This is a genomic window from Kineosporiaceae bacterium (genome assembly GCA_016713225.1).
In the GTDB taxonomy this organism is placed as follows: domain Bacteria; phylum Actinomycetota; class Actinomycetes; order Actinomycetales; family Kineosporiaceae; genus JADJPO01.
In genome coordinates this window covers 1-115,343 of the sequence record JADJPO010000007.1, presented here as the reverse complement: position 1 = coordinate 115,343, position 115,343 = coordinate 1, and the positions used below count along the sequence as shown (strand labels likewise).

At 70.6% G+C, this 115,343-nt stretch carries 91 protein-coding genes, 1 tRNA gene and 11 pseudogenes (1 of these 103 running past the window's edge); 68 read left to right on the top strand and 35 right to left on the bottom strand.

All coding sequences use genetic code 11. The features are described from left to right. From IPK24_22090 to IPK24_22075, 4 genes are all read left to right on the top strand, one after another. Nucleotides 1-1,012, top strand: partial view of a TIGR04141 family sporadically distributed protein gene (locus IPK24_22090; GenBank protein ID MBK8078168.1) — the 3' portion only. 524 nt of this gene lie to the left of the window's left edge; 1,012 of the gene's 1,536 nt are visible here — the last part of the coding sequence; its start codon lies off the left edge, out of view; it ends in the stop codon at nucleotides 1,010-1,012. A 402-nt stretch (nucleotides 1,013-1,414) separates the two neighbouring features. Continuing rightward, entirely contained in the window at nucleotides 1,415-7,810 is a 6,396-nt protein-coding gene (locus IPK24_22085) for a DEAD/DEAH box helicase (protein ID MBK8078167.1), read from the top strand. A gap of 3 nt (nucleotides 7,811-7,813) precedes the next feature. Then, a complete protein-coding gene (locus IPK24_22080) occupies nucleotides 7,814-8,509 on the top strand; it encodes a hypothetical protein (protein ID MBK8078166.1) in 696 nt (231 codons plus the stop codon). An 845-nt stretch (nucleotides 8,510-9,354) separates the two neighbouring features. Further along, a complete protein-coding gene (locus tag IPK24_22075; protein ID MBK8078165.1) occupies nucleotides 9,355-9,978 on the top strand; it encodes an ATP-dependent helicase in 624 nt (207 codons plus the stop codon). On the opposite strand, the gene IPK24_22070 is transcribed toward IPK24_22075, so the two are convergent. Continuing rightward, nucleotides 9,975-10,304, bottom strand: a complete 330-nt coding sequence (locus tag IPK24_22070) for a hypothetical protein (GenBank protein ID MBK8078164.1) — start codon at nucleotides 10,302-10,304, stop codon at nucleotides 9,975-9,977. The two genes, IPK24_22075 and IPK24_22070, sit on opposite strands and share 4 nt — an antisense overlap. Nucleotides 10,305-10,510: 206 nt before the next feature. After that, nucleotides 10,511-11,971, bottom strand: coding sequence for a tyrosine-type recombinase/integrase (locus tag IPK24_22065; GenBank protein ID MBK8078163.1), 1,461 nt, complete (start codon nucleotides 11,969-11,971; stop codon nucleotides 10,511-10,513). Nucleotides 11,972-12,413: 442 nt separating this feature from the next. Here IPK24_22065 and IPK24_22060 point away from each other — a divergent pair, with 442 nt between their 5' ends. Next, nucleotides 12,414-14,009 (top strand): toll/interleukin-1 receptor domain-containing protein, encoded by a 1,596-nt coding sequence (locus tag IPK24_22060; GenBank protein ID MBK8078162.1) that lies wholly within the window; start codon nucleotides 12,414-12,416, stop codon nucleotides 14,007-14,009. A 456-nt stretch (nucleotides 14,010-14,465) separates the two neighbouring features. Here the strand turns inward: IPK24_22060 and IPK24_22055 are convergent. Then, nucleotides 14,466-15,144: pseudogene (locus tag IPK24_22055) on the bottom strand (Type 1 glutamine amidotransferase-like domain-containing protein). Nucleotides 15,145-15,412: 268 nt separating this feature from the next. Continuing rightward, nucleotides 15,413-16,141 (bottom strand): DinB family protein, encoded by a 729-nt coding sequence (locus IPK24_22050; GenBank protein ID MBK8078161.1) that lies wholly within the window; start codon nucleotides 16,139-16,141, stop codon nucleotides 15,413-15,415. A 216-nt stretch (nucleotides 16,142-16,357) separates the two neighbouring features. Between IPK24_22050 and IPK24_22045 the strand changes: the two genes are divergently transcribed. Beyond that, complete coding sequence (locus IPK24_22045; protein MBK8078160.1) at nucleotides 16,358-16,729, top strand: VOC family protein; 372 nt, start codon at nucleotides 16,358-16,360, stop codon at nucleotides 16,727-16,729. 302 nt (nucleotides 16,730-17,031) lie between these two features. On the opposite strand, the gene IPK24_22040 is transcribed toward IPK24_22045, so the two are convergent. The 4 genes from IPK24_22040 to IPK24_22025 all read right to left on the bottom strand — a co-directional run bounded on the left by IPK24_22040 (nucleotide 17,032) and on the right by IPK24_22025 (nucleotide 20,949). Beyond that, complete coding sequence (locus IPK24_22040; protein MBK8078159.1) at nucleotides 17,032-18,768, bottom strand: DUF429 domain-containing protein; 1,737 nt, start codon at nucleotides 18,766-18,768, stop codon at nucleotides 17,032-17,034. Between the two features lie 52 nt (nucleotides 18,769-18,820). Beyond that, nucleotides 18,821-19,621: a CDP-alcohol phosphatidyltransferase family protein gene (locus tag IPK24_22035; GenBank protein ID MBK8078158.1), complete on the bottom strand. Its 801-nt coding sequence runs from the start codon at nucleotides 19,619-19,621 to the stop codon at nucleotides 18,821-18,823. 254 nt (nucleotides 19,622-19,875) lie between these two features. After that, nucleotides 19,876-20,634, bottom strand: coding sequence for a phosphatidylserine decarboxylase (locus IPK24_22030; protein MBK8078157.1), 759 nt, complete (start codon nucleotides 20,632-20,634; stop codon nucleotides 19,876-19,878). A gap of 12 nt (nucleotides 20,635-20,646) precedes the next feature. Further along, the gene (locus IPK24_22025) at nucleotides 20,647-20,949 is read right to left on the bottom strand and encodes a hypothetical protein (protein ID MBK8078156.1); all 303 of its coding nucleotides are present in this window, start codon (nucleotides 20,947-20,949) and stop codon (nucleotides 20,647-20,649) included. A 146-nt stretch (nucleotides 20,950-21,095) separates the two neighbouring features. Here IPK24_22025 and IPK24_22020 point away from each other — a divergent pair, with 146 nt between their 5' ends. Continuing rightward, nucleotides 21,096-21,938, top strand: coding sequence for a putative protein N(5)-glutamine methyltransferase (locus IPK24_22020; GenBank protein ID MBK8078155.1), 843 nt, complete (start codon nucleotides 21,096-21,098; stop codon nucleotides 21,936-21,938). On the opposite strand, the gene IPK24_22015 is transcribed toward IPK24_22020, so the two are convergent. Then, entirely contained in the window at nucleotides 21,932-22,072 is a 141-nt protein-coding gene (locus tag IPK24_22015; GenBank protein ID MBK8078154.1) for a hypothetical protein, read from the bottom strand. The genes IPK24_22020 and IPK24_22015 overlap by 7 nt on opposite strands. 315 nt (nucleotides 22,073-22,387) lie before the next feature. Here IPK24_22015 and IPK24_22010 point away from each other — a divergent pair, with 315 nt between their 5' ends. The 4 genes from IPK24_22010 (at nucleotide 22,388) to IPK24_21995 (ending at nucleotide 28,203) form a co-directional block, all read left to right on the top strand. Next, a complete protein-coding gene (locus tag IPK24_22010) occupies nucleotides 22,388-23,314 on the top strand; it encodes a LysR family transcriptional regulator (GenBank protein MBK8078153.1) in 927 nt (308 codons plus the stop codon). A gap of 173 nt (nucleotides 23,315-23,487) precedes the next feature. After that, nucleotides 23,488-23,694 carry a hypothetical protein gene (locus IPK24_22005; GenBank protein MBK8078152.1) on the top strand — a complete coding sequence of 69 codons (207 nt, stop codon included), beginning with the start codon at nucleotides 23,488-23,490 and terminating at the stop codon, nucleotides 23,692-23,694. Next, nucleotides 23,691-25,505 (top strand): S8 family serine peptidase, encoded by a 1,815-nt coding sequence (locus tag IPK24_22000; protein ID MBK8078151.1) that lies wholly within the window; start codon nucleotides 23,691-23,693, stop codon nucleotides 25,503-25,505. The genes IPK24_22005 and IPK24_22000 overlap by 4 nt, the downstream gene beginning before the upstream one ends. A gap of 1,150 nt (nucleotides 25,506-26,655) precedes the next feature. Further along, on the top strand, nucleotides 26,656-28,203 hold the full coding sequence (locus tag IPK24_21995; protein MBK8078150.1) for an EAL domain-containing protein: 1,548 nt from the start codon (nucleotides 26,656-26,658) through the stop codon (nucleotides 28,201-28,203). A 19-nt stretch (nucleotides 28,204-28,222) separates the two neighbouring features. Here IPK24_21995 and IPK24_21990 read toward each other — a convergent pair. Both IPK24_21990 and IPK24_21985 read right to left on the bottom strand, forming a co-directional pair. After that, nucleotides 28,223-29,755 (bottom strand): annotated as a pseudogene (locus tag IPK24_21990) (phospholipid carrier-dependent glycosyltransferase). A gap of 80 nt (nucleotides 29,756-29,835) precedes the next feature. Continuing rightward, nucleotides 29,836-31,421: pseudogene (locus IPK24_21985) on the bottom strand (phospholipid carrier-dependent glycosyltransferase). A gap of 1 nt (nucleotide 31,422) precedes the next feature. Here IPK24_21985 and rsmI point away from each other — a divergent pair. Together rsmI and IPK24_21975 are read left to right on the top strand one after the other, a co-directional pair. Then, nucleotides 31,423-32,200 (top strand): annotated as a pseudogene (gene rsmI / locus IPK24_21980) (16S rRNA (cytidine(1402)-2'-O)-methyltransferase). A gap of 244 nt (nucleotides 32,201-32,444) precedes the next feature. Beyond that, a pseudogene (locus IPK24_21975) lies at nucleotides 32,445-34,241 on the top strand (methionine--tRNA ligase). Between the two features lie 39 nt (nucleotides 34,242-34,280). On the opposite strand, the pseudogene IPK24_21970 reads toward IPK24_21975, so the two are convergent. Then, nucleotides 34,281-35,496, bottom strand: a pseudogene (locus IPK24_21970) (PLP-dependent transferase). 104 nt (nucleotides 35,497-35,600) lie between these two features. Here IPK24_21970 and IPK24_21965 point away from each other — a divergent pair. From IPK24_21965 to IPK24_21955, 3 genes and pseudogenes are all read left to right on the top strand, one after another. Then, nucleotides 35,601-36,131 carry an Lrp/AsnC family transcriptional regulator gene (locus IPK24_21965; GenBank protein MBK8078149.1) on the top strand — a complete coding sequence of 177 codons (531 nt, stop codon included), beginning with the start codon at nucleotides 35,601-35,603 and terminating at the stop codon, nucleotides 36,129-36,131. Between the two features lie 15 nt (nucleotides 36,132-36,146). Then, nucleotides 36,147-37,002, top strand: a pseudogene (locus IPK24_21960) (TatD family hydrolase). Nucleotides 37,003-37,365: 363 nt separating this feature from the next. After that, the gene (locus tag IPK24_21955; protein ID MBK8078148.1) at nucleotides 37,366-38,295 is read left to right on the top strand and encodes a transglycosylase family protein; all 930 of its coding nucleotides are present in this window, start codon (nucleotides 37,366-37,368) and stop codon (nucleotides 38,293-38,295) included. Between the two features lie 113 nt (nucleotides 38,296-38,408). On the opposite strand, the gene IPK24_21950 is transcribed toward IPK24_21955, so the two are convergent. Continuing rightward, complete coding sequence (locus IPK24_21950) at nucleotides 38,409-39,449, bottom strand: right-handed parallel beta-helix repeat-containing protein (GenBank protein MBK8078147.1); 1,041 nt, start codon at nucleotides 39,447-39,449, stop codon at nucleotides 38,409-38,411. Here IPK24_21950 and IPK24_21945 point away from each other — a divergent pair. The 4 genes and pseudogenes from IPK24_21945 (at nucleotide 39,439) to IPK24_21930 (ending at nucleotide 43,849) form a co-directional block, all read left to right on the top strand. Next, complete coding sequence (locus tag IPK24_21945; protein ID MBK8078146.1) at nucleotides 39,439-39,741, top strand: hypothetical protein; 303 nt, start codon at nucleotides 39,439-39,441, stop codon at nucleotides 39,739-39,741. The genes IPK24_21950 and IPK24_21945 overlap by 11 nt on opposite strands. A gap of 361 nt (nucleotides 39,742-40,102) precedes the next feature. After that, complete coding sequence (gene rsmA / locus IPK24_21940) at nucleotides 40,103-41,023, top strand: 16S rRNA (adenine(1518)-N(6)/adenine(1519)-N(6))-dimethyltransferase RsmA (protein ID MBK8078145.1); 921 nt, start codon at nucleotides 40,103-40,105, stop codon at nucleotides 41,021-41,023. 9 nt (nucleotides 41,024-41,032) lie between these two features. Then, nucleotides 41,033-41,983: a 4-(cytidine 5'-diphospho)-2-C-methyl-D-erythritol kinase gene (locus tag IPK24_21935; protein MBK8078144.1), complete on the top strand. Its 951-nt coding sequence runs from the start codon at nucleotides 41,033-41,035 to the stop codon at nucleotides 41,981-41,983. A 30-nt stretch (nucleotides 41,984-42,013) separates the two neighbouring features. Then, nucleotides 42,014-43,849, top strand: a pseudogene (locus IPK24_21930) (ABC-F family ATP-binding cassette domain-containing protein). Between the two features lie 11 nt (nucleotides 43,850-43,860). Here the strand turns inward: IPK24_21930 and IPK24_21925 are convergent. The 4 genes from IPK24_21925 to IPK24_21910 form a co-directional block, all read right to left on the bottom strand. After that, entirely contained in the window at nucleotides 43,861-46,164 is a 2,304-nt protein-coding gene (locus IPK24_21925) for a S8 family serine peptidase (GenBank protein ID MBK8078143.1), read from the bottom strand. Between the two features lie 143 nt (nucleotides 46,165-46,307). Continuing rightward, on the bottom strand, nucleotides 46,308-46,862 hold the full coding sequence (locus IPK24_21920) for a winged helix-turn-helix transcriptional regulator (GenBank protein MBK8078142.1): 555 nt from the start codon (nucleotides 46,860-46,862) through the stop codon (nucleotides 46,308-46,310). Further along, nucleotides 46,859-47,467, bottom strand: coding sequence for a TetR/AcrR family transcriptional regulator (locus tag IPK24_21915; GenBank protein MBK8078141.1), 609 nt, complete (start codon nucleotides 47,465-47,467; stop codon nucleotides 46,859-46,861). Before IPK24_21915 ends, IPK24_21920 begins: the two co-directional genes overlap by 4 nt. 112 nt (nucleotides 47,468-47,579) lie before the next feature. Further along, nucleotides 47,580-48,644 carry an acyl-CoA desaturase gene (locus tag IPK24_21910; GenBank protein MBK8078140.1) on the bottom strand — a complete coding sequence of 355 codons (1,065 nt, stop codon included), beginning with the start codon at nucleotides 48,642-48,644 and terminating at the stop codon, nucleotides 47,580-47,582. 429 nt (nucleotides 48,645-49,073) lie between these two features. Between IPK24_21910 and glmU the strand changes: the two genes are divergently transcribed. From glmU to cysN, 8 genes are all read left to right on the top strand, one after another. Further along, nucleotides 49,074-50,468 carry a bifunctional UDP-N-acetylglucosamine diphosphorylase/glucosamine-1-phosphate N-acetyltransferase GlmU gene (glmU, locus tag IPK24_21905; GenBank protein MBK8078139.1) on the top strand — a complete coding sequence of 465 codons (1,395 nt, stop codon included), beginning with the start codon at nucleotides 49,074-49,076 and terminating at the stop codon, nucleotides 50,466-50,468. Nucleotides 50,469-50,470: 2 nt separating this feature from the next. Next, nucleotides 50,471-51,451 carry a ribose-phosphate diphosphokinase gene (locus tag IPK24_21900; GenBank protein MBK8078138.1) on the top strand — a complete coding sequence of 327 codons (981 nt, stop codon included), beginning with the start codon at nucleotides 50,471-50,473 and terminating at the stop codon, nucleotides 51,449-51,451. Nucleotides 51,452-51,931: 480 nt separating this feature from the next. Next, complete coding sequence (locus IPK24_21895; protein ID MBK8078137.1) at nucleotides 51,932-52,531, top strand: 50S ribosomal protein L25/general stress protein Ctc; 600 nt, start codon at nucleotides 51,932-51,934, stop codon at nucleotides 52,529-52,531. A gap of 14 nt (nucleotides 52,532-52,545) precedes the next feature. Further along, on the top strand, nucleotides 52,546-53,181 hold the full coding sequence (locus tag IPK24_21890) for an aminoacyl-tRNA hydrolase (GenBank protein MBK8078136.1): 636 nt from the start codon (nucleotides 52,546-52,548) through the stop codon (nucleotides 53,179-53,181). A 203-nt stretch (nucleotides 53,182-53,384) separates the two neighbouring features. Beyond that, the gene (locus IPK24_21885; protein ID MBK8078135.1) at nucleotides 53,385-54,347 is read left to right on the top strand and encodes a hypothetical protein; all 963 of its coding nucleotides are present in this window, start codon (nucleotides 53,385-53,387) and stop codon (nucleotides 54,345-54,347) included. Nucleotides 54,348-54,475: 128 nt separating this feature from the next. Next, on the top strand, nucleotides 54,476-55,315 hold the full coding sequence (locus tag IPK24_21880; GenBank protein ID MBK8078134.1) for a 3'(2'),5'-bisphosphate nucleotidase CysQ: 840 nt from the start codon (nucleotides 54,476-54,478) through the stop codon (nucleotides 55,313-55,315). A 68-nt stretch (nucleotides 55,316-55,383) separates the two neighbouring features. Further along, nucleotides 55,384-56,298 carry a sulfate adenylyltransferase subunit CysD gene (cysD, locus tag IPK24_21875; protein ID MBK8078133.1) on the top strand — a complete coding sequence of 305 codons (915 nt, stop codon included), beginning with the start codon at nucleotides 55,384-55,386 and terminating at the stop codon, nucleotides 56,296-56,298. A gap of 77 nt (nucleotides 56,299-56,375) precedes the next feature. Further along, entirely contained in the window at nucleotides 56,376-57,623 is a 1,248-nt protein-coding gene (cysN, locus tag IPK24_21870) for a sulfate adenylyltransferase subunit CysN (protein ID MBK8078132.1), read from the top strand. A 10-nt stretch (nucleotides 57,624-57,633) separates the two neighbouring features. On the opposite strand, the gene IPK24_21865 is transcribed toward cysN, so the two are convergent. Next, entirely contained in the window at nucleotides 57,634-58,122 is a 489-nt protein-coding gene (locus IPK24_21865; protein ID MBK8078131.1) for a hypothetical protein, read from the bottom strand. Between the two features lie 305 nt (nucleotides 58,123-58,427). Between IPK24_21865 and IPK24_21860 the strand changes: the two genes are divergently transcribed. The 4 genes from IPK24_21860 to IPK24_21845 all read left to right on the top strand — a co-directional run bounded on the left by IPK24_21860 (nucleotide 58,428) and on the right by IPK24_21845 (nucleotide 60,461). Beyond that, complete coding sequence (locus tag IPK24_21860; protein MBK8078130.1) at nucleotides 58,428-58,838, top strand: hypothetical protein; 411 nt, start codon at nucleotides 58,428-58,430, stop codon at nucleotides 58,836-58,838. Nucleotides 58,839-59,007: 169 nt separating this feature from the next. Next, on the top strand, nucleotides 59,008-59,469 hold the full coding sequence (locus tag IPK24_21855; protein ID MBK8078129.1) for a UDP-N-acetylglucosamine--LPS N-acetylglucosamine transferase: 462 nt from the start codon (nucleotides 59,008-59,010) through the stop codon (nucleotides 59,467-59,469). Between the two features lie 8 nt (nucleotides 59,470-59,477). Beyond that, nucleotides 59,478-59,972 carry a glycosyl transferase family 28 gene (locus IPK24_21850; GenBank protein MBK8078128.1) on the top strand — a complete coding sequence of 165 codons (495 nt, stop codon included), beginning with the start codon at nucleotides 59,478-59,480 and terminating at the stop codon, nucleotides 59,970-59,972. A 99-nt stretch (nucleotides 59,973-60,071) separates the two neighbouring features. Next, nucleotides 60,072-60,461, top strand: a complete 390-nt coding sequence (locus tag IPK24_21845; protein ID MBK8078127.1) for a hypothetical protein — start codon at nucleotides 60,072-60,074, stop codon at nucleotides 60,459-60,461. A gap of 36 nt (nucleotides 60,462-60,497) precedes the next feature. Here the strand turns inward: IPK24_21845 and IPK24_21840 are convergent, their stop codons facing one another. Beyond that, nucleotides 60,498-60,848, bottom strand: coding sequence for a hypothetical protein (locus tag IPK24_21840; GenBank protein MBK8078126.1), 351 nt, complete (start codon nucleotides 60,846-60,848; stop codon nucleotides 60,498-60,500). A 69-nt stretch (nucleotides 60,849-60,917) separates the two neighbouring features. Then, the gene (locus IPK24_21835) at nucleotides 60,918-62,306 is read right to left on the bottom strand and encodes a serine/threonine protein kinase (GenBank protein ID MBK8078125.1); all 1,389 of its coding nucleotides are present in this window, start codon (nucleotides 62,304-62,306) and stop codon (nucleotides 60,918-60,920) included. 19 nt (nucleotides 62,307-62,325) lie between these two features. Here IPK24_21835 and IPK24_21830 point away from each other — a divergent pair, with 19 nt between their 5' ends. After that, entirely contained in the window at nucleotides 62,326-62,865 is a 540-nt protein-coding gene (locus tag IPK24_21830) for an RNA polymerase sigma factor (protein ID MBK8078124.1), read from the top strand. A gap of 43 nt (nucleotides 62,866-62,908) precedes the next feature. After that, a complete protein-coding gene (gene recQ, locus IPK24_21825; GenBank protein MBK8078123.1) occupies nucleotides 62,909-64,747 on the top strand; it encodes a DNA helicase RecQ in 1,839 nt (612 codons plus the stop codon). Here recQ and IPK24_21820 read toward each other — a convergent pair. Further along, on the bottom strand, nucleotides 64,744-65,319 hold the full coding sequence (locus IPK24_21820; GenBank protein MBK8078122.1) for a hypothetical protein: 576 nt from the start codon (nucleotides 65,317-65,319) through the stop codon (nucleotides 64,744-64,746). The genes recQ and IPK24_21820 overlap by 4 nt on opposite strands. 215 nt (nucleotides 65,320-65,534) lie before the next feature. Here IPK24_21820 and IPK24_21815 point away from each other — a divergent pair, with 215 nt between their 5' ends. Beyond that, nucleotides 65,535-66,200, top strand: coding sequence for a pyridoxamine 5'-phosphate oxidase family protein (locus IPK24_21815; protein MBK8078121.1), 666 nt, complete (start codon nucleotides 65,535-65,537; stop codon nucleotides 66,198-66,200). 140 nt (nucleotides 66,201-66,340) lie between these two features. Here IPK24_21815 and IPK24_21810 read toward each other — a convergent pair whose 3' ends face one another. From IPK24_21810 to IPK24_21790, 5 genes are all read right to left on the bottom strand, one after another. Further along, a complete protein-coding gene (locus IPK24_21810; protein ID MBK8078120.1) occupies nucleotides 66,341-67,234 on the bottom strand; it encodes a sulfotransferase in 894 nt (297 codons plus the stop codon). Further along, complete coding sequence (locus IPK24_21805) at nucleotides 67,231-68,961, bottom strand: polysaccharide biosynthesis C-terminal domain-containing protein (GenBank protein MBK8078119.1); 1,731 nt, start codon at nucleotides 68,959-68,961, stop codon at nucleotides 67,231-67,233. The genes IPK24_21810 and IPK24_21805 overlap by 4 nt, the downstream gene beginning before the upstream one ends. After that, nucleotides 68,958-69,968, bottom strand: a complete 1,011-nt coding sequence (locus tag IPK24_21800) for a glycosyltransferase family 2 protein (protein MBK8078118.1) — start codon at nucleotides 69,966-69,968, stop codon at nucleotides 68,958-68,960. The genes IPK24_21805 and IPK24_21800 overlap by 4 nt, the downstream gene beginning before the upstream one ends. Before the next feature lie 123 nt (nucleotides 69,969-70,091). Further along, nucleotides 70,092-71,447, bottom strand: a complete 1,356-nt coding sequence (locus IPK24_21795) for a hypothetical protein (GenBank protein ID MBK8078117.1) — start codon at nucleotides 71,445-71,447, stop codon at nucleotides 70,092-70,094. A gap of 5 nt (nucleotides 71,448-71,452) precedes the next feature. After that, a complete protein-coding gene (locus IPK24_21790) occupies nucleotides 71,453-72,847 on the bottom strand; it encodes a hypothetical protein (protein MBK8078116.1) in 1,395 nt (464 codons plus the stop codon). Nucleotides 72,848-72,945: 98 nt separating this feature from the next. Here IPK24_21790 and IPK24_21785 point away from each other — a divergent pair, with 98 nt between their 5' ends. Together IPK24_21785 and mfd are read left to right on the top strand one after the other, a co-directional pair. Continuing rightward, the gene (locus IPK24_21785; protein MBK8078115.1) at nucleotides 72,946-74,574 is read left to right on the top strand and encodes a hypothetical protein; all 1,629 of its coding nucleotides are present in this window, start codon (nucleotides 72,946-72,948) and stop codon (nucleotides 74,572-74,574) included. 105 nt (nucleotides 74,575-74,679) lie between these two features. Next, on the top strand, nucleotides 74,680-78,375 hold the full coding sequence (gene mfd / locus IPK24_21780; protein MBK8078114.1) for a transcription-repair coupling factor: 3,696 nt from the start codon (nucleotides 74,680-74,682) through the stop codon (nucleotides 78,373-78,375). 40 nt (nucleotides 78,376-78,415) lie between these two features. Here the strand turns inward: mfd and IPK24_21775 are convergent, their stop codons facing one another. Then, the gene (locus IPK24_21775) at nucleotides 78,416-79,354 is read right to left on the bottom strand and encodes an SMP-30/gluconolactonase/LRE family protein (protein ID MBK8078113.1); all 939 of its coding nucleotides are present in this window, start codon (nucleotides 79,352-79,354) and stop codon (nucleotides 78,416-78,418) included. Nucleotides 79,355-79,416: 62 nt separating this feature from the next. Next, nucleotides 79,417-81,474 (bottom strand): DUF222 domain-containing protein, encoded by a 2,058-nt coding sequence (locus tag IPK24_21770; GenBank protein ID MBK8078112.1) that lies wholly within the window; start codon nucleotides 81,472-81,474, stop codon nucleotides 79,417-79,419. Between the two features lie 239 nt (nucleotides 81,475-81,713). On the opposite strand from IPK24_21770, the gene IPK24_21765 reads away from it, so the two are divergent. The 4 genes from IPK24_21765 to eno all read left to right on the top strand — a co-directional run bounded on the left by IPK24_21765 (nucleotide 81,714) and on the right by eno (nucleotide 86,008). Further along, nucleotides 81,714-82,799: a P1 family peptidase gene (locus IPK24_21765; protein ID MBK8078111.1), complete on the top strand. Its 1,086-nt coding sequence runs from the start codon at nucleotides 81,714-81,716 to the stop codon at nucleotides 82,797-82,799. A 199-nt stretch (nucleotides 82,800-82,998) separates the two neighbouring features. Continuing rightward, a complete protein-coding gene (locus IPK24_21760) occupies nucleotides 82,999-83,544 on the top strand; it encodes a hypothetical protein (protein MBK8078110.1) in 546 nt (181 codons plus the stop codon). Nucleotides 83,545-83,552: 8 nt separating this feature from the next. Next, the gene (locus IPK24_21755; GenBank protein MBK8078109.1) at nucleotides 83,553-84,578 is read left to right on the top strand and encodes a MazG family protein; all 1,026 of its coding nucleotides are present in this window, start codon (nucleotides 83,553-83,555) and stop codon (nucleotides 84,576-84,578) included. Between the two features lie 146 nt (nucleotides 84,579-84,724). Continuing rightward, the gene (eno, locus tag IPK24_21750; protein ID MBK8078108.1) at nucleotides 84,725-86,008 is read left to right on the top strand and encodes a phosphopyruvate hydratase; all 1,284 of its coding nucleotides are present in this window, start codon (nucleotides 84,725-84,727) and stop codon (nucleotides 86,006-86,008) included. A gap of 714 nt (nucleotides 86,009-86,722) precedes the next feature. Here the strand turns inward: eno and IPK24_21745 are convergent. Continuing rightward, nucleotides 86,723-86,959, bottom strand: coding sequence for a hypothetical protein (locus IPK24_21745; protein ID MBK8078107.1), 237 nt, complete (start codon nucleotides 86,957-86,959; stop codon nucleotides 86,723-86,725). Between IPK24_21745 and IPK24_21740 the strand changes: the two genes are divergently transcribed. The 14 genes from IPK24_21740 (at nucleotide 86,943) to IPK24_21675 (ending at nucleotide 98,338) form a co-directional block, all read left to right on the top strand. Continuing rightward, nucleotides 86,943-87,305 carry a septum formation initiator family protein gene (locus IPK24_21740; protein ID MBK8078106.1) on the top strand — a complete coding sequence of 121 codons (363 nt, stop codon included), beginning with the start codon at nucleotides 86,943-86,945 and terminating at the stop codon, nucleotides 87,303-87,305. The genes IPK24_21745 and IPK24_21740 overlap by 17 nt on opposite strands. After that, nucleotides 87,302-87,865 (top strand): DUF501 domain-containing protein, encoded by a 564-nt coding sequence (locus IPK24_21735; protein ID MBK8078105.1) that lies wholly within the window; start codon nucleotides 87,302-87,304, stop codon nucleotides 87,863-87,865. Before IPK24_21740 ends, IPK24_21735 begins: the two co-directional genes overlap by 4 nt. Next, nucleotides 87,862-88,839 (top strand): exopolyphosphatase, encoded by a 978-nt coding sequence (locus IPK24_21730; GenBank protein ID MBK8078104.1) that lies wholly within the window; start codon nucleotides 87,862-87,864, stop codon nucleotides 88,837-88,839. The genes IPK24_21735 and IPK24_21730 overlap by 4 nt, the downstream gene beginning before the upstream one ends. A gap of 133 nt (nucleotides 88,840-88,972) precedes the next feature. Continuing rightward, nucleotides 88,973-89,650 carry a hypothetical protein gene (locus IPK24_21725; GenBank protein ID MBK8078103.1) on the top strand — a complete coding sequence of 226 codons (678 nt, stop codon included), beginning with the start codon at nucleotides 88,973-88,975 and terminating at the stop codon, nucleotides 89,648-89,650. Between the two features lie 47 nt (nucleotides 89,651-89,697). Then, nucleotides 89,698-91,233 carry a methylmalonyl-CoA carboxytransferase subunit 5S gene (locus IPK24_21720; protein ID MBK8078102.1) on the top strand — a complete coding sequence of 512 codons (1,536 nt, stop codon included), beginning with the start codon at nucleotides 89,698-89,700 and terminating at the stop codon, nucleotides 91,231-91,233. 62 nt (nucleotides 91,234-91,295) lie between these two features. Continuing rightward, nucleotides 91,296-92,834, top strand: coding sequence for an acyl-CoA carboxylase subunit beta (locus IPK24_21715; protein MBK8078101.1), 1,539 nt, complete (start codon nucleotides 91,296-91,298; stop codon nucleotides 92,832-92,834). Between the two features lie 22 nt (nucleotides 92,835-92,856). Then, a complete protein-coding gene (locus IPK24_21710; GenBank protein MBK8078100.1) occupies nucleotides 92,857-93,126 on the top strand; it encodes a hypothetical protein in 270 nt (89 codons plus the stop codon). A gap of 44 nt (nucleotides 93,127-93,170) precedes the next feature. Next, nucleotides 93,171-93,533, top strand: a complete 363-nt coding sequence (locus IPK24_21705; GenBank protein MBK8078099.1) for a biotin/lipoyl-binding protein — start codon at nucleotides 93,171-93,173, stop codon at nucleotides 93,531-93,533. A 226-nt stretch (nucleotides 93,534-93,759) separates the two neighbouring features. Then, on the top strand, nucleotides 93,760-94,182 hold the full coding sequence (locus IPK24_21700; GenBank protein ID MBK8078098.1) for a PadR family transcriptional regulator: 423 nt from the start codon (nucleotides 93,760-93,762) through the stop codon (nucleotides 94,180-94,182). Then, on the top strand, nucleotides 94,179-95,321 hold the full coding sequence (locus IPK24_21695; protein MBK8078097.1) for a hypothetical protein: 1,143 nt from the start codon (nucleotides 94,179-94,181) through the stop codon (nucleotides 95,319-95,321). Before IPK24_21700 ends, IPK24_21695 begins: the two co-directional genes overlap by 4 nt. A gap of 31 nt (nucleotides 95,322-95,352) precedes the next feature. Then, nucleotides 95,353-96,462: an AlkZ family DNA glycosylase gene (locus tag IPK24_21690; protein ID MBK8078096.1), complete on the top strand. Its 1,110-nt coding sequence runs from the start codon at nucleotides 95,353-95,355 to the stop codon at nucleotides 96,460-96,462. A gap of 198 nt (nucleotides 96,463-96,660) precedes the next feature. After that, nucleotides 96,661-97,359 carry a dienelactone hydrolase family protein gene (locus IPK24_21685; protein ID MBK8078095.1) on the top strand — a complete coding sequence of 233 codons (699 nt, stop codon included), beginning with the start codon at nucleotides 96,661-96,663 and terminating at the stop codon, nucleotides 97,357-97,359. Next, the gene (locus tag IPK24_21680; protein ID MBK8078094.1) at nucleotides 97,301-98,239 is read left to right on the top strand and encodes a uracil-DNA glycosylase; all 939 of its coding nucleotides are present in this window, start codon (nucleotides 97,301-97,303) and stop codon (nucleotides 98,237-98,239) included. The genes IPK24_21685 and IPK24_21680 overlap by 59 nt, the downstream gene beginning before the upstream one ends. Before the next feature lie 26 nt (nucleotides 98,240-98,265). Then, nucleotides 98,266-98,338 (top strand) — tRNA-Leu (locus tag IPK24_21675). 135 nt (nucleotides 98,339-98,473) lie between these two features. Here IPK24_21675 and IPK24_21670 read toward each other — a convergent pair. After that, nucleotides 98,474-99,079: a TetR/AcrR family transcriptional regulator gene (locus IPK24_21670; protein MBK8078093.1), complete on the bottom strand. Its 606-nt coding sequence runs from the start codon at nucleotides 99,077-99,079 to the stop codon at nucleotides 98,474-98,476. 266 nt (nucleotides 99,080-99,345) lie between these two features. Between IPK24_21670 and IPK24_21665 the strand changes: the two genes are divergently transcribed. The 8 genes from IPK24_21665 (at nucleotide 99,346) to IPK24_21630 (ending at nucleotide 107,384) form a co-directional block, all read left to right on the top strand. Continuing rightward, on the top strand, nucleotides 99,346-100,149 hold the full coding sequence (locus IPK24_21665) for a Bax inhibitor-1/YccA family protein (GenBank protein ID MBK8078092.1): 804 nt from the start codon (nucleotides 99,346-99,348) through the stop codon (nucleotides 100,147-100,149). A 472-nt stretch (nucleotides 100,150-100,621) separates the two neighbouring features. Next, entirely contained in the window at nucleotides 100,622-101,431 is an 810-nt protein-coding gene (gene cysC / locus IPK24_21660; GenBank protein ID MBK8078091.1) for an adenylyl-sulfate kinase, read from the top strand. Nucleotides 101,432-101,473: 42 nt separating this feature from the next. Then, nucleotides 101,474-102,415, top strand: coding sequence for a sulfite exporter TauE/SafE family protein (locus IPK24_21655; GenBank protein ID MBK8078090.1), 942 nt, complete (start codon nucleotides 101,474-101,476; stop codon nucleotides 102,413-102,415). Between the two features lie 185 nt (nucleotides 102,416-102,600). After that, nucleotides 102,601-103,992 carry a glutamine synthetase gene (locus IPK24_21650; GenBank protein MBK8078089.1) on the top strand — a complete coding sequence of 464 codons (1,392 nt, stop codon included), beginning with the start codon at nucleotides 102,601-102,603 and terminating at the stop codon, nucleotides 103,990-103,992. 186 nt (nucleotides 103,993-104,178) lie between these two features. Further along, nucleotides 104,179-105,549 carry an aldehyde dehydrogenase gene (locus IPK24_21645; protein ID MBK8078088.1) on the top strand — a complete coding sequence of 457 codons (1,371 nt, stop codon included), beginning with the start codon at nucleotides 104,179-104,181 and terminating at the stop codon, nucleotides 105,547-105,549. Nucleotides 105,550-105,581: 32 nt separating this feature from the next. After that, nucleotides 105,582-106,346 carry a 3-oxoacyl-ACP reductase gene (locus IPK24_21640; GenBank protein ID MBK8078087.1) on the top strand — a complete coding sequence of 255 codons (765 nt, stop codon included), beginning with the start codon at nucleotides 105,582-105,584 and terminating at the stop codon, nucleotides 106,344-106,346. Beyond that, nucleotides 106,330-107,061, top strand: a complete 732-nt coding sequence (locus IPK24_21635; GenBank protein MBK8078086.1) for a gamma-glutamyl-gamma-aminobutyrate hydrolase family protein — start codon at nucleotides 106,330-106,332, stop codon at nucleotides 107,059-107,061. The genes IPK24_21640 and IPK24_21635 overlap by 17 nt, the downstream gene beginning before the upstream one ends. Next, nucleotides 107,058-107,384 (top strand): hypothetical protein, encoded by a 327-nt coding sequence (locus IPK24_21630; protein ID MBK8078085.1) that lies wholly within the window; start codon nucleotides 107,058-107,060, stop codon nucleotides 107,382-107,384. The genes IPK24_21635 and IPK24_21630 overlap by 4 nt, the downstream gene beginning before the upstream one ends. Nucleotides 107,385-107,440: 56 nt before the next feature. On the opposite strand, the pseudogene IPK24_21625 reads toward IPK24_21630, so the two are convergent. Then, nucleotides 107,441-108,468 (bottom strand): annotated as a pseudogene (locus IPK24_21625) (Lsr2 family protein). A 14-nt stretch (nucleotides 108,469-108,482) separates the two neighbouring features. Next, the gene (locus IPK24_21620; GenBank protein ID MBK8078084.1) at nucleotides 108,483-109,541 is read right to left on the bottom strand and encodes an SGNH/GDSL hydrolase family protein; all 1,059 of its coding nucleotides are present in this window, start codon (nucleotides 109,539-109,541) and stop codon (nucleotides 108,483-108,485) included. A 171-nt stretch (nucleotides 109,542-109,712) separates the two neighbouring features. Here IPK24_21620 and IPK24_21615 point away from each other — a divergent pair, with 171 nt between their 5' ends. The 3 genes from IPK24_21615 to IPK24_21605 all read left to right on the top strand — a co-directional run bounded on the left by IPK24_21615 (nucleotide 109,713) and on the right by IPK24_21605 (nucleotide 112,886). Further along, the gene (locus tag IPK24_21615; GenBank protein ID MBK8078083.1) at nucleotides 109,713-111,134 is read left to right on the top strand and encodes a cystathionine beta-synthase; all 1,422 of its coding nucleotides are present in this window, start codon (nucleotides 109,713-109,715) and stop codon (nucleotides 111,132-111,134) included. Beyond that, a complete protein-coding gene (locus IPK24_21610) occupies nucleotides 111,131-111,829 on the top strand; it encodes an HAD-IA family hydrolase (GenBank protein ID MBK8078082.1) in 699 nt (232 codons plus the stop codon). The genes IPK24_21615 and IPK24_21610 overlap by 4 nt, the downstream gene beginning before the upstream one ends. A gap of 127 nt (nucleotides 111,830-111,956) precedes the next feature. Then, the gene (locus IPK24_21605; protein ID MBK8078081.1) at nucleotides 111,957-112,886 is read left to right on the top strand and encodes a hypothetical protein; all 930 of its coding nucleotides are present in this window, start codon (nucleotides 111,957-111,959) and stop codon (nucleotides 112,884-112,886) included. Here IPK24_21605 and IPK24_21600 read toward each other — a convergent pair. From IPK24_21600 to IPK24_21590, 3 genes and pseudogenes are all read right to left on the bottom strand, one after another. Next, nucleotides 112,783-113,526, bottom strand: coding sequence for a nitroreductase family deazaflavin-dependent oxidoreductase (locus tag IPK24_21600; GenBank protein ID MBK8078080.1), 744 nt, complete (start codon nucleotides 113,524-113,526; stop codon nucleotides 112,783-112,785). The two genes, IPK24_21605 and IPK24_21600, sit on opposite strands and share 104 nt — an antisense overlap. A 54-nt stretch (nucleotides 113,527-113,580) precedes the next feature. Continuing rightward, nucleotides 113,581-113,809: pseudogene (locus IPK24_21595) on the bottom strand (AbrB/MazE/SpoVT family DNA-binding domain-containing protein). A 24-nt stretch (nucleotides 113,810-113,833) separates the two neighbouring features. Beyond that, nucleotides 113,834-114,683, bottom strand: a pseudogene (locus IPK24_21590) (NAD-dependent protein deacetylase). Between the two features lie 165 nt (nucleotides 114,684-114,848). Here IPK24_21590 and IPK24_21585 point away from each other — a divergent pair. Both IPK24_21585 and IPK24_21580 read left to right on the top strand, forming a co-directional pair. Then, the gene (locus tag IPK24_21585; GenBank protein ID MBK8078079.1) at nucleotides 114,849-115,013 is read left to right on the top strand and encodes a hypothetical protein; all 165 of its coding nucleotides are present in this window, start codon (nucleotides 114,849-114,851) and stop codon (nucleotides 115,011-115,013) included. Nucleotides 115,014-115,024: 11 nt separating this feature from the next. Beyond that, nucleotides 115,025-115,343: laminin G (locus tag IPK24_21580; GenBank protein ID MBK8078078.1), on the top strand; the 319-nt coding region annotated here is incomplete at its 3' end.

Below are 115,343 nucleotides of genomic sequence, written 5' to 3'. Positions count from 1 at the left end.
CGGTCAAGAACGGACTGCGCGTGTCGAAGGCGGTAGCGCTTTGCGATTCGGTGTCGCCAACGTCGACGAGACGCTCATCGCAGAGCTGAGCGAGATCGTATCGACACTGCGCAACAAGCCTCCCGTTCCGCAACTCGAATTCGTCGAGCACATCGTGCCGATCACCGACGCGCAGACGCGCGCTGAACTCGATACCCAACTGGAGCTTCTTCTAGGAGCGGGGAGCGTGGATGCCGTCCGCGATCAGCTCGCCGTCGCCGCGCCCGAGCCGACGATCGACGTCCTTCCCCAGACCACGGCGTACGTCGTGAAGATCGGTGGTGCGCGGGCGCAGGAGTACTCCTCGCTGGAGTTGGGGCAAAGGCTTACGTCGACCAATGCCTTCAGGTGGCTCGAAGCCGTTGTGGGTGTGGCCGAGAGACGCTTCTTCCTGCTCGATGCGGCGTGGTACGAGATCGGTGCCCATTACCTCACCACTCTCGTGAGCGAGATCGAAGACTTGGTCGCCGATGGCCCCGATCTCGACCTGCCTGCGTGGCAGCAGGGGCAGGAGGAGCGCGGCTACAACGAACACGTCCAGTCGTGCCGACGAGGGTTCATCTGTCTGGATCGGCAAGGCGTGGTAACCCAGCTGCACCGACGCAACGGGGTCGAGATCTGCGATCTGCTCGGACCCGACGACGAACTGATCCATGTCAAGCGTGCAGCCTCCTCGGCGCCGCTCAGCCACCTGTTCAACCAAGGGCTCGTCTCGGCACAGAGCCTCACCTACGACAAGCAGGCGCGGGCCGGATTCGCCGCGAAGGTCCGGGAGCGTGGGGGCGGCAGGCAGGTGAACGAGGATTTCGTTCCGCGGACCGTCGTCTTCGCCATCCAACTCAAGGCCGGCGAGGCCGTTACGCCAAGAAGTCTCTTCCCGTTCGCCCAGGTGGCCCTGCGGCAGGCCGCCCGCGGTCTGCACGAGCTCGGAGCCACCGTGCATGTGGTGACGATTCCGCAGGCCGCAGCCTGACTACTCGAAATCTCTTGAGTGTTGTTTAGAATGCGCCACCGGCAGGCTCCACGTGGCCCGCGGGTCCTTCGTGGACTTGCCGTGCCAGTCGACCTCCCCCTTCGGCCCGCAGCGCGTCGAGGACGTTCTTGACCCAGGGTGGTGAGCGGTCGACCCGTTCCATGATCTCGCCTGTCCCGAGGGGGCGTCCTGCTCGGCGCAATGCAAAGAGCACGTCGGCGCTGCCATGGGGGAGCCGGGCCGCGCCCACTGGGCGAATCGCGTGGGACGAGGTCAGTGCCTGGTCAGTGCCAGGCGGACTCCCGTACGTCTTGCGGCTATTGGTTGGTGACTGGGAGTGCGAGGGAGTGGTCCGAACGGTGACCGCGCGAGGCTAGGGTCGGGGGATCGAATCACGAGGGGGTGAGCACTGTGCTGCCGTCGCTGGTCGCTGAAGAACTGCGGCGCACCCTGACGGACTTCCTCGGCACCACCTTCGCCCTGACGGATGACGACGTCCGCGCGGATCTCGAACGGTTCCTCCTCGACCCCGACGATGGCATCTTCCGCGGGCCGTTCGTGCGGGCTCGGCTGCCGTTCCGGCCCGCTGCCGACGGATGGCGCGACGCGCTGGACTGGGTTCCGGCCGGATTCCATCCGCATGCCCACCAGACTCGTGCCTGGGCACGGCTGAGCAGCAAGGGCCACGCACCCGCACCGGTCGTGGTCACCACCGGCACGGGATCGGGCAAGACCGAGTCGTTCCTCGTCCCGATCCTCGATCACTGCCGTCGTGCCCGGGCCGCGGGCGAGGGTGGGATCAAGGCGTTGATCCTCTACCCGATGAACGCGCTGGCCAACGACCAGGCCCGTCGGATCGCCGAACTCCTCGAGACCGAACCCGACCTGATCGGGCTCCGTGCGGGCCTGTTCACCGGTGACGGGGGCACAGCCCGGATCGTCGGCGACGGCCGGCTCATCGACGACCGGGACGAACTGCGCGCGCATCCGCCGGATATCTTGCTCACCAACTACAAGATGCTCGACTTCCTCCTGCTCCGCCCCGAAGACCGCTCGCTGTGGACGGGCGCCCCGGACAGCCTGCGCTATCTGGTCCTGGACGAGTTCCACACCTACGACGGTGCCCAGGGCACCGACGTGGCCATGCTGCTGCGGCGCCTCGCCGCTGTCCTCGATCTGCCGCGACCCGGGCGGCTGCTCGGCGACGTCGTCCCCGTCGCCACCTCGGCCACCCTCGGCGACGCCACCGGCGCCGGCGGACTGCTCACCTTCGCGGGTCAGGTCTTCGGCACCGAACTGACGCCGGACGCGCTGATCGGTGAGGACCGTCTGACCGCCGACGAGTGGCGGGCCGGTGCGGTCGAGGTGGCGACGCGACTGCCGAGCGCCGCCCTGTGCCGCCTGGTCGACGAGGCCCTGGGCGCCGGGGCACCCGAGGGCCACCTGGCGGTCGCGGTCCCCACCTGGGCGCTGCTCACCGGCACCACGGCGGACTGGTTCCCGTGCCGAGATGACCTCACCCGGAAGGGGGCGGCCCCCCAGCTGCCCCAGCCCACCGAGCTCGGCGCGAGACTGCGAGTCCATCCCCTCCTCGATGCCCTGCTCGCCCAGGCTCGAACCCCGATCTCCCTGGCCGACCTCGTGGCCCGGCTGCTGCCTGCCTGGACGCCGCAGGAGCAGCGCATCACCGGGCGGCGCCTGATTAGCGGGCTGCTCGCCCTGGTCGCCCTCGCCGAAGACCCGGAGCGCCCCGGTCGCCCCTTGCTCAGCACCGAGGTCCAGGTGTGGATCCGCGAGGTGCGCCGGTTGCTGCGGCGGGTGGGTGACAACGACCCGGACCACGCCGCCTTCCGTTGGGAGAGTGATCGTTTCGGCCAGGCACTCGACGTCCATCTCCCCGCGGTCTACTGCCGGTTCTGCGGTCGTTCCGGCTGGGCCGCCGCCTACCCACCCGCAGGTCAGACCCTCATCGTGGACCCGGTCACCATCTATCGGGAGCAGGTCCGAAACCCGGGGAAGGTCGCAGCCTTGGTGCACGCGCCCGGTGAGGCGGGGTCGACGCTCGATCGAGGTGGCCTCGCTCCCGGCCTGGTGCATTGGTTCCACCCGTTGTCGGGGCTGCTCACCGATACCCCGGCCGAGGACGACGAGAACGCCGTCCCAGTGCTGGCTCCCGGCGACGACGAGGCCACTCGTCGCGACCGCTGCCCGGCGTGTGGCCGTGACGACGGCATCCGGTTCCTCGGCTCCCGGGTGGCCACGTTGACCTCGGTGCTCCTCGGCCACGTCTTCGGCAGCGACAACGTCGAACCCGAGGCGAAACGGACCCTCGTCTTCACCGACAGCGTGCAGGACGCCGCCCATCGGGCGGCCTTCATCGAGTCACGGGCGTACGCGCTCAACCAGCGCGCCCTGATCACCGCTGCGCTCGGGGACGACGAGGTCACTCTGGATCAGCTCGGTCAGCGGATCGTGTCCCACCTGGACGGGCGCCCCGCCACGGATCGATACGCCGCCATCCCGCCCGATCTGACCGATCACGACGCGTTCACGCCGTACTGGACGCGGCCCAGGGGACCCGACGCCAAGACCCGCACTCGCGTGGCGCAGCGCCTGCAGTTCGGCGCCCACCTGGAACTCGGCCTCAATTCCCGGACCGGCCGCTCGCTCGAACTCACCGGCGCCGTCCGCGTCGAGGTCGTCGTCGACAACGTCCGACGGCTGCTGCGCGACCTGTCGAGCGCCATCGCCGAACTGCCGCAACAGATCTCGACAGACGATGCCCGACCGCCCCTGCGGCCATGGGTCTGGGGACCCCTGGCTCGGATGCGCACCCAGGGCCCTGTTGACCACAGCTGGTTCGACACGTATCTCTACGAGGACGGCAATCGATGGAGCATCTGGGGCGGGCGTAACCGGGCCACCGGGATGCCCGCGTTCCCCGGGGGCCGCGACCCCCGGCCCGCACCGGCCTACCCGGTCAGCGCTGCGCCAGCGCCAGAACCCTTCCATGTGATCACCAGCCCCAGAGGCTGGTACGCGCGGTGGACCAGCCGCTGCCTGGGTGTGCCCGCCGCGCACGCTCCAGCCCTGCTGACCGTACTGTTCGAGGTCCTCACCGCCCACGGCGTCCTGACTCGGCGGGCCACGCGCAGCGGTGCCACCGCCTGGCTCATCCCCGCCCATCGCGTCGCCGTGTGGGCCACCGGACCGCACCCGGGCGCCACCGAACGTACCCTCGTCTGCGGCACCTGTTCCCAGCTGTTCCCCGGTGCCGCCGAGCACGTCGAGGCCCTCCTCGGCGGACCATGCCTGCGCGACACGTGTCCGGGGGTGCTGGAGCTGCGCGCCGTCCGTTCTGACTACTACCGGACTTTGTATCTGGGCGGTGACGTCCGACGGATCGTCGCCGCCGAGCACACCGGCCTGCTGGACGGCGAGGACCGCGCCGCTATCGAGGCGGCCTTCAAGCGGCCCACCGAGCCCGACGCGCCCAACGTGCTGGCCTGCACTCCCACCCTCGAACTGGGCATCGACATCGGCGACCTGTCGCTGGTCACCCTGACCTCGCTGCCCCGCTCCACCGCCGCATACCTGCAGCGGGTAGGTCGAGCCGGCCGGCACACAGGTAGCGCCCTGATCGTCTGCGTCCTGCCCTCGCGCGCCCTGGAACTGCACCACCTGACGGACCCGCTGACGATGATCGCCGGAAGGGTCCGACCCCCCGCCTGTCATCTGGACGCAGTCGAGATCCTGCACCGGCAGTTCCTCGCCCACCGCATCGACCAGTGGGCAGGCACCGCCCCCCGCGGCGGCCGGCGGCGGATCCGCGACTACCTCCAGCACGGCGTCGAACCGGGCTCGTGGTTCGGCGACCTGCTCGCGCCCCTGCGCCACGACACGGCGGCGCACGTCGATCGGTTCCTCGATCTGTTCGGCGCGGAGGTCAGCCCAGCCACCCGCGGCGACCTGATCGCCTACGCCGCCCCCGGCCCGGACGGCGCGCCGTCCCCGCTCGAGCGGCAGGTTGCCGCTGCCGCCGAGCAGTGGCAGTCGACCGTTGCCGAGCTGCGCCGACGGCGCAGCGCCCTGCAGTCCGAGCTAGCTCGGCTTGAGGCCTTCGGCGAGGCGGCCGACGACACGGTGAAGATTGATCTGCGGCGCGTCCGTGGCGAGCTCCGGCGCGTCGGCACCGCCTGGACCACAGCCGTCAACGAGTACTGGTTGACCGGCCTGGAGGCCGCTGGGCTGCTGCCCAACTACGCCCTTCTCGACGACCGCACCGTGCTCGACGTGACTCTGTGGTGGACGGACGAGGAATCCGGACAGCACGACCACACCCAGACCAGCTATGCGCGCGGCAGTCGCACCGCCATCGGGGAACTTGCCCCGGGTGCCGTCTTCTACGTGCGGGGATCGGCCGTGCGCATCGACGGGGTCGAAGTGGGCTCGGGAACCGACGCTACCGTCGCCGCGTTGCGCACCTGCCCCACGTGCGGGTGGTCTGACGCAGACCGTGGACCGGTGTCCTGCCCGCGATGTGGCAACGCCCGGACCGCGGACGGCGGTCAGGTGCTCCGGACAGTGCCGTTCCGCGGAGCGACCGCGTTCTTGGCCCGGGAAGGCGCCCGAGCTTCCGACGCCCGAGACGACCGTGAACGCACCATGTTCCGCATCGTCACTGCCGTTGACGTCGACCCGGCCCAGGTCACCCGGGCCTGGCGGCTCGCCGACTATCCGTTCGGGGTCGAGTTCAGCCGGCGCGCCGTCGTCCGCTGGTTCAACCTAGGCCCGGAGCAGGCCGGGGGTGCCTCCCGTGACCTGGCCGGGTGGACCGGCCAGGCGGCGCTGTTCCACGTCTGCCGAAACTGCGGGGTTGTGCCCGCTGCGCAACTTGGGCCGAACGGTCGCGCGGCCACCCCCCAGGATGTGCGGCACCGCGGGTGGTGCGTACAGCGGCATAGCGCCACCGGATTCGACCCCGCAGGGTGGGACAGCGTCGCGCTCACGCACGAGCTGCAGACCCAGGTGCTGCGCCTGCTGGTCCCGCCGGTCCTGACCATGGACGACACGCTGCTGGTCTCGTTCCGGGCAGCCTTGATGATCGGCCTCCGGGCGCTCTTCGGTGGTGACCCGGACCATCTCGATATCGCAGTCACGAGTGCAGCCGGAGCCACCGGGGCCCGCTGGGTGATGACCCTGCACGACCTCGTCCCGGGGGGCACCGGGTATCTGGCCCAGATCGCCGACCCCGAGCACGTGCGCCGGATGCTCACCGCCGCCCGCGACGAATTGGCAGCCTGCCCCTGCCAGGGCGAGGGTCTGCTGGCCTGCCACCGCTGCCTGCTCGCCCATGTCCGTTCCTCCGACGCCGAGCACGCCCGCCGCGACCGTGCAGTCGAGACCCTTGAGGCCATCCTCGGCGCCTGGCAACCGCAGGAGGTGTCCGGCCTGACGGAGATCGCGGTCGGCCCGCACGAATCGCCGCTGGAGCAGCGGTTCCGACAGGCCCTGCGGTCCTGGCTGGACTCCCGCGGCGTCAGCGTGGCCGAGACCCCGACGCCGAGAGGCGACCGGTGGGACTTCCGGCTGGCCGTGGACGCGGCGTCCATGACCTGGACGATGCGGCCCCAGGTCGAGCTGGGCTACTGCGTTCCGGACTTCGTGTTGTCGACCCCCGGGCAGCGGCGCCAGATCGCCGTGTTCTGCGATGGGCTCGCCTTCCACAACCACCCCGCCTGCAACCAGGTCGCCGCCGACTCGGTCAAGCGCGCCCGCCTCACCGAGGACGGCTACCTGGTCTGGGCCATCACCCACGATGACATCGACGCCTTTCTTGCCGCCCAAGCCGATTGGGATCAGGTGGTCTCCGTCCGTTCACCGCGGCCCGGCGCCCAGCGATGGGCCTCCGAACAGCGACGTGCGATGTTCCAGCAGGTGGCTCGTCAACTCGCCGCTGCGCAACCCGGCGGGGGAGCCGTTGCGCCGACGGCATTGACCGGTGACGCGGTGACCGTGTTGGCGCGTGTCCTCCAGGTCCCCGATCCGGCCCGGTGGCGGGTCGCGTCGGTGGCGGCCGCAATCGCTTTGACCGATGGCAGGTTCGGTCCCGAGGTCACCGTCGACGGGGCGCTTGCCGCAGCGCTCGAGGTGGCCGGTGGACCGCAGGTCGCGGCTGCCGGGTCGACCGTGGTTCATCCTGGCCGTCCGGCTCGGGTGACAGTTTCGGCCCACGGCGCGGGCATCGTCGTGCTGCGTCGGCCGGGAAGCATGCCCGCCGTCGATGTCGTCCTGGCCGTCGACGACCGCGCCGACGTTGTCGGGTCCCCGGCGCAGATCGATGCCTGGCGGGACTGGCTCGCACTCGGAAACGTGCTCCGCCTGGCCGGTGAGGAGCACCTCTCGCTGCGAGCCGTCTCGGTGACCGCCGGCCTGGACGAGCTGAGCCCGGACGCTACAGGCTCTGGTCCCGTTGCGGCAGAAGACGTTCCGTCCGCGCCGGGACCGGTCGAGGCCTACCTCCTCGGCCTGCTCGGGGAGGTCGACGAGGCCTGTCGGGACCTTGTACGCGACTTGACCGAACCTGCTGCGGCGAGCGCGATCCCGGGCTTCGAGACCGACGATGGCTATCCGCTGCAGATCGGTTGGCCGGACCACCGGGTGGCTGTCGTGCTGTCGACCGATACCGCCGGACGACACTGGCTCGACGAGCAGGGGTGGACCGCAGTGGTGGCGGGAGACCCCGGTGCTTTGGAGGCGCTGGCGGCCGCTGGGCTCGTCGTGGCAGGGAGGGAGTAGGCCATGCATGTGGTGTTCCATGACGAGTTCACCAAGAGCCTCGGCCGGCTGGACACGGCGATCAAGGCCAAGGTGCTGGACACGGTCCAGAAGCTGCAGCGCGACCCCGACGGAGGAGGACTGGATCTCAAGCTGCCCAAGGGTGCCGCAGACCGGCGGGTGCGTACTGCCAGGGTTGATCTGAACTTCCGCGCCGTCCTGGCCCAGTTCGGTCAGGGCGCCAGCGCACACCTGGTCTTGCTGAACGTGCTGCCCCACGACGACGCCTACACGTTCGCCTCTGGGGCGCGGCTGGATGTCAACCCGGCCAGCGGCGCCTTGGAGCTCTCCACCGCGACCCCGACCCCGGGGTCGGCCACCGAAGCTGTCATGCCACCTTTGCGACCGGGAAGGGTGGGACGGCCCCAGCTGCTGCCGTTCACCGTCGCCGAGCTGACCGGGTTGGGTATCAGCGAGACCGTCGCCACGAGGGCCATCACGATTACCGACGAGGACGACCTGCTTCGCCTGACGGACGGCTTGCCGACCTGGCAGGAGAACGTGCTCCTCGACCTGACATCAGGGCGCAGCTTGGAGGAAGTCAGAGGCCTCTACGTCATCGCCACAGTGTCACCGGTCGAGCATCAGGACGACGGAAACACTCGTGCAGGCCCTGCACCGGCCAAGCTCGCGGATGTCCTTCGGTGTGGTCACGGATGACGAGGATCTTGCCAGGGTCATCACCGGCGATTTCGCCGCCTGGCGGGTGTTCCTGCATCCGACCCAGCGGGCAGTAGCAGAACGGCCGATCTACCGAGGCCCGTTCCGGGTGAGCGGAGGCGCCGGTACCGGCAAGACCGTTGTGGCCCTGCACAGGACGGCCTACCTGATGCGGACAAGCCCAGCAGCCCGGGTCCTGTTGTGCACGTTCAACCGGCCGATGTCGGCGCGCTTGGAGACCGATCTGGCCAGCCTGCTGTCCGGTGAGCACATGCAACGGGTGGACGTCCTGGGCGTCGACCAGTTCGCCCACAAGGTGCTCAGCCGTGCGGGGCGACGGCCGACCTCCATCTTGGGTGACCGCGAGGAGCTCGCCCTGTGGGAAGAGGCCCTGCCCGTAGTCACTGACGTCCGCAACCCCCGGATCACAGCGGCGTTCCTCAAGGATGAGTACCGCTACGTCGTCCTCGCCCACGGGGTTGGCTCCGAGGAGACCTACCTCGCCGTCCCGCGCCGCGGACGCGGGCTGCGCCTCGATCGCGCCCAGCGGCGTCAGGTGTGGCAGATGATCCAGGAGTTCTCCTCGCTGCGCCGCCAGAGCGGCAGGACGACCTACGCGCAGATCGCCGCCGATGCGGCCGAGGTGATGGCTGATCCTGGGGCGCTACCCGAGTGTCGCTACGACCACGTTGTGTTGGATGAGGGCCAAGACCTCCACCCGGCGCACTGGCGACTGCTCCGCGCGGCGGTGGAACCCGGCCCCAACGACATCTTCCTGTGCGAGGACGGCCATCAGCGCCTCTACGGGCAGAAGGTCGTGCTGTCACATCTCGGTATCGAGACCCGTGGCCGGTCGCGGCGGCTCACCCCTGAACTACCGCACCACGCGACAGATCCTGGCTGCCTCGCTCGCGGTGCTGCAGGACGTCCCGATCGAGGATCTGGACGGCGAGAGCGAGAGCACCAGCGGGTATCGAAGCGCTCTGAGCGGTCAGGAGCCCAAACTGCGTGGGTATCCAGATCGTGAGGCAGAGCTCGAAGCTGGCGTGGACGTCGTGCGCCGATGGCTGGAATCCGACGGCTCCCCACAACCAGGCACCATCGCGGTGCTCACCCGGCGCAAGCGAGACGCCGAGTTCGCCGCCCGGTCGTTGAACGCAGCCGGAGTCCCGGCGTCCGTCGGTGGGGCCGGACAGCGGGGCGATCGGCGACCCGTCCATGTGCTGACCATGCACAGCGCCAAGGGCGCTGAGTTCCGGCACGTCCTCTTGTTGCACGCGGACGACGACACGGTTCCAGAACGGGCAGCGGTGGATACCGCTGATGCCGACGAGCGAGATGACGTTCTGCTGCGCGAACGCCTCCTGCTCTACGTGGCATGTAGCCGGGCGCGTGATGATCTCGTGGTGACCTGGTCCGGGCGCCCGTCTCGGTTCCTGGCTGGGCTGGCGGCGGGTCGCGAGGTCTAGCGCTCCGGGCGCGTCTGCCCCAAGGCCGCCAGGAGTTCATCGACGCGCTCGGCATCGTCGACGAAACCGATGGGCGAGCGCAGGTCGTGCTCCTCGTCGTCCGTGGTGACGACGTAGGCCACCGTTGACCGGACCGCTTCCTGCTGATCGACGGTTAACTCGTGCCACCTTGCCAGGATTCCGATCATGACCTCGATGATCCGTTCGCCCTCGTTGAGGTCGAGGAATGGATTGTCACGAGCCGCCTCCCGCACGCACGCCCGGTAGTCATGCAGCTGCTGCAATAGCACATGCCTCATGACGAGCGCCCCATCCGGTCGAGTCATGGCGGTCCGCCCCTCAGCTCGCCTTGAACAAGGTGTCAGCGTGCCACTCCAAGAACTCCCGAGCAGGCTGGTTCACCCGACGCTTGGGCAACGTAATTGCGCGCCGGACGCTTCGCGGGCGTAGAACTCCCCGATACCAGTCCCCGTCGGTTACCCCCACGTACGCGCGCACGATCGCATCGTGCCACGCGCGGTCGAGTACCCGGCTACATCGCGACTGTGAGCCGTCGCCGAGACCGGTGTGCTGGCGCGGACATCAGGCGGGCCATGGCCAGGGCGGCGGTGGTGTCGACGGTGCTGCTGGCGCTGATATACCGCTGCGTGGTGATCAGCGACTGGTGACCGAGCCGCTCCCGCAGGATCTCGATGCTGACTCCGTCCCTGGCGAGCCACGTGGCGTGTGTATGCCTCAAGTCGTGAAATGTCGCTCGTCCGACGATCCCGGCCGAGGCGACGGCTGGTGCCCAGGCCTTGCGGCGGAAGTAGTCCCGAGGGCAGTGGTCGGTCACATTGCGGCCCTTGCGGTTTGGCCGGCGTTTCTTGAGGTCGAGGCCTTCGGCTCGTCGCTTGGCCCGGTACTCGGCGACTGCTCGGCGGCACCAGGGACAGCGGCATCGTCCGGGCCCGTAGCCGGACATGGTGGCGTGGGCGTAGGTCCGCCCGAGCCTGTCCGGCGCCGTCCGACCGAGGTCGACCGGAACCGGTTCCAGTGCAACGGCATCGGTGTGGGGTAGTGGGTCGAGTTCAGGTTGGAGGCGGGACAGCGGGAACAGCAGATCGTCCGGTCCGATGGCGTGCTCGTCGATGAAGTCCAGTAGTTTGGTGGAGGTGAGCGGGTCGAGTCCGACGCGGCGGTCGCGGCCACCCTTGGTGGTGTCCTCGACGACGAACCGGCCGCCGTCGGCGTGCTTGGCGCCGACATCGCTGACCGACCGACACACGGACAGGTAGACCAGCTCGACGTCCTCCGGCACCTCGTCCCCGTAGTGGTCGGGGTCGATCAGCACGACGTCCCGGCCGCGCAGTTCGCTGACCTCACCCCACCGTAGGCCGGTGTGCACGGTGAGCCAGACCAGCATCGTCGACACCGGCCCCGGCAAGCCCGCCAGCAGCCGGTCGACGTCCCCGCGTTCGAAGGCCCGGATCCGGGGCGGCTTCTCCCGCGGCGCCCTGACCCCGACGCAGGGGTGGACGGCGAGGTAGCGCCAGGTCACCGCGGTGGTGAGGATCCCCGACAGCTGCCCCTTCAGGGTGCGGATGCTGCTGGGCTGGTAGCCGCGCCGGCCGAGGTCGGCGATCCACCGAGCCACCGTCTCCGGGGTGATCTCCTGCAGGCGCAAGTGCCCGAACGTGGGCAGCAGGTGCACCCGCAGGGCGTCCTCGTAGCCGCGGGCGGTGTTGGCCCGGTCGGCCACGAACAGCTCCAACCACAACAGCGCGAAGTCCCGGAACTGGGTCCGCGGCTTGCGGGGGTCGACGTGCACGCCGCGGCGCAGCGCCTCGGCCTGCTCGATCCAGGCAGCCTCGGCCGCCTCGTAGGTGTCGTACGTGCCGGCGGACAGGTAGTCCTCGTCCGGTCCTGGCAGGTACAGCGCGGTGTACGCGATCCGGCCGGCGTAGTCCCGCCGGGTCTTGACCTTGCCTGGCTTGCGTCGTCGTCCGCCCATGACGGAGCGCCTCCTCGATGCGGAGCCGCCTCGGCACGCCCTACCCGCCATGATCACCCGTCCCGGATCCGTCCCGTGAACGGTCCCGACACGGCACTCCACGAGGCTCCACCAGAGACCACAAACCGGCTTTGACCTGCGTGTTTGACTTTGAGGGTACCCCGCTGCTGGCTCGATCTGCGCGTTTCGCATCGAGGGGGTCAGGGGTTCGAGTCCCCTCAGCTCCACCCAATGCAGGACCTGAACTACCAGGTCAGAAGCCCTTTCCGGGAGATCCGGGAAGGGCTTCTCATTGATCCGTCCTGGATCCCTGCGAAGGCCTGCCCGAGTCTCGTTGGGGAGCGGCGTCGTCCGGTGGCGCTCGAGCGGTCTCGCTGTATCTGACGCACGGCATCGGGACTCCTGTCAGGGGAGGTCCGGACCGAGCCAGCCGGGGAGCGCCATGGCCCGTGTGTTCATCTCGTACCGGCGTGAGGACACGCCAGTGGTTGCCGCTCGCCTGGCGACTCGGCTGAAGGACGACCTCCGACTGGACAACGTCTTCCTCGACCGGATGGACATCTTGGCCGGCTGGCCGTGGCGCGCCGTCCTGGCTCGCCGGCTGCGCTCCAGCGACGCCGTGCTCGTGCTGGTCGGTGACCGCTGGGGCGGCGGCCCGGACGGGGGACGGATCCTCGCGCCCAACGACATGGTGCGGTGGGAGCTGCGCCGGGCGATGGAGCTGGGGTGCGAGCTGGTACCGACCATGGTGGACGGCGCGCGCCTGCCGACGCGTCTGCCGCCTGAGCTGGGGACGCTGCCCTCGCTGAACTTCATCGAGCTCAACCCCGCCGACTCCGAGCTCGGCTACCTGGAGCTGCTCGGCGACCTGTTCTACAAGGCGGTGCGCCGTGACGGTGACGTGGTCGTCGTCTACGACGATCACGACGTGGCCGAGGTGCACGTGCGGAAGTTGGCCGGGCTGCTGATCACCGGCGAACTCGGCTCGGAGGGCCGGGACGTGGTGCGGGTGGCGACCCGCGGGTTCGCCGCCGTCGCCTTGGCCGAAGCGGCCGAGCGATGGCCCGAGGTGATCGTGTTGACCGGCGAGCAGGGCATCACGCCCCGGCTTGCAGCGCAGATCAGCGGGCTTCGACGCAATGCCGTGCGGGTCGCCGCCGCTGCCGCCCTGGGGTACTACGCGGGCCGGATCCACGATGACGGCGACGCCAACGGGTCTGGTGATGCCCCGGAAGCCGACCCATCGACCCATCGTGTCGGAGCATCGCGACCGGGGACGGGCCGCAGCGGCTCACCCGGCTGGTGGCGCCGCGCCGTGCAGGCGTTCGCCGCGATCGGCGCCGTGGCGCTGATCGTGACGGTGAGCCAGCTGGTGTTCGGGAACGACACGGACGAAGGTGGGTCGGGCGGTGAGGCGACAACGTCGACGGCTTCGGCATCGGGGCTGTCCGGAGGTTCGGAGCTGACCGTCCGGTTCGCCCAGTCCACCCTGGCCAAGACCTGGGGAGACCCGCCGTTTCGGGTGAGGGCGACCGCCAACCAGCAGGCTCAGATCACCTACGACGCGACCGGGCCGTGCCGGGTCGAGGACGGCCAGGTGAGCCTCGACGGGGCGGGCGCTTGCCGCGTGACGGCGACCGCGGCGTCCACCAACGGCCAGCAGGCGAGCGCGAGGCTTGACATCGCGATCGCCAAGGCGAGGCCGAAGATCTCTGCGGGGGACGTGTCGGTCATGTACTCGCGTGAGTTCGCCCACCAGCTGACGGCCTCGGTCGAGCCCGACATCCCGGTCGGCTACCGGCTCGACCCCGACTACACGCCCAGCCAAGGGTTCCGCTGCCAGATAGAGAACACCGTCCTCACGCTGTCCGCAGGGGTCAACGCCGGCGCTGCCGGCGCATCCCCTGCTCCCGGTGACCTGCCCGATCGAGGTGGCCGCACTGGAGTCGCCGAACATCGAGCCCGGACAGCCCATCAGGTTCGACGTCACGGTGACCGCCCCTACGCTGCACCTGGTGGCCGACCCGACGAGCGCTGACGTCACGGGAGACAACGAGGTGGCGGTCACGCTCACGGAGTCAACAGGCTTCGGCCTGGCGCCGACCGCCGCGTCGAACAAGGCGTCGAACGCACGATGTACTCCTGGCACGATCACCAGGATCTCGCCCACGCAGTTCACCTCGACCGTTGCCACCCGTGGGGGTGACTACACCTGCACGATCACCTGGCGGATGAAGTCCTGGCTGGGTGGGCCCGCGGCAACGACCACCACGACGATCACTGTCAGGCCGCCCGTCGTCCGATAGGGCGCCGCAATCGCCTACGTGTCGTCGGTCGTGAAGTGTTGACCTGCTCGCTGCCCAGTCGACGGCAGACTGATGACACGGTCCGTCCTCCATCGTCGGTCATCGTCCACGCGTTCGCCCGGGCAACCCCCACCGTGTCGGGTGGTGGCGGGCCCGCGAACGCACCATCCGATGTCCTGACGGGAGCCTCACCCCGGCGCCGAGGCATCGGTACCGAAGAATCTCCACTGACCTTCCGTCACGACCTCGACCGTGCCGTCGACCACCGCGATGGCCGTCTCGTCGTCGATCGCGTACGCCGGACCGGAGATACCGGCCGCCCACTGTTCTGCCTCGGCCATCGAGTTGCCCGGCATCCCGTCCGGGGCCAGGTGCGGACAGATCGAGAAGTCGACGACGCCCAAGGTGCTGTCGTCACCGGATGGCGGCCGCCACTGGACGAAGTCCTCCCCGATCCGCGGAGTCATCACCATGCTCCCGGCGCTGAGCCCCACCCAGACCGTCTCGCGCAGTGACGGAATCAGGTCGGCCAGCCCGGACTGCCGCATCCAGTGGCCCAGGTAGAGGGCATCACCGCCGGCTACCAGTCTCCCGGACCAGGGGAACCCAGTACTGCTCCTCGATGCTCGGCAGGGCGGTGAGCTCGAGCACGCCGACGGACTTCCAGCCCAGGTCGACCATGGTCAACTCGGACGTGCCACTGATGAACTTCCAGGGCCCGACACCAGGGCCGACCATGGGGTGCCCGTACTGCGCTGTGGGGATGCACAGCGCGGTCGCCTCGGCGATCGGCTTGCCCAGGAGGCCGACCAGGGCAGCGTGGATGCTGGCGTTCTTCACACCTGCGGACGTGAGGAGAAGCTTCACGACACCTCCGGCGACTTGTCTCGTCGGGCGCGCAGCGGCGCGACCCGTTCGGCATTGTCGCGCAGGGTGTCCGCCAACTCATCGAGCGCGGTCCGGAAGTCGGGAAGTGGCAGATACCCGAAGCCCAATCGGAAGACTCTGGGTGATTCACCGAACCAGGGCACCGCTCCGAGCCGGATGTCCTTCTCGGGGAGCCGCTCCCAGCTGGACGTCGTCCATCGAGAAGCTCCTCGACACCGTACGATGAGCTGAATCACTCGGTCCCGGCTCACCGCAGACGATCGAGATCTCGTCGGATGTAGCGCAGGTGCGCCCATTCCTCGTCGAGGATGACGCGGATGCAGTCACCGACGGTGGGGCGCCACTCGAAGCCCCACGGGTCTTCGCGTTCTTCCGCGAGCAGTTCCGGGGTGGCCGTGTCCAGGAAGTCGGTCACCAGCTGCTGTCGTTCGGCACGCACCTCGAGGATCTCCTCGTAGGGCGGTGGTTCGACGCGGAAGATCGACGTGTCGAAGCCCATCTCGGCGGCACCGGTGAAGAGCTGGCCGATCTCGTGGAACGGTTGCCGTACCCGCAGGATCCCACCGCGCAGCCAGGCGTCGGTCGCCAGGACCAGGTGACGCAGCGTCTGGGCCAACGACCACTCGTCCTCGACGTGCGCGTCCACCAGGTCCGCCGGGGTCGTCGCCACCGTGGTCTGCCATGCCGTCAGGACGGCGACCCACGCCTCCCGCAGGCCTTCGGGTGTGTCCGCGTTCCGCAGCGCGCGCCCCGGGAACCGACGGTCGAGCTCGGCCTCCACCAGAGGCACCACGTCGACCCCGTTGACGAACAGGCTGCCGAAGCTCAGATCGTGGCTGTCGATGTCTAGTCCGTTCACGTCGACGCCGCGCATCGTCACACCGCTGACGTCGCAGGACCGCAGGGTCGCTCCCTTGAAGCTCACCTTGACCAGGGTCGCGCCTTCGAAATCACCCGAGCCGGAGTAGATCGACATCTGCGCATCATCACCGCTCTCGGCCACCGTGTCACCCCGATGGACCAGAGTTCGCAGGCATCATCACGATCGCCCTCCACCCCCACGCCGAGCCGGATGTCGACCTGGCATCAGACCTGCCACTCGCCAGGGCGCGGCTGCGGCATGGCCATACTCCGGCGACGATCCCCGCGTTCCACGGCCGCACGTGGTCATGCTTGGCCCTAGGGTTTCGCTGTGACCGAGATCCGCCCGGCAAGGCTGGTGGCCATCTCGTTGGACTGTCCCGACCCGCAACGGCTCGCCGACTTCTACCTGGGGCTGCTCGGTGGCCGCCGGTTGTGGGCGAAGGACTCGAGCGTCGGGGTGGAAGTGCCCGGAGCGGTGCTGGTGGCTCAACGGATCGAGGGTTACCGCCCTCCGGAGTGGCCCGGGACGTCGATCGTGCACCTGGACCTCTCCGCGGACGATCTCGATGCGGCGGCCGAGCGGGCGGTCGCGCTGGGGGCGACCCTGCCCGAGCAGCGGGACACGCGCTGGCGGGTGCTGCTCGATCCGGCCGGCCATCCGTTCTGCCTGACGCCGTTCACGCCGGATTCGGTGAGCTGACCCGTGCTGCGTCGTCGGGTACACCTGATCGGCCGGCGCCACGGGCCCCACCCGCTCGGCGACGAAGCATGCGCGGATGCTTGGGAGAGCGCTTCCTGGCGCTTCCGGGACAGAGGACGTGGCCCGGCGCGCTCGCATGGTCGCTCGACCCGGGGCTGGTTTCCTACCTCTACTCGAGATTCCGTCAGCGGAGACCACGCTCAAGCATGCACGTTCGCCATGATCACCGTTGGATCGCAGTTTGCTCCGGGTGAACCGGGGGATACTGCGATCTAACGGTGATCATGGTCGGCTGAGGTGGCTCAGGCCCCGAGCAGCTTGTCCCGGCGGGCGCGCAAGGCGGCGACCCGATGCGCGTTGCCGTGCAGCCCGAGGTAGCGCTCGTCGAAGGTGGCCAGCAGGGCGTCGTCCAGCCGCCGCACAGCGCCCGGCGGGTAGCGGTAGGCCATGCGGGCGGGCAGGTCCAGCTGGTTGACCGCACGCAGCGTCTCGCTCAACTCGGGTAGCGAGGTGATGCCCAGCTCGAGCAGCAGCCCCGAGATCCAGTCGTAGTGATCGGTGCGCGACCAGCCGGCGTCCGGGTATTGCCCGGCCAGGAAGGCCGCCAGTTCGCGGGCCTCGATCCGCGGGTCGGCCGAGGCTCCGGGTGGTTCCTCGGCAGCCACCGGGACGACGCCACCGTGCAGCCGCTCGTGAATGGCCGTGAACTCCCGGTCGGCGAGCTCGAGCAGGCCTGCGGCGAGGGTGAACCGACGGTCGAACTCGCGGGCGTGCTCGTCGGGAACCGTTCCCTTGTACCGGATGTCGTGTTCGAACTCGGCCCATGCGTGCTGCAGCACGGTGCGGATCTGCACCGCGGCCACCTGCCCCCGCAACGGGTCGAGTGCCGGATCGGCCTCGCGGGCGCCGTCCAGCGTGATCAGCAGATGCCGGCTCGAATACCCGAACCGGCCTTCGCTGGCGGTCTCGTGCCCCAGGTCGCGATCATCGGTGACGACGACCTGGTCGGCCAGCAGGTCGGCCACGGCGGCGACATCACTCGCCACGTACGTGACCACGCGCACGCCGATCTGGTCGGTGATCTCCCGTAACGGATCCGGGAACTGGGGCACGCCGTCCTGCCGCCGAGCGGCCTTGCCGGCAAAGGACGCCACGCTCTTGGCTCGGCCGGTCACGCTCAGGTAGTTGATGCCCGCCTCGTCCAGGATCGCCTGCACCAAGGTGGTGAAACCTGTTGCCGCAAGCACCATCTCGTCGTGTCGAGCCGCATACTCACGCACCGCTGCCCCGATGGGCTCGTGGTCGATCGGGAGTGTCGGGGTGACGATGCAGCCGTTCTCGTCGTCGCCGTAGATCGTCAGCCGATCCGGGCACCGGGCCGCCATCAGGGCGACGTAGGCGCAGATCACCGCGTCGACCTGGTCCTCCACCCGGCGCAGTTCGCTCTTGCGGCCGGCGGTCTCGACCGCCGTCACCAGGCCGGGCCAGGGCGAGTCCGGACCGTCGAGCAGCAGCGCGGGAGCGGCATCGGCGAGGCCCTCGAGCAGCCGCATCAGGGTGAGCAGTTCGGCGCGCAGCAGCGGCAGGCCGCGCCCGGGCTTGTTCTTGTACTTCAGCGTGCGGCCGAGCCGGAACAGGGCGACGGTGGCGGCGTGCGGATAGACCTCGATGGCCCGGCGCGCGCGCTGCGATCGGGGATTCAGGTCCAGACCCAGAACGGCGCCCAGCCGGGCACCTCGGGGCACTCCGCTGAACTCGGGTTTGCCGGTGTTGACGGGATGAGCCCCGGCCTCGAATCGCGCGAAATCACGGTTGAGCGCGGCCTCGGCCGGGCGGTTGCCGGTGGGGTTGCGCACGATCAGTGGGGCATCGATCGCCACCAGCAGGTCGGCGGGCGTTCCGTCGGGGCCGTGCGAGAACGAGGCGAGCGAGGCCAGGATCTGCTCGTCGGTGCGCACGGCGTCGACGTGCAGCAGTCGGCCGGCCTCGTCCAGAACGGCCAGCCCGGTGCGGCTCTTCTCGCCCCAGGCGAGGTCCATGCCGATGACGTTCACGCCGTCGATTCCGCCGATGCCCGTGGAACGCGTTGACCTAGAAGTAGCGCCGCTCCAACCACACCACGGGCCCGAACAACAGGTACCCGATGCCCAACGCCGGGATGATCAGGTTCGGTGCGAGCACGCCCATCAGACCCAGCACCAGTGCCACCCCGATGAGCCAGCCCGGCGCACGGGGTGCGGCGGCCAGCTTGGGGTAGGGCAGTTCGGTGACCATCAGGACCGCCAGGACGCCCATCAGCAGCGTCGTGGTCAGTTGCCCGGCATCGGGGAACACGAGCAGCCAGCCACACAGCAGCACGGCCGTGGCCGTGGTCGGCATGCCGGCGAAGAAGTTCGACTTCTTGGGTGAGATCACGAAGCGGGCGAGCCGGATCGCCGCGGCCACCGCCATGGCGATGACGCCGGCCACCATGCCGTGCAGCAGGCTGTCCAGGCCGCCGTGGGCCTGCACCACCACCAGCGGGCAGACCACGCCGAACGTGGCCATGTCGCACAGCGAGTCGAGTTGGCCGCCGAACGGGGTCGCCACCCCCCAGGCGCGGGCGAGCAGGCCATCAGCACCGTCACCGGCGGCAACCAGGATCATCACCAGCGCAGCGGTCGAGGTTCGCCCGTCCAGCGCCAGGCTCAGCGCGACGATGCTCAGCGCGAGACCCGACAAGGTCAGCAGGTTGACGAGCCCGAACCGGATCAGTCGCCCCCGGGTACGCGGGCCGGGCAACAGCGGCGGGACGGGGGCCAACGGGGCCTCGGCGAGCGCCTCGTCCAGGGACGTGGTGAGGTCGGGGGACAACGGGGCTGCTCTGCCACCCGTCGCGGATTCGGGCGTCATCGTCTCGCTGTCCTCCTAGGCCAGATCATGCCTCGTGCCCGGGGCGTGCGTGGTCGCACGAACCGGCCCCCTACGGCACATCGGGCCGACCAGCGCCAGCGGAAAACTGCGGCCCACCGGTGTCGATCGGCGAGCCATGGATGGTCAGGGGCGCGTAAAGCACACCACATCACGGGTGTTCGGAACAACGACCGCAGCCTGCCGCTCGTCGCCGTCACCGACCTGTCTCGCCACCGCCGCCACCTGCGGTTCACTCATTCCTGCAGGTCGGACCGTGTGAACCGGGCGAGAACAGTGCGCCCGCCGATCACTCTCTCGCCAACGGAAACTTCTGCCCGCGCCGTCCCGGCGGGCAGGTACACATCGGTCCGCGAACCGAACCGGATGAGTCCGAACCGTTGACCGGCCCGCAGCCGATCCCCCGGTCGGGTGCGCACCACGATGCGTCGCGCGATGAGGCCGGTGCGTTGCGCCACGATCACCGGGCCGTGTGTGGTGCCCAGGGTCAGGTAGGCCGCGACGTTGTGCTCGGCGCCCTCGGTCTGCGCCATCGCATACCCGCCGCGATGCCGCTGGACGGCGACCACCTCGCCGCTGATCGGCGTCCGGTTGACGTGGACGTCGAGCACCGACAGGAAGGTGGCGATGCGCAACCACCGGCCGGGCCCGATCCGAGGGTCCTCGACCTCCTCGACCGACAGGATCCGCCCGTCGGAGGCCGCCAACACCTCGTCCGGGTCCGGCGTCCAACCCGGGTCGTCGCTGGGCGAGCGGTCCGGGTCGCGGAAGAACAGGGTCAGCGCCACGCCTGCCACGGCGGTCACCACGCGGACCAGCCGCGCCGACCGGGGCGCTCGTCGTGCCCCGAGCAGGCCGGTCAGGCCGGCGAAGACGGCCGCGGTCACCAGCCCGTCGCGGTCGACGCCGAGCCGTCCCACGCCGAGCCGGTGGCTGTCGGGAGCGCGAGTCCTGGAGGTGAGCACCCCGCGTTTATAGCCCACCCGAGCCGGCAGTGCGTCGCACGATCACCCCTGCGCGGCGCCGTCCTGCAGCAGATAGCCGTTGCCGCGGTTCGCCCACATCCACGGCTGGACCTCGAAACTCTCGTAGCCGTGGGCCACGAAGGCGTCGGATCGCGCGAACGCCTCGGCCTCGTCCTGGGAATCGAAGTGGGCCAGAACCAACCCGCCGGTGCCGTCGGCCAGGGGGCCGGCGGCGATCAGGCGCCCCTGCTCGTCCAGGTGTCGCAGGCCCGCGACGTGGGCACTGACCACGTCGTGGGTCAACGGCCGGTCGTCGATGCGCTGCAGGAAGATGGCGAACTCCATGGCCGGGACCGTACCTGCCGGGCCGGTGATCTGGCACAGGTGCCCCGGATCTGACCCGTCGGGTGCCTGCTTGACACCGATTTGGGGTGGTGGCCATCTAGGGTGCTCTCGCGAGGAGGCGAACCATCGACGACGATCTCGAGCAGGTGCACGCGACGCTCACCGTGCGGCTGCGGGCGGCCGGGTGCGTGTTCGCCGAGGACGAGGCCGGGCTGCTGCTCGAGGCCACCACCGAGGCGGGTCACCTCGACGCCCAGCTGCTCGAGGTCATGGTCCGCCGCCGGGAGCAGGGCCATCCGCTCGAGCACATCGTGGGCTGGGCCGCGTTCGACGGCTGGCGGGTGCGGGTGGGTGAGGGGGTGTTCGTGCCCCGACGGCGCAGCGAGTTCGTGGTCGAGGTCGCCGTCGACGAGCTGATCGGTCTGGGCCGGCGGCGTCCGGTGGTCGTGGACCTCTGTTGCGGCTCCGGGGCGATCGCCGGGGCGATCGCGCGGCGGATCGAACGGATCGAGATCCACGCCGTGGACGTCGATCCCGTGGCCGTCGCCTGCGCCCGGGGCAATCTCGCCGAGCTGGCGGGACTGGTCGAGGACGGGTCGACCGCCGACGTGGTGACGGGCGATCTGTATCGGCCGCTGGCCCTCGGGCTGCGCGGTCGCGTCGATCTCATCGTCTGCTCGCCGCCCTACGTGCCGACCGGTGCGGTCGCGACGATGCCGATCGAGGCCCGGGTGTTCGAGCCGCTCAGGGCACTGGACGGCGGGGACGACGGTTTGGCGATCGCGCGGCGCGTCATCAGCGGTGCCGGTGAGTGGCTGGCACCGGACGGCGTCCTGCTGGTGGAAGGGGCGCGTTCACAGGCGCCCGTGGCGGCGCGGGCCGCGGCGGGGGCAGGGCTGACGGCCGAGGTACGCCACGACGCCGAGCGCGGGGCCACCGTGCTCGTGGGCCGTCGGGTGGCGCAACGCGCCGAGCAGACCCCTCAGTAGCGGCGCTCGGGCAGCGTCGGGTACCAGCCTTGCTGCGGGCGGGCGCGCTCAGCGTGCGCGTCGCTGGTGTCCTGCCCCAGCCATGGGGCCACGAGGCAGGTCACCAGCAGCGTGAGGAGCAGTGTGGTGAGCATTGCTGTTGCCTCTCGATGGATGGCGTGGCGTTCGGTGTCGCCGAATGCGTCAGTGGGGGGTGGGCAGGGCGGGGTACCAACCCTGCGACGGGTGAGAGTTCTCGGAGTGGCCATCGCTGGTGTCCTGGCCGAGCCAGGGCGCCACGATGCAGATCGCCAGCAGGATCAGGAACAGAACCAACATGACCGGTCGCCTTCTCAGTAGTGCGTCTCCCGACGGAGTCCCCGTCGGGATGTCTCTATCATCGGCCATATATCGTTCGAAATCCAGCGAGGGTTATTGAAAGACACTTCAGTTCTGCTGAACAATGGAGCGTGCTCACCACTCGCTTGCTCGTCGTCCATCGCACCGTGATCGCCGAGGGCACGCTCACCGCGGCGGCGGCGTCCCTGGGGTACACCGTCTCGGCGGTCAGCCAGCAGCTCGATCAACTCGAGCACGAGGCCGGCTCGCCCTTGTACGAGAAGGCGGGCCGCGGCGTCCGGCCGACCGCGGCGGGACTGCTGCTGGCCGAGCACGCCGAACGCATCCTGCGCGCCGTGGCCGACGCCGAGGGTGAACTGGCCGATCTGCGGGCCGGGCGCACCGGCCGGTTGCGGGTGGTCTCGTTCCACTCGGCGGGCGAGTCGCTGCTGCCCCCGGCGATCGCCGAGTTGCGTCGGGTGATGCCGGGTCTGCACGTGCGGCCACTGGTCGACGAGACGGACGGCGCGCTGCGCCGGCTGCGGGCCGGTGAGGTCGAGCTGGTCATCGTGGTGGAGCCGTTCGCCCGAGGCGCCGAGCCCCAGGACGATCTGGTGCGAACCCACCTGCTGGACGACGAGTACCGGCTGTTGCTGCAACACGACCACCCGCTGGCACACCGGCGGGCGATCGACGTGTCCGCGTTGGCCGACGCCGATTGGGTGATCACCACGGGCGCGGCCGACTATGTGCGGGAGGCGACCGTGACCGCGTGCCGCCGGGCCGGGTTCACGCCGCGCGTCAGTGCCGAGGGTGACGAGTTCGCGGTCACCCAGGGCTATGTGGCCGCGGGGCTGGGAGTGGCCCTGGCACCGCTGCTCGCCCTGGGCGCCGTACGCGAGCAGGTGGTGGTGCGCCGGTTGCAGCAGCCGCCGGCACCGCGCCACATCTGGTTGGTCACCCGACGATCGCTGACAGATCAGCCGGCCGTGCGGCGGATGATCCGGGCGCTGCGCACGGCGGCCCAGGCGGCCGCCCCGGCGAGCCGTCCCCGCTGAGTTCGACCGCTCGGATGCTCCGAACGGGAAGCCGTTGACCCGCTCGGGTCACCCCACCCGGCCACACGGGTGGTGGCTCGCTGTGATGTAGCGCTGACTCGTTGTTGCTTTCTAACTTGGAGCAGTCAGAAGAGCACGTTGGGTCACGACTACGACAGCAGGGAGTTGCGAGCATGGACGAGCGCACCCGATTCGGACGAGGCGCAGTGCGGCGAGGTGGTCTCGTGGCGGGGTTACTGACCATCCTGCTGTTCACCGGAGCAGGATCCGCCTCGGCGGTCACCACGTTGTCGGCGGGTGATCCGACCGTGCAGCGACTCTCGGCGCTGTCACCGATCAAGGACCCGATCAGCACCTGTCGGGGGGTGCGGTGGCAGTGAGCCGTCGACTCGGGCTGTTCACCGCCCGGGGCAGCGCGCTCGGTGCCCTCCTTGCCCTGCCTGCCCTGGCTCTGCCCTTGGCGACGGGCTCCGCGGCGGCCGCGAGCGGCGGCGCCGGGGGCCTCGACACCGAGGTGAGTTCCGTGGTGGTGATGGCGGCAGCGGGCCAGGAGTCCGCCGTCCAGCGCCGGGCCGAGGACCTCGGCCTGCAGATCACGCGCCGCCTCGACATCGTGCACGGCTTCGCGGCGCAGGGTTCGGCTCAGGCCGTGGCCCGGCTGAGCGCGGCACCTGCCGTGGTCTCGGTGACCCCCGACCGCGCCGTGCACCCGACGTCGATCGACCCCGGGCTCGGCTACGACGTGGCGGCCGCCGGGTCGTCGTCGTCCATCACCCAGATCGTGGGAGCCCAGGCCGCGTGGGCCAAGGGCTGGACCGGCGCCGGTGTGGACGTCGCGGTGATCGACACCGGGGTCAGCACCGTGCCCGGTCTGGACGCCGCCGGCAAGGTGATCGTGGGGCCGGACCTGTCCTTCGACTCCCAGACCAGCACGCCGGGCGTCGACGGGTTCGGGCACGGCACCTTCATGGCGGGTCTGATCGCGGGACGCGACCCACTGCTGAGTACGAAGGGCAACTGCTCGACCTGCCTGACCGGAAGCTCTCTCAGTGATACCCGGATCTTCACCGGAGTGGCACCCGACTCGCGCATCGTGAACGTCAAGGTCGGGGCACGCAACGGGGCGGCCGACGTCTCCCAGGTGATCGCGGCCATCGACTGGACCGTGCAGCACGCGCACGACTCCGGTCTGAACATCCGGGTGCTCAACCTCAGCTTCGGCACCGACAGCGCCCAGTCGTATCTGGTCGACCCGCTGGCCTACGCCGCCGAGCAGGCCTGGAAGCGCGGCCTGGTCGTCGTCGCCTCCGCCGGTAACGAGGGCAAGACCCAGACCAAGCTGGCCTCGCCGGCCTACGACCCGTACGTCCTTGCTGTCGGTGGGCTGGACAGCATGGGAACCGTCGTGACGTCGGACGACGTGGTGGCCGACTTCGCGCAGAACGGCACCGTGTTGCGGCCGGTCGACGTGGTCGCGCCGGCGGTCAGCACCATCGGACTGCGGGTGCCGGGCTCGTTCATCGACACCCTGGCCGAGAACCAGGGCAAGGTGGGCACCCGGTTCCAGCGGGGGTCGGGGACCTCGGAGGCGGCCGCGATCGTGTCGGGTCTGGCGGCGCTCGTGGTGCAGAAGAACCCCACGGCCACACCGGACCAGATCAAGGCGCTGATCACCTCGACGGCGACCTCGCTGCGGCCGGTGGAGATCACCGAGGAGCTGAAGGCCGAGGCCAAGCGGCGGGGGATGAAGCCGGAGGACTACGCGGCGCTGCTCACCTGGCGTAACCGCACCTACGGTGGGTACGGCATCCCGTCGGCGATCGCTGCGCTGTCCCAGTCGCCGTCGAGTTCGGCTCGCCAGATCTATCTGCCGAGCGTGGGTGGCGGCTCCCTGGAGGCCACTCGTGGCGGCGTCCACGTGCTGAACAACGGGGTCGAACTGACCGGCGAGAAGGACATCTTCGGGCGTGCGGTGTCGACCTCGACCCTGGCTGCGGCGGAGGCTCGCGGTGCTGCCTGGACCGGCGGGACGTGGAACGGTAGCCGTTGGTCCGGCGACACCTGGTCGGGTAGCCGGTGGAGCACCGCCACCTGGACCGGCTCGGACTGGTCCGGCAGTCGCTGGTCCGGCAGCCGCTGGTCGGGGACCAGCTGGTCGGGCAGCCGGTGGTCCAGCGTCGGGTGGAGCTGACCCGGGCAGACGCTGCTACCGCCTGCTGAGGGACGTGGGGCCGATCTGACCGGGTGAATCCGGTCAGGTCGGCCCGCTCGGGTCAACTCCGGCTGTCGCCGGTTCGATGACACTCTGGTGAGCACAGGGTCCGAAGGGTCGCCGCGTGCCCCGGACCTGTTGTCAGGGGTCGGTGAGGTGCGCCCCCGCCCGCTGCCGGCCCATCGGACGCTGGTGCTCTGCCTCGGCCTGCTGGCCATCGGGGTGGCCCTCGAGCCCCGGTGGTCGACCCCCGATGCCCCGGCCGCGGGGGTCGGCCTCGCCTGGTGGCAGCTCGCGGTGGTCTTCGCCCTCGCCGGGGTGTTCGTCTTCCACGTCGAGATCGACAGTGAGGCGCACACCTTCTCGCTCAGCGAGGTGCCCTTCGTCCTGGGCCTGCTGTTCGCCTCACCGGTCGAACTGCTCATCGCTCGGCTGGTGGGTGAGGCCGTCGTCCTGATCGCCTGGGAGCGGCAGAGCCCGACCAAGCTCGCGTTCAACCTCAGCCTGTTCTTCGCCGAGATCTCCACCGCACTGGCGGTGTTCGGGTCGATCGACACCGGCGCCTCGCCGTTGCACTGGACCAGCTGGGTGTCGGCGCTGGTGGCGGTCAGCAGCAGTGCCGTGCTGGGCGCGGCAGCCGTCTGGACCGTGATCCGGCTGCACCGCGGCGAGGTGAGTCCCCGGATGCTGATCCTGACGGCCGCCGTGACCGCGCTCGGGAACACCGGTTTGGCCGTGGTGGCCGCCGTCTTGCTCATCGCGGCGCCGCTGGCACTGATCCCGCTGCTGCTGGTGGCGGGCGTCGTCGTGTCGGCCTACCGCGGGTACACCCGGTTGACGCGCCGCTATGCGGGCTTGGAGCTGCTCTATCAGTTCACCCGGATCACGGGCGGCTCGCAGCGTCCCGAGGAGACCCTGCAACGGGTCCTCGACGAGGCGAGCCGGCTGCTGCGCACCGACCGGGCGATGATCGCCCTCTACGAGCCGGGCCAGGAGGTGCCGTGGATGTTCCTGGACACCAGGGGAAGCAGTCCCCGGGAGGACCTGCCGCTGCTGGCGAACCTGCCCGGCGACCTGCGCCGTCAGGTACTGGAAGCCGGCCCGGTGCTGATTCCCCGAACCGTCACCGATGCCGGGCGGCAAGGCGTGCTGCGGGCGCTGCACGCCCGGGGACTGCATGGCCGCCCCGTTGATCAGCGGCGGCGAGGTGACCGGTGTGATGGTGGTCTGCGACCGCCTCGGCGAGGTGAGCACCTTCGACGCCGAGGACGGGCGGTTGTTCGCCACCCTGGCCTCACAGGCGGCGGTGGCGCTGGAGAACGGCCGCCTGATCGATCGCCTGCACACCCAGATCCAGGCGCGCGAGCACGAGGCGTTGCACGATGCGCTGACCGGGCTGCCGAACCGGACGCTGTTCTACCAGCGGCTTCGCCGGGCCTTGGAGGAATCGTCCGCCGGCGGTGAGGTCGCCATTCTGGTGCTCGACCTGGACGGGTTCAAGGACGTGAACGACACCCTCGGCCACCACTCCGGTGATCAGCTGCTGTGCGAGGTCTCGGCCCGCCTGGCCGGGGTGGTGGAGGGGCAGGGCACCGTGGCGCGGCTGGGTGGCGACGAGTTCGCCGTGCTGCTGCCCGCCGCCGAGTCGACGACCGGTGAGGCGGTGGCCCAGCGGATCATCGAGGCGATCCGCCGTCCGGTGACCTTGTCGTCGATGACGTTGACCGTCGGGGCCAGTATCGGCATGGCGCTCGCGCCCCGGCACGGCACGGATCCCGATGGCCTGCTGCAGCGCGCTGATGTGGCGATGTACCAGGCCAAGCGGGCGCAGAGTGGGGTCGAGGTCTACGACCCCGACACGGACTGGAACAGCCAGTACCGATTGCGTTTGGCCGGAGAGCTACGGTCGGCGGTGACCCGCGGCGAGATCGAGGTCTGGTACCAACCGATCGCGCGCACCGCGGACGTCGAGGTGACCGGGGTCGAGGCCCTGGCGCGCTGGCACCATGCCGAGTTGGGACCCATCTCACCGGGGGAGTTCATCCCGGTGGCCGAGCGCACGGGTCTGATCCACGAACTCACGCTCTACGTGCTCGACCGAGCGCTGGCCCAGGTGCGGGCCTGGCACGACGCCGGCCTGCAGCTGGGCGTCAGCGTGAACCTGCCGCCGCAGGTGCTGCGGGACGTCGAGTGGCCGATCAAGGTGGTCGAGATGCTGCACCGCCACGACGTGCAGTCCCGCTGGCTCACCTTGGAGATCACCGAGTCCGGCATCATGACCGATCCGGAGCGCATGATCAGCATCCTGCGGGAGCTGACCAGCACCGGGGTCTCACTGTCGATCGACGACTTCGGCACCGGGTACTCATCGCTCGCCTACCTGCAACAGTTGCCGGTCTCGACGGTGAAGATCGACCAGTCGTTCGTCACCCCGTTGCTCATCGATCCGGCGGCGGCGGCCATCGTGGGCTCGGTGATCGACCTGGCCCGCAGCCTGGGCCTGGCGGTGGTCGCCGAGGGGGTGGAGGACCAGCGGACGCTGGAGCACCTGGCCGCGATCGACTGTCACTTCGTGCAGGGATTCCTGCTCTCCCGCCCGACTCCGGCCGGGGAACTGACCACGTGGCTGACGATGCGCCGCCAACGCCGGCAGCGCCTGGGCGGGTTGGCGGGCTGACCTGCACTGCCCTGCCGGATCAGATCCAGCTGGGCAACCACATCCGATCGACCCAGGACGAGTGCTTGATCATCACGTCGGAGAGCACCGGGTAGAAGAACGCGAACGACAGGACGGCGAGCAGCACGATGCCCCCGGCGAGCCCACCACCCACCACGCGACGATCGGGCGAGGCCTCGGACGGCCCGAGCAGCAACCCGAGGCAGAAGGTCAGGGCGAGCACCACGAACGGGACGAACGCCACCGCGTAGAAGGTGTAGATGGTGCGCTCGGCCCAGATGAACCACGGCAGCCACCCACCGGCCAGGCCGGCCAGGATGGCCCCGGCGCGCCAGTCGCGGCCGAGCAGCCAGACGACCACCAGGACGACGATGGCGATGGTGCCGCCCCCACCAGATCACCGGGTTGCCGAGGTCGGTGATCGCCCGGGCGCACTCGGTGTACGTGCAGCCTCGTTCGCCCAGCTTGTAGCCCCGGTAGTCGAACGAGGTCGGCCGGCCGAGGACGATCCAGGACCAGGGGTGGGACTGGTAGGGGGTGGGTGGCGCGCAGCGTGGTGTTGAACTGCCACATCTGCTGGTGGTAGTTCCACAGCCCGCGGACGGCGTCCGGCACGTGGGAGGCCCAGCCTGTCGCCGGGTGCTCGGCGCCCCACTGCCGGTTGTACGCGTCGGTGCTGTGGAACCAGCCGGCCCACGAGGCGACGTACACGGTCAGGATCACCGGGACGATGTGGACGAAGCCGCTGGGGCCGTCGCGCAGGAGACCGGTGATCAGCCAGTGGCGAGTCCCCTCGCCCGGCGCGCTGCGACGTCCCAGAGCACCGAGGCGATCGAGAAGGCGGCAGCGAAGAACAGGCCCGACCACTTGGTCGAGGCACACAGGCCGAGGCACAGCGCCGCGGCGATGCGCCACGGCCGGATCCCCAGGCCCGGACCGAAGCCCGAGGCACCGCGGGTGGCGACCCGGGCTGCCAACCGGGCCCTCGCGTGATCGCGATCGATCAGGATGCAGCCGAAACCGGCCAGCGCCCAGAACATCACGAACACGTCGAGCAGCCCGGTGCGGCTGTGCACGAAGTGCTGGCCGTCGATGGCCAGCAACAGGGCGGCGGTGGTGCCCAGCACGGTCGAGCGGAACAACCGGCGGGCGATCCGGCCGATCATCAGGATCGAGGCGGTGCCGACCACGGCCGAGGCGAATCGCCAGCCGAAGGGGTTGGTCACCCCCGAACAGCCACTCACCGGCGCCGATCATCCACTTGCCCACCGGCGGGTGCACCACGAAGTCCGGATTGGTGCCCCAGACATCGGTGGTGCCCGGAGTTCCACAGCAGGTCGGGCTTCTTCAGGTCCGACTTGATGGCGCGCTCGTAGCCGTACTGCAGCATCGAGGCGCCCTGCTTGACGTAGTACGTCTCGTCGAAGACGAGCCACGGCGGCCGGCCGAGGTGCCAGAACCGCAGGAAGCCCCCGATCACGGCGACGGCGAGCGGGCCGAGCCACCCCCAGACCCGGTCGTCGAGCTGGCGCCCCAGCAGTGAGCGTCGCAGGGCTCCGAGACGGCCCGCTTCCTGTGCTCGGGCGCCGGTCGCGGGTGAGGCCAGGGTGGTCGTCACCCGGTCATCCTGGCTCAGATCCAGCTCGGCAACCACATCCGCAGCAGCCACGCCGCGTGCGAGATCCGCTGGGCCGACCACACGGGATAGAAGAACGCGAAGGTCACCACCGCGGCCACCACGATGCTGCCGGCGGCAAGGCCACCTCGCCGTCGGCGGCCCGGGGCGGCGTCCGGGGGGCCGAGCAACAGGCCCAGGGCGTAGGTGATCGCCAGCACCACGTAGGGCACGAAGGCCACGGTGTAGAACGTGAAGACGGTGCGCTCCTGATAGGCGAACCAGGGCAGGTACCCGGCGGCGATCCCGGCCAACACGGCCCCGGCCCGTCCATCCCGTCCGAGCAGCCAGGCCACCAGCACGACCGCGATCGCCACCGTGCCCACCCACCAGATGACCGGGTTGCCCAGGAGGTCACGGCCCGGACACACCGGTCATGGGGGCAGGGGGTGGTTCCCGGCGGTCCATTCCAGGTAGGCGATCGAGGTGGGCCGACCCTGGACCAGCCACGACCACGGGTTGGACATGTAGGCGTGCTCGGAGGTGATCGAGATCGCTGCCCGGTACATCTCCAGGTGGAGCTGGGCCAGCGAACGGAACCAGTCGGGCGCCTGCCCGGCCCATCCGGTCCCGGGATGGTCGGCCGCCCAGGCCCGGCCGTAGCCGTGGGTGCTGCGGATCCACCCGGTCCAGGTCATCAGGTAGGTCAGCGCCGCGATGGGCAGGATCTGCACGGCGGCCGCCGTGCCGTCGCGCAGCAGGCCGATGCCGAGCCAGTGGCGGGCTCCCGCTGCCCGCCGCGCGGCGACGTCCCAGAGCACCGTGGCCAGACAGAACACGGCGGTGAAGTACAGCCCCGACCACTTGGTGGCGGTGCAGCAGCCCAGGCAGACCCCGGCCGCCAGGCGCCACCAGCGCAGTCCACGGCCCGGACCGAACCGGGTCGGCCCCGAGCCAGGAGCCGGGCGCGGGCGCGGTCCCGGTCGATCAGCAGGCACCCGAAGGCGGCCAGGCCCAGAACATGACCATGATGTCGAGCACCGCGATCCGGCTGAGGGTGAAGTGCGTCCCGTCGACCGCGCAGCAGCAGCGCGGCGGTGGTGCCCAGCAGGGCCGAACCGAACAACCGGGTGGCGATCCGGCCCAGCATCAGGATGGACAGGCTGCCGAGCAGCGCCACGCCGAACCGCCAGCCGAACGGGGACGTGCCGTCGCCGAACAACCACGTGCCCGCGCCGATCACCCACTTCCCCAGGGGCGGGTGCACGCCGAAGTCGGGCCGGGAGGGTCGAAGATGTCGCTGCTGCCGGTCTCGAGGAGCTTGTTGGCGGCCAGCATCTGGGCCTCGTTGTCCTTGCCCAGGCTCGGTTTCAGGAAGACCTCGACCCCGAACCGGGTCAGACTGAGCCCCTCCTTGACGTAGTAGGTCTCGTCGAAGGCGATCCAGGGGTGGCCGGTCGAGGTGCCAGAACCGCAGGAAGCCGCCGATCACGGCGACGGTGAGCGGACCGAGCCAACCCCACAACCGTGGGTCCGGCCGGATCGTCACCGAGCCATCCCTGGGTGGGTGGTCAGGGTGCCGAGCCCGGGGCCGGCACGACATGATGCCGAACGTGACACTCGACGGTGACGTACCGGGGCCGGGCCGGCTGATCCTGGCGGCGACGCCCATCGGCGACCCGGACGACGCCCCGCCGCGGTTGCGCAGCCTGCTCGCCTCCGCCGACGTGGTCGCTGCCGAGGACACCCGGCGGCTGCGGCGACTGGCGGCGGCCCTGGGCATCACGCCGTCCGGGCGGGTGGTCAGCTACCACGAGCACAACGAGGCCGAGCGCTCGACCGAACTCGTCGAGGCCGCCCGCCATGGGGCCACGGTCGTGGTCGTCACCGATGCCGGCATGCCCAGCGTGTCCGACCCGGGGCTGCGTGCGGTGCGCGGCGGCCGATGCCGGGGTGGCGGTGACTGCCGTCCCGGGGCCGTCCGCGGTGTTGACCGCGCTGGCGCTGTCGGGGCTGGCTACCGATCGGTTCTGTTTCGAGGGGTTCCTGCCGCGCAAGGCCGGCCCTCGGATGCGGGCGCTGCAGGCGCTGGCCACCGAACCGCGCACCATGATCTTCTTCGAGGCTCCGCATCGCGCCGCACCCACATTGGCCGCGATGGCCACGGCCTTCGGCGACGACCGGCCGGCGGCGGCCTGCCGCGAGATGACCAAGACGAATGAGGAGGTGCGTCGCGAACCGTTGCAGGCGCTGGCCGAGGGCCGCGTCGCGCCGGTGCTCGGTGAGCTGACCATCGTCGTCGGTGGTCATGCTGCGCCGCGGCGCAGGCGGTGGACGTCGAGGCGCTCGCCGAGAAGGTCGGACCCGGGTGGCGGCCGGTGAACGGCTCAAGGCGGCGGTGGCGGCGGAGGCCGAACGGGCCGGAGTGAGCAAGCGCGACCTGTACAACGAGGTCACCCGCACCCCCACCCCGTGATCATGCAATCCGTGCACGCTCGTGAACGGATTCACGAGCGTGCACGGATTGCATGATCACCGGGTGGGTTCGGGGTGGCGGGGTCGCCTCGGTGTCGCGTCGGGTTGCTGCGCGTCAGGGCGCCCGGCCACAGTCCCTAGACTGCCGGGTATGACCCACGTGCTCTCCGCGGTGGCCTGGCCCTACGCCAACGGCCCCCGCCACATCGGCCATGTCGCCGGATTCGGCGTTCCTCCGACGTGTTCAGCCGGTACATGCGAATGGCCGGCCACGACGTGCTGATGGTGTCGGGAACCGATGAGCACGGCACCGCGATCCAGGTGCAGGCCGAGAAGGAGGGGTGACCCCAAGCAGCTCGCCGACCGGTACAACCGCATGATCGTCGAGGACCTGCACGGTCTCGGGTTGGCCTACGACCTGTTCACCCGCACCACGACCGGCAACCACTACGCCGTGGCGCAGGAGTTGTTCCGGGTCTGCCACCGCAACGGTTACATGGTCGAGCAGACCACCACCGGCGCGATCTCGCCGTCCACCGGTCGGACGCTGCCCGACCGCTACATCGAGGGCACCTGCCCGATCTGTGGCTACGACGGCGCCCGTGGAGACCAGTGCGACAACTGCGGCAACCAGCTGGATGCCGCCGAGTTGAAGAACCCGCGCAGCCGGATCAACGGTGAGACGCCGAAGTTCATCGAGACCCAGCACTTCTTCCTCGATCTGCCGGCGCTGGCCGAGACGCTCGGCACGTGGTTGTCGGCGCACAAGGACAGCGGAGCTTGGCGACCCAATGTCCTCAAGTTCAGCCTCAACCTGCTCGACGACATCCGGCCGCGGGCGATGACGCGCGACATCGACTGGGGCATCCCGGTGCCGTTGGACGGGTGGCTCGAGAACCCCAACAAGCGGCTGTACGTCTGGTTCGACGCGGTCATCGGATATCTGTCGGCCTCGATCGAGTGGGCGCGGCGTACCGGGGACGACGACGCGTGGCGCGCGTGGTGGAACGACCCGGATGCGCGCTCCTACTACTTCATGGGCAAGGACAACATCACCTTCCACTCCCAGATCTGGCCCGCGGAGCTGCTCGGCTACGCCGGCAAGGGGATCTCGCGGTGGCAAGCCGGGGGTGTACGGCGAACTGAACCTGCCCACCGAGGTGGTCAGCAGTGAGTACCTGACCATGGAGGGCAAGCAGTTCTCGTCCTCGCGGGGTGTGGTGATCTACGTCCGGGACGTCCTGGAGCGCTACCAGCCCGATGCCCTGCGGTACTTCATCGCGGTGGCCGGGCCGGAGAGCCAGGACACCGACTTCACCTGGACCGAGTTCGTCCGACGGACCAATGACGAACTGGTGGCGGGCTGGGGCAACCTGGTCAACCGCACCGCATCGATGATCCACAAGAACCTGGGCGCGATCCCGGCCGCGGGGAGTTGACCGACGCCGACCGGGCACTGCTCGGCTCGACGTCCGCCGGGTTCACCACCGTGGGCGATCTGCTCGCCGACAACCGGCAGAAGCACGCCGTGACCGAGGCCATGCGCATCGTCGGCGAGGCCAACAAGTACCTGTCCGATCAGGCGCCGTGGAAGTTGAAGAACGAGGACCCCGAGCGCATGAAGACGGTGCTCCACGTTGCGGCACAGGCGATCTCGGACTGCCGGACGCAGTTGTCACCGTTCCTGCCGTTCAGCGGCCAGCAGGTTCACGAGACGTTCGGTGGCACCGGAACCGTCTCGCCGATGCCCGAGATCCGTGAGGTCACCGACCTGGACGGCGCGTGGGACGCCGCCGAGTACCCGGTGCTGATGGGGGACTATCGCCGAGGCGAGACGCTGAGTGCCTGGGAGTCGACCCCCGTCGTCCCGGGGACCCCGGTCGCTGCCCCGACGCCCATCTTCCGCAAGCTCGACGACTCGGTCGTCGAAGAGGAGATCGCCCGCCTGACCACCCCTGACACCCCGCATGAGCAGGTCGGGGTGGGGTCAGGCGAGGGCCTGATCCAGGTCGGAGCGGAGGTCCTCGACGTCCTCGAGGCCCACCGACAACCGCAGCATCGCCTCGTTCGGGCGGGCCGCGGCGTCCACGGGTCGATGAGTCAGCCCCGCGGGGTGCTCGATCAGGGAGTCGACACCACCCAGGGACACGGCGTGGGTGATCAGTCGCACCCGTCGGGTCACGGTCTCGGCTGCGGGGTATCCGCCGCGCAACTCGAACGACAGCAGGGATCCTGGTCCGGCCATCTGATGGCCGACCAGACCGAGCGGGTCGCACTCCTTCAGCCCCGGGTACCGCACGGCGGCCACCGCGGGGTGCGCGGTGAGCCAGACCGCCAGGTCGGCGGCGCTCTGCTGTGCCGCCCGCACCCGGACCGGCAGGGTCTGCAGCCCGCGGTGCAGCTGGTAGGCGGCCATCGGGTGCAGCAGCCCACCGGTGACGGCGCGTATCTGGCGCAATCGCTCGGCCCAGGCCGGCGTCGCGGCCACGACCCCACCCATGGCGTCGCCGTGGCCACCGAGGAACTTGGTGGCCGAGTGCAGCACGAGTGTGGCGCCGAATGCCTTGGGCCGCTGCAGGATCGGGGTGGCGAAGGTGTTGTCCACCAGCACCGGGACGTCACCGGCCGCGGCCACCAGGGCGCGCAGGTCGACCAGGTCCAGGCTCGGGTTGGCCGGCGTCTCGACGACCACCAGCGCGGTATCCGGGCGGATCGCCGCGGCCACGCTGTCGGGGCCGTCGCCGGTGGCCTTCGCCCAGGTGACCTCGGTGCCCAGCAGTCCGGTGGCCAGCACGTGATCGGTGCCACCGTAGAGCGGCCGGACGGCGACCACGTGCCGCCGGCCGGAGGTCACCGCGGCGAGCAGCGTGGCGGTCAGGGCTGCCATGCCCGTGGCGAACGCCACCGCATCGTCGAAGCCCTCCGAGTCGGGCCAGGGCCAGCTCGAACCGAGCGACGGTGGGATTCCACAATCGCTGGTACACCAGCGGATCGTGCGGTCGAGGTGGCCGGCCCGTGGCCATGTGGTCGTAGGCCTCACCACCGGCAACCACCGAGGGCAGCGGGTAGGTGGTGGACAGGTCGATCGGGGGGACGTGGACACCCGACGCCGTCAGGTCCTCACGCCCGGCATGGACGGCGGCCGTGTCCGGCCGGTGGTCGTCCGGCCCGGCGTCGGCGTCTGTGATGGAGGAAAGCGCCATGAGCCCACGATGAGCATTGCGAGGCGATCGGCCAAGAGTTCCGCAGAATCTGCGGGATCCGGTGTGTCGAGCGAAGGATCCTCGATTCGGGCTCGCCTACCGTGGTGACATGCCGCAGGACGCACGACAGCTCACCCCGGGCGGCGCCGCGCCAGGTGCCCCGCTTGGATGCGATCGACATCGCCATCGTGGCGGCACTCGTCGAGGACGGTCGGTTGTCGAACGTGGCGCTGGCGCATCGGGTGGGCCTCGCCGAGTCGACCTGCATCGGTCGGGTGCGATCGCTGCGCGACCGCGGGGTCATCCGGGCCTTCACGGCGCAGGTGGATCTGGCCTGGTTCGGCCTGAGTGTCCAGGCCATGGTGGCGGTGCGCTTCGCGGGCCATCTGCGCCGTGACGTGGAGGCCTTCGCGGTCCAGGTGGCGGCTCTGCCCGGGGTGATCGCGGTACACAACATCAGCGGTGCCGACGACTTCCTGGTGCACGTCGCGGCGTCCGGGCCTGACGCTCTGCGTGACTTCGTGTTGGACAACATCACCGGTCGCACCGGGGTGGCGCATGTCGAGACCAGCTTGATCTTCCAGACCACCTTGGGTGGCCAGGTGGTGCCGAGCCGGCCCGTCGAGTCTCGATAGGGTGGTTCGGTGACGATGCCGGATTCCCTGGAACCCGCTGTGCCCCAGCCTCTGCCGGTCGCCGTGGTGGACAATCACACTCACCTCGACCACGTGCGCCGCGGGGATGTGCCGTTGACCCTGGACCAGGCGATCGCCGCTGCCGAGGCGGTCAACGTCACCCGGTTGGTGCAGATCGGCTGCGACCTGGACTCGGCGCGGTGGAGTGTGGACGTCGCCGCGCGGCGTCCGCAGGTCGTGGCCGGGGTGTCGCTGCATCCTACGCAAGCGTCGAAAATCGTTGCGGAGCAAGGTGGATCGGCGTTGCGCGAGGCGTTCGCCGACATCGAGGCGCTCGCCACGCACCCGCGGGTGCGCGTCATCGGTGAGACCGGGCTGGATCACTACTGGGTTCCCGCCGACGACACCGAAGGTCGTGCCGCACAGGAGGAGTCGTTCCGGTTTCACATCGATCTCGCCAAGCGCACGGGCAAGGTGCTGCAGATCCACGACCGGGATGCCCACGACGACGTGCTGCGGGTGCTGGCCGAGGAGGGCGCCCCGGAACGCACGGTGTTCCACTGCTTCTCGGGGTCGGAACAGATGGCACGGGTCTGCGCCGAGGCCGGGTGGTACCTGTCGTTCGCCGGCCCGCTCACCTTCGCCAATGCCGACCCGCTGCGGGCCGCACTGCGCGCAGTGAGCCCGGAACAGGTTCTGGTCGAGACCGATGCGCCGTATCTGACGCCGCACCCACACCGGGGCAAGCGCAATGCCAGCTACTTGATGCCGTTGACGGTGCGCCGCATGGCCGCCGGAGTGGCAGCTGGACGACGCGGCCTTGTGTGCCCGGCTGAACGCGACCTCGGAGGCGTTGTACGGCCCTTGGTGAAGCGGCCCACGACCTGCTGAATTGAGGGGAAACGCCGCGAGCAGTTGCCTGTTTGTAACACTTTTCTGTGACATGGGTAACATCCGCACAACCCCCTGACCTGCAGCGACTACAGCCAGCGCCCCGAAATTCCGAAAAGATGTCCGTTCTGGCCGTTGGAGCAAAGTTGCCGAACCGTTACGGTGTTCCGCGGAACAGCCGGGGTCGGCCGATCCCGGGACAGCGCAGCCGAAACGGAGCACCACGCAACCCAACAGGTCGTGGGGTATCTGATGCAGGCCGCGGGGCAAGGACGTCCCGCTCGGGGGTAAGTCGTCGTCCCGTGGTCGCCCGTGCCCGGACCACTTTCGAGGTCTGGGTGACGTGCTCGATTTCCTCAGCCATCGCTCAGGTCGGCTGCTGGCGCAAGGTGCCGTTCTCACGGGCGTCATCGCCGCAACCCTGGCGTTCGCCGACGCCGGTTCCCTGATCGGCTCGCTCGACAGGGGCACGGCCCAGGTTCAGCTGGCCGATGCCGCTCAATCCGCCGCCGCAGCCGACCTGGCGCACCCGCCGGCAGCGGCCGGTGCACAGATCACGCTCGCCGCCGACGGCACGACCCGCAGCATCACCACGAAAGCCCTCACCGTGGCCGACCTGCTCGCCGAGCAGCACGTGGCCCTGGGCCGGGCCGACCAGCTCAGCGTGCCGGGCACCGCCAAGGTCGTCCCGGGCATGACCATCGGCGTCGTCCGGGTCAGCACCCGGCGCGTGGTGGCCACCGAGCCACTGCCGTTCCGCACCACCAAGACCAAGACCTCGGCGCTGAAGCTGGGCGCCACCAAGGTGGTCACCGAGGGCGTTCCCGGCGAGCAGCGGGTCACGTATCTGCTCACCTACGCGGACGGCAAGCAGGTCGGCCGCACCCGGCTGTCGGCCGAGGTCAGCAAGCAGCCGGTGGTCGCCAAGATCCAGGTGGGTTCGGCGCCCAAGCTCGCCGTCCCCAAGACCAGCAGCGGCAACACCGGCTCGTCGGGTTCCTCGGGCTCGGGGACCTCGTCCACGACCGGGACCAAGGCCGACGGTCTCAACTGGGCCGCCCTGGCCAAGTGCGAGTCCAGCGGCAACCCGCGCGCCGTCAATCCGGCCGGCTACTACGGCCTCTACCAGTTCAGCCTGTCCACCTGGCGCTCGGTGGGTGGCTCCGGCAACCCGATCGACGCCTCACCGGCCGAGCAGCTCAAGCGGGCCAAGATCCTCTACAACAAGGCCGGTGCCGGCCAGTGGGGATGCGGTCGTCACCTGTTCGACTGACGCTGATCCGAGCTGACGCTGATCCGAGCGCAGAGCGCGACACACGAGAGCCCCGGTTCGATGGGAGACCATCGAGCCGGGGCTCTCGCCGTGAGTGGGGCGCGGAGGGCAGGTCAGGACACCGTGTTGGCGCTGATGCTCGACTGACTGTCGGAGGTGAAGATGGCCTGGCCGGCGTTGTTCTTCAGGGTGTTGCCGGTGACCACGGTGCCCACGTCCTGGTACATCGCGATGCCGGCGCCCGACTCGCCGTACTTGCCGGCCTTCAGGGTTGCGGTGACGGTGTTGCCCCGCACGGTGGTGTTCTTCGAGCCCGAGGTCACGTAGATCCCCACGCCGTGGCTGCGGGTCACGGTGTTGCCCTCGACCCTCACCCCGGTGGCGTCCGAGATCAGGATGCCCTCACGTTGCCGGGTGGCCCCGGCGTCCAATCCGTTGTTGTCGACGGTGTTGCCGCGCAGCACGACGGTGCTGATCGTCGAGGTGGACCGGAACGCGTCGTTCATGCCGATCGAGATTCCGTCGACGGTGTTGTCCGAGATGGTGTTGTTCAGCACCTGCACATTGCGGACGTGCTGGTTGCCGTTGGGTTCGAGGTCGATGCCCGATCCGGCGCCGCCCGGCTCGGACAGGGTGTGGCTGAACACCGAGTCGCGGATCACCATGCCGTTGACATCCACGACCGACAGACCTTGGCGACGGTTGTGATCGGCGCGCACCCGGCACAGCGTGATGTTCGCCGAGGTGGTGCCACCGACGTAGAACCCGTCGCCCCAGGCCTGGACGGCGGCCACCGAGTCGATCGTGACCGAGCGGGCGTCGACGATCGAGATGCCGTGACCCCACTGCCCGTCGGTGCCCTGGTGACGGCCGAGGTCACCCTCCACCGTGCCCCCGACGACCGCGACGTTCGAGACGTCCTGGATGCGGATCAGGTTGTAGTTGCCGCTGCTGGTGGCGATGGCGCGCAGCACCGAGCCCGAGGACAGCCGCAGCGTCGTCGAGCTCTTCGGCCGCACTCCGCGCGTCGCATTGATCATGTAGACGCCGTCGGGCACCACCACGGTGCCGCCACTGGGCACCGCGTCGAGGGCCGCCTGAATGGTCGCGGTGTCGTCGCCGCTGTCACCGGGCTTGGCGCCCTTGCTCGTCACGTCCACCACGGCCGAGGAGCCCGGCGCCGGCGCGCAGGCCCCGCCCGTGGCCGGCGCGGCCGGCGCGGCCGGCGCGGCCGGCGCGGTGGTCTTCGGGGGCGTCGAGGCGGTCGCTGCCGGGCTCGTCGGCGCCGGGCTGTCGGACGGCGAGCCGCCCGGTGCGCTGCCGGACGGGACCGCGGCGGATGGCAGGACACTCGGCGTCGCCGACGAGGTCGGTACCTGGCCAGGCGGAGCCACGGTGGGCGCCCCGGCCGTCGGAGACGGCGGGGTGGTGGGGCGCGTCGGATGACGCCACTTACCTCGGTCGTGGCCTTGCGTGATCGGTCGCACGGTCGGCCGGCGTGACGCGCTCCGGTGCTCGGACGAGGAAGAGTGATGGGCGAGCACGGTGGTGATCTGGCCGCGGTCGAGGTGCGTCGAGATGGCCGCGAGGGTCGCCCCCACGGCACCTACAGCGACGACGCCAGAGATCCAACGACGCGTGTGCATGGTGATATCTGTGCCTCCGGGCAAAGGTGCGGCGGCCCCCGAGAGCCGCCGCTGACGCACATCCTGCGCCGTCGTCCGTCATGACAGGCTCAACCCGATGACAAGATCCCGTCGACCTCGAACAACACTCCTGACCTGCGATGATCTGCCAGGCTGTCACCATGCCCGACGCCCCCGGCAGCCCTGCCGACAGCTCGACCGGTGAGGTTGCCGTCGGCGCTGACGGCACTTCTGCCGAGGCGCTGCTCGGTGTCGGGGACATCCGGGCGCTGGCCCACGAGTTCGGCGTCCGGCCCACCAAAGTGCTCGGACAGAACTTCGTCGTCGACGCCAACACGGTTCGTCGGATCGTGCGCCGCAGCGGGGTGCAGCCCGACGACGTGGTGCTCGAGGTCGGCCCGGGCCTCGGCTCCCTCACGTTGGCTCTGCTGGACGCCGCGGCGCGGGTGATCGCGGTCGAGATCGACCCGGTGCTCGCCGCCGCGTTGCCACGCACGGTTGCCGCGCGTCGTCCGGACGCCGCCGCGCGCCTGGACGTCCTGACGGCAGACGCGCTGCGGATCGAGGCGGCCGACCTGCCGGTGCCCCCGACCGCGCTGGTGGCCAACCTGCCGTACAACGTGGCGGTGCCGGTGCTGCTGACCGCGCTGGAACGGCTGCCGAGCCTGCGCCACGGCCTGGTCATGGTGCAGGCCGAGGTGGCCGATCGGTTGGCCGCCACCCCGGGCGACAAGGTCTACGGCGTGCCCTCGGCCAAGGCCGCCTGGTATGCCGACGTCCGCCGGGCCGGGCCGGTACCGCGCAGCGTGTTCTGGCCGGTGCCCAATGTCGACTCCGCCCTGGTCGCGTTCACGCGCCGGGCCGAACCGGTCACCCGCGCGACGCGCGAGCAGGTGTTCGCCTGCATCGACGCCGCCTTCGCCCAGCGGCGCAAGACGCTGCGTGCGGCCCTGGCGGGCTGGGCCGGATCGGCTGCGGCGGCCGAGTCGTCGTTGCGCGCAGCCGGCATCGACCCCACGAGGCGGGGCGAGCAACTGACCGTCACGGATTTCGCGGCGGTGACGGCGGCAGCCCGCGGCTAGGGTGGGCTCGTGGCCCCGACGCGTGCAGTGACCGTCCGGGCGCCCGCGAAGATCAACCTCGAACTGCGGGTGGGGGCGCCCCGCGAGGACGGCTTCCACGAGCTGGCCACGGTGTTCCAGGCCGTCTCGTTGGCCGACGACGTCACCGTGCGCGCCACCGGCGGCCGGCTGGACGACGGCATCGAGGTCACCCTGGACGGCGATGCCGGTGGCGCGGGCGTGCCGGAGGGCGCCGTCCCGCTGGACGAGAACAACCTGGCGGTGCGCGCCGTCCGGCTGCTGGCCGAGCACACCGGCGTGGACGAGGGCGTGGCGATCCACATCCGCAAGCGGATCCCGGTGGCGGGTGGCATGGCCGGCGGTTCGGCGGACGGCGCAGCCGCGCTCTTGGCCGCCGACGTGCTCTGGCACGCCGGCGCCAGCCGTGACCTGTTGCGCGCCCTGGCCGCCGAACTGGGTTCGGACGTGCCGTTCCCGCTGCTCGGGGGTACCGCCATCGGCACCGGCCGAGGTGAACAGCTCACGGCGGCCATGGCTCGTGGCAGCTACACCTGGGTGGTGGCGACCAGCGACCAGGGGCTGTCGACCCCGTCGGTGTTCGCCGAGATCGACCGGCTGCGAGCCGGTCGGGTGCTGCCCGAACCGCGGGTGGCCGAGCAGCTGATGGCGGCCCTGCGCTCGGGCAACGCCCGCGCCCTGGGCAACCTGCTGGCCAACGATCTGCAGGCCGCGGCGTGCTCGCTTCGACCCGACCTGGAACAGACCCTGGAGGTGGGCCGTGAGGCCGCTGCGCTCGGGGGGCTGGTCTCGGGCAGCGGGCCGACCGTGGTGTTCCTGGTGCGCGACGGCGAGCACGCGCTCGACCTGAGCGCCAGTCTGCTGAGCGCCGAGGTGGCCGAGCAGGTCTTCACCGTGACCGGGCCGGTCCACGGCGCTCGCGTCGTCGAGGAGCGCCCGTGATCGAGGAGTGTTCGTGATCAGGGAGTGTTCGTGGCCCACCTGCTGAACGTCGAGGGGGTCGGCGTTGTCCATGGGGCTCGGGCCGTGCTCGACGGGGTCTCGCTGGGTCTGGACGACGGGATGCGCATCGGCGTCGTCGGGCGCAACGGTGACGGCAAGTCGACCCTGCTGCGTGTCATGGCCCGCGAGCAGGAGCCGGACGCCGGGCGGGTGACCCACACCCGCGACATCCGGCTGGGGTTGCTGCACCAGAGTGACGAGGCGGGCGAGACCACCGTGCGGCACCTCGTCCTGGGCGACGCCCCCGATCATGTCTGGGCCGCCGATGCGCTGGCGCGCGACGTGGTCGCCGGATTGCTGGGCGGACTGGACGCGGCCGAGGTCGGTGGCCTGGATGCCACCCTGGCCCGGCTGTCCGGCGGCCAGCGGCGCCGGGTGGCGCTCGCCGCGCTGCTCGCCCGGCCGCACGACGTCCTGCTGCTCGACGAACCCACCAACCACCTGGACGTCGAGGGCGTGGCCTGGCTGGCGACGCACCTGCGCTCGCGCTGGCCCGCCGGGCGGGGCGCGCTGGCGGTGGTGACCCACGACCGGTGGTTCCTGGACGCCGTGTGCGAACGCACCTGGGAGGTACACGACGGGGTCGTCGACTCCTTCGAGGGCGGCTATGCGGCCTACGTGTTGGCCCGGGCCGAGCGCTCGCGGATCGCGGCGACCACCGAGGAACGGCGGCAGAACCTGTTGCGCAAGGAGCTGGCCTGGCTGCGGCGTGGCCCGCCGGCCCGGACCAGCAAGCCGCGATTCCGGATCGATGCCGCCACGGCCCTGATCGCCAACGAGCCGCCGGCGCGGGACAGCCTCGAGCTGACCCGCATGGCCACGGCGCGCCTGGGCAAGGACGTCATCGACATCGAGGACGTCACGGTGTCGGTCGGTGCCGGCGAGGCGGCGAGGGTGCTGCTCGACGGTGTCACCTGGCGGCTGGCGCCCGGGGGAGCGGGTCGGCCTGGTCGGGGTCAACGGGGCCGGCAAGACCACGTTGCTGCGGCTGTTACTGGGTGAGATCACTCCGGTGGCGGGACGGGTCAAGCGCGGCAAGACCGTGGTGACCGCGATGCTCTCGCAGGACGTCCGCGAACTGGACGACGTCGCCGACCTGCGGGTGGGCGAGGCGGTCGAGAAGGTGCGCGGCACGGTGCGCATCGGTGATCGCGACGTCACCGCCGGCCAGATGCTCGAGCGGCTGGGCTTCGCCAAGGAACGGATCTGGACGCCGGTCGCCGAACTGTCCGGTGGCGAGCGGCGCCGGTTGCAGTTGCTGCGGCTGCTCATGGGCGAGCCCAATGTGCTGATGCTCGACGAGCCGACCAACGACCTCGACACCGACACCCTGGCGGCGATCGAGGACACCCTCGACTCCTGGCCCGGCACCCTGGTGGTGGTCTCGCACGACCGCTACCTGCTGGAGCGGGTGACCGATCACCAACTGGCCCTGCTGGGCGACGGTGCGCTGCGTGACCTGCCCGGTGGGGTGGAGCAGTATCTCGAATTGCGTTCTGCCGCCTTGGCTTCACCGAGTCGGGCCGAACGCGCGGCGGCCTCGGCGCCGTCCACCGCAGCGTCGGCGTCCTCGGCGCGCCCACCGTCGACCCCGCGGCGCAACGGGCAGCCCGCAAGGACATGGCCCGTCTCGAGCGTCAGCTGTCACGGCTGTCGGGCCAGGAGGAGAAGCTGCACGCGCGCATGGCCGAGCAGGCCGGTGATCACACGGTGCTGATGGCCCTCGATGTCGAACTGCGAGCCCTGCACGCCGAACGTACTGCGCTCGAAGAGGAATGGCTCACCGCTGCCGAACTCGTCGACTGAGCCGAGCCGGTTCACACCGTTCCGCGCACCACCAGGGCATAGGTCTGCGGCCCCTGCGGCACGTTCGAACCGACCACTTCGATGGTCCAGGTGCCGGTTGCGGGGGCATCCACGTGCACCACCTCCACGTTGTTGACGGTGTCGAAACTCGGTGCGGCCGAGCCACTCTGGTTGCCGACCCGGCGCGTGCCGTCCGGCGCGGTGACGATCAGGTTGAGGTTGTTGACCAGCTGCTCACCGGGAAAGTCGCTGTAGGCCAACACGATCCGCAGCGGCTCGGCAGCCGAGGCAACCGTGACCGTGGTGGTGCGTGACTGCCCGGTCTGCACCGATCGGGTCTGATTGACCACCAGCCGGACGCCGGCCGGCGGGTTCGTGATCGCGGCCAGGTCGACCCGGCCGAATCCCTGGTGCGGATCCAGCACGGCCCCGGCGGGAGCGATACCGGGCAGTCGGCGGGCGCCGGCGACCAGGGTCGCCTTGAGCAGGGCACCGGTCGGCCGGGCCACCCTCAGCGTGGCCCGCAGGTATTGACGCAACCCGGCCACTGCTCCGGCGGTGAGCGGCGTCGCCATCGAGGTGCCGCCCATGTAGAAGTAGCGCTTCGAGGCCGGGAACGGGCTCCATGCCGTGGCCGTGGGCGAGAGCATCGTCGACTTGGTCGACAGGATCCACGTACCCGGCGCCACGACGTCCGGCTTGGTGCGCCCGTCGGTGGTCGGGCCACGACTCGAGAAGGCGACCACCTGCTCGGGGTCGTCCGCCATCGGCGCACGCTTGTAGGGCGGCGCCGGGTAGTCCTGCGGCCACCAGTCGCCGTAGCGCTCGGTGTCGAAGGCATGGCGCAGGTTCTCGCTCGCCCCCACCGTGATGCAGTTCTTGGCCGTGCCCGGGCTGGTCACCGACCCGAGGTTGATCTGCCCGTCGCCGTCGGCGTCGCTGCCGTCGTTGCCGGCCGCGACCAGCACGGTGAGCTGGGGGTGGGACCAGACGAACGCATCGAGTTGGCGGCACTGGGTGTCGTAGGCCCCCGCATCGCCCCCGCCCCACGAGTTCGAGTGCACCCGGACGCCGCGTGCGTAGGCATCGGCGAACAGTGTCGAGATGTCCGCCGGGATGCCCGCGAGCAGGTAGCGGCCGTACGTCTGCAGGTCGGCCGGGTCCTTCCAGTCGATCGCCTGCTCGACGGCCTGGAAGACCAGCTTGGCCTTGTGGCCCACGCCGCGAATCGGTACCTGCCCGGCGATCGCGGCGCTCGCCGTCCCGTCGCCGACGGCCGAGCCGGCCACGTGGGTGCCGTGACCGGAATCCAGGTCGGCGGCGCCGTCGTCCGCGCCGGGGTTCTTCACGTAGGGCGTGAAGTCCGGCGAGATCGGATAGCTGAGAACGGCTTTCACCCGGCCGGCGAAGTCCGGGTGCGCCGGACTGGTGGTGCCGACGTCCAGGCCGGTGTCGCAGATGCCCACCACCTCGCCGCTGCCGTCCAGCCCGGGTGCGGCCAACCCCGCGCTGGGGACGGCGCGCATGATGGACGTCGCCACGTCGTTGCTGATCCGGTTCACCGTACGGCGGCGTACCGACCGCACGCCGTGCACGGCCGACAGCGCCTCGACGAAGCGCCGTTGCTGCACCGCGGTGCCCTCGGGCTGTTCGATCACCACGATGCCGCTCGCCGACTCGTCGGCGGTCACCTTCGCGCCCAGGGCGCGCAAGGCCGACCGCCCGCTGCGGGCCTCGCGGGGGGTGAAGAACTCCACCACGATCGAGTGGGGCAGCAGCCGGGTGCGGGGTGGCGCAGCCTCCTCGTCCGCGGCGGCGTCGGCGGCCAGGTCGACCCGCGCGGCCGGCGGCAGGTGCCCGGTCCACCGGACGCACTCCAGTCCCGCGATGGCCGTGATCGCCGACTCGTCGGCACGCACCACGATGGTGAAGGCGGCCCGGGTGTCGACGAGCTCGCCGCCGGCGGCGGCCACCTGGTCCAACCACTCCTGCTTGACGGGGCCGACGAACTGCACCAGGTAGTGGTGCGGGCCGGGTGCCAGGCGTCGCGCCCCGGTATAGGCGGGGTGGCTGCGGGTGCGACCGGCGGCGGTGATCCTCGGCGCCGACGTGTCGATCGTGGTCCCCAGGCGCCCGCCCAGGGGAATGGCGTACTGGTCGGTGATGTCCTCGACCAGGAACTGCCCGTTCAGGTCGGCCGCGACGGCGTCGTCGGCCTCGACCACGGTGAAGGCCTGGTAGCGCGAGACGTCGTGGACCCCGGGCCGAGCGGCCACCTCGTCCTGTTGCGCGCCGGTGACGAAGACTTTGAGCATGCGGCTCATGGCGGGTGCGCCTCCGGTCCGTGAGGAGTGTGTTGTTGCGCAGGAGCCTCACACGGTCTCGTTGATACCGCTCGTCGACAAGATCACGGGGGTGGCGGGCCGTGGTCGTGACGCGACCGGTCGCGGGGCGTGTGTCAGGGAGTCGTGCTTCCCAGACTGAGAGCCAGTGAACGCAGCAGGGAGCCGAGGCGGTGTCGATCGGCGTCGTCCAGGGTCGTCAGCAGCGCCCACTCGTGGTGGAGCAGGGAGGCCAGGGCGTCGTCCACGGCGCTGCGCCCGGTCGCGGTGAGCGAGACCAGGACGCCGCGGCCGTCGTCCGGGTCGGGTTCGCGGATCACCATCGATCGGGCCTGCAACCGGTCGATCCGGTTGGTCATGGTGCCGCTGGCCACCAGGGTCTCGGCGGCCAACTGTCCGGGGGAGAGGCGGTAGGGCGGCCCCGCCCGGCGCAGCGCCGCCAGGACGTCGAACTCCCAGGTCTCGAGATCGTGTTCGGCAAAGGCGGTCCGGCGAAAGCGATCGAGATGGCGGGCCAGCCGGCTCACGCGCGAGAGCACCTCGAGCGGCGCCAGGTCGAGGTCGGGACGTTCGCGTTGCCAGGCCGCGACGATGCGGTCGACCTCGTCGACCCTGTCGACCCTGTCGACGTCGCCGCTCGACTCGCTCGCGCCCTGGACGGCCTCGGTCACGATCGCCGGGTCCCGACGCCGAGGGTGGGCTTCTTCTCCAACCCGGACAGCCCGTTCCACGCCAGGTTCACCAGGTGCGCGGCGACGTCCGCCTTCTTGGCCTTGCGGTGATCGAGCCAGTACTGGCCGGTCAACGCGACCATGCCGACCAGCATCTGGGCGTACAGCGGCGAGGGCTTGGAATCGAGCCCGCGGCGCGAGAACTCGTCGGCGAGCAGGTACTCGACCTGGCCGGCGACATCGCTCAGCAGGCTCGCGAAGGTGCCGGTCGACTGCGTGACCGGGGAGTCGCGTACCAGGATGCGAAACCCGTCGGAGGAGTTCTCGATGTAGCCGAGCAGCGCCAACGCGGCATTCTCGAGCAGGACGCGGGGGTGCTGATGACCCGAGAGCGACTCGGTGATCGCGGCCAGGAGGGCCTGGATCTCGCGGTCGACGACGACGGCGTAGAGCCCCTCCTTGCCGCCGAAGTGCTCGTAGACCACCGGCTTGGACACCTGCGCGGTGGCGGCGATCTCCTCGACGCTGGTGCCCTCGTAGCCCTTCTTGGCGAAGAGCTTGCGCCCCACGTCGAGCAGCTGCTCGCGGCGCTCCTTGCCGGTCATCCGGGCGCGTCCGGACGACGACGACCGTGTGGTCGTTCGACGCGCGGGGCGCGCAGCGGGCTGACCTGCGTCGTCGCGGATGGGGGAGGTCACGCCCCCATCATGCCTGTCCTCATGCTCGGGTGGGGTTGACCCGCTTGGCGGCCAACCGCTCGGCCTTGGGCCAGCGGACGTCCCAGGCCCAGCCGGCCTTCTCGAACAGCCAGATGAGCCGGGCGCTGGAGTCGAGCTGCCCTCGCAGCACCCCGTGTCGGGCGCTGGTCGGATCGGCGTGGTGCAGGTTGTGCCAGGACTCACCGAACGAGGGGATCGCGAGCCACCACACGTTGACCGACCGGTCGCGGCTGGCGAACGGGGCGGAGCCCACGGCGTGGCAGATCGAGTTGATGGCCCAGGTGACGTGGTGCAGCAGCGAGATCCGCACCAGGCTGCCCCAGACGAAGGCGGTGACCGCCCCCTGCCACGACCAGCTGATCAGGCCACCGAGCACCGGCGGCAGCAGCAGCGAGGTGGCCACGATGGCCGGGAAGGCGTTCGAGATGCGCGCGATGTCGGGGTCCTTGAGCAGGTCACGCGAGTAGCGGCGAGGGTTGGTCTGTTCGACGTCGAACAGCCAGCCCATGTGGGCGTAGAAGATCCCCTTGAGCAGGGCCGGCAGGTCGTCGCCGTAGCGCCAGGGCGAGTGCGGGTCGCCCTCGCGGTCACTGAACGCGTGGTGGCGACGGTGATCGGACACCCACCGGATCACCGGCCCCTCGATCGCGAAGGACCCCGCCAGGGCGAGGGCGATCTTGATCGGTCGGGTGGTCTTGAACGAGCCGTGCGTGAACAGGCGATGGAACCCGACGGTGATCCCCAGGCCACCGATGGTGTAGGTCACCGCCAGGATCGCCAGGTCGAGCCAACTGACCAGGTTCCACCGGAACGCCATCGGTACCGCCGCGATCACGGCGAGGAACGGCACCACGATGAACAGCAGGGTCATCGACCGGTCGAGCGTGCTGCGTCCGACCTGGTCGAGGTGCGGTTCCGGGGTGGCAGCCGGGTCGGACGCCGCGGGCCGGCCCGCCGCGTCCTCGGTCACCTCCTCGGTCACCTCGTCGGTCACATCGTCCAGGGAGGTGGGCGTGGCGATCGACGGATCGTGGGGCGCCGAGGCGGTGGTGGGAGGAGTCATCGGGCGTGGTTCCTCGCTGTCGTGGGTCGTTCCGCCGGAATGTAGACGGCTACGTAACCGTAACCTACGACACCGTAGGTAGGCCAGTATGACCGCCGCGCCGTGGGCTCGTGCGCGACATCGTGGGTGCCGGATCGGGCACACTGGTCGATGCCCGGTTCGCTCATCGACCGGTCCGCCCTGGTGTAACGGCAGCACACAGGCCTTTGGAGCCTTGAAGTCCCTGTTCGAATCAGGGGGGCGGAGCCGACGTCGCAGATCACGTCGGACCAGCAACGCTGCCTCCTGTGGCCGGTTAGGATCGCGGTGCCGATCCCCGGGTGCCGAGGAGGCAGTAACCCCGTGAGCCAGTCCGAGAGCCAGTCCACCCCTCCGGCCACCGCTCCACCCACTGCCGTCGTCGTCCTCGCTGCAGGTGAGGGCACCCGGATGCGGTCGAGTACCCCCAAGGTGCTTCACCGCATCGGGGGCCGTTCGCTGGTGGGGCATGCCATGGCGGCAGCCCGCAGCCTGCGCCCCGAGCATCTGGTGGTCGTCGTCCGTCACGAGCGCGACCGGGTGGCGGCGCACGTCGCCGAGGTCGATCCGGATGCCGTGGTCGCCGACCAGGACGAGATCAAGGGCACCGGCCGCGCCGTGGCCTGCGGGCTCGAGGCCCTGACCGGCCCGCTGACCGGCACCGTGGTGGTGACCTACGGCGACGTCCCGCTGCTCACCGGCGCGACCTTGGCCGACCTGCTCGCGCGCCACACGGCGTCCGGTCACGCGGTCACCGTGCTCACGGCCGAGGTCCCCGATCCCTCCGGCTACGGCCGGGTGCTGCGGGACGCCGACGGCTCGGTGGCCGGCATCGTGGAGCACAAGGACGCCGACGCGGCGCAGCGCGCCGTTCGGGAGATCAACTCCGGGATCTACGCCTTCGACGCCGAGGTGCTCACCGATGCGTTGGGGCGGATCGGCACGGACAACGCCCAGGGTGAGATGTACCTCACCGACGTGCTCGCCATCGCCCGGGGGGACGGCCGTGGCGTGGGGGCAGTCATGACGGACGACGTGTGGCAGGTCGAGGGGGTCAACGACCGGGTGCAGCTGGCCACCCTGGGGCGGGTGCTCAACGAACGCATCGTCACCCACTGGATGCGCGAGGGCGTCACCGTGGTCGATCCGGCCAGCACCTGGGTGGACGTCACGGTCGGTCTCGATCGCGACGTGACGCTGCTGCCCGGCGTCCAGTTGCACGGCAGCACCGAGATCGCCACCGGGGCCACGATCGGGCCCGACACCACGTTGACCGACTGTGTCGTCGCCGGCGGCGCCGAGGTGATCCGCAGCCATGGCACCGGGGCGCTGATCGAGGCCGGTGCGAGCGTGGGGCCGTTCAGCTACCTGCGGCCGGGTACCCGGCTCGGCCCGAAGGGCAAGATCGGGGCGTTCGTCGAGGCGAAGAACGCCCACGTGGGGGCCGGCTCGAAGGTGCCGCACCTGTCCTACGTGGGGGACGCGACCATCGGCGAGGGCACGAACATCGGCGCCGCCACGGTCTTCGTCAACTACGACGGGGTCGCCAAGCACCGGACGACGGTGGGCGACCACGTGCGGGTGGGCAGTGACAGCATGCTGGTCGCCCCGCTGACCATCGGGGACGGCGCCTACACCGCCGCCGGTTCGGTGATCACCGAGGATGTGCCACCCGGGGCCATGGCCGTGGCCCGGGGGCGGCAGCGGAACATCCCCGAATGGGTGACCCGCCGCCGGGCGGGCACCGCCTCGGCGCAGGCCGCCGAGGCAGCAATGGCAGCCCAGGCCGCCGAAGGGACCGAGTGAGCATGAGCACCGCCTTCACCGCCGCCAACGAGAAACGTCTGGTGATCGCCAGCGGACGGGCGCACCCGGCGCTCGCCGAGGAGATCGCCAGCGCCCTCGAGGTCGATCTGCTCCCCACCAGCGCCTACGACTTCGCCAGCGGTGAGATCTATGTCCGCTTCGGCGAGAGCGTGCGCGGTAGCGACGCCTTCGTGGTCCAGAGCCACTGCCACCCGATCAACAAGTGGCTGGTCGAGCAGTTGCTCATGGTGGACGCCATGAAGCGGGCCTCCGCCAAGCGGATCACCGTGATCGCCCCGTTCTTCCCCTACGCGCGACAGGACAAGAAGCACCGCGGGCGCGAGCCGATCTCGGCCCGGTTGATGGCCGACCTGTACAAGACCGCCGGTGCCGATCGGATCATCTCGGTCGACCTGCACACCGCCCAGATCCAGGGCTTCTTCGACGGCCCGGTGGATCACCTGTGGGCCTTGCCGCTGCTGGCGGACTACGTGCGCGGTCGGGTGGATCGCAGCAAGTTGACGATCGTGTCCCCGGACGCCGGCCGGGTGCGGGTGGCCGACGTCTGGTCCGATCGGCTCGCGGCGCCGCTGGCGATCATTCACAAGCGGCGTGATCCGAGCGTGCCCAACACCGTCAAGGTGCACGAGGTGGTCGGCGAGGTGGCCGGTCGCACCTGTCTGCTGGTCGACGACATGATCGACACCGCGGGCACCATCGTGCAGGCGGCCGAGGCGCTGAAGGAGAACGGCGCCAACCAGGTGATCGTGGCCGCGACGCACCCGATCATGTCCGGCCCGGCGGTCGACCGGTTGAAGAACAGCATCATCAGCGAGGTCATCGTGACCAACACGTTGCCCATCGCCGAGGAGGCGATGTTCCCCAAGCTGACGGTGCTGTCGATCGCCCCCATGATCGCCCGGGCGATCCGTGAGGTGTTCGACGACGGCTCGGTGACCTCGTTGTTCGACGGCAACGTCTGAGACCGCTGCGTGGGCCGACCCGAGGGTGGTCGGTTCGGGAGTTGCGCGGTCAGTTCTGACTCGAGTGCGGTCACTTTGGGATGAAGACAACGATGTCATCGGTCGGAAGTGACCGCGGTCGACAGTGGGTGGGCTGAACTCGACCTTTGCTCGGCCCTCGTCAGGCCCGGCCTGGGGCGCCCGCCCAGGGTGAGGGAGCCGCGGGGGTGTGTGATGTCGAAAGGACTGCGGCTCGAACGATTTCTGCCCCAGGCCATCTCGCGGCTACGATGGCGCGGTTGCCTCGGCGAGGGCTTCCGCAGAACAGCTCGTGATGCGGAGCCGTGATCGACGCGGGCGCTTGCGCTCAACGTCTTCGCGGCCTTCGCCTCCGTTCGGGGCAGCGCCCGCGACAGCGCACTCGCCCTGTCGCAACCGCCAGGATCGCCCGACGTAACGAAGACGCCCGAGGCCGTTGCGCCTCACCGATGAGGAGTGAACGTGTCCGAGGTCAAGCTCACCGCCGAGAAGCGCACCGAGTTCGGCAAGGGGGCGGCCCGCCGGCTGCGCCGCGCGCACAAGGTGCCCGCGGTGCTCTACGGCCACGGCACCGACCCGGTGCACCTCGCCCTGCCGGGTCACGACACCATGATGGCCCTGAAGAAGTCCAACACCCTGCTCACCCTGGACCTGGGCGGTTCGACCGAGCTCGCACTGCCGAAGGACGTCCAGCGGCACGCGGTCAAGGGCATCATCGAGCACGTCGACCTGCTGCTGGTCCGTCGCGGCGAGAAGGTCACCGTCGACGTCCCGCTGCACCTGGTGGGCGAGCCGCAGAGCGGCACCCTGGTGACCTCCGAGCTCAACACCCTGTCGATCGAGGTCGAGGCCACCCGCATCCCCAGTGCGATCGAAGTCAGCGTCGAGGGCCTCGAGGCCGGCGCCCGCATCCTGGCCGGCGAGATCACGTTGCCCGCGGGCAGCACCCTCGAGACCGACGCCGAGGCGCTGGTGCTGCAGGTCACCACGCCTACCGACACCAGCACTGATGACGAGGCCGAGGCCGACGTCGAGGGCGAAGCGGCTCCCGAGAGCGAGTGAGCCCGGAACGGCCCCTGCCGGGGAGCCCTGAGCCGTCCGACGCCACGTGGCTGGTGGTCGGCCTGGGCAACCCTGGCACCCAGTACGCCGGCAATCGGCACAATGCCGGGGCCATGGCCGTGGCCCGTCTCGCCGACGAGCTCGGCGTCCGGTTGGGCAAGCACAAGTCCCGCGCCCAGGTCGCCGAGGTGCGCCTGGCACCGGTGGCCACGCCGTCCGGCATGCGACCCGGGCCCCGCCTGGTGCTGGTCGTGCCGACCAGCTACATGAACCTGTCCGGTGGTCAGGTGACCGCTGCCGCCGGCTTCTACGGTGTGGCGCCCGAACGCCTGCTGGTGCTGCACGACGAACTCGATCTGCCGTTCGGCCAACTGCGCCTCAAGCGCGACGGGGGCGAGGGGGGCCACAACGGGCTGCGTTCGATATCGCAGTCCCTGGGCTCGCGGGACTACTGCCGGCTGCGGTTGGGTATCGGGCGTCCGCCCGGCCGGATGGACCCGGCGGACTTCGTCCTGCGGGACTTCGCCGCGGCCGAGCGTGAGGACGCCGCCGTGATGGTCGGGCAGGCCGCGGACGTCGTCCGCGATGTGGCGCTGCTCGGGTGGGAGCGCGCCCAGGGCGAGGTCAACACCCGCGCCCAAGCCCTCTGACGCCCGGTTCGCCGGCGCGTGCGCGCGCATCAGCCGTTCGGGTCAGCCGCAGGTCCGGTGTCCTGCGACCGCACCTCCGCTGTTCGGCCGGTTTGGGTCCCAGCTCTGCCGGACGCGCCGTGGCGGAGTGCCACAGGCAGCGAGTCGCCTGATAGTCCTGCAGATCACGACGCACGGACCAGGCACCGGGGAGCAGCCGAACCATGTCGATCGACCTACGTCGGGCGGATCCCGCCCGGGACGACGCCCGGTGTCGACTGCCCGTCGACCGCCCGCGGGTGCGCCACCGGCTGATCCTGCTGCCCCGCCCCGATCTGATCACCGATGCCGAACAGCGCCGATCCGCGCCGGCCTGTGGCCACCACCGGGCGGTGTTGATCGGGGATGCGCTCGCCGCCCTGCTCACCGCCGTGGGTCTGGCCACCGTCACCGCTCGTGAGGGTGGTCTCGACCTGGCCGGTGTCGGGTTGGCGATGCTGCTGCCCGCGGTGTGGCTGGTCCTGCTCGCCGGGCGCGGTGGCTACCGCGTCCAGCTCGGCGATCCTCACCGTGACTCCCCCCGGGAGGTGGTCGTGGCGGGGGTGGTGCTGGTGGTCGGAGCCGCCGGCCTGGCCTTCCTGGTGGGCGCCGACCTTCCCCGGCTGCTGCCGCCGCTGGCGGGTCTGGGATTGGTGGCCGGATCCGGGGTGCTGCGTTGGCTGGCGCAGAGCCGCCTGCAGGCCGAGCGGCGCCGGGGTCGCGGCCTGGCACGCCTGCTGGTGATCGGTCACCCCGAGCCCACCACGCGGCTGATCGAGCTGCTGGACGCCGCGCCCGATCGGGGTTTGGTGGTGGTTGGCGTGGCACTGCCCTTCGACGGCTACCCGCACACGCCGTCCTTCGGAGTGCCCATCGTGATGGACGACGCCGAGATCGACGCTTTGGTCAGCATGGCCGCCGAGCTGGGTGTGGACGGCGTGGCGCTCAGCAGTGACCCCGACGTGTCGGGCAGCGGCAGCCGCCGGCTGCACGACGTGCTCGCCGAGCGGGGCATCGACCTGCTGGCCGTGCGGGAGACCACCAGCGCCTCGTGGAGCCCCTGGGTGCGTGAGATCGTCGGCACCCCGCTGGTGCAGGTGGGGGTGAGACTGGGCCATCAGGGTCTGATGCGGCGCCGTGCGACGTAGCGCTCACATCCTGTTCCGAGTGCTGCGGTACCGTCGTAGGGAGCACTTTCGTGCGCTGGAGCACCGTCGCTCCCGTACCCCTGCTCTGTGAGTTCGACAATCTGTTCGACCAGAAATAAGGATGCTCCGTGTCCCGAACCCGGGCGACCACCACCGGCACCTCCGACACATCACATTCCACCGCTCACCGCGACGCCCACACCCCCGGCGGCGCCGACGCGCTGTGGGCCGGCGACGGCGAGCTGGCCCGCAGCCTGGCCGTCGAGGCCGGCGAGGTGCTCATGCAGATCCGTCGCGGGGGTTTCACCGGCGACGGCCTCAAAGCCGCCGGGGACGCCGGGTCGCAGGCCGTGCTCGCCCGCCGGTTGGACGACGACCGCCCGGACGACGCGGTGCTGTCGGAGGAGGCGCCGGACGACCCGGCCCGGCTCACGGCGTCCCGGGTCTGGATCATCGACCCGCTGGACGGAACGCGCGAGTTCTCCGAACCCGGTCGGATCGACTGGGCCGTTCACGTGGCGTTGTGGGCCGGGGGCGACCTGGTGGCCGGCGCGGTGGCCATGCCCGCCGACGGCATCTGTTACTGCACGGCCTCACCACCGGAGCCCCCCGTGCGCGAGCCGGGTCCGCTGCGCCTGGCCGTCAGCCGCACCCGACCCCCGGCGTTCGTGGCCGAGCTCGCCACCCGACTGGGCGCCGTCCTGGTGCCGATGGGCTCGGCCGGGGTCAAGTGTGCCTCGGTCTGGCGCGGTGAGACCGACGCCTACGTCCACGCCGGCGGTCAGTTCGAGTGGGACTCGGCGGCGCCGGTGGCCGTGGCCCGGGCCGCTGGTCTGCACACCAGCCGGATCGATGGATCGCCCCTGGTCTACAACCAAGCCGACCCGAGATTGCCCGATTTGGTGGTGTGTCGTCCCGAACTGGCCGACACGATTGTGAGCGCTACCGCGGCACTGGCTCAGGGCTGAGCCGTGTCACGCCGACTACTGACCCATGAGGTGCGCCGTGACCGCACGCCCTGGACGAGGTGAGTGAGCTGAGCAGGAGCCAGCACGAGTACCGGCTCTCCGAGCTGTCGACGCTCGAGGCAGAGTCGATCCACATCTTCCGCGAGGTCGCGGCCGAGTTGGAGCGCCCCGTGCTGCTCTTCTCCGGCGGCAAGGACTCGATCGTGATGTTGCGCCTGGCCGAGAAGGCCTTCTGGCCGGCGCGGATCCCGTTCCCGGTCTTGCACGTCGACACCGGGCACAACTTCGACGAGGTGCTGGCCTACCGCGACCGCCGGGCGGGCGAACTCGGCGTCCAGCTGCTCGTGGGCAGCGTGCCGGAGGCGATCGCCTCGGGTGCGGTGCACGAGCTGCCCGACGGCACCCGCAACCGGCTGCAGACCCCGGTGCTGCTCGAGACGCTCGAGAAGCACGGGTTCACCGCCGCGTTCGGTGGCGCTCGTCGCGACGAGGACAAGGCCCGTGCCAAGGAGCGGGTGTTCTCCTTCCGTGACGAGTTCGGTCAGTGGGACCCGAAGAACCAGCGCCCCGAGTTGTGGTCGATCTACAACGGCCGGATTCACCTGGGGGAGTCGATCCGGGTGTTCCCGCTGTCGAACTGGACCGAGCTGGACATCTGGCAGTACGTGCAGCGTGAGCAGATCGAACTGCCGAGCATCTACTTCGCGCACGAGCGTGAGGTGTTCGACCGCGGCGGGATGTTGTACGCCAACCACGAGTACTGCCGCCCCCGGGACGGCGAGGAGCTGTTCACCGCTCGAGTGCGCTACCGCACGGTGGGCGATGCCTCGTTGACCGCGGCGGTGCTCAGCGAGGCCGACACCGTCGAGAAGATCATCGAGGAGGTGGCGGCGACCCGGATCACCGAGCGCGGCGCCACCCGGGGCGATGACAAGTTCAGTGAGGCCGCCATGGAGGATCGCAAGCGGGAGGGGTACTTCTGATGGGCGCCTCGATGCAGGAGAACACCGGCCAGCCGTGGAATCCGGCGGCCGGCGAGCGCCGTCGCAAGCCGCGTGGCATGGACCTGTTGCGGTTCGCCACCGCCGGGTCGGTGGACGACGGCAAGTCGACCCTGATCGGGCGGCTGTTGTTCGACTCCAAGTCGATCTTCGCCGATCAGTTGGACGCCGTGGAGCAGGCCAGCGCGCGGATGGGCGACGAGTACGTCAACCTGGCCCTGCTGACCGACGGCCTGCGGGCCGAGCGGGAGCAGGGCATCACGATCGACGTGGCGTACCGGTACTTCGCCACGCCGCGGCGCAAGTTCATCATCGCCGACACCCCCGGCCACATCCAGTACACCCGCAACATGGTCACCGGGGCCTCGACCGCGGACCTGGCGATCATCCTGGTCGACGCCCGCAAGGGTCTGGTCGAGCAGAGTCGTCGGCACGCGTTCATCGCGACCCTGCTCCGGGTGCCGCACCTGGTGCTCGCGGTGAACAAGATGGACCTGGTCGACTACTCCCAGGACGTGTTCGACGACATCCACGACGAGTTCGTGAACTTCGCCGCCAAGCTCGACGTGCCCGACCTGACCGCGATCCCGATCTCGGCCCTGGTGGGCGACAACATCGTCACCCGGTCGTCGAACATGGACTGGTACGACGGGCCGTCGCTCTTGCACCACCTCGAGAACGTTCACGTCTCCAGCGACCGCAACCTGATCGATGCCCGGTTCCCGGTGCAGTACGTGATCCGGCCGCAGTCGTCGAACATCCACGACTATCGCGGCTATGCCGGCACCGTGGCGTCGGGCGTGTTCAAGCCGGGCGATGAGATCGTCGTGCTGCCATCGGGTTTCGGCAGCACCATCGCCTCGATCGAGACCATGGACGGGCCGGTCGACGAGGCCTACCCGCCGATGGCCGTCACCATCCGGCTGGCCGATGAGATCGACATCAGCCGCGGCGACATGATCTGCCGGCCGAACAACGCCCCGATGGTCACCCAGGACGTCGACGCGATGGTCTGCTGGATGAGCGACAAGCCGTTGCAGCCGGGGCAGAAGCTGGCCCTCAAGCACACCACCAAATCGGTGCGCGCCATGGTCAAGCAGTTGCGCTACACCCTCGACATCAACACGTTGCACCGCCACGAGGGCACGCCCTCGTTGGGGCTCAACGAGATCGGCCGCATCGTGCTGCGCACCACCGGCCCGTTGTTCGCCGACCCGTACCGCCGCAACCGGCACACCGGCGGCTTCGTGCTGATCGACGAGGCCACCAACGTCACCGTCGCCGCCGGGATGATCCTGGACGGCTGAGCGCGCGGGTCTATCGTGGCCGGGTGAGTGCTCGGATGCGGAAAGTGACCATGAAGGTGGCGCTCGCCGGCGCGGGCCTGCTGCTGGCGTGCGCCGTGCCGGTGGCGGTCGGCTCGGCAACACCGGCGGCCGCCGCGGGAACGGTGCCGACGATCGCCTCGCTGAGTGTCAGCGCCACAACGGTCGCGGCGTCCGGCCTCACCCCGGCCACGGTGACGGTGTCGATCCGGCTGACGAGCGCCGTCGCGCTGTCGCCGTCCTGCACGCTGAACGACGGTGGGCAGCCCGGCAGCGCCGGGGCGTTCATCATGCTGACCCGCACCACCCCCGCCGACCCGAGGGTCGGCTCGCTCGTGCCGGCGCGGACCGCCCATGCCCTGAACCTCACCTCCGGGAGCGGTACCGACGGCAGCTGGACGGCGCAGATCGCCGTGCCCTCGACCTGGGTCGGCACCTGGCGGGTCGCGACGGTCTTCGCCTGCAGCCCGGACGACGTCACCTCCGAGAGCGTCGATCCTGACACCGTGGGACACGGGGGAGCCTTCACGGTGACCGGTACCGAGTTGCCCGCGCTGTCGATGGGCTACCGCCCGAACCCCGTGCCGTGGAACGCCTCGACGGTGCGGGTGCAGGGACGCCTGGTCAACGGCGAGACCGGCGCACCCCTGGCGCGGCGACGGCTCGACTGGTGCCGCGACACCGGGTGCGGCATCGACGGTGGGTACACCTCGACCGTCGTGATCACGGACGACGCGGGGTACTACCGGTACACGCTCGGGGTGTCCCCTGTTCTCGAGCCTGCAGGTGTGGACCACCCCGGTGCCGGCCACCTGGTTCGGTACCCAGCGGGTCTCGCTCGTGCTCAGCCGCGGCCCCCAGCCGGTGACCGCTCCGGCGGTGAGCGTGACGCCGTCCGCTGCCGTGGTGGCCACGGGATCGCGGCCGCAGGTCAGCGGCCGGTTCTTCGACGCCGGCCGGTGCTGGTCGGTGACGGATCGGCACCCGGTTCTGGTGGAGTATCTGGTCGGCCGGACGGCGTGGCGACCCCTCGTCCGGACGACGACCCGGCTCAACGGCCGATGGCAAGCCATGGTGCCGGCGAGAGCAGAGCGCTGGGTGTTACGGGCGCGCTATCCCGGCACGTCGGGCGCGGGCGACGGGTCGGGCGCCTGCGCGGGGGCTACGAGCCGCTCGTTCGCGCTGACCGGCGTCTGAGCGCTGGACCGGGCGCCTCGCACCCCGGCATCCGAGCGGTACCCGCAGCGGCACTCGGATGGGCTAAGGCTTCGCCGGGTTTCGGCCGATCACCCCTGCAGGGACCACCATCGGGCGGTCACCGTGACGAACCCGCCGACGTGACGAGCGTGGGGCGAAGGGGTGTGACGTGGGAAGGCAGTTGGACGTACTGCTGGTGTGTTCGAGCGGTGGCCACCTGGCGCAGCTCACCGCACTGGACCCGTGGAGTCGCGAGCACCATCGGCGCTGGGTGTGTTTCGACACCCCGGATGCGGTGAGTGTGCTGCGCGGGGAGGACGTGGTCTGGGCCTACCACCCGACCACGCGCAACATCGTGAACCTGGTGCGCAACGTCGCCCTGGCCTGGCGTGAACTGCGCGGACGCCGTCCGGACGTGGTGATCTCGACCGGGGCGGGGGTCGCGGTGCCGTTCTTCCTGGTGGCCAAGCTGTTGCGGGTGCCCACCGTGTATCTGGAGGTGTACGACCGGATGGACTCTCCGACGCTGACCGGGCGGCTCTGCCGGCCCTTCACCGACGCGATGCTCGTGCAGTGGGAGGAGCAGCGCGAGCTCTACCGGGACGCCGACGTCGTGGGGTGTGTGCTGTGACCCGGCGGATGTTCGTCACGGTCGGTACCGACCATCACCCGTTCGAACGGTTGATCACCTGGGCCGAGAACTGGGCCGGCCGGGTGGACGACTGGGAGGTGCAGGTGCAGCACGGCCGCACCCGGGCGCCACGTGTCGGGATCGGGTTCGACTTCTGTGACCACGACCGGTTGCAGGAGCTGTTCGAGACCAGCGACGTGATCGTGACGCACGGCGGCCCGGCGACCATCACCGAGGCGCGTCGTCACGGCCATCGGCCGATCGTGGTGCCGCGCGACCCCACCCTGGGCGAGCACGTGGACAATCACCAGCAGTTGTTCAGCCGGCGGCTCGGTGCCGCCGGAGTGGTCGAACTCGTCGAGACCGAGGATGACTTCCTGGCCGCCGTGGTGGCGATGTCCTACCTGCCCCGTCAGCGTCAGGTGAGCGAGGAGGTCCCGCCCGGGGTGTTCCGGGTCGGCGCGGTGGTCGAACGCCTCGCCCATCGACAGCGCCGCCACTGAGTCGCACCGCCCGCGATCGATCGACATCGACCCGGACTGACGAATACTCAACGCAGTCAATCGACCACGAAGAGTAGCTGCATCCTGTAGATTCACGGTGTGCGGCGTCAGTCTCCACGGCTCGGTGAACGCTTCAACTTGGCGGTCGACACCGACCCCATCGACCTGCGCGACATCCGGCGAGCGGCCCCCCCGCGGCCGCCCGCCGTCCATCAACCCTTCGCGGCGGGACGTCGTCCCGGTCCACCGGTGCCGCCGGCCCGGGTGAAGGTGTTCGGTGCACCGATCCCGGAACCGCATGTCGCCGATCCCGACCCGGGCGTGGACCCGTCGTTGCTGCTCGCCCGCGTGCCCTGGGCCCGGGTCAACCGCATCACCTGGACGCCGCGGCTCCGGCGCCGGCTCCGGCTGGCCGCCCTGCTGTGTGCCGGGATCGGCGCGGCCGGCCTCGTGGTGCTGGCGGCGGTCAGCATGGCCGGTGGCGGCTGACCCGGAGATCCCTCGTGTGATCGCGGATCGATCGGGTCACTGGCCGAGGCTGACGTCCGGAACCCCCGGGACCCCACTCACCACGATGCCGCCGTTGCCGTCGACCGTGACGTTGCCGTCCTCACCCGTCACGGTGACGCCGTTGTCGTTCACCGTCACCTGACCGTCCTCACCGGTCACCGTGACATCGCCGCTGGTGTTGCCCTTGATGGTGACGCCGCCGTTGGTGTCCCCGGTCGGGGCGACGGTGGTCGAGGCGCCGGCTCCCGCACCCGAGGAGGAGGTGCCGAAGGTGACGCTCTTCTTGTCGTCGTTGCACCCGGCCAAGCCCAGCGGCAAGGTCAGCGCGAGGGCGGAGATGGCGATCAGGCGGGCGGTGCGGTTCATCGAGAACTCCCGAGTGGGTGGTGAGTGATGGCTCGTTGCCAGGTGAGAGAGCCCCTGGAGCCGATCGGTTCACGGCGAGATCTGCAGCGTGGCCAGCACCTTCGTGAGATCGGGATCGCCATCGCGTGAGCGCACCTCGAGCCAGACGGTCCACTCCGTGGTCCCGGGGTTGGCCAGCACCACCTCGTCGAGGGTGGTGCCTCCGGCACAGTTCTCGAACCGCCAGGTCTGCCCCTGCCAGGGGCCGACGCCGACCGGACGCCGGGTGGCCGCGCCGCAGCCGGTCACGCCGAGCAGGTCGTACACCTCGTTCGGCTCGTGATGGCTGTCGTCGAACGCCACCGCCACCGCGCGGCCGTCGCCCCCCGCGCGCGAGCCGCTGGTGGCGTCGTCCGCACCGGGAAAGGTCAGCCCGGCGGTGCCCTGCCAGCTGCGCGGGACCCGCACCGACACCTTGTCGTCGGCTGCGCTCAGCGGGCGGGTGGTGGCCAGTGCCCACGCCGGGCGAGCACCCGCGGCGAGCGCCAGGGCGATCCCCAGGGCCACGACGCGGCCTCGCCACCGCCATCGGCGCCGAGGTCGCTGGGTCGCTGGGAGCCGACTCGTGACGTCCCGCTGCGGGGCGGGCGCGGCCGGCGCAGCGGCAGGGTGGAGCCACGGCGTCAGAGCGGTGCGCAGCGCCCGCGCGAACTCCGCGGCGGTCGCCGTCCGCTCGCTCGGATCGGGGTGGGTCGCCACCGCCAGCACCCGGCCGAGCGGTGTCGCCGGCCACGGCGGGCTCAGGGCGAGCATCCGCCCGGCGGTCATGGCCAGGGCGTAGACGTCGCTGGGCGGGCCGATGTCGGCCGAGTACGTGCGCTGTTCGGGGGGCATGTAGCCGTCCGAGCCGGCCGGCATGGTCAGTCCCGAGGCCCACTGCAGGTCCTTGGCGATCCCCAGGTCGCCGAGCAGCGCCCGGTCGGCCGCGCGGCCGCCGTCCGGCCACCCTGCCCGGCCCTGCGCCGCGCCGGGTGCGCTGCGGAGCAGGATGTTGCGTGGCTTCACGTCCCGGTGCACGATCCCGTGCCGGTGCAGCACCGTCAGCCCGTCCGCGACGGCATCGACCAGGTCGGCGACGGTCTCGGCCGACCAGGGCGGTGGGTGCTGTTCGAGCCGCTCGGCCAGGGTGCCACCGTCCGCGTAGGTCATCACGAACCAGGGCCGCCCGTCGGGGAGCTCACCGAGGTCGTAGACCCGCACCAGGTGGTCGCTGTCCACCCGGCGCAGCAGCCGAGCCTCGTCGACGAAGCGGCGGCGGATGTCCGCCTCGCCCGCCCAGTTGTCGGCCAGCACCTTGACGGCCACCAACGAGTCGAGTTCGTCGTCCCGGGCGAGCCACACGGTGGCGAACCCGCCGGCCCCCAGACGCCGCTCGAGCCGGAAGCGCCCGATGGCGGCCGGTGCGTTCACGAAGGTCATGATGCCTCACCATGGGGGCATGACGGACGTGGATGCGTTGGCTGCTGCGGCTGCCGCAGGTGACCGTGCGGCCCTGGAGGCGTTGTTGCACGCCGTCCGGCCCGAGGTGTTGCGACGCTGCCAACGCATCCTGCCGTTCCACGGTGACGCCGAGGACGCCTGTCAGGAGGCGCTGATCGCGGTCGCCAAGGGCATCCACACCTTCGCCGGCCGCAGCCGGTTCACCACCTGGCTCTACCCGGTGGTGGCCAACAGCGCCTTCGCGACCTATCGCCGGATGCGTCGGGCAGCCCACGATGCCGGGCTCGACCAGGTGAGTGAGCCGGTCGACCCGGCCCGGGTGAGCATCGTGGCCGGTACCCGGGTCGACCTGGTCGAGGCGCTGGAGCGGTTGCGCGCCGACCAGCCCCACGTGGTCGAGGCGGTGGTGCTGCGTGACCTGATGGGCCTGGACTACCGCGAGATCGCCGAGCGGCTCGACGTCCCGGTCGGCACCGTCAAGTCGCGCATCAACCATGCCCGGACGGCGCTGCGCGGCTACCTGACCGAGGCCGTCTGAGCATCCGTCGACCCGGCGCCGAGCCCCCTCGTAGACTCGCCGGGTGACCTCCTCGACCGACGTCGCCGCGAGCGAGGCGCTCCGGACGCTGCGCACGGTGTTCGGCTACGACGCCTTCCGTGGTCATCAGCAGGAGGTCATCGACCACGTCTGCGCCGGGGGCGATGCCCTCGTGCTGATGCCGACCGGTGGTGGCAAGTCGCTGTGCTACCAGATCCCGGCGCTGGTGCGTCCGGGGGTCGGGGTGGTGATCTCGCCGTTGATCGCCTTGATGCAGGACCAGGTCGACGCGCTCACCGGGGTGGGGGTGCGGGCGGGATTCCTCAACTCCACCCAGGATGCCTCGACGCGTCGCCGGGTCGAGGCGGCCTTCGTCGCGGGGGAGCTCGACCTGCTCTATCTCGCGCCCGAGGGGTTACGGGCCGAGGCGATGCTGCGGTTGCTCGACCGGGGTCGGATCGCGCTGTTCGCCATCGACGAGGCGCACTGTGTGGCGCAGTGGGGGCACGACTTCCGCCCGGACTACCTGGCCTTGTCGGTGCTGCACGAGCGCTGGCCACAGGTGCCGCGCATCGCGCTCACCGCCACCGCGACAGCTGCCACTCGGGAGGAGATCGCCACCCGGCTCGACCTGACCCGGGCTCGCCAGGTGGTGTCGAGTTTCGACCGTCCCAACATCACGTATCGCATCGTGCCCAAGCACGAGCCCCGCAAACAGCTGCTCGACCTGTTGCGCAGCGAGCACGCCGGGGACGCCGGGATCGTCTACTGCCTCTCACGGGCCTCGGTCGAGACCATCGCCGATTTCTTGTGTACCAACGGGATTGTCGCCCTGCCGTATCACGCCGGGCTGGATGCGCAGACCCGGGCGACGAACCAGGCCCGGTTCTTGCGCGAGGACGGGCTGGTCATGGTCGCGACGATCGCCTTCGGCATGGGCATCGACAAGCCCGACGTCCGCTTCGTGGCCCACCTCGACCTGCCCAAGTCGATCGAGGGGTACTACCAGGAGACCGGTCGGGCCGGGCGCGACGGTCTGCCCTCCACCGCCTGGCTCGCCTACGGCCTGCAGGACGTCGTCCAGCAACGCAAGATGATCGAGGGCTCGGCCGGTGACCTGGCGCATCGCCGGTCGTTGTCGGCGCACCTGGACGCCATGCTCGCGCTGTGCGAGACGGTCGAGTGCCGTCGGGTCAACCTGCTGGCCTACTTCGGCCAGCCCTCGCAGCCGTGCGGCAACTGCGACACCTGCCTGAACCCGCCGCAGTCCTGGGATGGCACCGTGCCCGCCCAGAAGCTGCTCTCGACGGTGTGGCGGTTGCAGCGCGAGCGGGGTCAGTCCTTCGGCGCCGGCCAGTCGATCGACATCCTGCTGGGAAAGCGCACCGACAAGGTGGTGGCCTCCCGCCACGACGAGCTGTCGGTCTTCGGCGTCGGCGCCGATCTGCGGGACACAGAGTGGCGTGCCGTGGTGCGCCAGTTGCTCGCCCAGGGGCTGCTCGCCGTCCAGGGGGAGTACGGCACGCTCACCCTCACCGACGCCAGCGCCGAGGTGCTGGGCGGACGGCGCGTGGTGATGATGCGCCGCGAACCCGAGCGGACGGCGTCCGGCCCGAAGCGAAAGCCGCCCCGGTCGGCTGCCGCCGCGGTCGTCGACCTGGACCCGCAGGCGCTGCCGGTGTTCGAGCGGCTACGGGCCTGGCGGGCGGCGTCCGCCAAGGAGGCCGGGGTGCCGGCCTACGTGATCTTTCACGACGCGACGTTGCGCCAGATCGCGGCGCTGCACCCGGCGACGCTCGACGACCTCGCGACGGTCAACGGGGTCGGCGAGGCCAAGCTGGCGCGGTACGGGCAGCAGATCCTCGACCAGCTCACCGGCTAGCGGCTCTGCAGCGCGTCGAGGGCCACGGCCATGGCGGCGCCGACCCGCCAGTCCAGGCGCCAGCCGTTGGGCGCGGCGGGCAGTTCGATCTCGTAGACGTCGCGGATCGCCCGGCGCCGCAGACTGCTCATCACGAGCGTTCCGTCCGGGGCGTTGAAGTCGAAGTGGAACAACCACGGAACCGGGATCTCGCCCAGGATCGGTACGAGTTCCCAGACCCGGCGCAGCACCGCGATGGTGTGGTTGCGCTCCTGGCCCATGCCCTGGAAGCCGTCCGGGGTGCCGATGTGCCAGGTCGAGCGCAACAACGACTTGCCGAAGTCCTTGCGGAACCAACCGATCGGGGTGCCGACGGCGTCGGTGACGTCGTAGGTGGCGCCGAGGTCCATCCGGCTACGGGCCTTGAACGAGAACACCGGCCGGCTGCGGGACTCGTCGGTGTAGAAGGTGACCTGTTCCTTGAAGGCCATCCGCTTCTGCTGGGCCAGGCAGATCAGCCCGGTCTCCTGCCCGGCGTCGTTCACGGCGATGATCTCGTAGCGGTTGACCATCATCGTGAGCTTCTGGCGCATGACGAAGCGGGTCAGTGGGGCGCCGGCCGGTGGCTGCCCGGGCGGAGCGGCGGGCGGCTCGTATCCGTACGTCATGGTGATCGGTTCCCCTCGAGTCGTGGTGGCCTCCAGGGTGCCGTACCGGACCAACGTCCGCAGCGTGTGCCGCGCGATGGCACGCGGACATTTCGGAAGCCGTTGGCGGTGTCCGGGAACGGCAGGGTTGACTGTCGGCCATGAGTCAGAGTCTCGACCAGGTGAACCGGCACGCAGAGCGCTCCCGGAGCGAGCGCGACGACCTCGACGCCGTCTTGGACGCCGGCGCTGTCGGCACCCTGTCGACGGTCGTGGACGGGCGCCCCTGGGTGGTGCCGATGCTCTACGCGCGCGATGGCGATCGGCTGGTGCTGCACGGCTCGACCGGAGCGGGGGCGCTACGGCACGTCGCGGCCGGCGCGCCCGCCGTCCTGTCGGTGGTGCATCTGGACGGCGTGGTGGTCGCCCAGACCACGTTCGAATCCTCGGCCAACTACCGCTCGGCCGTGGTGCACGGCGAGCTGACCACGTTGGCCGGTGAGGACAAGGCCGCTGCCCTCGACCTGCTGTCGGAGGCCATCATCCCGGGTCGCACCGCGGAGGTGCGCCCCATGATCGGCAAGGAGCTGGCGGCGACCCTGGCCATGGCCCTGCCGATCACCGACGGCCGCTGGACCGTCAAGATCCGCACCGGCCCCCCGGCTCCCATGGACGACGACGCCACCGACGTCGAGCGCGCGGCCTGGACCGGCGTCGTCCCGCTGGCCCTGACCGCCGGCACCCCCATCCCCTCCGACTGGTGCCCCGAGGCAACCCCCGTCCCCGACTCGATCACCCGCCTCATCGCCCGCCACCCCCACCCCTGAGAAACCCGCTCATGCTCCGCAGGTGACCGCTGATGCTCCGCAGGTGACGCGAAAAGTGGCCTTTCGGCCGGCAACGCGCGTCACCTGCGGAGCATGAGCGGGTTGGGTGGGGTGAACGGGGGTGGGGTGAGCGGGGTGGATCAGCCCCAGGGGAGTTCGCGGCCCAACAGCGTCGCCAGCGCGGCGTTGTGCGGTGCGTAGAACTCCTTCAGCTCGGCCTTGACCGCCTCGTCCATGGGTTCGTAGGGGCGGTAGTTGTGCTGGGTGGTGTCCGGGATCGGGGTCGGATCGATGCCCAAGAAGGTGGCCATCTCGCCCATCGCCGCCTGCTCGTCGGTGTACATGTCCTCGCTGATCATGACCAGGACACGTTCGCGTCCGACGGCGTCGAACCAGCGTTCGAGCTGCGGAGCGTAGATGCCGCGCTCGCGGTAGGTGTACCAGTCGTGCGCCCGGCTGTAGTAGTACGGGTCGCTGGCCATCTTCGCCGGCTCGCCGGCGACCCGGGCATCCTCGGCAGCCAGCGCCTGGCCGAAGGTGAGCGGCTCGACGTCGTTGTCCACCCGCTCCCAGTAGTGGCTGTAGGCCCGTTTGACCGGGTCACGCAGCAGCACGATGAACCGCGCCTCGGGCAGGTCCCGGGCCACCCGCGCCGGAACCCGCGGATCGAACATGTAGTACGGGCTCGACTCGCCGGTGATCACGCGCTTGCCCAGCTTGCGCGACAACGCGTGTCGCGCGCTCACGGTGGGGAAGTGGCCGCGGTACCACTCCTCACCCTTGTCGTAGTGCCAGTAGAAGTAGTGCGGCGACTTCCAGTTCTCCCACTTGGCGACCATGGGCATCACCTGCGGGTGCTGGATCAGGTACCGCCAGGCGGACGTCGAACCGCCCCGTTTGGTGCCCAGCACCAGGAAGTCCGGCATCGGTCGCCAGGTGGCCGTCGCGGTGCCGTAGCCCCGGATCGCGCCCTTGGCCGCCTGTTTGGCCTGGACCGGGATCAGGTTCTTGAGGGTCTGCTCCAGCGTGGTCATGCCGACCTTCCTTCGGTGGGGCGTTGAACGGGGATCGAGGGTCCGGGTGCAGCGCCGGGACGACGGCGCAGCGCGCCCATCAGCTCGTCGAGACCGAGCTGAACTCGTTGGGTGACAAGGGCTGCCAGGTAGCACCCGGTGGCGCCGAGGCCACCGACCAGCAGGACGACGACCGCCGGTGTGGTGCCGCCGCCGGACTGGAACGCCGTCCGGATCGCCAGCGCGGGAAGCCCGAAGGTGAACAGGACGGTGAGCCCGGCGCGCAGCGCGGCGCCGTCCAGACTGTGCAGGCCCAGGCCCCGGCGAATCTCGACGGTGCCGGCGACCGCATCGGTCAGCATGGCGGCCGACCACCCGATCCCGGCGCCGAGAATGCCGAGCCGCGGCACCAGCACCAGGTCGAGCGCGAGCATGATCACGATCGCGGCGCCGGTGTTCATCGCCGCCCAGTGGCTGTGCCGGGCCATGTTGAGAACAGTGTTGGCGTTGCCGGTGGTCACCACGGCCAGCATCGCGATCGACAACACCGCGAGAGTCGTTGCCGCCGAAGCGAAGTTCGGGCCGAGGATGCCGAGTACCCCGGGGGCGAAGATGGCCAGCGCCAGGTAGACCGGCCAGGTCGACAGCACCGCCCAGCGGACACTCAGTCGGTGCACACTCTCGGCCTGAGCGCGGTCCTTCCGGGCGAAGGCCGCGGCCAGGAGTGGCCCGACCGAGAGCCGAACCGCTTGCAGTGCAAAGGTTCCGCTGGTGACGAAGCGGCTGGCGGCGGCATACACCGCGGCGGGTGCGGCCCCGAGCAAGGCGGTGACCAACACGACGTCAGCCCACACGATGAGCACCTCGAAGGTGGCCGCCACGCCACGCGGTGCGGTGTGGCGCCAGAAGGCCCGCACCCCGTGGTCGCGGGTGATCTGGTCGGGCTCCGATGGGCCGGGGGTCGGTGACGCCGTGACGGTGTCGACGCGAAGCCGAACCAGCCGACGCACCTCGCGCACCGCCAGCGCAGCGGCGACGAGCAACGGCAGCGCCCAGGCGGCGACCGCCAGGGTGGCCGTACTGGGCACCTCGAGGCCGTGATCGAGGGCGACGCCACCGGCCAGCACCGTCCCGGCGAGCAACAGCGGCCGCGAGACCGGCAGGAACACCTGCTGCACCGTGGTGAAGGTGCGCAGTGAACCCAACCCCCGCGCTGCGCCGTTGAGCAGCACCATCGAGGTGGTCGAGAGCACCAGGAACGGGGCGAGCAGCCGCAGGACGTCGGCCATGCGAGCGGCCGTGTCCGCAGGGAACAGCAGGTGCGCCAACGGATCTGCCGCGACGGCCACGAGCACGGCGACCGCCGCGGACGCCGCGATCACCGGTCGCAGCGCCCCGGACAGGACGGGTCGCACCAGCTCTGGACGCCGCGCAGCGCGCAGCCCGGACAACGCCCGCACCAGCCCGGTGTCGGCCCCGAGCGCGAGCACCGCGGTGGCGATGGTGAACAGCGCCACGGCGGTGAAGTAGATGCCGGCATCACCGGCGGGCAACATCCGGCTGACGGTCACGGTCAACACCAGGCCGCCGGCTCCGGCCGAGATCGCCCCGATCAGCCCGAGAGCACCCTGGCGAGCCGCGGTGGCGGCCACCGCCGGACTCGAGGAGCTGCCGGCATCAGCTCCGGTGGCAGCCGGGGTGCCGGCCGGCTCGGGTGCGACACCGATCGGTGGGCCGCTCGTGCTCACAACCCTCTGCCGCGCCGGTGCAGGAACCGCTGGATGCCCTCGACGCTCAGCACGCCGCTCGCCACGACCGCGGCGACGTAGGCCCGCGGCTCACCCCGGTGCAGCCGCACGGTGTCGAACGCGGTGCTGAGTGCCTCGCGGCGGCGTCCCATGGCGGCCAGCGCGATGGCCTGCTGGCCACGGATCCGCGCCTCGCCGCGAGGGATGGAGGCGAACTGAGGATGCTTGTCCAGCAGCACGTCGAGGCTGTCGTGGATCATCTGCCACTTGGAGAAGTAGTACGACGAACCGTGCCAGTGCACCCGCACCAACGGCCGCGGCACCGAGAGCACCGGGCCGACCGCGGCGGCCCGCAGCAGCAGGTCGTAGTCCTCGGCGTAGCCGCCGGGCAGGTCCTCGTCGACCAGACCGATCGCGCCGGTCAGGTCATCGCGGCGGATCAGGAACGTCGACGGGTGCAGCTCCATGATCCGGCGGGTGAGCAGATCCTCGAGCGTGGTCGGCCGCAACGGGCCGGGCCGGTGGGTGGCGATGCCGTGGGTCACCACCGACACCCCGGTGGCCACCATGGACGCCGACGGGGTGCGGACCAGCAACGGCACCTGGGCGGACAGCTTGTCCGGCAGCCATTCGTCGTCGTCATCGCAGAAGGCCACGAAGGCGTTCGAGGCGGCCAGGATGCCGCTGTTGCGTGCTCCCGGCAGGCCCTTGGAGCGGGTGTTCGGTATCTGGCGCAGCGTGACCCCCGCCCGCAACTCCGCGGCCATGGTCGCTTCCAGCTCGGCCGTGGCATCGGCGGACGGCGTGCCGTCGCGTACCACGATGATCTCGATCGGGCCGAGGTGGTCCTGCCCGGCCACGCTGCGCACCGCCCGCAGCAGCAGCTTCTCCCGATCGACGGTCGGGATGATCACGCTGACGGCGGGGGCGTCGTCCCCGGCCTGACGCGGGGACGGCACCTCGCCCGGCGTCGCGCCGGGCTCGGGGCGGGCAGGAGTCTTGGCCATGGGTGGCGAATCGACACCGACCGGGCAAGCCTTGAGTTCAGCCTGCGGTGACCCCCCGTCCGGACGACGAGCCGAGGCGAGGAGTTGAGGTGATGCGCCGAGGTGAGGTGTCGGGTGGGTCTCTCAGGGACGTCGCTGTGCCGGCGGGACGTGCGGCCCCTCGAGGGAACGCATCACCTCGACCGCGTCCGGGTCGAGGCCGTCGGGCAATCCCCGCCCGGAGGCGAGCAGTCCCAACGCGGTCGCCATGGTCTCGATCACGTGGAACCTGACCAGGGTGGTGGTCAGCGTCGTGGGTACGCCCAATGGCGCCAGCACGTGGGGGGCGGCGGCGGTCATGGCGGCGACGGCCTCGGTGAACGTCGCCCCGCCGGTGACGTGCTGCACCTGGAAGGCCCAGCGCAGGGCATCCAGGCCCAGCGGACCCTGGGGACTGCCGTACTCGAGGTCCCAGGCCCAGATGACGCCGTTGCTGATGCCCATGTTCCAGGGGGTCCAGTCGCCGTGATAGCGCCCCACGGGCACCGACACCGCCGCGTCGAGCCGCAGTGCGGTCGCGGTCAACCGCTCGAGGCCGGCGACCAGGTCCGGTCGCGCCGCGCGAGCCGATCGGGCGGCCGTGGCCCGGGCCATCACGTCGTCCCACAGTGCGGTCTGGGCCAACGGCATGGTGCGCACGGCCGAGCGGCCGGCGCCGAAGACGGCCAGGGCTCGCAGCACCAGCGCCTCGTCGTCCGCGCTCACCCGGCGCGCGTCGTCCGGTAGCGGCTCGACCACCGAGTAGGCGAACGGGCCGCACCGTCCGGCATCCAGGACGGCGGGCAGCCGGATCGGTGAGATCGCGGGATCGAGCCCGGCACCGAGCTGCTCCATCAGGTCGGCCTCGGTGAGCACCCGTTCGCCGGTGGTCGGATCCGAGGCGACCTTGGCGAAGGCCACGACCCGGCCGCGGTCGTCGACCAGTTGCACGGTGGGCTTGGCCCGGGGGTGGAAGTCACGCAGGCTGATCGCGGTGCTGGTGGCCTGCGGCAGCCGACGCCGCAGGTGGCGGGTGATCACCGCTTGCTCGATGTCGGCGTCCCCGATCTGGGCCGGGGCCGACAGTCGCAGCACCGTTCGGTCACCGGTGAACGCCGCGAGGGGGCGCATCGCCAGCGCCGCCAGGCGCCGGGTGGCCGCCACCTTGCGGGTGCGTAATCCATTGTGCGACAGCACCAGTCGCGCTGCCGCGGCAGGCTGCACCGGCACCAGGAAGCGGGGTGCCGCGCGGCGGGGGATCACTCGCCAGGCCTCGATCTCGCGCCACCCCTCGGGCACCGCGCCGAAGGCCAGGCGCATCGGGAACCGCGCCGGGGGGAACACGTGCTCGAGCTGAGCGCGGACGACGCGCATCCGCTCGTCCTCGGGGGTCGCCGTCCGGTGGTCTTGGCTGAGATCGATCTCGACCGGGATGGCGCGCTGGCCGTCGACGGTGCTCATCGAGGTCACCTTCCTCGTCCCGGGCGCGGCCCGGGCAGGGTGGGGGCGGTGTCGGATCGTGCCGTGCCGCCGGGACGAGCCGTGCTGGGACGAGGCGTGCGGGCCGATGCCTCGCGCAGCTCCGGTCGCATCACCAGCGCGGCGCTGCCCAGGGCCAGCACCAGGTGCACGCCGTCCACGCCGTAGAACAACAGGGTCACGCCGATCACCACCACGACGGTGTGCAGCAGCAGGGTCTCGGTGTCCGCGACCCGGCGGGTGGCCAACGCCAGGCCCCAGATGGTGGCCAGGAACAGGGCCAGGCCGATGAACCCGTGCGAGAACATCAGGTACCAGAAGTGCCCCTGGGTGCCGACCGAGACGTCCAGGGTGGCGCTCGGGCGGGGGGCGCCCCAGCCGAGCCAGGGTGAGTCCAGGGTGCGCTCGAACGACTCGCGGTACAGGCTCGCCCGGTCCTGGGTGGTCGAGGAGGTGCTGGTGCGTTCGGTGACCCGATCGAGGGCGCCGCTGGCCAACAGCCCCCCGGCCAGGACGACGAGCGTCGTCCCGATCTGCAGCACCCGGATCAGACTCATGCGCCGGATGGTCCGCAGCATCAGGTAACCGGCGGCGACGGCCACGCCGACGAAGATGCCCCGGTTCAAGGTGGCCAGCGCCGGGGGGATCGCCACCGCCACGCCCGCGGCGAGCAGCCACTGGGTGCGGCGTGAGGCCCGCACCGCCAGGGCGGCCACGATCGGCAGCAGCAGCACGAAGGTGTGTCCCCAGGCATTGGTGTAGGGGAACGGCGCCGAGGGGCGGATGAAGTCCGAGGTGGCTCCGTACGGGTGCTGCACCTCGGCGAACCGGGGGCTGAGCAGTTCGATCACGTAGTCGTTGGTGGCCAGCGAGGTCGGCGCGAGGGCGAGCATCGGGGTCCGCAGGCGAAAGTGCGGGAAGGCCATGCCCAGGTAGCCGCCGACGATGAGCCAGACGCCGAAGAACGACATCGCGGCCACCGCCCGCCGGCGGGGTAGGCGCTCGCGGGCGTTGTACAGGTAGACCACCAGCAGCGAGGCGCCGAGCAGGGCGCCCAGGCGTTGGGCGAAGCCGACGAGGCGTCCAGGGCTGTCGACCATGACGGACGAGGCACCCGCCCAGATCAGGAAGCTGACCCAGAGGAACCACAGCGGGGGCAACCGGATCGATCCTCGGAGCACCATCAGGAACAGGCACACCGCGCCGAGCAGCGGCAGGACCACCGGGGTCAGGCCGAGGACCCACCACACCGGATACAGCACGAACAGGGTGGCGAACGGCCAGGCCGGCAGCGCCCTGGCCCGCAACAACGGGGCCGCGAACGTCGGGCCAGCTACGGGCGGGACGCTCTGTCGGCCCGAGTCGGCGACCGGGTGACGCACCTGGGCAGTCTGACATTTGGCTACTCATAGATACAGAACAAACACCCGTTGTCACCAATTCTCTTCAGTTCGGTCGGGGTGCGGCCGAGCGTCACTGCGTGGACGCGCGCATCGACACCTCGCCAGGACCTGACTCTGCGACGGCCTCGGGGGACACCCTGAGTTGGCCGACCACGTTCGCGCCGGCCACCTCGTTCGGCTTCAGTGCCACGCAGACGCTGACCGTGTCGGACATTCTGGCGCGGGTGCGGGAACGTTGGCTGCTCGCCGCAACCTGCGTGGTGCTCGGCGTCGTCGGCTCGATCGGGTACACCCTCACCGCACCGACCTCCTACGTCGCCAGTGCCAGCGTGGTGGTGCAGCCGGTGATCGCCGAACAATTCGGCAGCGTCAACCTGTCGAGCGTGATCAACATGCTGACCGAGTCGCAGGTGGCCAGGTCCTCCGCCGTCGCGACCGCCGCGGGCGAGAAGCTGAACCTGTCGCCGGACGTCGTCCGGGACGCGCTGACCGTGGACTCGCCACAGGACACCCAGGTGCTCAACCTGCACTTCGCCGCCGGGACACCGGACGGCGCGGCAGCCGGCGCGCAGACCGTCGCCGAGAGCTACCTCGCCTACCGAGAGGGCTCGGCTCAGGCCGATGCCGACCGGCGGTTGGCCTCGATCACCGCGCAGATCGAGACCGTGACGCAGCGGATCGGGCAGGGCGGGCAGACCTCGGCCTATCAGGAGACGCTGCGCTCGCTGCTCACCGACCAGCGTGAGCTCACCTCGATCAAGGCCACCTCGGGCGGACGAGTGATCACGCGTGCGGTGCCGCCGACCGTCAAGAGTTCGCCGCGCCCGGTGGTCGACGTCGCGATCGGGCTGGCCGGCGGTCTGATCGCCGGCCTGATTCTCTCCGTGATGTTGCCGCGGCGTCGCTCGCGCGACAGTGCCGTCGTCCGTGATCGGCGGATGCCGGTGAACCCGCCCGCGCCGCTCCCCGTGGCCTGGGCGCCGATGCCCGAGTCCCAGCCCGACGCGCAGCCCGACGCGAAGTCCGACGCGAAGCCGGACGCTCTCACCGAGCCGGCGACGCCGGTCTCGCGGGGCTCGGGGGCACCGGGCGGCCGGGATCAGGACGGTGACGAGAAGCCGTCCGCCGAGCACCCTGCCGCCGAGAAGGACGTCGCGACGGACACCGACACGTCCACCGACGCCGACGTCGAGGCCGAGGCCGAGGACGCCGACGCCGAGGTAGACGCCGACGCCGAGGATTCGCCCGAGGACGCCGAGGTGACGGCCGAGAAGTCTGCGGATGCCGATGCCGACGCCGACGCCGACGCCGATGCCGACGCCGAGGCCGAGCTGGACGACGAGCCGTCCGCCGAGTCCGCCGCGAGTGACCCCTCCCGCCCGGGCGAGACGCCGTCCGGTTCCTCGGCCACGCCGGGGCCGGCGCCCACCCGGCCCGCTCCGCCCCCCACCGAGCGCCCGGCCACACCCGGGCAGGTGCCGGGGTCACGGGGGCCCGTGAAGGGCATCCCGACCGCTCCGGTTCCGTCCCCGTCGCCGCAACCCGCCAGGGGCTTCGGGGTGTCGGCCAACGGCAGCCACCGCAACCCGGCGACGGCGGCGCCGACGCCGGGCACGGGCACCTCGCCCTACCCCTCGCGTCGCTCGATCCGGCCGCAGGCCGGCCCGCCCCTGCCGGCACCGACCAAGCCCTGGTACGAGTCCTGAGGCCGGCTCGATCCGACGGCGCGGACCACGGTCGGCGTCCGCCGGACCCGCTACTCGATCCCGGCTGATTGGGCCACTGTCGGTACCGCGGGTTAGAACTACTGCATGACGCTCACCGGCCTGCTCGACGCCGTCCGTCCCGACCCGGGGCTCGGCCAGGTGCTGGAGGCTGCTCGGGCAGGTGGCGTCGGTCAGCTCGACATCGTCGCCCCACCAGGCGCCCGGGCACTGGTCCTGGCCGCCCTCGCCCAACCGGATGGTGGCGATCGTCCGGTCCTCGTGGTCACCGCGACCGGGCGCGAGGCCGAGGACATCGCTGCTGCGGTGCGCTGTTACCTGCCGCCGGACGCCGTCGCCGAGCTCCCCGCGTGGGAGACGTTGCCCCACGAGCGGCTCAGCCCGCGCTCGGACACGGTGGGACGCCGGCTGGCCGTGTTCCGCCGGCTGGCCCACCCGGCTCCGGTGCAGGACGGCGAGGTCGGCCCGGCCGGGCCGATCCAGGTTCTGGTTGCCCCGATCCGGGCGGTGCTGCAGCCGGTGATCGCCGGGCTCGGTGACCTCGAGCCGATCGCCATGCGCCCGGGCGACGAGCGGGCTCTGGACGATGTCGTCGAGGCGCTGGCCGCGGCTGCCTACACGCGGACCGACATGGTCGAGCGGCGGGGGGAGTTCGCTGTCCGGGGCGGCATCCTCGACGTCTTCCCACCCACCGAGGACCATCCGCTGCGGGTGGAGTTCTGGGGCGACACCGTCGAGGAGGTGCGCTGGTTCTCGGTGGCCGATCAGCGCTCGCTCGAGGTCGCGCCGTCCGGGGTGTGGGCGCCGCCCTGCCGCGAGATCCTGCTCACCGAGACGGTCAAGGCGCGGGCCGCTGCGGCCGCCGAGCGGTTGCCCGGGGTGGCCGACCTGCTCGCCAAGCTCGCCGAGGGCATCGCCGCCGAGGGCATGGAGTCGCTGGCGCCGGTACTGGTCGAGCGGATGGAGCCGCTGCTCGACCTGCTGCCCAAGCACACCCACGTCGTCCTGATCGACCCCGAGAAGGTACGGCGACGCGCTCACGACCTGGTGGCCACCAGCGAGGAGTTCCTGGCCGCCTCGTGGGCCAACGCCTCGGCGGGCAACGCCATCCCGGTCGATCTGCGTGACCTCGGGGCCGGGCTGGACGGCGAGCTCGGCGCCGTCGATCTCGCGGCGGGTAGCTACGCGACGCTGGCACAGGTGCGGGGGCACGCCCTCGACTCCGGCATCCCGTGGTGGTCGCTGACCTCGTTGGCGCGCGATGCCGAGCTGGACGAGATCGCCGAGCGCACCCGATCGGGCGAAGCGAGGGAGCCGGCCGAGCCGAGCTCGTTCGAGGACCTCGCCGAGGTCGTCACGATCGGGGCTCGTGAGGTGGTGGGCTACCGCGGTGAGGTCGAGCGGGCGCTGGCCGATCTGCGGGCGCTGGTGCACGACGGGTGGTCGGTGGTGGCCACGACCGAGGGGGCGGGGCCGGCCAAACGGCTGGTCGAGGTGCTCTCGGGCGCCGACGTCCCGGCTCGGTTGGTGGCCTCGCTGGACGGCGCGCCGGCGGCGTCCGTGGTGCAGGTGACCACGGCGGCGATCGAGCACGGGTTCATCGCCGACGAGCTGAAACTGGCCCTGCTCACCGAGACCGACATCTCCGGAACCCGTTCTGCCACCAAGGACATGCGCCGGTTGCCGAGCCGGCGCCGGGCGATCGTCGACCCGCTGCAGCTGCGGCCCGGCGACTTCGTCGTGCACGAACAGCACGGCGTGGGCAAGTACGTGGAGATGATCCAGCGCAGCATCGGCGGGGCGACCCGTGAGTACCTGGTGATCGAGTACGCGCCCGGTAAGCGGGGCCAGCCGGGTGACCGGTTGTTCGTGCCGAGCGATTCCCTCGACCAGGTGACGCGGTACGTCGGGGGTGAGGCGCCGCAGCTCAACAAGATGGGCGGCGGCGACTGGGCCAAGACCAAGGGCCGGGCGCGCAAGGCGGTACGCCAGATCGCCGGGGAACTGATCCAGCTGTACTCCGCGCGGATGGCCTCCAGCGGGCACGCGTTCGCCTCGGACACCCCGTGGCAACGCGAACTCGAGGACGCCTTCGCCTACGTCGAGACCCCCGATCAGCTCTCCTCGATCGACGAGGTCAAGTCCGACATGGAGAAGCCGATCCCGATGGACCGGCTGATCTGCGGCGACGTCGGGTACGGCAAGACCGAGATCGCGGTGCGGGCGGCGTTCAAGGCGGTGCAGGACGGCAAGCAGGTCGCCGTGTTGGTGCCGACAACGCTGCTGGTGCAGCAGCACTATGAGACCTTCACCGAGCGGTACGCCAACTTCCCGGTGCGGTTGCGGGCGCTGTCGCGGTTCCAGTCCGAGTCGCATTCCAAGGCCACGCTCGACGGGCTGGCCGACGGGTCGGTCGACATCGTGATCGGCACCCACCGGCTGTTGTCGGCGGGGGTGAAGTTCGCCGACCTCGGCCTGGTGATCGTCGACGAGGAGCAGCGGTTCGGCGTCGAGCACAAGGAGAAGCTGAAGCAGCTGCGCACGAACGTCGACGTGCTGGCGATGTCGGCCACGCCGATTCCGCGCACCCTCGAGATGGCGGTCACCGGCATCCGGGAGATGTCGACCCTGGCCACGCCGCCCGAGGAGCGCCATCCGGTCCTGACCTTCGTCGGCCCCTATGAGGAGAAGCAGATCGCGGCGGCGGTCCGGCGAGAGCTGCTGCGTGAGGGCCAGGTCTTCTACGTGCACAACAAGGTCGAGTCGATCGAGCGGGCGGCAGCGCGGTTGCGTGAACTGGTACCCGAGGCGCGCATCGCCACCGCTCACGGCAAGATGGGCGAGCACCGGCTCGAAGAGGTGATCGTCGACTTCTGGGAGAAGCGGTTCGACGTGCTGGTGTGCACCACCATCGTCGAGACGGGGCTGGACATCTCGAATGCCAACACACTGGTTCTGGAGCGGGCGGATGTGTTGGGGCTCAGTCAGTTACACCAGCTGCGCGGTCGCGTCGGGCGTGGCCGGGAGCGGGCGTACGCCTACTTCCTGTACCCGCCGGAGCGGCCGTTGACCGAGACCGCGCACGACCGGCTGGCGACCATCGCCGCGCACACCGATCTGGGTGCCGGCATGCAGGTGGCCATGAAGGACCTCGAGATCCGCGGCGCCGGGAACCTGCTGGGCGGGGAGCAGTCCGGGCACATCGCCGGGGTCGGGTTCGACCTGTACGTGCGCATGGTCGGTGAGGCGGTGGCCGAGTTCCGCGGTGAGGGTGAGGGCGAGCAGACCGCCGAGATGAAGGTCGAGTTGCCGGTCGATGCGCATCTGCCGCATGAGTATGTGCCGGGGGAGCGGTTGCGCCTCGAGGCCTACCGCAAGATCGCCGAGGTGGTCACCGACCAGGCCCTGGACGCCGTCCGCGCCGAACTCGTCGACCGGTACGGTGCCCTGCCGCCACCGGCCGAGCGGTTGTTGGATGTCGCCCGGTTCCGGCTGTTGGCCCGTCGCGCCGGCCTGACGGACGTGGGCCTGCAGGGCAACCAGGTGCGCTTCGGGCCGGTGGAGTTGCCCGACTCGGGCCAGATGCGCCTGAAGCGGCTCTACCCCGGTTCGCTGATCAAGCCGGCCACGTCGGCCATCCTGGTGCCGCGCCCGATGACCGCCAGGGTCGGCGGGCAGGGGCTGCGGGATGTCCCACTGCTGGATTGGGCCGCCGACCTGATTCGCGCGGTCCTGTTGGATTCGGTCGCCGCAGCGGCCTCCGTGGCCGCGGCCGGTCGCTGAACGGGTAGGCGCCGATCCGCGTCAGTCCGGTGAATCTGCGTCAGTCCAGGTCGAGGACGGCGACGGCCGGCTCGTGCAGGCTGCCGAACCAGACCCGCCCGTCGTGTTCGCGCACACCGGTCGCCATGTGGAACTGCGACGTGGAACCCGGATCGTCGACCCGGACATCGTGGATCAGCCGGCCGTCGTTGTCGTAGGCCTGCACCCGGATGGTCCGCTTCGGCGCCGGCTGCAGACGATCAGGGATCCGGGTTGCCGCCCGCCGCAGCCACAACGGGCCGCGCTGCAGCCCCTCGACCAGGCCGTCGAGCGGGCTGGCGATCGTGACCCAGATCAAGCCGTCGCTGCCCCGGGCGATGTTGTCGGGGTAGCCCGGCAGGTCGGCGACCAGCAGGTCGTCCGTGCCGGCTCGGGCACCCGTGAGCCAAGAGCGGGACACCACCCGAGTTGCGGTCTGGGCGACGGCGACGAACGACTCGTCGGCGGCGAGAGCCACCCCGTTGGCGAAGGCCAGCCCGCCGAGCAGTACCTCGACCTCGCCGCCCGGCCCGCGCCGCAGCAGCCGGCCGGTGCGGGTCAGCTCGAGGATCTCGGCTTTCCAGTGGTCGATGCCGTGCACGGTCGAGGAGTCCGAGACGTAGGCCGTACCGTCCGCCGCGACCGCCGCGTTGTTGCAGAACACCATCGGCCGGTCGTCGACGGCGTCCATGACAGCCTCCACGCCACCCGTCTCCGGGTCGATCAGCAACAAGCCGCGGCGGGCGTCGCAGATCAACAGACGCCCCTCGGGCAGATACTCGATGCCCAGCGGCCGCCCCCCGGTGTGGGCCACGGTGTCGACCCGGCGCCCGTCGTGTGCGATCCGGTGGATGGCCCCGTCCTCGGTGCCGGTGAACACCATCCCCTCGTCCGGGCCGGCGAGGGCGACCGCCACGTCTTCGGCCCCGAATCCAGGTACCGGGATCACGCGAAACGTCATGCCCCATGGTGGGCCCCGGGGTGTTGTTCGGTCATCAGACGCGCGTGTCGGGACGGGGGCCATCATCGATCCTCCAGTGGCTCGGACGGCTCCGGTGATGGTTCGGGCGACTCTGGTGATGGCTCGGACGACTCCCGTGGCCGGTGCGACCCGGGTGTCCGCCGCGAATCGGCCGTCGGGCCAGACTCGGGAGCCGAGCGCCACTCTGGGTGGGGGCGCCACTCGGGTGAGCGGGGTTCGTCGTCGTCGGACTGCCCGGTGGCCCAGTCGGCGCGTGAACCGGTGTCGAGGTCGAGGGTGAGTTGTTCGCCGAGGTGTCGGGCGAGCTGGTGGGCGGTGTGTTCGTCGTCGTGCAGGGTGTTGCGGACGGGTTGTTGGTGGGGGTCGATCCAGGCGGGTGGGATGACCCAGGGCGCCCCGTTGATCATCTGGATGGTCCAGATGCCGACGTGGACGGCGGTGTGGTCCCGGTTGCAGACCAGGGCCATCTTGTCGACGTCGGTCAGTCCGCCGTCAGCCCAGGGGGTGACGTGGTGGACGTCGCACCAGTCCGCAGGCGCGGTGCAGCCGGGGATGATGCATCCCCGGTCTCGGGCGAACACCGCCCGGCGTTGGGCGGGGGTGGCCAGGCGTTGGGCTCGGCCTTGGGCGAGGACGGCTCCGCCGCTGTCGAGGAGGGTGGGGGAGATCAGGGCGGTGCAGAGGTTCTGGGCCAGGACGTGGCGGGGTAGGGGTCCGCCGCCGGGGCCGAGGTCGCTGCCGAGGCCGGCGCCGGGGGTGGGTGTGGGTCGGAGGGCGGCGGTGAGTTGGTCGAGGGTGGCGATCAGCGAGATGTGCACGCCGGTGGAGGGCGGTGGGGTGGGCGCGCGCCGAGTGGTGGGCACGGGCCGGGTGGTGGGTGCGGCGGCCTGCGGGGTGATGGCCCGGCTGGCGGACGGCGCTGAGCCGCCGCCATCCACGCTGGCACCGCCACAGCCAGCAGCAGTGCCGCCAGCAGCCTTGCCGCTGCCACTCTTGGTGCCGCTGCCAGTGTCGGTGCCGCTGGTGGCGGTGTCCGTCGGGGTGGAGGTGGCGCTGGGGGCTGGGTCGGCGGGTGGTCCCTCGTCGGTGTCGGGGTCGCTGCCGCGGTGCAGCGCCAGGTGCGCCAGGTGGGTCAAGGCGTCGGCGCGGCGTTGCGCGGCGGTCCTTGGGTCACGCAGCGGCAGTTCACCCTGGACCTGCCCGTCCCCACCAGCCTCAGCGTCCGCCTCGGTGTCGGTGGTCGTGCTGACCTTGGTGGGTTTGCTCAACGCGTGGATCACGTTCCGGACGATCAACCCGTCCGCGGGCGAGAGCGCGAACCGGCCGATGAGCATCCCGTTGCTGTCGGTGCCCAGGTGCAGGTACCGCTTCTCGTGGGCTTTCGGGTCGAAGCCCTGGTCGGGGTTCAACGCCTCTTCGAGTTGGGTACACAGCCGCCGAAACACGTGTGGGGCGTGCTTGCGGGCCATCTCGGCCAGGAACTCGTCCACCCGCTGGACCCCGGAGATCCCGTCCGGGTCGATGTGGGTGAGCACGTCCTTGTCGATGCGCCCCAGGCACCCGGTGGCATGGTCGACATGACGACGCGAGATGTCCCCGGCCGCCAGCGCCGCACCGACTTCGGGTAACCCCAACGTGGCGGCGCCGTCCGGACCCAAGCCGTCGTGTCCGGTGTCGACGCCGACCCCGGCGCCGTCCTGGTCCAGGGCACGGGCGGCGGCGACGTCGCGGGCCGCGGTGCCGGGATCGATGCGCAGCGCATGGACCAGGAACGTGGCGGCGACCTTGCCGGGTGCGCAGGTCGGCATCGCTTCCGGCCGGTCATCCACCGCCCGCACCAGGTGCAGTACCGCGGCCTCGACCTGGTTGGCGACCCGGTGGGCCGCGATGAGCGCGTCGCGCAGCTCGCCGTCCGACAGCGTCAGGGTGGGCGCGGTCTGCAACAACCGGAGCTGAGCCGAGACCGCATCCAACACCGTGGCGACCGGCGATGCACTCATCCCGATGGTGTCGGCCTCGTCGTCCGGGAGACCGGGCAGGCCACTGTTCCCGACGGCGGCGTCCTCGCCGTCCGGGGTGGGTGTCTGCTCCGGTTCCATGAATCGGACACTACGGGCGACCACCGACAACCAAGCTGGCTCGGTAGGCGATGAAAACCATTGCAGCAGAACGACTTTTGTGCAACGGGTCACTTTGCGCTGAATCCATCGAACGGAAACGTCGACCCCTCCCAAACCTCGCGACGACGGCGACATTCCGAGGCGTGCCACGAGCCGGCGCCGCCACGTGTGAACGACTCCGAGCCATTCCGGCGGTAGCGACCTGATAGAGAAGGCGTATGAGTGAGACCAGAACACGCCTGCGCGAGCTCGGGTTCACCCTGGGCTCCCTGCCCACCGGGCACTGGAACGCGATCACGGATGTGCCCGGCGTCGGGGTCGGCCACGCCACCGTGATCACCGACCAGCCCGCGACCCTGCGCACCGGGGTCACGGTGATCATGCCCCGTCCGGCGGTCGAGCTCAGCGACCTCGCCTACGGCGGGCTGTCCTCGTTCAACGGCAACGGTGAGCTCACCGGCTCGCACTGGCTGTCCGAATCCGGCCTCGTCGCCGGGCCGATCGCGATCACCAACACCGACCAGGTCGGCCTGGTGCGCGACGAACTCGTCGCGTACGAGGTGGCGCGCACTCCCGAGATCGACTGGTGCCTGCCCCTGGTCGGTGAGACCTGGGACGGCACCCTGAACGACATCCACGCCCGGGGGCTGCGTGCCGAGCACGTACACCAAGCCCTGGACGCCGCCGCTGCGTCGTCCGGTCGTGGCCCGGTCGCCGAGGGCAACGTGGGCGGCGGCACCGGCATGATCTGCCACGGGTTCAAGGGCGGCATCGGCACCTCGTCCCGACTGGTTGCCACCGCCGACGAGCAGTACACCGTCGGCGTGCTGGTGCAGGCCAACTACGGCCATCGTGAGCTGCTGTCCCTCGGCGGACGCGCCGTCGGCCGTGCGATCGACCACACCGTGGTGCCGCTGCCCCCCGACGACACCCCGGCGGCCTCCGGCGACACCGGGTCGATCATCGTCGTCGTGGCCACCGACGCTCCCCTTGTCGCCGATCAGTGCACCCGCCTCGCTCGCCGGGCCACGGTGGGCCTGTCCCGAGTGGGGGGTTTCGGCAGCGACTCCAGCGGCGACATCTTCCTGGCGTTCGCCACCGGCAACCGGGTCCCGGCCACCGCCACGGGGCCACTCGACGTCCGGACCCTGCCGCACGAGGCGATGACGCCGCTGTTCCGAGGCGTGGCCGAGGCGACCGAGGAGGCCATCTGGAATGCGCTCTGTGCGGCGCAGACGATGACCGGATTCCGCGGCGCGACCGTGCACGCGATCCCGCTCGACCGTCTGGCCGCGCTGCGCTGACGACCGACCTGGCTGGTCATGCTCCGCTGGTGTCGCCGAATCAGACCCTGCCAGGGCGTGGATGCGTCAGCCGCGGAGCATGAACGGGCACGCGCGGAGCATGAGCAGGTTGGGGGGTGGCCTCACGCAACGGGGTGGGGACGGCGCTAGCATTCCCGGTGAGCTGCGCGCGCAGCGGCTGACGCACGAAGGGATCGTCGTGACCTCCACTCGTTCTGCCCGGATCGCCCGCCGGATCGCCCTGGCCACCCTCGCGGTGGGCCTGACGGTGACCGGCACCGGTTGCTCGTCCCAGGCGGGGGCAGCCGCGGTGATCGACGGACGGCGGATCCCGGTGGGCGACGTGCAGCAGGCCACGACGGACATCGCCGCCTTCACCGGCCAGGACGTCGCGCCGTCCCAGGTGCTGTTCTTCCTGCTGCTCGGCCCTCGGCTGGTCAATGCCGCCGCCGCCAACGGGGTGGGTGTCTCCGAGGCCCAGGCCCGACAGGAGCTCGCCACCAAGGTGGCCGACCCGAGTGAGTCTGCTGTGGCGGCCATTCGGGCCAACGACTCGCTACAGGCGCTGAACACCCTGGGTGAGGACAAGGCCAAGCCCACGCTCGATGCCATCGTGGCCGACCTGAAGAAGGCCGACATCGCCGTCAGCCCGCGGTACGGCCAGTTCGACCGGGACAAGGTCGCGATCGTGCCGGCCGTCCCGAACTGGCTGGTCGCCGACACGACGAAGCAGGCGGCGTCCTGACGTACGAGGTGAGCGGCACGGGCCGCATCGTCCTGATCGTCGTCAGCCCACGTAGCGCACCCGGGCTGCTGGCCTGGCCGGCCTGGCAGGCGTTGCAGGCAGCGGACGGCGTGTTCGCCGCCAACCCCGACCCGGCATGGCTCGACGCCCTCGCCGAGGCCGGCATCGACGTGATCGACCTGGCCGAGGTCGAGGTCGGCGAGCGCGCTGCCCGGTTACTGTCCACGGCCTCACCCGGAACCCGCGCGACGACCGTGAGCATCGTGACATCGACCACGTCAAACGAGGCTGCGCCTGGTCAGGCGGTGTGGTTCGGGTCGGCGGACGGCGACCCCGGCCTGACCGACGCGCTGGCGGTTCACCTGTCGCAGCTGGCGGTGGCCGCCCAGCCCCCCGAGCTCGAGGTGATCGTCGGCTCGCACGACGTCCCCGGCGCGCGCCTGCTCGACCTGGTGGCCGTGATGGACCGGTTGCGCTCGCCGGGCGGGTGCCCCTGGGATGCCGAGCAGACCCACGAGAGCCTGCTGCCCTATCTGCTGGAGGAGACGCACGAGGTCATCGAGGCCGTCGAGCGTCCGGACGACGACCCGCAGCGACGCGCCCACCTGGTCGAGGAACTCGGAGACCTGTTGCTGCAGGTCATGTTTCACGCCCGCGTCGGCGAGGAGCGGCCCGAGGATCCGTTCGACATCGACGAGGTGGCGGCCGGCATCGTCGAGAAACTCGTGCGCCGCCACCCCCATGTCTTCGCCGATGTGGACGTCGAGAACGCCGACGAGGTGATGGCCAACTGGGAACAGATCAAGGCGGCGGAGAAGCAGCGTGAGGGCCTCTTCGACGGTATTCCAGCGAGCCTGCCGGCGCTCGCCCGGGCGCAGAAGATGCTCGGTCGGCTCGGCGATGCCGATGCGTTGCTCGACGACAGGGTGACCGATCCGCTCGCGCGGGCGCTGCTGGACGCCGTCCAGCGGGCTCGGCGCAGCGGCCTGGACGCCGAGGCGAGCCTGCGTACGGCCCTGAACCGCCTCGCCTGATCGAGTCTGATCGAGGCCGATCTCGTCGTCGAACCTGGGACTGTCGTCGGAAGGCCGCCGGTGCCTGCGTCGATAGGGTGAACACAGTCGCGAAGCGACCACCCTTTGCGCCATCCGTACCGCCCGACAGCCCAAGGAGACCATCCGTGGCAAGCATCGAAGCCGTAGGCGCCCGCGAGATCCTCGACTCGCGTGGCAACCCCACCGTCGAGGTCGAGGTCGCACTGGACGACGGCACCATCGCCCGTGCCGCGGTTCCCTCGGGTGCCTCGACAGGTGCCTTCGAGGCCGTCGAACGTCGTGACGGCGACAAGAACCGTTACGGCGGCAAGGGTGTCGAGCAGGCCGTGACCGCGGTCATGGACCAGCTGGCCCCCGAGCTGCTCGGCTTCGACGCCGCCGACCAGCGCATGATCGACCAGGCGATGCTCGACCTGGACGGCACCGACAACAAGGGCTCGATCGGCGCCAACGCGATCCTCGGCGTCTCGCTCGCCGTGGCCAAGGCCGCCGCCGACTCGGCCAACCTGCCGCTGTTCCGCTACCTCGGTGGCCCGAACGCGCACATCCTGCCGGTGCCGATGATGAACATCCTCAACGGTGGCGCTCACGCCGATGGTGGCGTGGACATCCAGGAGTTCATGGTCGCCCCGATCGGCGCCGCCAGCTTCCGTGAGGCGCTGCGCTGGGGCGCCGAGGTCTACCACTCGCTGAAGTCGGTGCTCAAGGGCAAGGGCTACGCGACCGGGCTGGGCGACGAGGGTGGCTTCGCGCCGTCCCTGCCGACCAACCGTGAGGCGCTCGACCTGATCGCCGTCGCCATCGAGGCGGCCGGGTTCTCGCTCGGCAAGGACGTCGCGCTCGCCCTGGACGTCGCCTCGACCGAGTTCTTCAAGGACGGTTCCTACTCGTTCGAGGGTGCGCAGAAGTCGGCCGCCCAGATGACCGAGTACTACACCTCGCTGGTGGATGCGTTCCCGATCGTCTCGATCGAGGACCCGCTGGCCGAGGACGACTGGGAGGGCTGGGTGGCGATCACCACGGCCCTCGGCTCGCGGACCCAGCTGGTCGGTGACGACCTGTTCGTGACCAACCCGGCTCGGTTGCGCAAGGGCATCGAGCTCGGCGCCGCCAACTCGATGCTGGTCAAGGTGAACCAGATCGGCTCGCTCACCGAGACCCTGGACGCGGTCGCCCTGGCCCACCGCAGCGGCTACAGCTGCATGATGAGCCACCGCTCCGGCGAGACCGAGGACACCACCATCGCCGACCTGGCCGTCGCCACCGACTGTGGCCAGATCAAGACCGGTGCCCCGGCCCGCAGCGAGCGCGTCGCCAAGTACAACCAGCTGCTGCGCATCGAGGAGGAGCTGGACGACGCCGCGGTGTACGCGGGCGCCGGCGCCTTCCCGCGGTACGCCGCGAAGTAGGTTCGGTCACTGCTCGACGTCGGAGGGCGTCGTCACCCGTTGGGTGGCGGCGCCCTCCGCTGTCGTGATCACCCCACGGGGTCACGATCACCCCTGAGCCATGATCACCCCAGCATCATGATCGCCTACCGCACCATGATCACCGTTAGATCGCAGTTTGCACCGGCTCACCCGGAGCAAACTGCGAGCTAACAGTGATCTTGGTGCTGCGGGTGGGGTGAGGGGCGGGGTGAAGGGCGAGGGGTGGGGCGAAGGGTGAGGGGCGGGGTGAAGGGCTAGGGGTGGGGTCAGGGGTGGGGGGTCGCCAGACCCCGAGGTGAGGGTGGGCGGGGCGCAGGACGGCGAGGCGAACATGTCGTGATCACAAGTCGGACGAAATCACCCCACACGTAACATCTGAAACACCAGCCTCATGCGACACGCCTGCATCGGGCCGCTCCCTCCGTGATTCGCGGGTCGTGACGTGCGATGGTCGATTCACGCCTGGCCGCCTGCGACTCGCCGTGATCGATCACAAGCTCCAGGTAGTCGTGCGATGCCACGGAGGGAGGCTGTGATGACGACGCGTCGTCCCGCGGCACCTCGTGGCCGGACCAGCACCTCGTCCAGCTCGACGAGCACTCGCCGGCCGACGGCACCGGCGCCGCGCTCGTCGGCCACGCCTTCTGCCGGCGGCGGGGGTGCGAAGACCACCGGCTCGTCCGCATCACCGGCTCAACCCGCGCGTCGTCGCCCCGCCCCGGCGCGCTCGGGGGCACCGGGTGGGTCGAGCCGGCCGTCCAGCAGCCCGTCCAGCAAGGCATCGGCGCGTCCGGCGTCCCGGCCGGCCTCGCGCTCTGCAGCCGGGGCTGCCCGCACCGCGCGCACGACGCGACCGGCGAACAACCGCCCCCCGGTGATCCGGCCGATGACCGCCTTCGCCGGCGTCGTGGTGGTGTTGATCCTGCTCATCGCGCCGTATGTGCGGCCGTGGGTGAGTCAGCGGTCGCAGATCTCTGCCGCGCAGGACGAGATGGCGACCCTGCAACGCGACGTCGAACAGCTCACCGCCGAGCGAGCGCGGTGGAAGGATCCGGCCTACGTCGCCACGCAGGCCCGAGCCCGGCTGAACTACGTCAAGCCGGGGGAGATCGCGTACTCGCTGGTCGACGACACGGTGACCGATGCCTCCGCCGACCCGCGCCTGGCCGAGGTGGCGGTACCGCATCAGGACGCGGCGAGAGCCTGGTACGACACCCTGTGGGGCTCGGTGACAACGGCCGGTGATCCGACCACGCGCCAGCCTGCCCAGCCCTGAGGCCGCTGCCGGCACTGCCCTCCCGTAGTCTCGCCGACGTGAATCCGCCCACCGATGAGGACCTGCGCGCCGTCGAAGCCCAACTCGGCCGGACCCCTCGCGGGGTGGTGGAGGTGGCCCATCGCTGCGGCTGCGGCCTGCCGGACGTCGTCCGCACCGCACCCCGGCTGGACGACGGCAGCCCGTTCCCGACGTCGTTCTACCTGACCTGCCCCCGGGCGGCATCGGCGGTCGGCACGTTGGAGGCGGACGGTCTGATGCGCCGGATGTCGCAGCGGCTGGCCGAGGACGACGAGCTGGCCGTGGCCTACCGGCGAGCTCACCAGGACTACCTGACCCGACGAGCCGAACTCGGCGAGGTACCCGAGATCGACGGGGTCTCGGCCGGGGGCATGCCCGACCGGGTCAAGTGCCTGCACGTGCTGCTGGCGCACGCGCTGGCTGCCGGGCCGGGGGTCAACCCGCTCGGCGACGAGACCCGCGAGACGCTGGATGCGTGGTGGGCCGACGGCCCCTGCGTCGCCGTCGGCGATGCACTCCGTGGCGAGGCGGCCCGATGAGCGGCGGAGGCGTCCGGCGGGTGGCGGCGATCGATTGCGGCACCAACTCGTTGCGGTTGCTGATCGCTGATGTCGACCCGGCCACGCAGCACCTGCGCGACGTCCACCGGCGCATGGAGATCGTGCGGCTCGGGCAGGGGGTGGACGCCACCGGGCGCTTCGATCCGGCCGCGCTGCAGCGGGCGTTGAGCCTGACCGCCGAGTACGCGCAATCCTGCCGGGACGCCGACGTGAGCGCGATCCGGTTCGTCGCGACCTCGGCCAGCCGGGACGCCGCCGACGCGCACGTGTTCATCGACGGCGTCCGCGAGCTGCTCGGCGTGGAGCCCGAGGTGATCACCGGGGCCGAGGAGGCCGCGCTGTCGTTCCTGGGCGCCACCCGCGGGCTGGAGGCGATCGCGGTGCCGGCCGAAGAGCGGCTGCCCGTGCTCGTGGTGGACATCGGAGGGGGATCCACCGAGGTGGTCCTGGGCGAGATCGGTGTTCCGGGATCGCCGACCGCGGCAGCGCCGTTGGCCTCGCGGTCGGTGGACGTCGGCTGCGTGCGGCTGTTCGAACGGCACGGCGGCGACCTCGCGGCGATCCGCGCCGATCTCGAGGCAGCCCTGGACGACGTCGCGCGCGTCGTCCCGCTGCACCGGGCCCGGGCTCTGGTGGGCCTGGCGGGATCGGTGACCACCCTGACCGCGCACGCCCTGCGGCTGCCGCGCTACGAGCCGGAACGGATTCACGGTGCGGTGCTGCCCGTGGCCACGGTGACCGCGGCCTGCGACGACATGGCCGCGCTGACCAGTGATCAGCGGCGCGCGCTGCCCTACCTGCACCCGGGCCGGGTGGACGTGATCGTGGCCGGTGCACTGATCTGGCGTGGGGTGCTCGACCGGGTCGCGGCGGCCGCCGGGGTGCAGCAGGTGGTGACCAGCGAGCACGACATTCTCGACGGGATCGCCTGGTCGGCGGCCGAGTCGGCGTGACGGGGGGCCGTGAGGGCTGCGGTAGCGTGCAGCGGGTCGCAGGGTCAGGTCGTGCAGGGTCGTTGTCGGGAGGGCATACGTGGGATCGCGCAGGCCATCTCGTCGGGCTCCGCAGGCTCGTCGGGCTCGTCGGGTGTGGACGACGATGCTGCCCGTGGCGCTGATCGTGCCCGCACTGTCCGGGTGCTTCGCCGTTCAGCAGGAATCGGGTCCGGCGCTCTCGGTCCCCTCCGTCGGGGTGTCGGTGATCGCGGTCACCTCGACCTCGACGGCCCGTGCCACGCCGTCCCGTGCTGCGGGTGCCCCGTCGGTCTCGTCGGGGGCGTCGGCACCTGCCACCGCCCTGGCGGCGGTGTCACCGCAGCCCGGGGTGTCGCCGTCCGGGGTGGCACTACGCCCGCCGACCCTGCCGAAACTGAAGGGCTACAGCTACTCCAAGGCCCCCGCGTCGGTGGTGGCGGCCTTCCTGGCGGCACGTCCGCAACCGGCCGGCGTGCTCGGGCCGCCCACCGTGGTGTCGGTGTCTCAGGGTGAGGACGCCATCGGTTCGATTGCCGCCCGGGCGCTGGACGCGGCCCACGCCGGGGACACCACGGTCGAGAACTCGCTGGTCGCCAGTCTGGTCGCGGGTTTGCCGAAGAGCGGCTACACGGTGCGGACGCAGAAGCTGACCGGGGGCCGCGTGACGGTGGCGACCCGCAAGGGCTCGACGATCCTGACCTGGTACCACCGTGGTGTGGTGCTGCAGTTGGTCAGCTCGGTCTCGGCCGAGGCGCCTCTGGGCTATGCGAAGGCTTACCTCGCCCGCTGAGCGCGTCGGGGCTACCGTCGTTCCGTGACCAGTGCGACGCTGTGGCCATGGCCGAGCTGCACGGTGACAACACAGCGCGCGTGACGCGTGGCAGAACAGTTGGCATCACGGAGTTGGCGCTGCGTGATGCGCATCAGTCCCTGATGGCGACCCGGATGGCCCTCGAGGACATGGTGGGGGCCTGCGCCGACATCGACGCCGCAGGGTACTGGAGCGTGGAGTGCTGGGGCGGGGCGACGTTCGACGCGTGCATCCGCTTCCTCAACGAGGATCCGTGGCAGCGGTTGCGCACTTTCCGCGAGTTGCTGCCGAACAGTCGCCTGCAGATGCTGCTGCGCGGCCAGAACCTGCTCGGCTACCGCCACTACGGCGACGACGTGGTCGACCGGTTCGTCGAGGCGGCAGCCGAGAACGGCATGGACGTGTTCCGGGTGTTCGACGCGCTCAACGACGTCCGCAATGTCGAGCGATCGATCGCCGCCGTCAAGCGGGCCGGCAAGCATGCGCAGGGCACGATCTGCTACACCGTCTCGCCGCTGCACACCGTCGAGGGGTACGTCGAGCTGGCCCGCAACCTGGCCGACCTGGGCTGTGACTCGTTGGCGCTGAAGGACATGGCGGCCTTGCTGAAGCCGCAGCCGGCGTTCGACATCGTGACCGCGATCAAGCAGGCGTTGCCCGGTATGCAGGTCAACGTGCACTGCCACGCCACGACCGGGGTCACCCTGGTCTCGCTGATGAAGGCCATCGAGGCCGGCGCCGATGTGGTCGACACCGCGATCTCGTCGATGAGCCTGGGGCCGGGGCACAACCCGACCGAGTCGATGGTCGAGATGCTCGAGGGCACAGGGTTCGTGGCCGACCTCGACAAGGTGTTGTTGGGGCGGGTCAAGGAACACTTCGCCGCGGTCAAGCCGCGCTACGCCCAGTTCATGAGTTCGTTCTCGGTCGAGACCGACATCTTCGACAGCCAGATCCCCGGCGGCATGATCTCGAACATGGAGTCCCAGCTGAAGCAGCAGGGCGCCGGGGACAAGCTGGCCGAGGTGCTCGCCGAGGTGCCCCGGGTGCGCAAGGCGGCCGGCTACCCACCGTTGGTGACGCCGTCCAGTCAGATCGTGGGCACCCAGGCGGTGTTCAACGTGCTGATGGGGCGCTACCACGTGCTCACCGCCGAGTTCGCCGACCTCATGCTCGGCTACTACGGCTACACCCTGGGCGAGATGGATCCCGAGGTGGTGGCCAAGGCCCGGGCGCAGACCGGCAAGGAGCCGATCACGGTCCGTCCGGGTGACCTGATCGCACCGGAGTGGGACGCGTTGCGGGATCAGGCCGCCGGGCTGGACGGGTTCGACGGCAGCGACGAGGACGTGCTCACCTACGCGATGTTCCCCAAGGTCGCTCCCGGCTTCTTCACCACCCGCAGTCAGGGGCCGAAGAACGTCGGACGCGATCCGGCCGAGGTCGAGGCCGAGCGGGTGGCGGCGGCGGGCGATACCGGCAGCGGGCCGGTACGCATGCCGATCAGCTACGACATCACCGTTGACGGCCGGACCCACACGGTCTCGGTGCGGCCGGCATGACCACCGAACAGACCAGCGCACCGGAGCCGTCGCCGCCGAAGGCGACGATCCCGCCGGTCGGCATGGCCGAGCGCATCGATCGGCTGCGGGCCGAGCGGGCCACGGTGGAGGCCGGGGGCGGCGCCGAGCGTCACGCCAAGCAACACGAGCTGGGCAAACTGACGGCACGAGAACGGATCACGGCGCTTCTCGACCCGGGCTCGTTCGAGGAGATCGGCCTGTTCGCCCAGCACCGGACGACGCATTTCGGCATGGACACCGCAGTCTTGCCGGCAGATGGCGTGGTGACCGGCAGCGGCACCGTGATGGGCCGCCCGGTGCACCTGGCCAGTCAGGACTTCTCGGTCGCCGGCGGGTCGGCGGGGGAGATGCACTCGATCAAGGTCGCCCACATGCTGGACGCGGCGCTGGCCAATGGCACGCCGTTCGTGTTCTTCAACGACTCTGGCGGCGCCCGGGTGCAGGAGGGTATCGACTCGTTGTCGGGCTACGGCAAGGTGTTCTACGCCAATGTGGCGCTGTCCGGCGTCGTCCCGCAGATCTCGATCATCGCCGGGCCGTGCGCAGGCGGGGCGGCCTATTCACCGGCGCTGACCGACTTCATCATCCAGACCCGGGCCTCACGGATGTTCATCACCGGGCCCGACGTGATTCGCCAGGTCACCGGTGAAGTGGTCACCGCCGAGGCGCTCGGTGGCCCCGAGGCGCACCTGACCCGTTCGGGCGTCAGCCATTTCGTCGCCGAGGACGACGCCCACGCCGCCGCGATCTGCAAGAAGCTGCTCAGCTATCTGCCGGCCAACAACACCGAGGAACCGCCCTACGTCGAGGGGTTCGAGGCGGTGCCGCGCAACGAGCGGCTGAACTCGCTGATCCCCGACGATCCGAAGAAGGGCTACGACGTCCGCGAGGTCATCGCCGGGATCGCCGACGCCGGTGACTTCCTCGAGGTGCAAGCCGGCTTCGCACCGAACCTGGTGATCGGATTCGCCCGGGTGGCGGGGCATTCGGTGGGGGTGGTGGCGAACCAGTCGGCGGTGATGTCGGGGGTGCTGAACATCGACGCATCCGACAAGGGGGCGCGATTCGTGCGCTTCTGCAACGCGTTCAACATCCCGTTGCTCACCCTGGTCGATGTGCCGGGCTTCCTGCCCGGGGTGGCGCAGGAACACGGCGGCATCATCCGGCACGGGGCCAAGATGCTCTTCGCCTACTCCTCCGCCACGGTGCCCAAGGTGACCGTGGTGCTGCGCAAGGCCTACGGCGGGGCGTATCTGGCCATGTGCGGCAAGGACCTCGGCGCCGACCGGGTCTACGCCTGGCCCAGTGCCGAGATCGCCGTCATGGGCGCCGAGGGCGCGGCGGGCGTGGTGTTCCGCCGCGAGATCGCCGAGGCCGACGACCCGGCGTCCAAGCGGGCCGAACTGGTCGCGCTCTACCGCGAGACGTTCTCGACGCCGTACGTGGCGGCGTCCCGCGGGTTGGTCGACGACATCATCGAACCGGCCGACACCCGGCGGATGGTGGCGCGGGCGCTGGCGACGTTGTCGGGCAAGCGCGAGTCGCGCCCGCCCAAGAAGCACGGGCTGATCCCGCTGTGACACCTCGAACCGGGAGCTGTTCATGAATGAGACGGCCAGGATCGCCGAACTCGAGGCCACCATCGCCGCGCTCACCGAGCGGGTCGATGCGCTGGAGGCGCGATTGCACAGCTTTCACCCCGAGGGCGAGGTCCCCGAGGACGTGGTGATCGCGATCTCGGCCGCGGTGGCCGCCTACCTGGGCACGCGGGCCACGGTGAAGCAGGTGCGATTGCGCCGCCAGGGCGTGTGGGGTGCCCACGGCCGCGCTGGGCAGCACCACTCGCATTCGTCCGTCTACACAGTGCGCTGACGGCGCAGACGACACAGTGCGCTGACGGCGCAGAGGAGCGGGTCATGAAGCTGAAGGTCACCGTCAACGGCATGGTCTACGACGTGGAGGTCGAGGTCGCCGAGGAGGCGCAACCCACCTTCGCCCAACTCGCCATGGCCAGCCCGACGGCGTACGGCGTGACGCCGACGGCGGCCAGGGCGCCGGCCACCGCGTCGTCCAGCCTGACCGCGCCGATCGCCGGCACCGTGGTGAAGGTGCTGGTCGAGGGCGGTGCGGAGGTCACCGCCGGCCAGACCCTGTTGGTGCTCGAGGCCATGAAGATGGAGACCGAGATCACCGCCCCCCACGACGGCACCGTCGCGACCGTCGAGGTCACCGTCGGCGCCACCGTCGGCGGAGGCCAACCCCTGCTCACCTGGGCCTGACCCGCCCGCGACACCACACCACCACACCCCACCCAACCCGCTCATGCTCCGCAGGTGACTGCCGATGCTCCGCTGAGGCCCGATGACAGCGTTGTCAAGCTGTCGGGACGCGTCACCCGCGGAGCATGGGCAGGTTTGGTGGGGTGTTGATGGGGTGTTGTTCGCGCAGTAGTGCGCAGTGTGCAGTAGCGTGGGTCTCGCATCAGCGGATTCGGGAGGTGGGCGTGTGGATACGACGCAGTTGCTCAAGGGGGTGCTCGATCTCGCCGTCCTGGCGGTGGTCTCCACCGAGGACGGATACGGCTACGACGTCGTGCGTCGCCTGCGGTCGGCCGGGCTGGACGACGTGGGGGACGCCTCGGTGTACGGCACCTTGCGCCGGCTCTACAGCGGCGGCGCCCTGACCTCCTACGTGGTTCCCTCCGACGAGGGCCCGCATCGCAAGTACTACGGCATCAACCCCCACGGCCGGGCACTGTTGGCCGAGCAGTCGCAGACCTGGGCCGGCTTCGCTGCCACCATGACCGGACTGCTCGCCGATGCCGGGCACGACATCCGGGACACCCGGCCGCTGACCACCGCTCTGGGTGGCAGCTCCGAGTCTCGAGCCACCACCACCATCACGAGCAGCAGGGAGCCGGTGCGATGAACACCTCCGTCACCCACCCCGAGGTCGCCGCATTCGTCGCCGCGGTGCGCCGCGCGCTCGATGATCTGACCCCGGACGAGATCGATGACCTGACAGGCGGTTTGGAGGCCGACCTGGACGACGCGCTGACCGATGGCGGCGCGACCTCCGGCATCGAACGGTTCGGCTCACCGGCCGACTACGCCGCCGAACTGCGCTCGGCCGCCGGACTGCCGCCGCGCGCCGCCACAGGGGGACGGCGCGCGGCGGGCCTGGTCACGTTGGTCCGCGCGCAGCGTGCCATCGTGGTGGCGCGGTTGGAGCGCCAGCCGTGGTGGCCGGCCGTCCGCGACTTCGCGCTCGCGTTGCGTCCGGCATGGTGGCTGATGCGAGCAGGCCTGTTCGCCGTGGTGTTCTTCGGCGCCGGCTACCAGGGACTCACCTGGGGTCTGATCGCGCTCTTCGCCGTGCTGCTGTTCTTCAGCGTGCAGGCTGGACGTCGCGGTTGGGCGCGACGCAACCTGGTGCTGCGCATCGGATTCCTGGCGATCAACGCGGCGGCGATCCTGATGGTGCCCAACGGGATCGAGCGCCTGACCACCCCCAACACCGTGTTCGACACCATGTCCCTTCCTCCGCAGAACGGGTTGTGGCTCAACGGCACGGAGGTGCGCAACGTGCTGGTGTACGACGCCCAGGGCAGGCCCTTGAGCGACATCCAGTTGTTCGACGAGAACGGCAAGCCGTTGTCGGTGGGCGACTCGGCCCGTGCGCCGTTGTGGGAGGGCGACCCCACCACGTACTACGAAGGAATGCCCCCAGTGGCCGGCGCAGCCCAGATCGCGGCTGTCACCGACCAAGGTCGCGTGGTGTGGAACGTGTTCCCGCTTCGTCAGCAGAAGCTCGAATGGCGCGGCGCCTCGGACAGCAACGGAGTTCCGATGGGCGCGTCGGTGGGCGCTCCTGCGGCGGCCCCCGTGCCGCAGGGCCTCGTGCCGCGCGTGGTCGGGATCGACGGATCGGCCTACCCTGAGGCCACGGCCACGCCGTCCCCGGCCGGCGGTCCGTCCGCTCAGCCCTCGGGCGCACTGTCCGGTGAACCCAGGCCTACGGCGAGTGCCGCAGGCACGCCGCTGCCCACCGTGAGCCCGTCCCCGTGAGCCAGTCCCGGTGAACCGCTAGCCTGCCCGCATGACCCCTCGCCGAATCGCGGTGTGGCGCCTGCACTCCCAGCATCTGGCCGGGTGGCGCCCGCCCGATCCGGCGGCCACGGTGCGCTCGTTGCTCGCCGTCCAGGCCGAGAACCCCTCGCAATCGGCATGGGCGGTCGCGACCCGCACCGCGCCGTCCGAGAACGGTGATCCGTTGGGCGAGAGCGACATCGGCCGATCCCTGGACGCCGGCGAGTTCGTGCGTTCGCACGTGTTGCGGCCGACCTGGCACTACGTACACGCGGACGACATCCGGTGGCTGGTCGAGCTCACCGCGCCCGCCGTCCGGCGGTTGTTCCGGCAACAACAACGCACCGTGGGCTTGGACGATGCGACGGCCCGCCGCGCCATCGACGTGGTGGTCGAGGCGCTCACCGAGGGTCACCTCACCCGACCCGAACTCGGCGAACGTCTGGCAGCACACCAGTTGCCGGACTCCGGGCAGGCCCTGATGCTCGTCGTCGGGTTGGCCGAACAGGAAGCGCTGATCTGCAGTGGAGTTCAGCGGGGTCACGGCCAGGCCGCCAAGCAGACCTATGCCCTGCTCGACGAACGCGCCCCGAACGCCCGACGCCTCGACCGTGACGAGGCCCTCGCCGAACTCGCGCTGCGCTACATGACCAGCCACGGCCCGGCGACCGAACGCGATCTGGCCTACTGGGCCACGCTGCCGCTGACCGACGTGCGCGCCGGGCTCGCCGCGGCGTCCGCTCAGTTGGACTCCTTCGAGCACGACGGCCGTACCTTCTGGTGCGCCACCGCCGACCCCGGCCTCGATCGCAGCTCGCCCCGGGCACACCTGCTGCAATTGCTCGACGAGTACTACCGCGGGTACCAGGATTCCCGCATCATGCTGGACGCCGCCGGCCTGCTCACCCCCGGGCGAGAGCCGGCCGTGGGCATGCTGGTCGTCGACGGGCAGGTGCTCGGCCGGATGCGCCGTACCGTGCAGCCGCGACAGGTGCGGTTCGACGTCGAGCTGTTGCGGCCGTTGGCGGATGACGAACTCGCCGCGGCCGAGCAGGCAGCCGCCCGCTATGGCGCCTTCCTCGGCCGGACGCCGCAGCTGCGCTTCGTCGAGCCCCGCTGAACCCGCGGGCGTCCGGGGCCGTTACGTCCAGGGCTGACGCCTCTGTGATGCGGTGAGGGCACGGTGATGCCCGCAGTGCACTGTGCTGATGTTCTGCCGCCAGCACAGTGCCTCACCGGGCGGGCCAGTGCCGACGACTGTCGGACAGTGTCGCCGGCTCCGGGCGGTCGGCAGTCCTGATGTGTCAAGGTGACCCGCATGACCGATGGCAGCGGCGCGATGGTGACCTTTCCGAGCAACGGCGGCACGGCGGAGGGCTATCTGGCCATCCCAGCCGGTGGCAGCGGGCCCGGCGTGATCGTGATCCAGGAATGGTGGGGTCTGGTGGGCCACATCAAGAACCTGGCCGATCGGTTCGCGCAGGCCGGGTACGTCGCGTTGGCGCCGGACTTCTATCACGGTGTCGCCACCGACGAGCCGGACGAGGCGATGCGGTTGCTGATGGGCCTGGCGATGGACCGCGCCGCTCAGGACATCGCCGGCGCCGCCGCGTACCTGTCGGGACTGGAAGCTGTGACGGGACAAGGCATCGGAGCGATCGGGTTCTGCATGGGTGGCTCGCTGGCCCTGTGGAGCGCGACCGTGGCCGAACCCGTGGTGGCCGCCGTGGGCTTCTACCCCGCGGTGCCGTGGGAGCGGATGGACCCGGCGTGGCCGAGCTATGCCGGCAAGTCGGCGATGATCCATTGCTCCGAGGGCGACGGCACCTCGGCCGCGCCGGGCATCCAGACGGCCGTCGCGGCCATCACAGCCGGCGGCGGATCGGTGCAGTGCCACGACTATCCGGGCACCCAGCACGCCTTCTTCAACGACGACCGCCCCGAGGTCTACGACGCCGATGCGGCCGGCTCGGCGATGCAGCGCACCCTGGCGTTCTTCGGCGAGCACCTGCGCTGAGTGCGAGGTGACGGTGCTGCCCCACCCGTTCGCCGGCGGAGCGTTCGCCTCGCCGGTCGAGGCGGGAACCGGCTGGCCGGGCGACCCGGCCGACGCTCACACCCCGATCGCGCACACCCCGGACGACGTGCGCCGGCTCGCCGTCGCGGATGCCGTCGGGGTGGGCGGGCTGGATGCCCTGGATGCCCGGGTGAGCGTCTGCCGGGCCTGCCCTCGGCTGGTCGCCTGGCGTGAAGAGGTGGCGGTCGCCAAGCGCAGATCCTTTGCGGCGGAACCCTATTGGGGGCGCCCGGTACCCGGTTGGGGCGACTCACGGGCGCAGCTGCTCGTGGTCGGCCTGGCCCCGGCGGCGCACGGTGGCAACCGCACCGGCCGGGTGTTCACCGGCGACCGTTCCGGGGACTGGATCTTCGCCGCGCTGCATCGAGCCGGCCTGGCCGCCCAGCCCCACAGCCTGCACGCGGCCGACGGCCAGTGGCTGCGCGGCGTCCGGATCGCGGCGCCGGTGCGTTGCGCGCCGCCGGACAACAGGCCGACGCCCACCGAGCGTGACACCTGTGCCCCCTGGCTGGACGCCGAGGTGCGCCTGCTCGACCCGACGCTGGTCTCGATGCTGGCCCTGGGTGGATTTGCCTGGCAGGCCGCGCTGGCGTGCGCCACCCGGCTGGGCTGGCAGGTGCCGCGGCCCAGGCCTCGCTTCGGCCACGGCGCCCAGGTGCAACTCGGCCGACCGGCCGGCGACCCGATCCGCCTCGTCGGCAGCTACCACGTGAGTCAGCAGAACACCTTCACGGGTCGGCTGACCGAGCAGATGCTGGACGACGCGATCGCCGCCTGTCTCGCACCGCCCGGCCCGGGGCCAACCCGGACCAACCCCTGATCCAGCCCTCTAGGCTGGCGGCCCAGGCCCCCGTAGCCCAATGGCAGAGGCAGGCGCCTTAAAAGCGCTCCAGTGCGGGTTCGAGTCCCGCCGGGGGTACCGAGCCGACGCTGCGCGAAGCGCTGCGTCGGCCGGGAACCCCGACGGTGACGACGGGAGCGGGAACCGGCAGGACGCAGTCCGGACGGAGACCGCGGCTCCCGCCGGGGGTACCGAGCCGCCGCTGCGCGCCGCTCAGCCTTTGTCGTCCGGACCCACCCGGCGAGCCGCGAGCAGCACCTGAACCACCTGGCTCAGGGCACGATCGAGGTCGTATCCCTCGGGGTCGAGGGTCGCGTGCAGCACGAACCCGTCGCCTGCGGCGACGAGCAGCGCGGCGATGGCCTCGGGGTCGGCCCAGTCGGCCAGGAGCCCGGTCGCGGCGAGCTCGCGGATCCGTGCCGCCACGTCGTCCCGCATCTCACGGAGCAGGCTCACGATCTCGTCCTGCACCTGCTCGTGCCGGGTGGCCGCGGCCAGCGCCTCGACGTAGGCGGGTAGCCGGGTGCGGGCCTGCGCCAGCGACTGTTGCAGCGTGAACACCGCAGCGACCAACCCCCCGATCGGATCAGTGTCGACCCGGGCCAGGGCCTGGCGCACCGGTTCGAGCCACCGCCGGACGGCGTGCACCAGCGCCTGACCGACCAGGGCATCCTTGGACCCGAAGTGATACGTGATCGCCTGCAGGTTGGTCCCGGCCGCGTCGGCGATCCGGCGGGACGTCGTACCGGCCACTCCGTGCGCCCCGAGCACCTCGAGGGTGCCTTCCAGCAACCGGGTGCGTACGGAGGTGTCAGTCATACGTCTGTATGGACGCGAGTCTCGAGCAGCACGGAGTCGCCGTGGCGACGCAGAGGGCACGGGTGACGCGTGATGCCGATCGTCGACCGGGTGCCGGAGGCTATTCGGATGCCCCCGAACCTACCTCGAGGCCCGCCGGCATGATCCACGAGGGTGTCATCGGCAGGTGCGGGAACCATTCCGGGACGTTCGGCATTACCTTGAGTACCAGCCGGGCGTGGTGCCCGGTCGAACACAGTCACGATCTCGACCCCATGGAGAGACCGATGGAGAGCCGCAACCCCGTCTTCAGCCGCAGCGGTGAGTTCAAGACCGGTGGGTACGCGACCTTCAACCCCGCGACACCCCCCGCCAGCACGATCGAGGACATGTACCGGGCGCCGTCCGCGACCTCGGTCGACACCAACCGGATGACCCTGGACGACGTCGTCGTCCGCACCGCCGCCCTGTTCGGTGGTCTGCTGGTCACCGCCGTGCCGACCTACTGGTTCATCAAGCCCGAGCAGTTCATGCTCGTGCTCGGCGCCGGCCTGGTGGGCTTCGTGCTCGCCATGGTGGCCCAGTTCAAGAAGGTGCCCAGCCCGCCGCTGATGTTCGCCTACGCCCTCGTCGAGGGTGTGTTCGTCGGTGGTATCAGTGCCGTCTACGCCCTCTGGCAGGGCAACGACATCATCGTCCACGCCATCGTCGGCACGCTGTGCGCCTTCGGCGCCATGCTCGGCCTCTACAAGACCGGCGTGATCCGCAACAGCCCGAAGTTCCAGAAGACCCTGATGATCGCCGGGGTCGGCTACATGGTGTTCGGCCTGGTGCACTTCCTCGGCGTCATGTTCGGCGCCTGGAGCAGCATCTACTCCGGCGGCGGTCTGCTGCCGGTGGCGCTGAGTGCGTTCGGCGTCCTGCTGGCCTCGTTCTTCCTGGTGCTCGACTTCGACTTCGTCGAGCAGGGCATCCGCAACGGCATCCCCAAGGTCTACGCCTGGACCGCCGCGTTCGGCCTGGTGGTCACGCTGGTCTGGCTCTACCTCGAGATCCTGCGTCTGCTCGCCATCCTGCGGGGCAACGACTGATCCGCTCCACCCGACAGCCCCTCATCATGGTCACGCCATGATGAGGGGCTGTCGCCGTTTGTGACACGATCCCGCCATGGTGGTCGCTCCTGTCCTGCCCGGTTGGCACCCCTCGCACGCCACGCTCGAGCTCATCGAGCTCGTGGTCGGCGGCGTGCTCGGCCACCTGCCGGACGGTGCGCTGGGTGAACTGCCCGAGGCAGCTCACGCGGGGGTGCTGGTCGAGGACGCCGAGGGCACCCCGGTCGCCGAGCTGACCTTCGCCCCGGACGGCGTGCCCCGGGTACGCGGGTTACGCCCGTTCGCGCACGGCCCCGTGCGCAGCCACCGCCGCACCCCGGCGCAGGTGAGGGAGGCCGTGGCGGGACGGCCGGTCATCGCGGTGAGCCTGACCGGCCCGGCGCCGGCCTCGCAGGTGGCCGCCGCTCGGGCAGCGGCCGCCGAGCAGGGGGCGGTGCTCCTCTGGCTCGTGATGGTCGGCGACGGGTGGGACGCCCAGAGCACTGGTGGTCTCGGCGCCGAGGCCCTGTGGCGGGCTGCTCGGCGCCTGGCCGACCCGGGCGAACTGGTGGTGCCGCTGGCGCTGCCCGCTGACCAGGTCGAGCTGGCGGGGCCGGCGATGGCCGCCTACGGAGCGGCCGAGATCCGCAGTGCCGGTGTGAGCGCGGCTCGGCGCGAGGTCCACCCTGCCTTCACCGCCGAGCTGGCGCGCGCCGTCCGGCCGGCCGCGCAGCGCGGCCTGGTGCTCTTCTTCACGGGCCTGTCCGGGTCGGGCAAGTCCACGGTGGCCAAGGCGCTCGCCGAGGCCCTGATCGAGGACGGTCGGCGCACGCTGTCGATGCTGGACGGCGACGAGGTGCGCCGGCTGCTGTCGGCCGGACTCGGCTTCTCGGTGGCCGACCGAGAGGCGAACATCCGCCGGATCGGGTTCGTGGCGGCCGAGGTCGCCCGGCACGGCGGGACCGCGATCTGTGCGCCGATCGCGCCGTTCGCGGCCGGGCGGGCCGAGGTGCGTTCCATGGTCGAGCAGGCGGGAGGAGACCTGCTGCTGGTGCACGTCGCCACCCCGCTGGCCGAGTGTGAACGACGCGACCGCAAGGGGATGTACGCCAAGGCCCGCCGGGGCGAGATCGCCGACTTCACCGGCATCAGCTCGCCGTACGAACCACCCAGTGATGCCGATATCGTGCTCGACACCTCGGACATATCCGTCCAGGAGTGTGTGAATCGCCTGTGGCGGATGCTTCAGGAGCGCGGCTACCTGGCCGATGACGTCCGGTAGTGCGAGAGGCGCGACGCAACGCGATGTGGTGAGGGGTGGCTGGTGGACGTCCTGGTGGTGCTGGCCGGGTTGATCGTCGGCTTCGTCGTCGGCCTCACCGGCATGGGCGGCGGTGCCCTGATGACCCCGGTGCTGGTGCTGCTGTTCGGGATCACGCCGCTGGCGGCCGTGTCGAGTGACCTGGTCGCCGCAGCCGTGATGAAGCCGGTCGGCAGTTGGGTGCACATGCGGCGCGGCACCATCCAGTGGCCGCTGGTGCGGTGGCTCATGGTCGGCTCGGTGCCGAGTGCGTTCGTCGGGGTGCTGGTGCTGCGGGCGCTGGGCAACTCCGGCGACGTGCAGGCAGTGGTCAAGACCTCGCTCGGGGTGGCCCTGCTGGTCGCTGCGGCCGCCATGGTCTACAAGGCCTACACGGGCATGGTCGCCCGGGTGCGCCGTGAGGCCGCGGCCCGGCGGGGTGAGGAGGTGATCGAGCCCGAGGACGTGCCGATCGTCGTCCGGCCGCTACCCACCGTGCTGATCGGTGCGGCCGGCGGGCTGATCGTGGGCATGACCTCGGTCGGGTCCGGTTCGTTGATCATCATCGCGTTGATCGCGCTGTATCCGAGCCTGACCGCCAACCGGCTGGTCGGCACCGACCTGGTGCAGGCGGTGCCCTTGGTGGCCAGTGCCGCGCTGGGACACGTGCTGTTCGGGGACTTCCAGTTCGACCTGACCGCCTCACTGCTGCTCGGCTCGATCCCCGGGGTCTACCTGGGCGCGCAGCTGTCGTCCCGCGCCCCGGGCTGGCTGATCCGTCGGGCACTGGCCGTCGTGCTGTTGGCCTCGGGTCTGAAGCTGCTGGATCTGCCCACGATGCACCTGGGGCTCGTGATCGCCCTGGCCGTGGTCCTGGGGCCGCTGGTCTGGGCCGCGGTGCGTCAGCGTGAGGGGGAGCGGGCCGATCGGGACGGCGACCCCGCCGTCCCGCAGCCTGTCGCCTGAGCACCTGTCGCCTGAGCACCTGTCGCCTGAGCACGCAGATCGTCGCGCGGCGCCGTCCGGCCGCATGAGATTTGCCGGATCACCGGGCCGATTGCGAGACGGCAGCGCCTCGCATGGTGGAGCATGTCGCTCGCCACTCACGTGTCCACCACGTGCCGCCCGGGGGGGTCGAGAAGGAGAGATCCATGGCCGAGAGCGCCCCTGCGTCCCACGTGCCGATGACGGTCGACACGTTGAAGGAGGCCGTCGCCTCCGGTCACGTCGACACCGTGTTGGTGGTGTTCACCGACGTGCAGGGCCGGCTCGCGGGCAAGCGGATCCACGGCCGCTACTTCGTCGACGAGGTGCTGGCCCACGGCACCGAGGGCTGCAACTACCTGCTCGCCGTCGACGTCGACATGAACACCGTCGGCGGGTACGCGATGAGCTCGTGGGAGACCGGCTACGGCGACTTCGTGCTGCGGCCGGACCTGTCGACCCTGCGCCCGGTCACCTGGCTGCCTGCGACCGCGATGGTGCAGTGCGACCTGCTGTGGCTGGACGGCCGTCCGGTGGTGCAGTCGCCGCGCCAGATCCTGATGGCGCAGGCCGACCGGGCCGCCGACATGGGCTTCGTCTCCTACGCCGGTACCGAGCTCGAGTTCATCGTCTTCGACAACACCTACGAGCAGGCCTGGGACTCCGGGTATCGCGCGCTCACGCCGTCCAATCGGTACAACGTGGACTACTCGATCATCGGGACGACGCGGGTCGAGCCGTTGCTGCGCGACATCCGCAACCACATGGACCGCGCCGGTCTGGTCGTGGAGTCGGCCAAGGGTGAGTGCAACTTCGGTCAGCACGAGATCGCCTTCAAATTCGCCGACTCCATCACCACCTGCGATCAACACGTGGTCTACAAGACCGCCGCCAAGGAGATCGCCGCCCAGCACGACAAGGCGCTCACCTTCATGGCCAAGTTCAACGAGCGCGAGGGCAACTCCTGCCACATCCACCTGAGTCTGCGGGGCCTGGGTGGCGAGACGGTCTTCGCGCGCGAGCCCGACGGGTCGCCGTCCCCGGGTGGCCGCAGCGACATCTTCAACTCCTTCGTCGCCGGAATCCTGGCCACGTTGCGCGAGTTCACCCTGCTCTATGCGCCGAACATCAACTCCTACAAGCGATTCCAGCCCGGCACCTTCGCACCGACCGCGGTCGCCTGGGGTGAGGACAACCGCACCTGCGCGATCCGGGTGGTCGGCAAGGGGTCGGCGTTGCGACTCGAGAATCGGGTGCCGGGCGGGGACGTGAACCCGTATCTGGCGGTGGCGGCGATGCTGGCCGGTGGGTTGTGGGGGATCGAGACCGAGTTGTCCCTCGAGGCCCCGCTGCAGGGCAATGCCTATGTCGCCGAGCGGCCGCGGGTGCCGACCACGTTGCGCGAGGCGCGCGACCTGTTCGCCACGTCGGTGTTGGCGCGCAACGCGTTCGGCGACGAGGTGGTCGACCACTACGTCAATGCCGCGGACGTCGAGCTGGCCGCCTTCGAGGCCACCGTCACCGACTGGGAGCGGGTTCGGTGCTTCGAGCGCTTCTGATGCCGGGCACTACAACCCCCACCCAACCCGCTCATGCTCCGCAGGTGACACAGGATGCAGTGGATACGTCCCGATTTCCGCGTCAGCTGCGGAGTACGAGCAGTCACCCACGGAGCATGAGCAGGTTTGGACGACGTGGTTTCGGACGACGTGGTTTCGGACGGCACGACGAGGAGAGTTTCGGCGATGAGTAGCTACCGGGTGATCAATCCGGCCACCGAAGAGGTGGCGGCCACCGTCACCCAGTTGGACGGCGCGGCCACCGACGCCGCGATCGCGCGGGCGCACGCGGCCTGGCCGGCGTGGCGGGCGGTGGCTCCGGCCGACCGGGGGCGGTTGTTGCGGCGGTTCGCGGATGTCGTCGACGCCCACGTCGACGAGTTGGCGGCCCTCGAGGTCGCCGGTGCGGGCCACACCCTGGGCAACGCCCGCTGGGAGGCGGGCAACGTCCGGGACGTGCTGACCTATTACTCGGCGGCGCCCGAGCGGTTGTTCGGCAAGCAGATCCCGGTCGCCGGCGGGCTCGACGTCACCTTCAGCGAACCGATCGGCGTCGTCGGCGTGATCGTGCCGTGGAACTTCCCGATGCCCATCGCCGGCTGGGGCTTCGCACCGGCGTTGGCCGCGGGCTGCACCGTGGTGCTCAAACCGGCCGAGCTCACCCCGTTGACCGCGATCCGGCTCGGCGAGCTGGCCCTCGAGGCGGGCATCCCGGCGGACGTGTTCCAGGTGCTGCCGGGCAAGGGCAGCGTGGTGGGGCAGCGCTTCGTCGACAACCCGCTGGTGCGCAAGCTCGTGTTCACCGGGTCCACCGAGGTCGGCACCCGGCTCGCCGCCCAGGCGATGTCGCAGGTCAAGCGGGTCACGCTCGAGTTGGGCGGCAAGAGCGCGAACATCGTCTTCGCCGACAGCGACCTCGAGAAGGCCGCCGCCACCGCGCCCTACGGGGTGTTCGACAACGCCGGTCAGGACTGCTGCGCCCGGTCGCGCATCCTGGTCGAGGCCAGCGTGTACGAGACGTTCCTCGGGTTGCTCGAGCCCGCCGTCGCCGGGGTCAAGGTCACCTCGCCGGGTGAGGCGGACGCCGAGATGGGTCCGCTGATCTCGGCGGCCCACCGCGAGACGGTGCGCTCCTACGTCGAGAACGCCACCGAGCCGGTCGACATCGCGTTCCGGGGCTCGGCGCCGGACGGTGCGGGCTTCTGGTACCCGCCGACCGTCGTCCTGCCCCGCTCGGCCCAGGACAAGGTGTGGCGCGAGGAGGTGTTCGGCCCGGTGGTGGCCGTGATGCCGTTCCGCGACGAGGCCGAGGCGATCGAACTGGCCAACGACACCGAGTACGGCCTGAGCGGCTCGATCTGGACCCGCGACGTCGGCCGCGCGTTGCGAGTGGCGCGCGGGGTGGAGTCGGGCAACCTGTCGGTGAACTCGCACTCCTCGGTGCGGTACGCCACGCCGTTCGGCGGCTTCAAGCAGTCGGGTCTGGGTCGCGAGCTCGGCCCGGACGCACTGGCCGCGTTCACCGAGACCAAGAACGTCTTCTTCGCCCACGACTGATCACGACGAGAGCCAGCGAACAAAGGAGAACCGTGAACCGCTTCGAGAACCGCGTCGCGCTGATCACCGGAGGCGCGAGCGGCATCGGTGCCGCCAGCGCGCGCCGGCTGGCCGCCGAGGGCGCCACCGTCGTCATCGCCGACGTCAACCCCGAGGCCGGCGAGGCCCTCGCCAAGGAGCTCGACGGCCTGTTCATCCAGGTCGACGTGACCAGCCCCGAGGACAACGAGCGGATGTACGCCGAGACGGTCAAGGCCTACGGCCAGGTCGACGTGGCGTTCCACAACGCGGGCATCTCGCCCCCGGACGACGACTCGATCCTGACCACCGGGATCGAGGCCTGGCGCCGGGTGCAGGACGTCAACCTGACCTCGGTCTACCTCGGCTGCAAGGCCGTGCTGCCGTACATGCTCGAGCGGAAGAAGGGCTCGATCATCAACACCGCCTCGTTCGTGGCGACCCTGGCGGCGGCGACCTCGCAGATCAGCTACACCGCCAGCAAGGGCGGCGTGCTGGCGATGACCCGCGAGCTCGGCGTCCAGTTCGCGCGCGAGGGCGTGCGGGTCAACGCGCTCTCGCCCGGCCCGGTGGCCACCCCGCTGCTGATGGAGCTGTTCGCCAAGGACGAGGAGCGCGCCCAGCGCCGGCTGGTGCACGTGCCGATGGGCCGGTTCGGCCAGCCCGAGGAGATGGCCGCCGCGGTGGCCTTCCTGGCCAGCGACGACGCCAGTTTCATCACGGCGAGCAACTTCCTGGTGGACGGCGGCATCACGGGTGCGTATGTCACGCCCCTCTGACGGGCCGTCGCGAGCCCCCGTCATCGGGCTGAGCGCCTACGCGGTGCCGGCCCGATGGGGGGTCTGGGACACCGATGCCGTGCTGGTGCCGCGGGCCTACGTGGACGCTGTTGTCGGCGCGGGCGGCATCCCGGTGTTGTTGCCGCCGCTGCCGGGGCTGATCGAGCCGGTGCTCGAGCGGCTCGACGCGCTGCTGCTGATCGGGGGGCCGGACGTCGACCCGGCCCGCTACGGCGCTGCTCGCGACGCCAACACCCAACCCTCGCAACCCGATCGGGACGCCGCGGAGCTGGGGCTGCTGGCCGAGGCCATCACCGGTGAGCTGCCGGTGCTGGCCATCTGCCGGGGCCTGCAGGTGCTGAACATCGCCCGCGGCGGCACGCTGCACCAGCACCTGCCCGACGTGCTGGGCGACCACGACGGATCACCCGGTGCGGGGATCTACGGCACCCACCCGATCAAGGTCGCCGATGGCAGCCGGTTGGCACAGGCGCTGGGACGCACTGCGCTGGAAGGGGTTCCGGCCTACCACCACCAGGGCATCGACCGTCTCGCCGACGGCCTGGTCGCCACCGCCTGGACCCCGGACGGTCTCATCGAGGCCGCCGAGGACCCGGCGCTGCCGTTCTGCGTCGGCGTGCAGTGGCACCCCGAGGTGGGCCAGGACATGAGCCTGTTCCGGGCGCTGGTCAGCGCGGCTGCGGCCGGTTCGTGAGCGCCGAGTCGGCGGGACCGGCCGAATTGTTGCGGCGGGCCGAGAGCGTGGCCGACCGGCTCGCGGTGGTCGGTCCTCGGTTGGCAGCGCGGGAGTCGGATGCGGCGGCAACGGCTCTGAGCGACATTCGCACCGTGCTGCAACAACTCGCCGATCTGGGGGCGGACGCCGAGGGGCGCGAGCGCCGTCCGGTGCCGGTTCTCGGGGCACATGCCCTCGGTGACCAGGTCAGGGTGCTGGCTCAGGATGTGGCCGCGGCGCAGCAGCCGACCCAGATCGCCGAAGCCGTCGTGCTGTTGCGCGAGCTGGCCGGTCGGATCTGAGCCGTCGCCTCTGAGCCGACGCCGGGGCGCTGTCGCCAGGGCGGGGCACCTGGTCCTCATTCCGTGCGAGCCAGGTAGGCCGCGATGACCTCGGGGCGAAGGCGCCCCCGGTCCGCCACCGGCAGGCCCTGCTCGCGCGCCCAGGCGCGCACGGCGGCGGTGTCGGGGCCGATCGAGGCATCCCGTTCCCCGACTGCGCGGAGGGCGCGAGCCACCCGACCCCGTAGCGCCGGTCCGGGGTCGAGTGGCCCGGCGGCCACCAGGTCCTCGAGCCGGGCCTCGACCAGACTGTCGGCGCCCGCCTCCTCGCGGCAGGCCACCAGGAAGCGGTAGGTCCACTGCTGGGCCAGTTTTCGGGTCTCGGCGAAGATGATCGGCACCGCCGGGAACCGTGCTTGACATTCGGCCAGGCCGTCGGCCACCACGGCCGGGCGGACGCGATCCAGGGCGAACACCTGCGAGTAGCGGTCCTCGACCACGACGGCGGCGTGAGGCAGGGCGGCGAGATCGGCCAGCAGGTAGCGCATCTTACCGCCGGTCAGGGTGGCGACCAGGTCGGCCAGCGACTTGCGCTCCACCGCGGCGACCACCACGCCGTCCCGCTCGATGGCGTAGTCCCCAGCGGGCAGAGGGCGTTTTGCGGTGGTTGCCTGGGTCTCGGAGAACGTCCAGGCGTAGCGCTCGTGCACGTCGATCAGGATCTCGACGTCGTCCTGCCCGCCGGCACGAGCTCGGGGCGAACGGACGGCGGGGCGAGCCTGCTTGGCGGTGCGGGCGGTCTGCCAGAAGATCGCCTCGCGGCCGCGGGCATGCGTGAACACCAGTTGCGAGCGGTTCTCGCGGCCCCGGTCGAGCACCAGGTCGATCGCCGCGCCGCGCCGAACGCACGATCGGGTCGGCACTCGCTCGATCACCTCGGCGTCCTCGGCCAGCCGTCAGCCCGGTGGCAGTACACCTTGCTCACCCGTGGCCACAGCTCGCGGGCCTTCAGCACGATGCCGTCCGTGCCCAGGGGGATCCGGATCAGGTAGGGCAGCCGGGAGTCCGGTTCCGGGTTGTGTGCCACCAGGAAGTCGTCCGGCATGGTGCGAGCCTAGATCAGGCACCATCGGCCGAATGTGCACGGATCGCCTGATCACCGGGGGCGGGGGGGTCTGGTTCGGGGTCGGCCGGCTCGGGCACCTCCGAGCGGCGCCGACGCAACACCACGGCCCAGCGGCCGCGCGGCCCACGGGCAGCGCCACCGATCTCGGTGCCGGACACCTCGGTGCCGGGCGAGGCTGCGGCCCGGACGGCGGCGTGCGCCACGTCGTCCACGCCCTCACCGCGACGGACGTCGGGACGCTGCGGCCCGCCGTCCGGCATCAGGCCCATGGCCGCGCAGACGCTGGGCAGCAGCACCGCGGCCAGGCGGGCGTAGCCGGCCTCGGAGGGGTGGAACCGGTCGGCGGCGAACATCTCGTGCGGGCGTGCACTGAAGTCGTCGGCGAGCAGGTCGCCGAGCGAGACCGAGCGGCCACCGGCCTCCACCACCACGATGGTCTGGGCCGCGGCGAGCCGGCGGCTCCAGCGCTGGGCGACGAAGCGCAGTGGCTGGGCCAGCGGCTTGATGGTGCCCAGATCGGGACACGTGCCGACCACCACCTCGGTGCCCAGTGCCCGCAACCGGCGCACCGCGCCGTCCAGGTGACGTACCGACACCGCGGGGGCCAGGCGGTGGGTCACGTCGTTGGCGCCGATCGAGATCACGGCGACGTGGGGGGCCGGGATCCGCTGCAGCAGCAGGTCGATCTGCGCGTCGAGCTGACCCGACTCGGCGCCGACGACGCCCACGACGGTGAGCCGGACCGGCCGGCCCGACAAGGCCGCCAGGCCGGTGGCGATCACCGCGCCCGGCGTGGCCCGGGGGTCGTCGGCGCCCAGGCCCACCGAACTGGAGTCGCCGAGCATGGCCACGTCAATCGGTTCGCCCGACCCGGCGCCGTACAGGCCGTCCGCCTCGGGCCCGATCTTGCCGTAGGGGGTTCCGATCTGACGCCGGGCGAGCTTGGCCTCGGCCACCAGGACACCGAACCCTGCCATGCCGAGTCCGGCCAGGCCGCCGCCACCGAAGGCCGCGGTGGCGGCGATCCGGCGCGCTGCTCGGATACGGCTCATCGGACCTCGCTCTGCTGCTCGGGTGGACGACCTGGTCGGTGGCGGGCATGGTGATGTGGATCTGCCCTGCCACCGTAACGCCGTGGTCGGCACGGTTCGTGCCGACCGTCCCGGACTTCATTCGGACGCGCCCTGATCCGGGTGCGATGCCAGGATGTCGGCATGCCGACGATGCGTTATGCCCAGACGGTGCTCGACCTGGTGGGTGAGACCCCCTTGGTGCGGCTGAACCGGGTCATGGCCGACGAATCCGGCGACCAGGCAGCCGATCACCCCCCGTCGGGGCTGGTTCTGGCCAAGGTGGAGTACCTCAACCCCGGCGGCTCGGTGAAGGACCGGATCGCGCTGCGCATGATCGAGGCTGCCGAGGCGGACGGTCGGTTGCGCCCCGGCGGCACCATCGTCGAACCGACGTCCGGCAACACCGGGGTGGGCCTGGCGCTGGTGGCGCAACAGCGGGGGTACCGGTGTGTGTTCGTCTGCCCCGACAAGGTCAGTGAGGACAAGCGCAACGTCCTGAAGGCCTACGGCGCGCAGGTCGTGGTCTGCCCGACCGCCGTGGCCCCGGATCACCCCGATTCGTACTATTCGGTCTCCGATCGGCTGACCCGCGAGATCGAGGGCGCCTGGAAGCCGGACCAGTACTCCAACCCCGAGGGTCCGGCCAGCCACTACGCCACCACCGGTCCGGAGATCTGGCGGGACACCGCCGGGCTGGTGACCCACGTCGTGATCGGCGTCGGCACTGGCGGCACCATCACCGGCACGGGCCGCTACCTGAAGGAGGTCTCGGCTGCGCGCGCCTCCGGGCCGGTGCAGGTGATCGGCGTCGACCCGGAGGGGTCGGTCTATTCCGGCGGCACCGGCCGGCCGTACCTGGTCGAGGGAGTCGGCGAGGACTTCTGGCCCAGCGCCTACGACCCGGCCGTGCCGGACCGGATCATCGCGGTCTCGGACGCCGACTCCTTCGCCATGACCCGGCGACTGGCCCGCGAGGAGGGACTGCTGGTCGGTGGCTCGTGTGGCATGGCGGTGGTCGCCGCCGTGCAGGTGGCCGCCGAGGCCGGGCCGGACGCAGTGGTCGTCGTCCTACTGCCGGACGGCGGCCGCGGGTATCTCTCCAAGATCTTCAACGACGAGTGGATGGCATCCTATGGATTCCTGCACCGCAACGGCACGGTGACCGTGGCTGATGTGTTGCGCGCCAAGGGCTCTGACGGCTCGACCGGTATGCCGGCATTGGTGCACACCCACCCCACCGAGACGATTCGCGATGCCATCTCGATCCTGCGGGAGTACCACGTCTCGCAGATGCCGGTGGTCAAGGCCGAGCCGCCGATCACGGCCGGTGAGGTCGCCGGATCGGTGAACGAACGCGACCTGCTCGAGGCCGTGTTCATCGGCAAGGCGGGGTTGGCCGACCCGGTCGAGCGGCACATGGGCGCTCCGTTGCCGCTGGTGGGTACCGGCGAGAGCGTGGACGCCGCCCGCGAGGCGCTGCGCACCGCCGATGCTCTCATGGTGGTGGACGACGGCAAACCCGTGGGCGTGCTGACCCGACACGACCTGCTGGGCTTCGTGGCGGGATCATGACCGTGGTCCCGATTCGCGCGGTGATCTTCGACGTCGGCACGGTGTTGGTGCACGAGGAGCCGGTGGAGCGGTTGCTCGACGCGTGGCACGCGCGCAGCGGCGTCCCGGTCGAGGACCTGGCCGACGCCATCGCAGCGAACGACCCGGTCGACTTCGCGGTGGGGCGGGTCACCGAGCGGCACATGGCCGACGAGCTCGCGACCCGGTTCAGCCTCACGCCGGATCAGGTCGAGGCCTGGATGGCGGACTTCTGGGACTGGTACTGCGGCACCTCGAACGAGATGGTGCGCAGCTATGCTCGCTCGCTGCGGCCGCAGTTCCGGACGGCGATCCTGAGCAACTCCTTCGACGGCGCCCGGCGGGAGGAGGAGCGCCGGCTGCGCTTTCAGGAGGACTTCGACCCGATCGTCTATTCGCACGAGGTGGGGATGGCCAAGCCCGATCCCCGGGTGTTCGAGTACACGTTGAAGGCGTTGGGCTGCACCGCCCGCGAGGTGGCCTACGTCGACGATCGAGCGAGAACGTCGAGGCCGCCTCGGCGCTCGGGATTCGGGCCATGCAGCACATCGACACGGTCAGCACGCTCGCCTGGTTCGATCGGTTGCTCGACCGCGCCTGATCAAGATCGGGTCGCGGCCTGCCGAGGATTCAGCAGTGACTGCACCACGCGAACCTGTACTCCAGGGGGCCGGTAGCGACTTCACGGTCACGGGTCGGTTGCTCGGCCCTTTGTGGGTGGCCTGCGGGGCCACCTTCCTGCTCGGCGGGTTGTGGCTCGCTGCCCAGGGCCGGGCGCTCTGGACCGCCGGTGGCCTGATCGCCATGATCTTCGGTGCCTCGGTGTGGCGGATCGACTGGGCCGTCGTGCCGCCTGTGCTGCCGCGCAGCATGCCCTACCTGGCCTCGGCCATCCTGACGCCGCTGGCGCTGGCCAGCCATGGCGTCGAGATGATCGTGTGCAGCACGGCTGTCCTGCTGTTCGTGTGGACCGGGCTCGCTGCCGAGTGGGCTGACATTCTCGGGGTCAGCGTGCTGGGGTCGTTGGTGATCACCGCTGCCATGGTGAACGCCTCGGGGTGGCGCACGGGGTCCCTCACCGCGCTGGCGGCGCTGCCGTTGCTCGCGGGGCTGGCCTCACTCATGCACACCCTGCGGGCTCGCCTCGATCAGGCGGTGCGTGACACCGAGACGCATCAGCGGGAGGCCGCCCGGCTGGAGCAGGTCGCCGCCGCCGAGCGGCAACGGGTCGAGCACGAGCAGGCCGAACAGGCACAGGCGGCGCTGGCCGCCCGGGAACAGCGTCAGGTCGAGCTCGCCGAGCACTCGGCGGAGCTGAGCGAATCGGCCACCGGGGTCAGCGATCAGACCCGCACCCTCGCGGCCGCGGTGGAGCAGATGGCCGCCAGCCTCGCCGAGCTGTCGCAGACCGCGCAGCGCACCGACGGCATCACCGGGCACGTGGCCGACCTGGCCCGGGTCGCCACCGAGGTGATGGGACGGTTGGCCAGCGCCAGCGGCCAGATCATGGCGGCGTCCGAGGTGATTCAGGGGATCGCCGAACAGACGAACCTGTTGGCGCTCAACGCCACCATCGAGTCGGCTCGCGCCGGCGAGATGGGCAAGGGCTTCGCCGTCGTGGCCCACGAGGTCAAGGGTCTGGCCCAGGCGTCGGGCAAGAATGCGCAGGCGATCGGGGCCACCCCTGGCCGAGATCCGCCGCGAGGTGGACGAGGCCGTGGCCCGGGTCGGTGAGATCTCGGCCAGCATGGGCGAACTGCAGGAACAGAACAGCACCCCGGGCCTCGACCGTCACCGAACAGAACGAGACCATCAGCGAGATCGCCCGCAGCATCCATGATGCGGCGGCCGCGGCCGACCGGATGGCGGACGGCGTCCGCGGGCTCGAGACGTTGTCGCGCAGCTGATTCCGTCGCCGGTTGCGCCAGGTCAGGCCCTGGTGGCCAGCAACACCCGGGATCTGCCGGTCGGTCTTGGTCTGGTACTCGGCATACGCCGGGTACACCGCGACCGAGCGATCCCACCAGAGCGCGCGCTCGGCGCCGTCCAGCTCGCGCACCCGGACGTCGAACGGCTCCGGCCCGTCCTGGATCATGACCTCGTCGGGGGCGGCGAGCAGGTTGTGATACCAGACCGGGTGCTCCGGCGCCCCGCCCTTGGAGGCCACCAGGGCGTACTCGCCGTCGTGCTCTACGCGCATCAGCGCGAAGGTGCGCAACTTGCCGCTCGTGCGGCCCCGGCAGGTGATCAAGATGATCGGGATCCCGGTGTCGCGCAACGTGTTCGCCTCGGCGCCACCGCTGGCCTGGTAGCGCTCGACCTGCTCACGCACCCAGCCGACGGGGTTCGGCTCGTACTCTCCGGTCAATGGCATGAGGGTGAGCCTAGGCGACGCCCGTCGGTGCGCGACGCCGTCATGCCCTCGTGGTCAGCATTGGTCGGCATCGCGTAGCGCCTGCACGTCCGCATCGGTCACGTCAGTGCCAGTGGCCGGAACGGTCAACCAGCCGTCGTCCTCGGCCAGATCGTCGGCGGCGATCGGGCGGACTCTCAGGTCTGCGCCGTCCGACTCCACCTCGACCCGGGACCAGGCCGAGCCGATCGCGCAGCTGCTCGGGGATGACCAATCGCCCGGCAGAGTCGATGGTCGCCCTCATGTCACGAATTTACTCTCTGCCCGGTCAGCACCCGAGCGAGGCAGCCAGTCGGGTCAGCGTCGGAGCCAGAGCGGCGTCCAGCCGGTGGGTGGCCTCGCCGTCCCCGCGGGTCGGTCCCCGGGTGATGATCACGATCGGGACGCCGCGCGCCGCCGCGCGACGGACGAACCGGTAACCCGACATCACCGCCAGGGACGAGCCCAGCACCACCAGGGCGCTGGCGGCATCGGTCAGGGCGAAGCAGTACTCGACCCGGCCCCGGGGGACCGAATCGCCGAAGAAGACCACATCCGGCTTGAGGGTGTCGTGTCCGCAGTCGAGGCACAGCGGCATCACGAACCGCTCGACGTCGAGTTCGTCGAGCCGGACGTCGCCGTCCGGGCGGATCTCATCGCCGCGGACGACGAAACCTGGGTTGTCGGCCCGCATCCGGGCGTCCAGGACGGTGCGAGGAGCGTTCGCCGCAGGTCAGGCAGAGGACGTCGCGCAGTGCCCCGTGCAGTTCGATCACCTGGGGCTGCTGGCCGCTTGATGCAGCCCGTCGACGTTCTGGGTGACCAGGTGGCCGAGGTGGCCGGCGGCCTGCAGCCGGGCCACGGCGTGATGGGCCGGGTTCGGGCGCACGCTCACCATGCGCTGCCAGCCCACGAACGATCGGGGCCCAGTAGCGTCTCCGCGCCGCCGACGAGGCCACGAACTCGCTGTACTGCATGGGCTCGACCCGGCGGGTGCCGTCCGGGCCGCGGTAGTCGGGGATGCCGCTGTCGGTGCTCATGCCGGCGCCGGTCAGCACGAGGGCGGCCGAGCCGCGGACGACGTCCGCGATCGACGCGAGTTCGTCTCGGTTGGTGGGTACGCCCTGAGCCAGGGTCATGGTGGTGATGGTAAGGCGTGGTGGAGATCCCGGGTGTTTCGCCGAACGCGTGCAGGAATGGCGAAACGGCCCGTTGACCAGGGCATAGCTGACCACATTCGGTGGTCGACTGCCGCGAGCTGGGCCCTGGGGTGGTCTGGAGTGACTCTGGGTGTTCGAGATTCGATGAAGTGGGGCAGACGCGTGCTGGGTTCGTGGGTTCGTCGGGTGGTCGTCGGTGGTGTGGTGGCGGCGGTAGCGGCGTCCGGGCTGGGCGTCGTGGCGGCCTCGCCGGCGGCGGCGATCGCGAGTGGGACGGCATTGCCGACGGTGCAGATCGACTGTCGTTGAACGGTCAGGGGGTGGCGATCACGGCGTCCCCGGATGGTCGTCGGATCTATGTGGGTGGTGATTTCACCCAGGTGAACGGGAAAATCCGTAACCGGTTGGCGGTGTTCAGTGCCGCGACGGGTGAGTTGTTGACGGATTTCCAGCCGGGGGTGAACGGGACCGTTCGGGCGCTGCAGACCATCGGTGACGTGGTCTATGCGGGTGGACTGTTCACCTCGACCGGTGGCAATCCGCGCAACCGGTTGGCGGCGTTCTCGGCCACGAACGGTGCGTTGTTGACGTGCGCCGGTGGCGAACCTGGGGGTGCGGTCGCTGCTGGCGTTGCCGGCT

Coding starts and splice junctions, on each gene's coding strand:
- IPK24_22080 (MBK8078166.1), top strand. CDS start 7,814: ATGCATGTGGTGTTCCATGACGAGTTCACCAAGAGCCTCGGCCGGCTG.
- IPK24_22070 (MBK8078164.1), bottom strand. CDS start 10,304: ATGACTCGACCGGATGGGGCGCTCGTCATGAGGCATGTGCTATTGCAG.
- IPK24_22065 (MBK8078163.1), bottom strand. CDS start 11,971: ATGGGCGGACGACGACGCAAGCCAGGCAAGGTCAAGACCCGGCGGGAC.
- IPK24_22060 (MBK8078162.1), top strand. CDS start 12,414: ATGGCCCGTGTGTTCATCTCGTACCGGCGTGAGGACACGCCAGTGGTT.
- IPK24_22050 (MBK8078161.1), bottom strand. CDS start 16,141: ATGTCGATCTACTCCGGCTCGGGTGATTTCGAAGGCGCGACCCTGGTC.
- IPK24_22040 (MBK8078159.1), bottom strand. CDS start 18,768: ATGGACCTCGCCTGGGGCGAGAAGAGCCGCACCGGGCTGGCCGTTCTG.
- IPK24_22035 (MBK8078158.1), bottom strand. CDS start 19,621: ATGACGCCCGAATCCGCGACGGGTGGCAGAGCAGCCCCGTTGTCCCCC.
- IPK24_22025 (MBK8078156.1), bottom strand. CDS start 20,949: ATGGAGTTCGCCATCTTCCTGCAGCGCATCGACGACCGGCCGTTGACC.
- IPK24_22015 (MBK8078154.1), bottom strand. CDS start 22,072: ATGCTCACCACACTGCTCCTCACGCTGCTGGTGACCTGCCTCGTGGCC.
- IPK24_22005 (MBK8078152.1), top strand. CDS start 23,488: ATGGACGAGCGCACCCGATTCGGACGAGGCGCAGTGCGGCGAGGTGGT.
- IPK24_21995 (MBK8078150.1), top strand. CDS start 26,656: ATGCCGGGCGGCAAGGCGTGCTGCGGGCGCTGCACGCCCGGGGACTGC.
- rsmA (MBK8078145.1), top strand. CDS start 40,103: ATGCCCGACGCCCCCGGCAGCCCTGCCGACAGCTCGACCGGTGAGGTT.
- IPK24_21925 (MBK8078143.1), bottom strand. CDS start 46,164: ATGCTCAAAGTCTTCGTCACCGGCGCGCAACAGGACGAGGTGGCCGCT.
- IPK24_21915 (MBK8078141.1), bottom strand. CDS start 47,467: ATGACCGGCAAGGAGCGCCGCGAGCAGCTGCTCGACGTGGGGCGCAAG.
- IPK24_21910 (MBK8078140.1), bottom strand. CDS start 48,644: ATGACTCCTCCCACCACCGCCTCGGCGCCCCACGATCCGTCGATCGCC.
- glmU (MBK8078139.1), top strand. CDS start 49,074: ATGCGGTCGAGTACCCCCAAGGTGCTTCACCGCATCGGGGGCCGTTCG.
- IPK24_21900 (MBK8078138.1), top strand. CDS start 50,471: ATGAGCACCGCCTTCACCGCCGCCAACGAGAAACGTCTGGTGATCGCC.
- IPK24_21885 (MBK8078135.1), top strand. CDS start 53,385: ATGTCGATCGACCTACGTCGGGCGGATCCCGCCCGGGACGACGCCCGG.
- cysN (MBK8078132.1), top strand. CDS start 56,376: ATGGACCTGTTGCGGTTCGCCACCGCCGGGTCGGTGGACGACGGCAAG.
- IPK24_21850 (MBK8078128.1), top strand. CDS start 59,478: ATGTTCGTCACGGTCGGTACCGACCATCACCCGTTCGAACGGTTGATC.
- IPK24_21840 (MBK8078126.1), bottom strand. CDS start 60,848: ATGAACCGCACCGCCCGCCTGATCGCCATCTCCGCCCTCGCGCTGACC.
- IPK24_21835 (MBK8078125.1), bottom strand. CDS start 62,306: ATGACCTTCGTGAACGCACCGGCCGCCATCGGGCGCTTCCGGCTCGAG.
- IPK24_21830 (MBK8078124.1), top strand. CDS start 62,326: ATGACGGACGTGGATGCGTTGGCTGCTGCGGCTGCCGCAGGTGACCGT.
- IPK24_21820 (MBK8078122.1), bottom strand. CDS start 65,319: ATGCGCCAGAAGCTCACGATGATGGTCAACCGCTACGAGATCATCGCC.
- IPK24_21815 (MBK8078121.1), top strand. CDS start 65,535: ATGAGTCAGAGTCTCGACCAGGTGAACCGGCACGCAGAGCGCTCCCGG.
- IPK24_21810 (MBK8078120.1), bottom strand. CDS start 67,234: ATGACCACGCTGGAGCAGACCCTCAAGAACCTGATCCCGGTCCAGGCC.
- IPK24_21800 (MBK8078118.1), bottom strand. CDS start 69,968: ATGGCCAAGACTCCTGCCCGCCCCGAGCCCGGCGCGACGCCGGGCGAG.
- IPK24_21795 (MBK8078117.1), bottom strand. CDS start 71,447: ATGAGCACCGTCGACGGCCAGCGCGCCATCCCGGTCGAGATCGATCTC.
- mfd (MBK8078114.1), top strand. CDS start 74,680: ATGACGCTCACCGGCCTGCTCGACGCCGTCCGTCCCGACCCGGGGCTC.
- IPK24_21775 (MBK8078113.1), bottom strand. CDS start 79,354: ATGACGTTTCGCGTGATCCCGGTACCTGGATTCGGGGCCGAAGACGTG.
- IPK24_21770 (MBK8078112.1), bottom strand. CDS start 81,474: ATGGAACCGGAGCAGACACCCACCCCGGACGGCGAGGACGCCGCCGTC.
- IPK24_21765 (MBK8078111.1), top strand. CDS start 81,714: ATGAGTGAGACCAGAACACGCCTGCGCGAGCTCGGGTTCACCCTGGGC.
- IPK24_21745 (MBK8078107.1), bottom strand. CDS start 86,959: ATGAGCAGGATCAACACCACCACGACGCCGGCGAAGGCGGTCATCGGC.
- IPK24_21730 (MBK8078104.1), top strand. CDS start 87,862: ATGAGCGGCGGAGGCGTCCGGCGGGTGGCGGCGATCGATTGCGGCACC.
- IPK24_21720 (MBK8078102.1), top strand. CDS start 89,698: ATGGCCGAGCTGCACGGTGACAACACAGCGCGCGTGACGCGTGGCAGA.
- IPK24_21715 (MBK8078101.1), top strand. CDS start 91,296: ATGGCCGAGCGCATCGATCGGCTGCGGGCCGAGCGGGCCACGGTGGAG.
- IPK24_21710 (MBK8078100.1), top strand. CDS start 92,857: ATGAATGAGACGGCCAGGATCGCCGAACTCGAGGCCACCATCGCCGCG.
- IPK24_21705 (MBK8078099.1), top strand. CDS start 93,171: ATGAAGCTGAAGGTCACCGTCAACGGCATGGTCTACGACGTGGAGGTC.
- IPK24_21695 (MBK8078097.1), top strand. CDS start 94,179: ATGAACACCTCCGTCACCCACCCCGAGGTCGCCGCATTCGTCGCCGCG.
- IPK24_21690 (MBK8078096.1), top strand. CDS start 95,353: ATGACCCCTCGCCGAATCGCGGTGTGGCGCCTGCACTCCCAGCATCTG.
- IPK24_21685 (MBK8078095.1), top strand. CDS start 96,661: ATGACCGATGGCAGCGGCGCGATGGTGACCTTTCCGAGCAACGGCGGC.
- IPK24_21680 (MBK8078094.1), top strand. CDS start 97,301: ATGCGGCCGGCTCGGCGATGCAGCGCACCCTGGCGTTCTTCGGCGAGC.
- IPK24_21670 (MBK8078093.1), bottom strand. CDS start 99,079: ATGACTGACACCTCCGTACGCACCCGGTTGCTGGAAGGCACCCTCGAG.
- IPK24_21665 (MBK8078092.1), top strand. CDS start 99,346: ATGGAGAGCCGCAACCCCGTCTTCAGCCGCAGCGGTGAGTTCAAGACC.
- cysC (MBK8078091.1), top strand. CDS start 100,622: ATGGTCGGCGACGGGTGGGACGCCCAGAGCACTGGTGGTCTCGGCGCC.
- IPK24_21650 (MBK8078089.1), top strand. CDS start 102,601: ATGGCCGAGAGCGCCCCTGCGTCCCACGTGCCGATGACGGTCGACACG.
- IPK24_21645 (MBK8078088.1), top strand. CDS start 104,179: ATGAGTAGCTACCGGGTGATCAATCCGGCCACCGAAGAGGTGGCGGCC.
- IPK24_21635 (MBK8078086.1), top strand. CDS start 106,330: ATGTCACGCCCCTCTGACGGGCCGTCGCGAGCCCCCGTCATCGGGCTG.
- IPK24_21620 (MBK8078084.1), bottom strand. CDS start 109,541: ATGAGCCGTATCCGAGCAGCGCGCCGGATCGCCGCCACCGCGGCCTTC.
- IPK24_21615 (MBK8078083.1), top strand. CDS start 109,713: ATGCGTTATGCCCAGACGGTGCTCGACCTGGTGGGTGAGACCCCCTTG.
- IPK24_21610 (MBK8078082.1), top strand. CDS start 111,131: ATGACCGTGGTCCCGATTCGCGCGGTGATCTTCGACGTCGGCACGGTG.
- IPK24_21605 (MBK8078081.1), top strand. CDS start 111,957: ATGATCTTCGGTGCCTCGGTGTGGCGGATCGACTGGGCCGTCGTGCCG.
- IPK24_21600 (MBK8078080.1), bottom strand. CDS start 113,526: ATGCCATTGACCGGAGAGTACGAGCCGAACCCCGTCGGCTGGGTGCGT.
- IPK24_21585 (MBK8078079.1), top strand. CDS start 114,849: ATGAAGTGGGGCAGACGCGTGCTGGGTTCGTGGGTTCGTCGGGTGGTC.